The organism is Methanoculleus sp. UBA291 (assembly GCF_002499755.1).
Taxonomy (GTDB): Archaea; Halobacteriota; Methanomicrobia; order Methanomicrobiales; family Methanoculleaceae; genus Methanoculleus; species Methanoculleus palmolei.
Map to the genome: position 1 here is coordinate 1 of NZ_DANC01000043.1, position 101,615 is coordinate 101,615.

The window sequence follows — 101,615 nt, forward strand, 5'->3', positions numbered from 1 at the left end:
AGTGGCGCGCCCGCTACTTCGAGAGCCTCGGTGAGGGGAAGGAGCGCCTCCAGAAGATCATGGAGGACTCGTCCCGGTGCACCAAGTGCTACGCCTGCATCGAGAGCTGCCCGATCTGCTACTGCGTCGAGTGCAGCACGAAGAAACCCTATCTGGTGGCGCCGGGCGTGCTCCCCGTGCCGTTCATGTTCCACCTGATCCGCTACGCCCACGTGGCGGACTCCTGCGTAAACTGCGGCCAGTGCGAAGAGAATTGCCCGATGGAGATCGCGAACTCGCTCTACATGCACGCCCTGCAGACGGACATGGAGAAGATGTTCGGCCACACCCCCGGTGTGAACATGGAGCTCCCGGTCCTCGCGCTCGTCGAGGAACAGGCGGAACGCCAGCGCCTCTCCGCGACCGGCAGCGACCAGATCTTCGACATCTTCAAGTAGCCGGAAGTCCGGGACGTGTAACGACCACTGAATAGACACTTGAGTTCCATAATAAACCCACGTTTGCGCCCGTGCCGGGGCGCAAACGAATCTGGCACCGCCCGGCGATGCGGAAGAGAACGCCCAAAGTTCTCTTTCGCGCCCGGACGGCCGGGAAATGCCCCCGCTCTTATTCAACGCTTCCGGCCCGGGCTTCGGCCGCACGACGGAAAGGCTGAACTACCGCAACTTCCTACGAGACTATCATGAACAGCCGGTGGTCCGGAGAGTTGCGGAGCGCCTGTTCACTCTCCGAGACGCTGACTGACTGCCGGGTATGGAGTAGAGTACGATGAAGTTTGTATGTCCGCTTATTGTTGTTCGTGACATAGCGGTTTCCAGGACTTTCTATGAAGAGGTTCTGGACCAGAAGGTCGGCTACGATTTCGACGAGAACGTATCGTTTGAGGGCGGTTTTGCGATACATTCTCGGTCGCACTTTTCGGACCTCATTGGTGTCGAGGAAGGCTCTATCGTCGAGGGGTCCCATAACGCCGAACTCTATTTCGAGGAGGACGATCTGGATGCTTTTCTTGAAAGGCTCAAAGGGATGGGCTCCGTGAGGTATGTGCACGAACTCATAGAGCAACCCTGGGGGCAGGGGGCTCTCGGTCGAAGAGACTGCACGGCGCACATCAATGCCTGAAGAGTTTGTCCGGCAGTGCGCCTGAGAAGGCCAGACATACCTGTGGTGCTTGAACGCCGGCAGAGTATAGTCTTCTTCCGTGCATGTTCTTGAGAAGATCGATCCCGTTCCCGGAATGATCCGGGTAGATGGAATGATACAAAAAGTGAAGACCATGTTTGAGAAAGTTTCCTGTATCTCTATCGGCGGCGGGCGGATCACCCTGGATGTCGCCGAAGAGGCGCCGGTGGCGGTCTTCGTCAACGGCCGACACCTGACGACCGTGATCCTGAGCCCGGTCGATCTTGAAGATTTCATCACCGGCTACCTCTACACCGAAGAGATCATCAGGAGCACCGATGAGATCGAGTCGGTCAGGATCGAGGAGAACCGGATAAGTGTCCTCACGAAGAACCCCTTCCGGAGGGGTACCGTGAAGAAGACCATCCTCTCCGGGTGCGGGGGGGCCGTCTCTTACATCGACACCCGGAAACTGCCCGCGATCAAGTCCGATCTTGCGGTCACCGTCCCGGAGATCGAGGCCGCCGTCGCCGCTCTTCCTGTGCCCGGGACGCTCGACGCGGTGGCGCTCGCGGACGGCGGCCGCATCTTCGCCTGTTCAAGAGACCTCGACCGGCACAACGCCCTCGACCGGGTGATCGGCCGGGGACTTTGTAGCGGTCTGGACTTCTCCCGGACGATTGCCGTCGGCACCGGCCCGGTCACCTCCGAGATGGTCCGGAAATGTCTGGTCGCCGACATCCCGGTGCTGGCCTCCACCGGGTTTCCGACCGCGCTTGCCGTGAAGATCGCTGGAGAGACCGGCCTCTGCATCGTCGGGTCCGCCGGAACCCCGGAGATGGCGGTCTACACGCACGCAGAGAGGCTTACGGGGATCGATGCGTAGAGCCGGGGACGTTCCCCCGGAGGACGAAAAAGGTCCGTAAAGGGTTGACTCCGCTGTGTCCCCCTGTTGTTGAGGGAACGCCCCGGCATGTCCAGTCCTGATGGTCTTCTACCACTGAGAATCCGAAGTTTGAGGAGGGTGAAGGCCGGGGCGAAGTGGGATTGAAGGGATGACTCTACCGACCCCACGACCGGAACCCTTTCATCGACCCCGGCTGATCTCGTCGACGGCCGCAACGAGGAGGTCGATCTCCTGCTCCGTCGTAAAGGCCGCGACACTCGCCCGCACCGTCCCTTCCGGGAGATGGAGGAACTCCATGAGCGGCTGGCAGCAATGATGCCCCGACCGCACCAGGATATCCGCCTCCTCGTCGAGCGTCTGTGCGGCTTCCTGCGGATCGACGCCGTCGATGGTGAACGAGACGACCCCGATACGGGCTCCGGGCTTCTTTGCGGCGTAGACCGTGACCCCGTCGATCCGGGAGAGGCCGTCGATCAACCGGGCGGTCAGGCGCTCCTCGTGCCGCCGGACCCGCTCCATCCCGATCGCCGAGAGGTAATCTATCGCGACGCCGAGTGCGATCCCCCCGCCGACGTTCGGCGTCCCGGCCTCGTAGCGCTGGTAGCCCTCCGCCGGCACATACCCGTCCGCCGTGACGTTCGCGACCATGCCCCCGCCGAGGACCGGCGGCTCGATGAGCAGATCCCGCATCCAGAGGACGCCGGTCCCCGTCGGCCCGAAGAGTTTGTGCCCCGAGAAACAGAGGAAGTCGCAGCCGAGACGGGAGACGTCCACCGGCATGTGCGGCAGGGACTGTGCTCCGTCCACGAGGAGGAGCGCACCGTAGTTCCGGCAGATCCGGGCGACCTCGGGAACGGGTGTCGTTACGCCGAGGACATTTGAAGCATGGGTGACGGCAACGAGCCGGACGCCGCCCCGGGCGAGGGTCTCTTCGAGCGCGGCGAGGTCGAGCGCGTAGTCGGCGTCGATGCCGATCACATCGAGCGCGACGCCCTGCGTTGCAAGCGCTCTCCAGGGAAGGAGGTTCGAGTGGTGCTCGAGGATGGTGGTCACCACGCGGTCGCCCGACTTCCAGGAGAGGCCACGCGCAACCATGTTGATCGCGTCCGTGGCGTTCTTCGTAAAGACCGTGACCCCGACCTCTCCGCCGATGAACCGGGCCACCTTCTCGTGGGCATGCCAGTAGCGTTGCGTCGCGATCCGGGTCAGGCGGTGGACGCCCCGTCCGACGTTGGCCCGGTAGCGGTGCTCGAACTCGACGAGCGCCTGCACCACCGGTTCCGGCGAAAAACTCGTCGCTGCGTTGTCCAGATAGACGATGTCGCCGAGGATCGGGAAATCCTTCCGGATATCCTCCGGGGCGAATTCTTTTTCTGCCGGCAGTGCCGGACCCTGGGTTTCGATTGTCTTCATACATGCCGCCTGGGCCGCTTCCTTTGTGACCGGAGCCTCACAGAGGGTGAAGTCCTCGTTCACGCCGATGCCCCGCTCCCTGCAGATCTCGCGCATCTTCGGGGGCAGCGCCCGCCACCGCCAGAGCCCCCAACGGTAGTAGGCGTCCGGCAGGCCGTTCTTCTCCGCCCAGGATATAAGGAATTCGTCCCAGCGCCCCGTCAGTTCCGGGTGCATCTTCCGGAGACCCTCATACTCGCTCTCAAGCGCCGACGGGCAGAGGTAACAGCCGATCCGTTCGAGGCCCTTCTCATAGAGAGGGTTTATGGGGGCCTCGCGCCACCAGAGGTAGAGGAAGACCTCGAGCGCCCGCCAGTTCCTGATCGGCGAGACGTTCAACTGCAGGGGGTTTGCGGGGTTCTGGCTCGTCTCGTCGAGGTCGGCCCGGTTCCAGGACTCGTACCAGCGGTTCCCCTGGATGGTGACGCAGGGGCCGGTCCCGGCAAGGTAGATCTTCAGGGGGTGGAGTTTCAGGAGTTTGCAGCACCAGCGGCGGTCCTTCCCCGGCGGCCCCGCCTTCTCGACCGCCTGGAAGAAGTCGCCGCCCTTCCGGACGATCTCGACGCCCTGCGACGCCACGAACGCCACGGTCTCGGGGAGTTCCAGCCCGGTATCGATGAAGAACGCCTTCTCCACCCCGGCCTTTCGTGCAAGGTAGAGGGCGGCGGTGCTGTCTTTGCCGCCGGAAAACGAGACGTTCACGCACGGCCGGTCGTTCATGTGCTTCTTGATGGTACGAACCGCGTTTCGCTCAAGGTTCTTTAAGTGGTAGCGGTTCTTCTCGATCACAGCGTTCCAGTCCGGGTCGGGACGGTCGCGGGGGACGATGGAGACGAGTTCTTTCACCTTGATCTGCCCGTCCTTGACGATGCCGGTGCCGAACCGGTTTTTGTAGGAGACGATGACCGTCCCGTCGGGCAGGGGATTTTTCAAGGGGAACCGCTTTCCGCCGATGCGTCCCTTATGGGCGCTCACGGCGGGTTCGGCCTCAAGGTCGACGATGCCCCTTGTTGCATACGGCAGGACCTGCGGGAGCGCTTCGGGGGCGATGTCGAGGGCGAACTTCCGGGCGACCGGGTCGAACGAGAGCCAGCCGAACCGGTCGCCGTGCACGATCACGAGGTCGGCCCGGTCGGCGCCGCCGGTCTTGTTCAGGAGCACGACGTGCGGCAGGGGAATATCGCCGAACTTTTCGGCGAGGAGGCTCCGGATGAGGGCCATGTCCGCCGCGAGAGCGGGACGGACGTCGTACGGCTGCAGGAGCGCTATCTCCCGGACGCGCGCTCCGCAGGAGCAGGTGCGCCCGATAAGGGGTACGTTACACTGGTCGCACCAGTAGAGGACTTTTTTTACGGCCGGTTCGCGGATCACGTGAAGAATAATTGGTTGCTGCAGACATTAAGGAAACCGATGATCGGAGGGCGGCCGGGGTGCTGCCGATACCAGGGCCCGGGAACGACCGGGAGGACCGGACGTCAGCACAAAGTATATTCGTTCGAATGCGAACATTAAATGGAATGGCATCGCGCTGCGTAAATAACCTCGGTGGACAGGTGCTCCTTATGGATGTAACGCCTGATCAGGTGAACGACTATGTGCGAAAGCACTGCAAAGAGTATTACGAGATGACCCCGGGCTTTATCTTCAAGGACATCCGGGTGCTCTTAAAAAAACCCATGCTCGTCGGCATCCAGAACAAGAAGAAAAGGGTTCTGCTGCCATTTACGAAGCCCTGCCCCGGATACGGAACGATGTTGTACGAGATCGCGGCAAAGGATGCCGACCTCGAGGTCATCCGCAACAACCTCGTAAAGGTCTCGGAATAAGGACGGGAACTTGACCCGGGGCATTCATTGAGCCCCGGATTACCCTGATTTCATCTTATCTCGCCGCTCCTCCAGGATGACGAACCGATCGCTATATACCCCGCCGGAAGAAACGTATAGCGATCAATTGTGGGCATCAAGGAGTGGGTAGTCCCTCAGGATAAGGTCTTTTTCGATCTCTTCGACAGAATGGCCCGGACGGTCGTCATTGCAGCCGATCATCTCGTGGAGTTCGTCGAGAACTATGAAGACGTGAAAGAGCAGTGTTCCCGCATGAAGCAGCTCGAGCACGAGGGAGACGACATCTCGCACGAGATCTTCGAGCAGTTGAACGTGACGTTCATCACACCGCTCGAACCGGAAGAGATCTCCCGTCTCGCGGCGGCACTGGACGACATCCTCGACTATATCGACGGCACCGTACAGCAGATGCACAACTACGGCATCACCGAGACCGACGACTCTATGGTCCAGCTTGCAAAGTTGATCCGGTTGAGCGTCATCGAGATCGAGAAGGCCGTCAACGGCATCAGGTCGATCAAGGACCCGGGCCTGATCGAAGATCGGTGCATCGAGGTGAACCGCCTGGAGAACGTTGCGGACGGCGTCCTCGCCCATGCCATCATGGACCTCTTCAAGACGAACGATGCGGTCACCATCATCAAACTCAAGGACATCTACGAGAACCTCGAGATAGCGACCGATAAGTGTGAAGACGTCGCAAACGTCCTCTCCGATATTGCCATCCGGCACGCCTGAGGGCCCTTCCGGTTACGCCCGCCGGCCGTACCCTTCTTTAGGTACCGGACCGAATGGTATCTGGAACTAATGGCAACACTACAGGGAATGAGCGGGGTCGATCTCCGGGCGCTGGTGGCGGAGGCGACCGAACGTCTTCCGCTCTGGGTCGGCAAGATCTACCAGTTCGACGCGAAGACCCTCGGAATCAGGCTGAACGGGGAAGACCGGGCGAAGTACCAGTTGCTCGCGGAGACGGGGCGGCGCACCCACTTCACCGCGGAGTTTCCCCCGCCCCCGAAGAACCCGCCGAGTTTTGCAATGCTGCTCCGAAAGCACCTCGAAGGCGGGAAGGTGCTCGGCATCCGCCAGCTCGGGCTCGAACGCACGATCAGCATCGATGTCGGAAAGCGGGACACGACCTACCACCTCATCTTCGAACTCTTCGATGAGGGGAACGCGGTCCTCTGCGACGAGGGGTATACAATCATCAAGCCCCTCTGGCACCACCGGTTTAAAAACCGGGAGGTGGTCCCGGGGGCCGTCTACGCCTTCGAGGGGTCCGACTGTTCGGCGCTCCCGCCCGAAGAATTCCAGAAGATGCTTGCCGGGTCCGACCGCGACATCGTCCGGACGCTTGCCGTCGGGTGCATGCTCGGCGGCGCGTATGCCGAAGAGGTCTGCCGGACGGCGGGCGTCGATAAGAGCGCTCACGCTACGGAGGTGGATGCAGAAACGGTTCGGGCGGCTCTCGACCGCCTGATGGCCGACGTCGAGAGGCGCCGGGAACCGGTGATCACGGCGTCCGGGTGCTGGCCGGTAGTGCTTGCCGGTGAGGAGGTCCGCGAGCGGTTTGCGACCTTCAGCGAGGCCCTGGATGCGTTCTACCCGAAGACGGCGGTCGAGAGAGAAGAAGTTGCGGCCGAGAAACCCCGCCTCTCCCAGGAGGAGGTGATCCGCCGGCGCCAGGCGGAGGCGATCAAGGGGTTCGAGAAGAAGATCGAGCGCTACGAACGGGTCGTGGCGGCGCTCTACGAGAACTATATGCCCGTTACCGAGATCATAACGACGCTCGATACCGTAAGCAAAAACCGCTCGTGGCAGGAGATCGAGCAGGTCCTCAAATCCCACCGTGAGAGCCCGGCGGCAAAGACGGTTCGTGCTGTCCACCCCGCCGAGGCGGCGGTGGAACTCGATCTATCGGGAGAGCGGGTGAAGGTTTATGTTCACGAGACGATCGAGCAGAACATCGGCCGTTATTACGACCAGATAAAGAAGTTCAAGAAGAAGAAGACGGGTGCGCTCGCGGCCATGGAACGAACGGTCCCCGAAAAACCCGGGCGGAAGCAGAACCTTGCCCTCCAGAAGAAGCGGTGGTACCACCGGTTCCGCTGGTTCGCCACCACCGACGGCGTCCTTGTCCTCGGCGGCCGGGACGCCTCTCAGAACGAGGAACTCGTCAAGAAATACATGGAGGGCGGGGACCTCTTCGTCCATGCCGATGTCCACGGCGGAAGCGTCGTCATCGTGAAAGGCCGGACCGAAAACCTGGACGAGGCCGCTCAGTTCGCCGCATCCTATTCCAACGCCTGGAAGGCCGGGCATTTCACGGCGGACGTCTACGCCGCCCGCCCCGATCAGGTGAGCAAGACCGCCGAGTCCGGAGAGTATGTGGCGAGAGGCGCCTTCATTGTCCGGGGAGAGCGGCAGTACTTCCGGAACGTCCCCCTCGGGGTGGCGATCGGACTCCAGACGGCGCCTGCGGTCGCGGTCATCGGCGGTCCGCCGGGGGCCGTCAGGGGACGGGCGAAGGTGTGGGTGGAACTCCGTCCCGGGCAGTTCGAGCCGAACGACACCGCAAAGAAGGTTGTCCGGACGCTCAGGGAGAGACTCCCGGAAGACGAGTGGAAAGGATTCAAGACCGCCCTGAATACCGAAGCGGTGGCCGCATTCGTTCCGCCGGGGGGCTCCGATATCGTTGAATCATGAAGGCTGAAGTTCGCGAGATACATAAGTCGTTCGGTGAGATACGCCTCTTTGCAGAGACGCTCGACGACCTCTGGCACCTCTCTCACCTGGTCGGTCCGGGGGACCTCGTCTTTGCGACGACCTTCCGGAGCGTGGAGGCGGCAACCGATAAACTCCGCCCGGAGAAGGCGGAGAAGCGGCCGGTCCGGCTCGGAATCCGGGTCGAGAAGGTGGAATTTCACCAGCACACGAACCGCCTCCGCATCGGCGGCGTCATCGAGAGCGGGGTGGACGTCTCCTCGCACCACACCCTCAACGTTGAGGCGGGGTCCGAGATCTCGGTCGTCAAATACTGGCGACCCGTCGACTGCGAGCGGATACGGCGGGCCGTCAGGGCCTCAGCGTACGACGTGGTCCACGTCGTGAGTGTCGAGGAGGGGGAGGCACAGGTCTACCGCCTGCGCCAGTTCGGCCCGGAGTGGGTGACCACCGTCGCGGCCGGGAGCAGCAAGGGCGCGGACACCGGCACCCGTCAGGCGCTCTTCGAGAAGACGCTCGACGTGCTCGCCGCGGTGACCGGGCCCCTGGTCGTCGCGGGCCCGGGGTTCGTGAAGGACGAGTTTGCGGAGTACGTGAGGGCCAGTGCGCCCGGTCTTGCGGAACGGATGCTCGTCATCGAGACACGGCGCATCGGGCGGGGCGCCGTGCAGGAAATCATCGGGCAGGGGGTCCTTGACCGGCTGATCGGCGACCTCCACCTTGCACGGGAGGTCAGGCTGATGGACGAGGTCCTGCTCCGGATCGCCACAACCGGCGCCGTCGCCTACGGCATCGACGAGGTCCGCAAGGCGGCCGCCTACGGTGCGGCAGAGACGGTGCTGGTCTCCGACACCCTGCTCCGCGACAGAGAGGCTACGGACGTCATCAGGGAGGCCGAGCGCGTCAACGCAACGGTCGTGGTGATGAGCACCGAATTCGAGCCGGGAGAGCGGCTCGCGGCCCTCGGTGGCGCTGCGGCGCTCCTGCGGTACAAGATCGCGTGATAACGGGTGTGGCCGGGTACGCGGCCCCCCTGTACGCCCCGGGGAATCCGGTGCATGAAGAACAATCACGAAATAACCCCGATCCGCCGGACCGGCGGTTTCGCAGGTTCCGGAGGTACTTACCTTTATAACCGGAGAACACCCTATAATGTTAGGAATTTCGCCAGTCCGGGGAGTGACCGGAGGCCTGCTCTTCGCCGGGCTGCCGTCCTGTGGCGACCCCCTTTCGGGAATGGCGCAACACTGGTGTCACGATGAGCGAGAATGCAGTAGCAGCAGAGGGTGAAAAAGCGCGGCCGCGGACACGTGCCGAGAAACAGGTCGAGCACAGAAGTCGGATAAAGCGGACGCTGGTAGCCTGTTTCATGGGTATCCTGACCGGAGGCCTCTCGTTCTACCTCTCTGGCACCCCCGACCCGGTGACCGGGCTCCAGCCACATGCCGTCATCGGCCTGCTGTTCCTCGCGGCGGGCGTCGTCTTCCAGAAGCACGTCTTCATGCTCATCCGGGTCGACTACATGGAACTGACCGGCAAGGACTGGTTCTACCAGAGTTTCATGACGTTTGCCCTCTGGTTCATGACCTGGACGCTCCTCTTAACCACCACTGTCCTGTGATTTCTCATGCGCATTGCTGTAGTACACCGTGATCGGTGTCACCCCGTTAAGTGCGGCACCGAGTGCATCATCTACTGTCCGCGTGTCCGGACCGGCGACGAGACCGTCGTCATCGGCGAGGACCAGAAAGCCGTCATATCCGAGGAACTCTGTGTCGGGTGCGGCATCTGCGTAAAGAAGTGCCCGTTCGAGGCCCTTGCTATTGTCAACCTCCCCGAACAACTCGACCAGCCGATCCACCGCTACGGTCAGAACGGCTTTGTCCTTTACGGTCTTCCGATCCCCGTCGAAGGGAAGGTCACCGGTATCCTCGGGCCGAACGGTATCGGCAAGAGCACGTCGGTGAAGATCCTCTCGGGCACGCTCGTCCCGAACCTCGGACGGACCGATGCGCCGGTCTCCTGGAAGGATGTCCTCGACCTCTACCAGGGGACCGAACTCTTCGACTACCTCCAGCTTCTCTCGCAGAAGGACGTGAAGGTCGCCGTAAAACCGCAGTACATCGACCAGATCCCGAAGGTCTTCTCCGGGTCGGTGCGTGACCTCCTCGCGACGACCGACGAGCGCGGGAAACTCGACTATTACATCGACCGGCTCTCGCTCAGGGCGGTCCTCGACCGACCGATCACGACCCTCTCCGGCGGCGAACTGCAACGGGTGGCGATCGTCGCCTGCCTTGCGCGCGACGCCGATTTCTACTTCCTCGATGAGATCACGCCATATCTCGACGTTTACCAGCGGATGGCTGCAGCAACTCTGATCCGCGAACTCGCCCAGGACCGGCCGGTCGTGATCGTGGAGCACGACCTCGCCATCCTCGACATGCTCGCCGATACCGTGCATATCGCCTACGGAGAGCCGGCAGTCTTCGGTGTCATCACCCATCCGAAAGGCGTCCGGGTGGGGATCAACCAGTACCTGGAAGGGTTCCTTCCGGAAGAGAACGTCCGGTTCAGGGCCTATCCAGTGACGTTCGATACCCGGGCCCACGCCACGGAGACGAACCGGGAAGTGCTGCTCACATTCCCGAAGATGACGAAGCGTTTTACAGAGTTCTCGCTCACCGTCGACGGCGGGGAGATCCGGAGCGGCGAAGTCCTCGGGGTCCTCGGAGCGAACGGTATCGGGAAGAGCACGTTCGCCCAGCTCCTCGCCGGGGTGCTCGAGCCCGACACCGGGTCGATGGACACCCGGGTGCGAATCTCCTATAAGCCGCAGTACCTCAAAGGCGACACGGAGGCGACCGTCGAGGAACTCCTCCGGCAGACGACGACCCGGTTCGACACCTCATACTACCAGCACGAGATCCTGGAGCCGCTCTCCCTTGCGCAGTTCCTGCAGGCGCCGGTGAACACGCTCTCCGGCGGTGAACTCCAGCGCGTTGCAATCGCGATCTGCCTCTCGCGCGACGCCGACCTCTACATCCTGGACGAGCCGAGCGCTCACCTCGACGTGGAGCAGCGGGTGAAGATCTCCCGGATGATCCGCAAGCACGCCGAAGGGCGGGACGCGAGCACGCTCGTGATCGACCACGACATCTACGTGATCGACATGATCAGCGACCGGATCCTGGTCTTCGAGGGAGAGCCGGGTCTGCACGGCAAGGCCGTCGGACCGTTCGATATGGCGCCGGGCATGAACCGGTTCTTGAAAGCGCTCGGGATCACCTTCCGGCGGGACAAGAGCGGGAGACCGCGGATCAACAAACCGGGATCGTTCCTGGACCGGGAACAGGTCGCGGCCGGGGATTACTACTACGCGGAGATCTCAAAGTCGTGAGGGCGGCACCGGGAGATCTTCTCTTTTTCCGGTGAGGCAGACGGCGCCAGAGGGAGTTTGGGAGCAACAGACTGCGGGCAGGTCTGGATGGACGGACCGTTGGAGAGCAGTTTCGCCCGTCCTCTTCCGACGTAATCGGTAAAGGAGGAAAGAGCCCCATACCGTGGTATATTCACTGGGATAGCCGGACCCCAATCCCGTGCCTTCAATCTCCGCTCGCCACCCGGGACCCTGCCGCCCCGAGCCATTCCATAAGAGACGCCCACGCCCCCTCAAGCATCCCGGCAGGCTCTCCTGAGGGCGGCGGGGCCCCAGTGGAGGTCTCGACCGTGCCCTCATGGGCCTCCGGCGTCTGCGTCGGAACGGCGGAGAGAGCGAGCACGTCGGCCTCCGTCATCGGCGGGACGTAACCCACATTTCCGGAAACGACAAACCAGCACCGTCCGTCGGCGTCGATAAAGAGTTTTTTGACGAAGTTCGAGCGGAGGCCGTCCCCCGACGTGATATGCATGGCAACGCCCGATGAGTTCCACCCGTAGATCCCCTTATCCGACGCTATGAGCAGCAGCCCCCCGGGCGTTGCCGCGAGGTCGTGGATACTGACCGGGAACGCGCTCAGGTCCTCGACGTCGAGGACCGGGGTAACCTCTCCGGCGGGGGTGTAGTGAAAGACCGTCGTGCGGTTGAAGAGGTATACGCCCCCGAACGGGTCGGTCCGGACCCCGGAGATCCCCCGCATCCGCTCGCCCTCATGGACGACCTGCTCGAACCGGGCATCGCCGGTCCCTTTCCTGACCACCTGGATGCCGTCGCGTTCGGACCCGATGACGAGCACGTCGCTTGCGGCGTCGACCACCATGCTCGTGACCGTATAGCACGCGAGACCCTCGGCTCCAAGTGGCTGGTACCATGTCCAGACACCGTCGTGGTAACGGTGGAGGCCCGCCTGCCCGGTGGCAACCCACATCTCGTCCCCCCACCGCGCCATACAATTGATGTTGCGGTTCTTGAGGAACTGCTGGTCATCAATGGTCCGATACTCCTCCCCGTCTCCGATCTGAAGCCCGTTCGGATACCCTATCCAGAGATGGCCCTCGTGGTCGAGAGCGACCGCGGTCACCATCGTGCCGAGGGGCGCCAGCATGCCGTAGGGCGTCTCTCCCGGGTGCCGCGCATTGACCGAATACCAGGTTCCGTTTGCCGTATACACGGAGATGCCGGCATCCGTCGCAAAGATAACGTCTCCATACCTGCCGTTGGTCGCATCCGTCACCCCGGCGGACGCGATGCCCGAGTCGTAGTCGGGGGCCTCGATGTAAAGAGCCGAGGAAACGGCGACGGGGAGAGAAGCAAGGACAATAAAGAGTATCACAATTCGACGCATGTCCCATCCGCCCTCTTGATGATGAGGCGCCCCTTCCCCTCCGGCCAGAAGTACACGGATCGCCCGACCTTCCCGCCGGTCTCCTCATGTCCTATCCTGATGCCCTGTTCACGGAGCAGGTCCTTCACTGCAGCGGCGTTCCGCTCGCCGATATTCAGAGAATTCGCCGAATACTCAAACATGCTTGCACCACCGACGACGATTGCGGTAACTGAAAACTTCGTGCTCCCGAGCCTCTCCATCTCCTCAAGTACGGCAGAGACGGCGGTATCCGCGAACTTGCCGGGACGGTCGGTGCTTCCGTGGCTTTCAGGAAGCATGATGTGGGCAAGCCCCCCGAGGGACCGTCGCGGGTCGTGCAGGATGAGCGCGATGCAGGAACCAAGCCCGATTGTCCCCATCGGGCATGTCCCGACCCGGAATTCACCCAGACCCAGGATTACGGCCTTCGCTTCGCCGAAAAAATTGTTCTCCATGGTATCCCGGAGCGGATTACGGGATAGGTTTCATCAGGCGTTCCAGCATGAGAGACACCTGCTGCATGAGTTCGGTGTTCGGGAGCAGGTAGATGCACCCGTAGACGGGCGGCGCCTCGCTCACCAGTTCGGTATTAAAGATCAGGACGTCGTTCACGTCGCCCGCCATCTGCGCGACGATGGACTCAAAGGCCGCATGCGCCATATCGATGGCCAGCGCCGGGGGCGACGGCAGCATGACGATGCCCAGAAGTTCCGCGGTCGCATCGAGAAACGCCGAGATCATGATATTCCCGATCTCGATTGCGGCGCTCTGGTCCATCTCATTGATCTCGCGCCCGGTATCGTTGGTGCCGAGCATCTGGTTCGTCAACTGGATGACCGTCTCCCGGGGCATGCTGACGACGATATACCCGCCGTCCGCAACCTCCCCCTGGATCTGGAAGACGACCATCGCCGATATCTCGTTGCCGATGATGCTGTGCATCCGGGCGATGTCGACGACCTGTACTTCCGGCACCTTCATCTCAATCGGGCTCATCAGCATCTGGGATAAGGATGTCGCGGCGTGCGCTGCACCGATGTTTCCAAACTCCGAGAGCGCGTCTAACTGAATCGAATTCAACTCCATAATAGGCGTCTCCTAAATCATTGTGTTTACGTCGAGGACCGGCACGACATCACCGTCTCCGGGAATGGTGATCCCGCTGATGCCGCGGCAGGTGCCCGCAATACTGGAGAGCGGTTTAACCACCACCTCCTGCTGACCGTCAACGGTATCAACGGCAATACAGCACTTCCTGCCGTTATTTTGCAATACAACCAGGGTATCGCTCTTCTGTGCCTGACCAAACATATCCTCCAGGCGGTACATGGGGAGGGTCTGGTCCCGGAGCAGGACCGCCTCGCTGTTCCCGATCCGGTGGACCGCCTCCGGCCGCGCCTGCGCCACCTCGACGACGTTGCTGATCGGGATGGCACACCGCATGCCGTTGATGTGCACCATCATGACGTCGATGATCGCCATCGTCGGAGGCAGCACCAGCTCGAACCTCGTTCCCCGTCCAATCTGGGATTCAACCTTGATCGTCCCTTTGAGCGATTCAATCGTCTTCTTAACCACGTCCAGCCCGACACCCCGGCCGCTGATGTCGGTGATCGTCTCGGCCGTGCTGAACCCGGGTTCGAAGAGCAGATTGACGAGTTCGTCTTTCGTTGCCGCCGTCGCCGCCTCGGGCGTCACTATGCCTTTTTCAACAGCCTTCTTTCGGATCTTCTCAGGATCGATGCCGGCGCCGTCGTCCTCGATGTCGATGATGACGTTGTCCTTATCCCTCCGCGCCGCCAGACGAAGCAGTCCTTTTCGCGGTTTCCCGGAGGCTTCACGGACATCCGGGGTCTCGATGCCGTGGTTCACGCCGTTCCGGATAAGGTGCAGGAGCGGGTCGGAGAGACCGTCCATCATGCTCCGGTCCAGTTCGGTCTCGCCGCCCTCGATGAGGAACTCGACCTCCTTTCCGTCGTAGTTTGCGACGTCCCGGACGACACGGGGGAGGCGGCTGAAGATGCGCTCGAGCGGCATCATCCGGATCCCCATCATGAGGTTCTGGAGATCGGAGACCGAACGGCCGACCATGCTCAGGGCTTCATCGAACTCCTTGATGCCGTGCTTCTTCGCGATCAACTCCAGCCGTCCGCGGTTGATCACCAGGTCCTCAACCAGGTTCATCATCCGGTCGAGCCGGTGGATGTCGACACGGATGTTCTTGATCTCCCGGCTCTTCTCGCTCTTCGCCGCCCGCTGCACCTGCGGTTCCACATGTGGTTTCGCATCCGGCCCGGGCGCTCCGGCGGTCTCCCCGGTTTTCGCCGGAGGAACGGATGCCACCGCCGGCGGCGATGAGCGGGAAAGGGAGAGGAGAGAGATCTCGGGGCCGGAGGCGACGGTTCTGAGCGCATCCTCTCCCGCCTCGCTCTCGATGAGAACCTCGAACGATCCGTCGAACTTCCCGTCCTCGATGAGGTCACGCGAGGGCGTCGTCGAGAGGATCGTCCCGACATCCTCCAGGTTTTGCAGGAGCAGCATGGCCCGGACGTCCTTCATGCTGCTCCCCGGGTCGATAGTCACCGCCAGCGTGTAGGCCGGACGGTTGTCGGCCGCTCCTGCCGGCCCGGTAGAGACCGGCTCCTGCAGGGGTTCCTGTCCATCCCTGGACACTTCTTCGGTAAATGCCCGGAGTTCCTGCACCAGGCTTTGCGATTGTTCGTCCGACGGGATACCCCCCGCTTCGACGGTATCCAGCATTCCCTCAATGGCGTCGGTGCAGGTGAGCAGCAGGTCGGTGAGATTTGAGGTCACTTCCTGCTGGCCGCTCCTGATGAGCGAGAAGACGTCTTCCATCGAGTGGCAGAGGTGCTCCATTGCATCAAAGCCCATCGATGCAGACATCCCCTTGAGGGTATGTGCAGACCGGAAAATCTCGTCGATCGCAGTCTGCTGGTCTTCCCCGCTCTCCAGGGCAAGGAGATTGTTCACGATGTTTTCGTGGTTCTCCCGTGACTCTTCAACAAACAGTTTCCGGTATCCTTCTTCATCAAACATGATCGACCTCGAGCCGACTGACGGTTCTCGTTATTTCGCGCGCAAGGTTCCCAAGCGGGACCACCCGGTCGACACACTCCCGGGAAAGGGCGGACCGCGCCATCCCGTATACGAGACAGTCCTCTTCGGCGCAGACCATCGTGGTGCCGCCGGCGTTCTTCACGGCAAGGGTCCCCTCGCCGCCGTCGCTTCCCATCCCCGAAAGGATCACGGATATGGTGCGCGGACCAAACACGTGCGACGCAGTGGTGAAGGTCACATCGACGGCCGGCCGGACTGCATGGAGCGGTGGGGCGGTCGAGTGGACGACCCGTCCGTGGTTTCTCCCAGAGCCCGAAATGACCTTCGAGACTACGGTGTGGTAACCTGCCTTTGAGATCAGGATTACTCCCGTCCGCAGGGTGTCCCCGTTCCCGGTCTCTTTCACCGGCAGGGACGAGATCCGGTTCAGGCGCTCGGCGAGCGATGCGGTGAACCCTTCGGGCATATGCTGGGTGACGACGACCGCTGCAGGCAGGTCCGGCGGGAGGGCGGCGAGGAGGACGTCGAGCATCGGGGGGCCTCCCGCCGAGGAGCCGACCAGCACCACCGTATCAGCCTCTTTCTTCTCTGCTGAGACGGGTTTTACGACCGTGGGGAGCAAAACAAGGTTCCGGATCTTCTGGACAAGTTCTCTCTCGATGCCCCGGACGTTTGCGATATCCCGCGGTTTGAGCATGAAATCGTCCGCACCAAGCCGGAGCGCCCGATAGGTCATGTCGGCCTGCCGGGACGTCAGCGTACTTAAGACGATCACCTTCGGCTTCGGGTTCGTCCCCCGAAGCGCCTCGAGCGTCTCAAGGCCGTTCATCCGGGGCATCTCAATGTCGAGGGTGATGACGTCGGGCTGCAGTTTCGCTACCTTGTCGAGGGCGTCGATGCCGTTGACCGCCGTCCCGACGATCTCGATATCCGGGCTGCCTTTGAGCAGATCACGGAGAATTGTCCGAATAAAGAGCGAGTCGTCGACGATCAGAACCCGTATCATGGTTACGCACTGAGAACGTTCTGGACCTCTTCGAGGACTTTTGGAGCCTGAAACGGCTTGACGATGTAGCCTCTCGCCCCGCTCTTAACGGCGAGTTTGACCATCTGCTCCTGTCCGACTGCCGTGCACATAATGACCCTGGCTGCGGGGTCGGCGGCCTTGATGGCCTTGAGCGCCTCGATCCCGTTAACCTTCGGCATGACAACGTCCATCGTGACGAGGTCGGGTTTCAATTCCTGGTATTTAGCAAGGGCCTCTGCCCCATCCGCCGCCTCACCGACGATGTCGTGACCGCCTGAGAAGAGGATGTTCTTCAGCAGCGTTCTCATAAACATTGTATCATCGACGATCAGGATTTTCCCCATCGAACATCACTCACTGTTTATTTGGAAAATGCATTATATATGTTTTCTTATTTTGAAAAAATAAGGTTATTTATTCATTGGGGATTTAACAGTATCTGAAATGAATCTGACGCCTTTGGCAGTCAACTGTATCTCCTTTCGGATGTAGAGTACTTCGGCAAGCCCTATGCTGAGGAGGTGTTCATAGATGGCGTCCAGGTCTTTGTGCGAGAGTTTGAGCATGTTCTCGATGGCGCTCGAATCCATCCCGCTGTAGACCAGCATGGCCACCTGCCCGGTCAGGGGGTCGAGCTCCTCGTTGACCTCGGAGTCACGCGTTGCCTCTTTAAGGAAGTTGTAGAGGACCTGGAGCGTCGTCATCGGGCAGAGGACGAAACTCGTCACGACCTCGTTCTCGATGAGGTGATCGATCTTGACGACGTTGAGGTCCTTCTCCTGGATCTCCCGGGACGTGAGTTCAATGCCGGTCACCTCGTCGAGGGGGATGCAGACCTGGGTCTCCTGGCTGACAAACCAGATGCCGGTCTTCATGACGGCGATTGCTCCTTTCTCCCACCGGGCGTCCTGGATGAGCACTCCCCCGCGAATTGCCGGCGACATGAAGAACGCATTCAGCCGGTAAGCGCTCGCCTGCGTGATGACGAACTTCTTTAAGACGGAGAGGACCTTCTCCACCGACGCGATACGGTAGACCGACGCGCCGTCCACACCGGCAGTGACCATCACCTGGTTCTTCTTCTCTTCGAGATCGACCACGGACTTATAGAGGACCTCAACGTTCAGAGGGGCATCGATGCGAAAACGGTCCTCTCCGATGCCCATCATCGTCGGGACCCACTTCCCTTCCTGCTCGATTTTTACCGGAACAGACTTCATCATTGTCAACACACCTTCTCTCCTCGTCGGGGGATCATCGTGCCTTCATCGCCACGAGGACATCCTCAAGCTCCGCGGCAAGGTCTTCCGCGTGGTATTTCTCCCCTTTCAGTTCGCGGACCAGACTGATATCCTCAACAAACTTCTTTTTCTTGACGTCGGACTTCAGCGCAGCGATCAGGTCGTCGTCGACCATACCGCCCGACGCAAAGGAGACCATATCGAAATCTTCCTTCGGCTCCTCTTCCTCCGGAACGACCTCCTCTACCGGGACGGGCTCTGCTGCTTCAGGTTCTTCCTCCTCATCCCCGGTCTCGATCTCACCCGGGTCGAGGTCGTCGAGCGTGGAGAGTTCCTCGCTCAATGCGCCGAGGTCCGGCATGCCGTCGTCCCCGGGCAGTTCCGGACCGCCGGCGGTTATGGACGGAAGGGCCATAGCAGGGTCGGCGGGGAGTTCGATCCCGGACGTAAGGTCAAGGTCGTCAAGGTCGCTCTCGTGCGTCTTGAGGATCGCCGCCACCGCGTCTGCATCTTCCCCGGAGAGGAGAGAGATCTGGTCGGACTCATACGCCGTCCCGGGGCCGGACGCCTCGCCGTCAAGGTCAAGGTCCTCCAGGGAATCGAGGTCCAGGGCCGCGAGCGAGGCAAGAGGATCGACCCCGTCCTTGCCGCCGGCCTTCGGCGGGACCGGGGCTATGGACAGATCGGGGACCGCACCGTCAACGGTCTGATCGAGCACGGCATCGATCTTCTCAAGATGTTTCTTCTTTGCAGCCTCGGGAGTACGGGCGTGTGCGATCGTCTCCCGGATTGCGGCTGCGAGGGTCCCGAACATGCCGGGCAGGTTGATCTCGGCGGATGCGAGACTCCGAATTCGGGACGGCTTCTCTGCCGTCGAAGCCGGTTTTTGTGTATCCGTTGCTTTTGGGCTGTTCCTTTGTCTCCCCTCGCTCCCGGAACGCAGTCTTGAGGGTTTTAAGTCTTCAAGGTCAAGCGCCCCGGTAACGAGGAGGGCCAGAAATCCTGCAACCACGGTGCCCGCAATGATGACCTCAACCGGGGCATCGGCAATGATGATCAGAGAACCTGTACCGACGGTTATCAGGAAGAGCAGTGGACGACGTATGTTCTCTCTCAACGCTTATACCTCCGTAAATGTCGGAATGGTAAAGAATATGGCAACAACGATCGGTGCGACGATGTAAATGATCCCGGTGACCACACAGAGCAGGCTTGCGAAGAAGTAGTAGAGGTAGCGGTCGCCGCCCATGACAATCCTTCCTGCAAACATGTTTGCAACGGTCAGCATTAAGAGGATCGTCACCACATAGGTCCGCATCGTGTCTTCGGGGAAATTTACGAAGATGTTTAGGGAAGTCATCGCAGAACCGCCGAGCGAGGAACTTCCCGTAAGTGCGGCGGAGGTCTCGGAGAATTGTTCCATCACACCGGTTACCGCGCGGGACATGGTGAGGAGGATTTCGAAGAGGAAAACAAAGATCCCGATCATCGCCCCGTGCATCGGGATGAGCAGGACGACGAACCCTTTCACCATCATGTCGCGCTTGCTCCGGAGCAGCACCTGCTCAAGCATCGACGACCCGACGATCTTTCCGATCTTGTCGGGAGACCCCCCGAGGGCCACCGCGTCGCGGAAGATGTTCATGTACTTGTAGATCAGGTAACTGCCGGTCTCACCGATGAACTTCTTCCAGCTCTTGGCTTCATCGAGCCCGAGGTTCAACTTCGACGAGACCGAGTTGATGAACGGTTCCAGGTGGGGAAGCGATTTTCTATCCACCTCCTGGAGCGCATCGCCGGTGGTGATGCCTTTGCCACCCATCACCGACCCGAGGCCCCGGATGAACGTGGCGAAGTCGGTGTCGCGGTTGACGACATTGGCGTCGTCGATGTAGCCGATGATCCCGAGCGGCATCAGGAGCAGGCCGGCAAGCAGGAAGATGATACCGGCGTTGGTGCCGAGAAGGACGAGCGCGAGCACAATTGCCACGACAATCGGGACGATCAGACGTTCCAGCCTCCGAATGATGCCCTGCTCCTTCGAGCAGATCTCCATAAGCCCGTGCGTCCGGGGGTCGTCGGGGACGGCCCGGTACATGATCCCGATGCCGAAGACCGAGATCGCGAGGGTGATCAGGTAGGAGACATTCAGCGTCGGCTCGATCCCGTCGGGCGCGTAGATGGCCACCGATATCATGAGGATGATGGCGATGATCGAGGCGGAGAGGAGCATCGCGATGTAGGCGTCGCTCCACTTCCTCAGGAGTTCGATCCCCTGCTCGAATGTGTTCCGGTAGATGCTCCGGATACTCGAGAGTTCCGTCCCGATGAAATCGTCGTCGGGGACGCCCGAGTCGATGGAGTTTGCATAGCGGTTGAGCATGCTCTGAAGGGTCTTGTTCCTGCACCGCTCGGCAACCGCACGGAGCCCCTCGGCATAACTGTAGCCCCACCCGCCGACCAGGCGCTGCACCTTTGCTATGTAGCGCGACGGGACGTACTCGAACCTTTTCGCGGTATGCTGGAAGATCTCGGGCCGGGTCACGGCGGACGTAGTGATCGCGGCCATGTAGGTGTACATGAGGAGCAGGTCCTGCCCCATCTTCTTGTTCTCAAGGATATAGGACCGGAGGCCGGAGAAAAACTCCGCCTGCTCCTCAAACGGCATCTTGCCCTGATTTGCGTCCCGGATCCGGTCGGTCACACCCTCAAACAACGCTTTTACACCTCGATATCGAGCAGGCCCTGCTTCTTGATCTTCGTGGTCATGTGGAAGAGGTCCCAGAACTGGGTATACCCGGCTTTATGAAGCCGTTCAAGGATATTCGCCCGCTTTTCGACTTCATTGTAGATATCAGCCCGCCGGTTCTCCGGAATGCCGAGCATCGTTGCAATCTTGTTCTCAAGGAGGTAACTGCTCCCTTTCCCACTGAAGGTGAAGGTGTCGGTCGCCGGGTCCCAGACAAACGCCGCCATGAAGGAGAAGCCCTCGGTCTCGGGGTCGTAGCCCACGAGTTCGTTGATGCTGAGCATCCGCCGGACGGTCCCGCCATGAGGGAGTTTCACGGCGCTCTGGATGATGACCAGGTTCAGGTTGTCGACGTAGGTCTTCGGGATGTTGATCGGGTCACCGCAGAGACGCTGGATCAGTTTCTCAACGGAGGCAGCGTGGAAGGTGCTCATCACGGGGTGGCCGGTCTGCATTGCGGAGAACGCGACGGACCCTTCTACACCACGGATCTCACCGACCAGGATCTGGTTCGGACGCTGGCGAAGGGCGGATTTAAGAAGATCGAACATCGTGACCTCGGCTCCTTCACCCTCCCCCTTCCCTTTGGCCTTCGCGACTTCACGGGTCCAGTTCCTGTGGGGGACCGTCAACTCCGGGGTATCCTCGATGGTGACGATCTTGTTCTCCGGCGGAAGGAACGTCGTGAGGGCGTTTAAGGTCGTCGTCTTGCCGCTCGCGGTCTCGCCGGAGACGAACATCGACATGCCGTACTCGAGGCAGATCCAGAGGTAGCCGGCCATCATGTAGTTGCATGCTCCGCTCTCGATGACCTGCAGGATGCTCAGGGGGACCTCGTTCACCTTACGGATGGTGAAGTTGCTCCCGTGCTTGCTGATCTCGGTCCCGTAGACGATGTTGATACGTGAGCCGTCGGGGAGGGTTGCATCTACGATCGGGCTCCGGTAGGTCAGCGGCCGCTTGATCCGTTCGGCGAGTTTGACGACGAAGGCATCGAGTTCCTTTGAGTCCCGGAACCCGACGACCGATTTTAAACCCTTGAAGATCTTGTGTTCGATAAAGATCGGCCCGACGCCGTCGCAGGTGATATCCTCGATGTATGAATCGGAGAGAAACGGTTTGAGGGTCCCCATCTCGATCTTATCGCGGATCAGCAAATACTCAAGCGCCTTGTATTCCTGCTGCGAGAGGACGATACGCCCGTCGGCGAGTACGGGGCGGCAGGGTGTCTGCGGCGACTTTGGTACCGCACCGATATCGGAGGTGAGGAAGAGTTTGACCCGGCTTGTGATGTCTTTCGGTGTCGCACCGGCGAGCAGGGACGGATCGATCACCTCGCCGGGGCTCTGGACGTAGACGATCTGCCGGATGAAGTTTTTAAGCACCTCGATACGTGCCTTCTCGGTCACCGGCTCCTCGTCGAGGGCGTCGATCATGTCGATCAACCGGTCCTCGATCAGCGGGAGAACCTCTTTTACGGAGTGGAGGAACGAGGGCTCGATAGGGATGTACCAGTTCCGGACATCGTCCGGGTCCGGGAAGATATGGACGAACGTCGTCTCGTTCACCGGGTAGATGATGTTCGGGTTCTCCATCGATTTTAAGTCCCGCTTCAGCTCCGAGAGGAAGAGCGGAATCCCGACGGTGTTGACCGGCAGGATGTGGAGGTACTCGAGGAGGTGGGGGCTCGCTTTGACGTAGTCCCGGGCGTTTGCCGGGAGCATCCGGTAGAGGGCGCAGGACTCCACGTTGTTGTAGCAGTCGTTCCCTTCGTCGATGAACTCGGGTTCGAAGGGGAGGGTCACTGTTGCTTCCAGCGCCGAACTCATCCTTCACACCTTCGCGACCGTGACCGGGATGACCTTGATGCCGTACCCGGGGTGAACTTCGAAACTGATAATGTTCCCCGTGGTCTTTCGTGCGCCGCGGACCTTGACGACCTCGAGCATCATCACGTACTTGCCACCGACGAGCGCCTTCTTCATGAAGAGGTGGGCATCGCAGATCGAACGGATGCGGACAAGAGAGTCCTCGACGAAGGCGTAGGTGTGCAGGGTGATCAGGATGGTCTTGCCGTGGTCGACGAGGTTCTTGCAGTTCGTGAAGAACGTGAGGACCGTGTCCTGCTTTGCGTACTCGGTGAAGAGCGTGAGCGAGTCGATGACGATCACCTGCGCTTTGCTCTGCTCCATGTAGTGGATCATCCGCTCGAGCGTTCCCTGCATCTTCTCTTTCGTCCACTCGAACCCGACGACGTGCATGGGAAAGACCCGGAGGTAGCCCCAGGCGAAGTAATCGGAGATGTCGAGGCTCATCGACTCCATCTGGGAGAGGAAACTTTTGCTCGTGTTCTCGGTCGAAAAGAGGTCGACGTTGAACCCCTGCTTTAAAGCCCCCCAGATGATCTGCTGGGTGAGTACGCTCTTTCCGGTGTCGTTCTCTCCTTCGATGAGCGTGAGCGATGTAAGCGGGAGGCCGTCGGCGATCTTCTTGTCGAGTTCGGAATTTCCGGTCGAGAGGATCGTTTTGTCGGGCATCTCGAGGATGCTGCTGTTTGCGTCATCACTTATGGCCATATTTCATGCTCCCGGGGTTATGTATGCTGAACTGGAGACGCCGTTCGGGGTGACGACCTGAACCCATGTAGGGTTGGCGTCCTCCGTGTATGCGATGGAGAGGTTGAGGGTCTCGCCGGGATCGAACGTTCCGGGGTGGACAGCGTCCGGGACGATCTCCACCGTGTTCCTGTTGCCGTAGGGGACGTAGACCGGGACTCCCTCGCTCATGAGGTAGACGTCGACGGAGGAGAGGTCGATGATCGGTTCGCTACCCGTGTTCTTCACCTCAACGTAGAGGGTTTTGTCTGCGGGCGTCGTGTTCAGGATCGTCGTGTTCAGGATCGTGATCGCCGTCCGCATCCGGGCCTCCTGGTGGGTGGCGAGGTTGCTCTGGGCCTCGACGACCACCTCCGTGGTGGCGAGGGTGCCGCCGACCAGGACGTAAGCCGTGACGATCAGGAGGAGGATGCCGATCCCGGATGCGATGAGAGGTCCCGCACTCATGGCTAGTCACTCGCGGTGAAGGTGGTTGACCGTGAGAGTCCTGTGGGGAGGACGAACTGGAAGTAGACAACCCCCTCTTTATCGGGGATCTTCTCAGTCTTTGCACTTATGTGGAGGGTCTCGCCGGGGTCCCAGTGGTTGTTCGGGGTCACCTCCAGGATCGCGTAGGTCCACTCATTCCAATCCGGCTCGCTCGACGTCGTTGGAGTAAGCCTGACAAAGTCCCCCCGACCGCCAAGGAAGACGTCGACCAGTTGAATTTCACTACTGACGATCCGGTTGGTGCCGACATTCTTTATCCAGATCTCGGCAGTCTCATTCTTGGCGCTGGCATACGTCGTGACGATCCGCACATCCGTGCTCAACCGCTCGTCCACGGTGTGAGATGACGACGCGATCGTGCCCGAGATCGTATAGACTACGGGGATAATTGCATTGATGAGGACGCCGGCCGATATGACGGCCGCGATGAGAAACATCGCTGTGCCAATTGCTTCACTCGACATCCATCATATCCTATCCAGGAGCTCGATCCAGGTGTCGCTCGTATCCCGTTCTCGCGAGGATGTCCCGGCGTCCTGCTCTCCCGGGCGGCCGTGAGTGAGCATCAGCACCTCAATCATATCCCGGTCGAGTGTCGAGTCGTTGGGATCGAGGATCCGGTTTAAGACGTAAAGTTCCGAGACAAACTCGTTCGGGCCGATCTCCGAGACGTCTCTCCTGGTATCGGGAGCCATCCGCATGATCTCCCGGATCTGATCGGCGACTTCATCGGTGATGTAGCCCATCGACCGGTAAGCGTCGATCATGATCGTCATGTGTTCACGCCCGTACTTGCAGCATCCCTGGTGCACCCACGCAAAAAGCCGGTGAACTTTCTGGAGTTTGAGTTTCCCTGCGGGCTTTTCCCCGAGAAGAGGGGCCGGGCCGCCTGGGGAAAGAGGAGCCGCGCCGGGGTCGGCCGGGAGGGAAATCCCCTTCAGACTGTCGGCGAGCAGACTGAGGCTCTCCGGTCCTGCATCCTCATCGAGCCCGGCCGGAACTTCGTCGGGCACCTCATCGGCGTCTGCATCACCGGCGTCCGGGGCGGCGTCCGGCGGCTCAAATCGGTTTCCTGCGTAAGACGCGGCGGCAGTGGTGAACGGGTTGTCCAGTTCATTCATCCGTTCGCGAAGGTCGATGAGCAGCCGCTTGATTGAGGTCTTGACAAAATCCAGCTCCTTCTCAAGGGTGTCGAGACGGGCCTCCGGGTCATCGGATGATGCGCCGGCGAGTATTTTATCGATCTGAGCCTGGTCTACCCCCACCATAGTAATAGATTATATCAGTGTAATCACTAATAAATGTTGCTCATAGTGGTGCTGATTCTCCAGCCTCCTTATCGTCTTCTGAACGTTTTAATAAGTCCTTTTGGGGATAAAACCAACCATATTGCAGATATTTAACGGATGATGCGGTACCCGGAGTGGCGAGGGGTTATGCACGCCCGGACGGCTGCATTCCTGCGGTACGCATAACGCTCAACCTTACGGACCGGTGCCGGCACAAACGGCTCCTCTTCTCTTCTCCCCGGCCCGGCCCGGCCCTTCGCCGAGGACTCGACGATGCACAGGTCCTCTGCCGTTCACCCGGGTGACTCCGATTTTTGCGGGATTTGAGGTACGGGGATAGGAGAGGCGAGTATCCGGCCAGCGATGGATGCCGGCTGCGCGAATTACGGCGGGCTTCAGGGACGGCAAGTGTTTAAAGAATGATAACGGTATCTCCCACAGATCGAGCGATTCCACATAGTCTCACTCGTCGGGAGGATAGGCCGTGCAGGGAGAGAATGGGACCAATCAACGTCGTGCCGCCCAGCTCCCCCGCAACCTCGCTGCAAACATCGCCTACTTCCTGGCGAACGTCGCCATCGGTATCCTCCTGGTGCCGTACTTCGTCTCCACGCTCGGAGTCGCGGCTTACGGGCTCATCCCGCTCGCAACGTCGGTCACGGGCTACGTGGCGATCGTCGTCCAATCCCTGAACACCACCGTCTCCCGGTTCCTCACCGTCGACCTTCAGCGGGAGGACTATGCGACTGCGAATAAGACGTTTAACACTGCTCTCTTCGGGCTCACCGTGATCATCCTCCTGGTGATCCCGGTCGTCCTTGTGGTTGCCTGGTTTGCCCCGTCGATCTTCCATGTCCCGGCCGGAGAGGAGACCGGCGTGTTTCTCCTCTTCCTCGGAGTCTCTGCCGCCTTTCTGGTCCGGGCCTGGAGCGGAAACTTCACGGTCCAGCTCTTTGCCTATAACCGCCTCGACCTCCAGAACCTGGTCAGCCTCACGAACCTTCTCGTCCAGACCGGGCTGATCGTTCTCCTTTTCACCTTCTTTGGCCCGGGTCTCCCCCTCGTCGGCGGGGCGTATCTCGTCGGGGCGGTCGCGGCATCGGGGGTCTCGATCGTCCTCGCCCGCCGGGTCTGCCCGTACCTCCGGGTGTCGGTCTGCTCCTTCGACCGCATGCGGGTGAAAGACCTCTGCGGGATGGGAGGATGGGTGATCGTCAACGATCTCGGCTCTCTCCTCTTTCTCCAGATCGATCTCATCATCGTGAACCTGCTCTTCGGGGCGGCATTAGCCGGGGAGTACGCGATCGCTCTCCAGTGGGTCATCCTTCTGCGGGCGGTCGCCGTGGTGCTCTCCGGCGTCCTGACCCCGACAATCCTCTCCTGTTATGCCCGGGAGCAGACCGGGACCCTGATCCGGATCGCGAAGAGCGCCGTCAAACTGATGGGGCTTGCCCTGGCCCTCCCGATCGGTCTCATCTGCGGGTTTGCACCGGACCTCCTTGCCGCCTGGGTCGGCGGCGAGTACGTGTTCCTCGCCCCGCTGATGGTCCTCCTGATGGTGCACCTCGCGGTCAACCTCGCGGTGCTGCCTCTTTTCTCGATCAGCGTCGCCTACAACCGGGTCCGGGTCCCGGGACTGGTGACGTTCCTTATGGGCATCGGGAACTTCGGCCTCGCGGTCGCTCTCCCGCTCCTGACGGGCCTCGGCTACTACGGAGTTGCGGCCGCTGGGGCGATCGTCCTCACCCTGAAGAACGCCGTCTTCACCCCCTGGTACGCGGCGAGGGTGCTCGGCATCGGCGCCCGCACCTTCACCCGGTCGATGCTCCCGGGGATCATTGCGACCGCTCTCGTCGGGTTTTCAGCGGCAGCCCTGGGTGCCGCCCTCCCGCTTCCGGCCCTGGCCACGCTTGCCGTCGCCGGCGGGGCAATTACCCTGGTCTACCCGGCGACGGTCTGGACGTTCGGTCTCGATGGGTTTGAACGCGGGCTCTTCGAGTCCTACCTGCCGCCGGCACTCAGGAAGATCTTCGGAAACCATCCGTCATGACAACCACCGTCGGGGCGGCGCCATGCACCACGGAAGACCGTACTTCCACCCCGGGGATCTGTCCTTTTTCGGCTCGAAGGAGTTTGGGCACGAAGTCATCATAAAAAGGGTCTGTGAACCCGGGTGAGGAGCAGCCGGGACACTTATGCATCATATTTCGACTCGTAAATGAGGACAGAATACAGGAACGGCTTTTACCCTGAGAAACAACCTTGCAGTGTTCGGGAAGAGACCTGAAGAGTGTTTCAGCAGAACCGGATTTTAAATATTTGTACCTCATCTACCCGGGCTTACGGATTGCCGTGAGGGGGAAGAGGTGCTATGTCCGAAAAATTTGATCCGGAAAAATTTTACGAGTCCTATCCGTTAAAAGTGATAGCAAGGCCGGGCTATACGACAAGAGCCCAGTATAAAAGTACACTTCTGTGGGATAGATATGGAGACATTGTCCTCAAAATTTTGGGCAGATGCCGAAATTATGCAGATATAGGAGGTTGTTTTGGCTTCGGGGCAAATGCGATGCGTTATCAGATATTTTGTACACAGGGGTCTTACCCTGCAACAAAAGTTTTTGAGATATCTCCGGAATTTATTTCTATCGGAAAGCACTTATTTCCCTATATTGAGTTCATAAAAACGGATTTCCGGTTGTACAACGGGGCGCCCGACGTGTTTGACCTGATAACTCTTTTTGATATTATTGAACACGTCCAAAACCCGGAAGAATTTCTTATATCGGTCGCGAAACGAACCAAACTTGCACTGATCAAGACGCCGATGGAAACGGGAGGAGATTGGTTTGGCGCAAAACCTCCGTTAAATCAGGGGGAGTCTCACGGAGACGGACATATTAATTTCTACTCTCCAAAGGAATATCTTGCATTGCTGGACCGGAGCGGTCTGGAATTACTGGCGGGGAAGTTCGTAAAATCTATTGTACCGTCCGGGACGGGAAGGAGAATTCTGATCCCCGAGTGCAGTCTGTCAAAGAAAAGCCTTTTAACGGCCGGGTTATCCGACATTTACCAGATGACACCTTATTTTATTACTCGCAGGCTGGTTGGACGGGGAGATCACATCGGCCTGGTAGGGTCGCGCCGAAATCTGTGATAGGGTATATTTGTAAGGACCGACCTACCCGGGGACGTTCACATGAAACCATCCGTCATGGCGGCCGTCGTCGAACCCGGCCTCTGCATCGGCTGCGGCCTCTGCGCCGCCCTCTGCCCGGAGGGCGTCCTTGCGATGGGGTGGAACCGCTACGGGGAGTACAACCCGGCAGAGGTCTCGCCCTGCACCACGGGGTGTGGCCTCTGCGCAAAAGTCTGTCCGTTCTCTGATACCGGGGAGGACGAGGACACGATCGGGGAGCGGCTCTACGGGGCGGTCCCGGGGGTCCGGCACCGTCCCGAGACCGGCTACTACCTTGCCTCCTATGTCGGCTACTCGGAGAAGCACCGGCTGGCCGGTGCCTCGGGCGGGATGGCGACCTGGCTCCTCGAAGCGCTGCTTGCCGAAGACGTCGTCGACCATGTCATCTGCGTCGCCCCCGCCGGCAATCCCGACAAACTTTTCGCCTTCCGGGTCTTTTCTACCCCGGAGGACGTACGCACCGGCGCCGGCTCGGCCTACTACCCGGTGGAGATGTCGGGGGTCGTCCGGCAGATCCTCGAAACACCGGGGCGCTACGCCGTCACCGGGCTGCCCTGTTTCATCAAGGCACTCCGGCTTGCCCAGTTGAGGAACAGAAAACTCCGGGAGCGGGTTGTCGTCACCGTCGGCCTCGTCTGCGGGCAGCTGAAGAGCTGGTACTTCACCGACTACATCGCCGCCCTTGCCGGGGTGAGGGGGGAGGTGACGGGGGTGCGCTACCGGGGAAAGAGCCCGGACCGCCCGGCGACGGACTATCACTATGCGTTCACGACGAAAGAGAGCGGGGAACGGAGGATCTCCTGGAGCGAGGGGATCGCCGAGGCCTGGACAAACCGGTGGTTCACGCCGAAGGCCTGCAGTTACTGCGACGATATCTTTGCTGAGTGTGTGGACGTGACGTTTATGGACGCCTGGCTGCCTGAGTACTCGGTGGACGGCCGGGGGACAAGCCTCCTCCTGGTGCGGTCGCCGGCGGTCCGGGAGATGATTGAGCGGGGGCGGGGGGTCTGTCTCGATCCCATCGCTATCGAGCAGGTGGCGGAGAGCCAGGCCGGGGTCGCGGCGGTCAAGCGGCAGCACCTGGCGTACCGGCTGTATCTCGACGGAGAGGGGGCGCCGGAGAAGCGGGTGGCGCCGGAGAGGCCTAAGAGCCCCCTCGTGCGCCGGGAGGTTGTCTTAAAGGAGCGGATGCGGGCCGCAAGCCGCGAGCTCTGGAGTGCCGGCGTGCGGGACCCAGAACGTCTCCGGAGGGCGATGCGGCCGGATCTCCGGCGGCTGGAGGTCTGGAGGCGGGTGTCCGGGAGCGTTGGAATCCCGCTCAGGGCTCTTCTCCTTGTGCGGAGGAAGATAGAGGGCGGTCGCGATGGATGACGGCGGACCGCTGTTCATCCTGGCGGGGAACGGGCCCTACGCGAACCGGGGATGCGAGGCGATTGTCCGGGGGACGGCAACGATCCTTCGGAAGTTCTTCAGGGACCCGAGATTTGTCTGCCTCAGCCATTTCCCGGATGCGCAGCACTATCGGCGGCAGTGCCGGGAGGAGACGGACGGGGCGATCACGCATCTGCATTCGTACCGGCTGAAATACCGGGAGGTCCTCCGGAACTTCACAAAGCCGTTCTACCTCGGCTATGCCTTCGACCGCCTCCTCCGCCCCCGGGTGCTGAAGTACCGGGTCTACGCCCAGATGCTTCCCTATCTCGACACTGCGGCCGCAGTCCTCTCCGTCGGCGGGGACAACTACTCCCTCGACTACGGTGTCCCCACGCTCTTCACCGACCTGGACGAAGTCGTCATGCGGAAGGAAAAGCCCCTCTTCCTCTGGGGCGCTTCGGTCGGCCCGTTCAGCGCAATACCCGATTACGAGCGGTATATGAGCGATCATCTCCGGAGGGTCACCGGGATCTTCGCCCGGGAATCGGTCACGGCCGGGTACCTAGCGAGCATCGGCGTTGCCGGGAACGTCCACCCCGTCGCGGACCCGGCCTTTCTCATGGCCCCGATACGGCCGAAGGGGGTCGAGGATGATCTTTCCATCGACGGGGAGGCAATCGGCCTCAACCTGAGCCCCCTGATGGCGAAGTACGTCACCGGCGGCGACCTTGAGGCATGGACCGGTTTGGCGGCTTCGATCCTCGGGACCACAGCGAGGACGACCGGGATGCCGGTCTACCTCATCCCGCACGCGACGGTCCCGGCCGCGGACGATCACGCGTTCATGCGGCGGGCGCTCTCTCTCGTCCGGTACGGCGATATAACCCTGGTTCCGCCGGTGTACAACGCCGCGGAGACGAAATGGATCATCAGCAGGATGACCGTTTTTGCCGGGGCGCGGACGCACGCGACGATTGCTGCCCTCTCCTCGGGTGTCCCGACGCTGAGTTTTGCCTACAGTATCAAGGCACAGGGGATCAACCGGGACATCTTCGGTCATACTGAGTATTGTATGGAGCCCGGGGATCTGGGGGCGGGGGCGGTCTCCGGCAGGATTGTCCCGATGCTCGATGAAGCCGCCGCGATCCGGCGGGACCTGGCGGAGCGTATCCTGCCGGTCCAGGAGGCGGCGCAGAGCGCCGGGAAGAGGCTTTGGGAGGTCGTCGGGTGAGGCGCCCGGACCGACGATTCTTGAGGTCTGATCACGCCTGCCGAACCGAAGGCCCCGGTCATGCGAGCAGAATGCACCGCGGGTGTGGGCTCCAGGGTCCCGAGCGGGAGAGGCCGATGCATCATGGGTTTGTCCCAGAACATTTTTGCCGGGGACCCCATCCGAAGACCTCCGGTCTTCTCAAACTCCTGCCCTCTCGGCTGTCGTTCCCGTGTGACGATAGGCGACCGGCCGGAGGGCAGAGGCAGGAGCGTCGCAGGATACGACCCGGGTAAGAGCCGTTTCCCCATTCGGATTATGTTATGGCTCAGGTGGCAAAACCTTGTATATCTGCGATCCGATCATGAACGCACCAAGGATTTACAGATTCTTTTGAGACGATTCCCATATCGTCCGCAAGAAAAAACCCGACATCGCCTGCATCACTGCATGCCGCTGTGTGAAACGACCCAGGGCCTTCGGCTCGGCGACCGGTTCGATCTTTCGACGAGCGGTATCAATTTCGTTGTCGAGTTCGAACCGATGACCCCGGTGGCGCGTGCAGGAGCTTACTTTGATCTCGCCGAGAATCTTACCGAACTCTTCGACCACGAGATCGATCTCGTTGAATTCCCCGCGATCAGAAAACCCGATCTTTCGCGAGTCCGTAGAAGAGAGCCGGGGTGCATGGCTGCCCTCCTATCCTGTCCGAAGAAAACGCAGATATGCGGTGAGGAACTCCTCAATGTCTTCAGTGCCCGGGCTCCTGCTTATGGCGATGTCACGATCCGCGACGCAAACATCAGTCGAGCCTATTATTGCCTCATGTGAAACTGCGGTACCTGTCCATGAGGTCGTCCCAACACACCTCAGCCGGGAGGGGGAAACCCACCCGCACCTCCGGTGCTCAAGCACCGGCCCTTCGGCCCGGAGCTCCTTCGAAACTCGAAGAGTTTCTCACGCTCCTGCTCTACGACCAGTCGCTCACTCGAAGATCTTCGGTCTTCTCATGCACCCGCCGTTCCGCCGGGTACACCTCCCCAACCCCTCACTCGAAACTCTTCGAGTTTCTCAAACTCCCGCCGTACCGGCATTCGTTCCCCGCGTGGCGATATGCTGTCTTCCGCAGGAAGATAGCAGGAGCACCGTAAGGTGAGACTCCCGGAAGGAAGCCGTGTCAGCAATTTGACACCAAAAATTGCTCAATTCCTCGCGAAGATGTGTCAAAATACTCTGAACGATATGAATCTTCAGCGCTAGACACTTTTGGGATGACTTCCATGAGAACCGCTCTCCCTCTGCGTGAGTCGGTAGAAGCGATCAGGATGCACTCTCTTAGCATGAACAATCGGAGATGCCGCGGATTACCAGCGGAAAGAGGCCCTGTTATAGGCCGGTAATCCTAAAAAAAAGGAAGAGTGTTTGATTCCTCACGTTAGAGGACGTTCATCTCGTAAAGGTTTGCCGGTACGGTCTTCTTGATCGGGAAGGCTGCTCCGACTGCCGGCTGAAGGTTCACGGAGAACCGAGTGTTGGGTTTCAACACATCCTCATTGAAGGTAACCCTCAAAACAAACTGCTCACCGGGTTCGAGGAGTTTGTTTCTGCCAGCGCCGACATCGTTGTACGTCATGTTGACACCCCAGCACCCAGAAGCAATATCTCCAGTTCCATTAACATCAGTGGCGGTAATCATGGAATTAGTCTCGTCAAATTGTATGACGCCCGACTCCGTGCCGCAGACATAGGTCACCAGCGTCTGGGTGATATCGATCGGTGTACCGCCTGCGGTATTCCCGACCGTGAACTCAATGTAATCCAGGTTTCCGTCTACGGTTGAGTTCGTTGTGTTGGTAGCGTGACCATAGATATTGCCGATGATCTCCAGGCTGGAACTGGCTTGACTGGACCCGGTGTGCACGGTCCTCTGCGCTTCCTGGCTCGCGAAGAACCCGGCGCCGAGCATCACGTACGAGAACACCGCGGCCACGACGACGAATGCGATCAGGACGATCGCCGCCTCAAGGCCCGTGAATGCATCTTCGTTTTTAAACAGTTTCATCATGTTCACTCACCTCAGTAGACCTCGTATTTATGGTCCTCTTCCAGGTCCGGCGGCGCTATACGGTTGATCGGGAGCGCTGCACCGATGTCGGGCTTGACCTCAACGGTGAACCGGTCGTTCGTGTTGATGTTGGGGAGAGTCGCGGCATCTTTGCCGGGGATTGTGATCTTCACGAGCTCGAACCTCTCGAGCATGTCGTTACGATCTGCTTGGGTAACTCCTCCCGCATACCATTCGGAGGTTACATTACTATACATGTAGGTCTCCATGCTACCGGTCGTCGACACGGTGAAGGTCACCTTCTGCATATCCACTGCTGCTCCCCCGGCAGCAAGCTGCAGGAAGAAGCTGATCGATTCCACCTCGTCGGCCGTGGTGTTTGAAACCGCTACGACTACCGGTCCCGACAGTTCGAGGTTTGAGCTCGCCTGGGCCACACCTGTCTGTACGCTCCTCTGCGCCTCCTGGGTCGCGAAGAACCCGGCGCCGAGCATCACGTACGAGAAGACCGCGGCCACGACGATGAACGCGATCAACACAATCGCCGCCTCAAGCCCGGTGAATGCATTATCATTTCTCATCAATTTGCTCATGAAACGTTTCCTCCATTACCGAAGTTCGAATGAGTGTCTCATCCGGACTTTTACGGTTCTTGGGAGTATATGCACAAACCAGTATAAAAATATATTCAAATGAATAGAGATTTGACGATTGCCTATTTGGATAATAGATGCCTGTAATTCACTTTTTAGCGGTCGCAAACCGGATTAGGCAAGTATTTCTAACCGGAGGTGCAAACATAGTGAAAGCGAAAAATACGTGCGGATAGCCACCCATTTGAGGAAAGATTATTTCCCGCGGAAGTTTTTCCGGAATTTCCCGGAAAACCAGAGCGACCGGCCGGGCAGGGCCGCACGAGCGGATCTCAATCGATCAAAAAGAGGGAACAGATATATGGCGGAGAAACAGGATTTCATCTACGTTGTTCTGGCCATCGGGATAGTCCTCCTGATAGCCCTTGTCATCAAACCGGCAGCGACCGGCGAACTCTCGGGCCTCCGGTGGTCCGGGGAGCCGGAGCCGACGGTCATCCCGGCATGGACGCCCACGCCGCCCCCCGTGACCGCGGCGCCGACACCCACCCCGGTCCCCACCTGGGACGGAAAGCCGCAGGAGATCGGGTTCGTCGACCCGCGGACCTATCAGATCCCGACCGAAGAGCCCACCCTGAACATGACCACAACCCCGCCGGCGAACCGAACTGCACCCGGCGTCACCCGGTGGGTGACCTACGCGACGATAGACGGCCAGTGGTCGGGGACCACCGGGATCGTCCGGATTCCATTCCCCATGTGGCGGCTCGACTACTCGGATATCACGACCTCGAACGATGAGATCCCGCTTTTCAACTGTCAGGTCATGGACGCCGAGGACCCGAACAGGTTCGTCCGGATCTTCACCCTCAACCTCCCCGATTTCCTCGCGATGAAGGACAAACCCGACCTCCGGAAGGAGCAGTGGGTGCACACCTTCTACGAGGGCAACCACGACTACTACTTCGTCATCAACGCCCGGTGCCTCGATGCCTACCACGTAAAGGTCCAGGTGCCGGAGACGTATGTAGGGACATAAATGCAAAGAAGAACGAAGGTCTTCGAAGAGTGCCCGGCCACAGGGCGGGCACTTGAAAAACTCGAAGAGTTTCGAAGGGTGTCCCACTCCGGCAGAGGCATTTGGGGATGGCCTTCGATAGATGGGCGCAAAGTTACTTCATTCCACGGCTTCGCGTGAGCTGCCGGTAAAAAAAACGGAGCGCCGGAAAAAAAGAGCCGGGATATTCACCGTCCGGCAATCCAATGCCTTGCGATGAACTCCCGCACCGCCTGCGCCGCCACCGCCGCCGTCTGCCCGGCGTCGAACGGGGCGACCTCCATGTAATCGAACGCCGCCGCGTGCGGCGCGAGGGTCCGCACGACCTCCCGGATATCGAGCGGCGTCATCCCGAACGGCTCGGGTGTCCCGAGGCCGGGCGTGAGGCAGCAGTCGATTGCATCGGCGTCGATTGAGAGGTACATCCTCCTCTCCCCTACGTGCTCCCGGACTTCCCGGAGGACGGCGCCGATCCCCAGATCGCGCACCGTGTCGGCGGAATAAAGCCGCGTTTTCTCCTCCGCAACCGCAAACTGCTCACGGTCGCCGCTCCGGCCGCCGATGATGACGACATCTTCGACCGCATCAAGGACGCGTCGAGTGACGCACCCGTGACTGTAGGGCGTCCCGTCAAGCTCGTCCCGCAGGTCCAGGTGCGCGTCGCAGACGACGTAGACCTCCGGACGGACGGCCCTGACCGCCCCGACTGTGGCGGTGTGCTCGCCGCCGAGCATCACCGGCACCTTCCCGTCGCGGACGATATCCCCGGCAACATCGGCTGCCTGCCCGACGACCTCCTCCGGCATCCGGGAAACCTCAAGGTCGCCGAGGTCCGCAACCGGCACCTCGCAAAAGTCTATCCCCGTCGAAGGTTCGTAGGACTCAAAGTTGAACGACAACTCCCGTATCGCCCGGGGGCCGAACCGGGTCCCCGGCTTAAACGACGTCGTGCCGTCGTAGGGCACGCCAAAAATGACATAACGGGCGTCCTCATACGACGCATCCGCATCCGCAAAGTGGAGATGGGCAAGTTCATGCATGCCCGTCTTAGAGAGCCAGAACACGTCACTCAAGTTTCTTCTTGCCCAGGGACGATATATAGGCTATCTCCTGGCCGGGTTCGAGACTGCCGGCCTGCTCTTCGGGAACGGTCAACTCGAACATCTCAAAGTCCTTGACATCCATGAGCTGGAGGGTGGTGCCGGCGATCGATATGACCTGTGCCACCTTCCGCTCAACGACCGGAACGTAGGTCTTTGCCGAGACCGGCTGGACAATCGAGCGCTTGACGCCGTCGAAAATGCCGATACAGTCTATCCGGGACTTCGCCGCCCCGTGCTTCCCGGGCTTCGAGATAGCGATGGAGACAATCCTGCAAGGCTCATCCTCGACGACGACGTAGCGTCCCTCTTTCAGCTTTCCAACTTCTGTCTGTTCCTTCATATTGTCTCACTCGATAAACGCGTGGATTAATGTATCTGAATTACAGTACATAAATACACCGTAGAACGAGGGGAGAAACGAGGGATAGTCAATGGAATTCATTCAGGCGTGCAATGACGTAGCGGGGGCTGTTTCCGATGCAGTAGCCGACATGGTCGGCACGCCGGAAGCAGGGGAGTACGTGAAGATGGGCGCGGACGGCACGCCCACCAAAAAGATCGACCAGGTCGCCGAAGATATCGTCGTGGACTACTTCACGCACCACCCGTTCGGTCGGCGCTTGATCAGCGAGGAACTCGGGTGCGCCGGGATGTGCGGCGAGAAAGGCACCATCTATCTCGACCCTGTCGACGGCACCCACAACGCCGTGGTCGGGATCCCGTTTTACGCCCTCTCCATCGCATACGCAGAGGACGGGATCATCCGACAGGGATACGTCAGAAACCTCGCCACCGGCGAGACGTTCCACGCCGTCCGGGGCCGGGGCGCCTGCCTCGACGGGCACCCCATCCATGTCTCGGAGACATCGCTCCTTGAAGAGAGCGCCATGAGCGTATACGGCCGAAAGTTCGACCCGACCCGCATGTTCGGGATTGTCCGACAGATCCGGCGGTTGCGCCTCCTCGGTGCATCGGCGCTTGAACTCTGTTACGTCGGGTGCGGCCGCCTCGACGGGTTCGTCGACGTGCGGGGAACGCTCCGTGTCACGGACGCGGCGGCGGGGATGCTGGTCTGCGAGGAGGCCGGCGGGGCGGTCTCCGACCCCGAAGGAAACACGATCGCCTTCCCGGACGAGGTCTCCGCCGGACGGAGCCTCGTCGCCACGAACAGCGTCCTGAAGAACAAGATCATCGAGTACCTGAGGTAAAAACGCATATGAAGATCGTGCTGGTATCGCGTATCGACGACGCGACTGCACTCCAATACACTGCGGACCTTGCCCGGGACCTTGCGGAACAGGGCTATGACATCGCCCTCGAAGAAGGGACCGCGATGCATCTCGGTCGGGAGGGCATCCCGTTCGAGGAGATCGCCGGCGACCTGGTCGTCGTCGTCGGCGGCGACGGATCGGTTCTTCTCACCGTCCACCAGATGAAGGAACAGGTCCCGGTCCTCGGGATCAACCGGGGCGAGGTAGGGTTCCTCGCGGACCTGGAGCCCGACGAAGCACGCGCCTTCTTCGCCGCCCATCCGGACGGGTTCCGGGTCGAACCCCGGATGCGGGTCAGCCTCTCCGTCAACGGAAAACCGTTCGGGGACGCCCTCAACGAGGCGGTCATCGTCACCGACCGGCCGGCAAAGATGCTCCGGTTCGCCGTCTACGTCGACGGGACGCCCGCGGAGCGGGTCAGGGCCGACGGTCTGATCGTCTCGACCCCGACCGGGTCGACCGCCTACGCAATGAGTGCCGGCGGCCCGATCATCGACCCCCAGATCGAGGCGTTCCTCCTCATCCCCCTCGCGCCCTACATGCTCTCGTCCCGTCCCCATGTCATCAGCACCGGGAGAAAACTCGAGGTGACCCTCGAGACAGAAAAACCGGCGCACCTCGTCATCGACGGGCAGAGCACGTTCGAACTCGAGCGTGAGGTCACGATCACGGTCAAAAAGTCCGATCGGCCCGCTCTCTTTGTCGATACGGGCAAACCCTTCCTTGAAAAGGTGAACAACAAGCTGCGCAACCTCTGATCCCAATGATACCCGAAACAATAGTTTATGAGTGACCGCGGGGATGATCTCCATAGAGGAGTGAGCACGACTATGGAAGACCAGATGCGCACGAAAATCTCCTATGCAGAGATTGCAGAGACGCTGAAGAAAACCCTCGACCTCCGGGGGTCCCCGGTCGCGGTGAAACTCGCAAAGAGCCCGGAAGGCATCCCCGAAGGGGTTAAGCCAATCGAAGAGACGGTTCGCCACTGCCAGATGATCAGCCGGGCCCGGCTGAACGGCGAGATCTTCTACGCGACCGCCGACCGGCACGTCTGCATGGGGGGCGGCTGGTCCCTCGGGCTGAAGGAACTGACGCAAAGCCTTCGGACCGGGGAATTTTACTACAAACTCGGCAAATTCGAGAGCTGGGCCGCCTGCATGCGGACCATCCGGCAGGTGCCGCACGTCCCGACGCTCGAGACCTACGCGACGGTCTATGCGCCGCTTGAGAAGACGCCGTTCGACCCGCACGTCGTCGTCATCGTCGCCAAACCCCGGGATATGCTGAAACTCGCGCAGGCCACGCTTTATCAACTCGGCGGACGGATAGAGTCCACGATGTCGGGGATCCAGTCGGTCTGTGCGGACGCGACCGCGCAGCCCTACCTCACCGGGAGGATCAACTACTCCCTCGGGTGCGACGGGTCCCGCCGGTTCTCCGGTATTGAGGACGACGAACTCGTCATGGGCATCCCCGCCGAGATCCTCCCGGAGTTTGCCCGGGCCCTCACGACCGTCGCCGGGGCGCCCGGGTCGGTGCGGTAACGGCACCGCTCCCATCTTTTCAGGACCTTCTCCATCGGAGCGTCCGTTTGAGGTAAAAGGCTTATCTCTCCGGCAGGTCAATTCTTCAGCAGGTGGTTTTTTTGCAGGTATCCATGAAGCTCGAGATGAAAGACCGGCCCGGACAGCTGGTCGCGGCCCTCAAACCGATCTCGACCGTCGGCGGGAACATCATCGCGGTTATCCACCAGAGGGAGACTTCGGCGGCGGCTACGGAAGTGCTGGACGTCCAGATCGTACTGGAACTCCCCGAAGGGCGTCTTGATGCCCTTCTTGAACAGTTCCGCGAGCAGGGCGTCAGCGTCGTGCGTATCGGCGAGGAGCGGCTCCTCTACGAATGCACCCTGATCATGATCGGACACCTGATGCACACGGACCTCTCCGATACGGTCGACCGGATCGACCGGACCGGTTCTGCCGAGGTGACGGAACTCTCCCTCGTCATGCCGGCGATCAGTTCCCCCTCATCGGCCCGCATCACCATCCGTTCGACCACCCGGGCGGAGATGAAAAGAGCACTCAGGATCTTGCGCGGCGTCGCGGAACAGAAGAAACTCCTCATCATCGAGCCTCTGGAGGGCGTATGATGCGGATTGCCCTGCTCGGGTTCGGCTCCGTCGGCCGGGGGATCGCCCGGGCGCTCCTCGCAAAAGACCTCGACATCGCCGTCACCGGCCTTGCGGACTCGAGAAGCGGCATCATCGATGCCGCCGGCATCGACCTTGCCGCGGTGCTCGCCCAAAAGGAGAGCGGCGGCCCCTGCGGCAACCCCGGCGTCAGCCCCACGGACGTAGTGACGAAGGCGGACTACGATATCCTCGTCGAGGTGACCCCGACGAACGTGGAGACCGCCGAACCGGCGCTGAGCCATATCCGTGCGGCCCTCCGGCGGCATAAACACGTCGTCACCTCGAACAAAGGCCCTATAGCCCTCGCCTACCCCGAACTCCGGGCGCTTGCGAACGAAAACGGTGTCTTCCTGAAGTACGAAGCGACGGTCTGCGGGGCGATCCCGCTCATCCACGCGATAAAGGAAGGGCTTGCCGGTAACACCATCGCCCGGCTCTACGGCGTCTTCAACGGCACCTGCAACTATATCCTCACCAGAATGGCCGCAGAAGGCCTCACCTACGAGCAAGCCCTTGCCGAGGCCCGGGAACTCGGGTACGCCGAGGCGGACCCAACTTACGACGTCGAAGGGATCGATGCAGCGATCAAACTCGTCATCCTCGCAAACACCATCCTCGACATGCACACCACGCTCGACGACGTGGAGAGGACGGGGATCACCCTCCTCACGCCTGAGGCCCTGCACCTTGCGGAGGACCAGGACTGCACCATCCGGCTGATCGGCGAGATCGTCCCGGGTGCCGGGGTGCTTCGCGTCTCACCGAGGATCATCGCAAAAACGCACCCGCTCGTTGTCGAAGGAACACTCAACGCCGTCACCGTGGAAGCGGACCTCGCCGGGGAACTCACGTTTATCGGGAAGGGCGCGGGTTCCACGGAGACCGCCAGTGCCGTGATCGGCGACCTCCTCTACATCCGGGAGCGGCATGTCCAGGGTTCTTGAACGGAGAAAACAGTATCTGAGGCTGATGCGTCAGGCGACGCTTGAACGAGGCTCCTTTACGGTGGCCGAGATTGCAAAAGCCACCGCCACCCCCCGGAGCACCGTCCAGGACTGGGTGAACCGCCTCATCGAGGAGGGGTGCGTCCTCCTCACGGAGGAGCAGCGGGGACGGCATGCGGCCCGCTACGCGGCGAGCAGCGTGATGCCGGAGAGCGCCTGCCGGCGGATCTTCACCACCGTCGACGGCGCCGAGGTCGAGATCTATCACGAGTGTATGAGCGGGGGGTGCGCCGCCTTCTGTGAGTTCCACCACACCCGCGCCGGCGGCGCCCTGCAATCGGTCCGCCGGGACGGGACCCTGCTCCGGGAGCGGGCGTTCCTCGGGCGGCGGGACGTCGCCGTCGGGCTCGACCCCGCGCCTGCAGTCGGGATCGTCGGCGTCTTTCACGCCGACGGCTGCATCCGCCAGGAGATCAGGTGCATCGGCGGCCCGGCCTACTCGCTCACCGATATGATGTCCCTTGCCGAGGGCGTCTGCGGCGTCACCGTCCACCGAGAGGGGCCGGTGGTCGAAGGCGAGGTGGTCACCCGGGCGCTCGCCTACGTCGCCGTCGGGATTGACGACACCGATACTGCAAGCGAGGGAGCGACGTTCGCCCTCGCCCTTGCCCTCCTCCAGCACCTTGCAAAACTGGACGGCGTCATGCCGATAGGCCACCACGTGGCGATGCTCAATCCCCGGCTCGAAGGCTCGACCGCCGGGAACTCCTGCAGCTGCATAGAACTCGCGGTGGAGCCCGACCAGGTGCCGCGGATCGAGGATGCGGCCGTGCGATTCGTCGCCGATGAAGCGGCGTCCCCGGAATGGGGCATCGCTCTCCGGCAGGGGTTTCGGACGCCCGGGAGTCTCCTGGCCTACGGGCGGAGCGCGAGGGAGGAGGTCCTCACCCGGGAAGAAGCGGAGACGACCGCCCGGCAGTTCAATATCCACCTCCACGGTGGCCGGGGCGTCATCGGGGCGCTCGCGGCGGTCGCGCTCGTCGGGCTCCCGCACGAAGTCCTCCTCGACCCCCGGCGGGATGTCTCTGCAGGCTCTCCGGACGTTTAGCGGGAGTCACGACGGGTACGCACGAGGTTACCGTTGTGATTCAGGAGAGCCGAAGAAGGAAGGTTCCGGGCCAGGAGTCCCGGCTATTCCAGGGGGAGACGGTCGAGGGGCGCGTGGAGGCGTTGTGCCGGGAGGGGCAGAGCGGCCATCCGGAGAAGGGTTTGATCGTCGTCCGAGTCCGGGTTGCGGCGTGAGCGTGGTGTAACGGGACGTATGCACTCTCAGAGCAACGCTTGCGTCCGGCGAACCCCCCGCCCGTCCGGGAGTGCTGCGGTGTAGCCTGTATCGGCATTTTCGGATACTCTGCAAGGAATCCCCGTCCGAGAGAGCAGGGCAGTTGACTGAGAAGAAAAAAAGCCCCGGAGGGGCAGCAAATGTGCAGCTCGAGTTTAGTCGTACTCGCGCCAGGTCTTCCCGCAGGCAGTGCAGCGGAAGAACCTGACTTCGCTCTCATCTGCCGCCCGCAGCTGGCGCAGCCACCAGTATGCCGTCATGCAGCCGCACTCAGGGCACTTGACGGTCGCAGTCGGAAGGGTCGCGACATCGTCCTCTGCATCGACGATGGTGATCTCCTTTTCAACGCGTTTATCGGTCTTTTTCAAATTATCGAGATCGTCGATCTCTCTGATATAGCCGCACTTTTTGCATTTCAACTGACCACCGGACGATATCATCAGGCCTTTGCACCGAGGACAAAACATCATTATAATAAATTGGGTGCCGATCAAAATTAACCCTTGGTCGGCCGGGACTGCACGACTGGAGAGGCCCGGCCGGATCTGGCGCACGAATGATTTAATGTCGGGTACGCCGAAGGATAGATGAATGAAGGATTACCTGGTGCTGATCTCCTGCATCTGCTTTCTCATTTTCCTTATCCCCGGCCGGTTCAGGAAGTACTTTGCCATCGGCGGATGGGCAAGCATCGTCGGATACCTCTTCCTCGAACTCCCCTACTACTTCTCCATCAATAACTTCATGTATCCGACGATAGCCGTCCTCGCCGTACCTTTCCTCTATATCACCGCAAAATACCTGCTCCGTGCAGACCCCCGGGTAATGCAACTATCGACCATAGCCGCCGTAGCGTTCCTGATCTACGCCCCTTTCGGCTACATCCCGGCACTCGGGGACTGGCTGATCGCGGCAGTCACCGAACAGACATCCATGATACTCGCGGCATTCGGGCATCCCGTGACTTTTGAGGCCTGGAACATGATGGAGCGCAACGGGTTCCGGACCGAGATCATTCTCGCCTGCACCGGAATCCAGAGCATCGCCATCATGCTCGGGGTTGCCTGGGGCGTGCGGTCGACACTGAAGCAGAAGATCGCCGGGTTTCTCCTGGTCTTTCCGACGATCTATCTCTTAAATATCGCACGAAACGTCTTCGTGATCACGGCTTACTCCGAGCAATGGTTCCCATACCTCCCCATGGTTGCAGGTAACGGTGAGTTCGGATACGAGAGTTTTTTCTGGGCGCATAATGTCATGGCCGAACTGGGAGCACTCATATTCCTTGTGGTCCTCGCCTATGCCCTCTTCAGGCTCCTCCCCGAACTCGGCAGCCTCGCCGACAGCCTCTACCGGCTCTACAGGGGTGAGGTCGAGAAGATCATCCGGCCAAAGCCGAAGAGATCCTGACCGGGTTTATCTCCCGGGATCGTCCTTTCTGATACAGGGCTGTCCCGGATGAATATCTCTCGGGGCGTGTTGCCGGGAGGTTGTCCCCAAAAGATCCCCGGACCCCTGGTACACCCTGGTCGGAGCACTGCTCCAACATTTCTACCATCTGGAACCAGATCCCGGAAAAGGATAGTGAAAAGGCTTTCCATTGGTGTCGTACCTTCGATGCTCCTGCCCTTCGGCCAATCGCATATCGCCACACACTGCCCCTGCCCCCCGTGTGTGGGGTGAGACGTTCCGGTCCGAGCAAACCGTCGCGTCCTTCGGACAGTCGTTCCCCCAATGGGGAGGCGATGCCCTTATGAGACATCGCTGGAGAAGACCGGAGGTCTTAGACTGGCGACGTTCCGATAGGAAGGTGTTTGAGCACCGGAAGGGGGGAGGAACGGAACTCGAGCACCTTTAGGTCTGCTGGCCATTGCGGCCCGTTGCAGGGAGGCATGCCGGGGAAAGGAGCCGATCACGGGGACAGGCCGGGTCCGGCCCCGGGGGGAGGGAATGACCTGTATAGAGCTTCAACAAAGCCTAAATTGAGAGCGAGGTCGTCCCAAAAGGGTCTGCAAACCTCTGTTGCACCTCACCTGGAACATCTCTGTACAAGGTTTCTGCCACTTAGGCCGTAACAGAGGTTAGAATGGGGAACCGACTTTTACCCGGGTATCGTCACGCGAGTGAGGGACCGGGAGGTGCACCCGGCGGATAGTGCGATGGGCCGGAGCTTGAGAAGAATGAAGTTCTTCGAGGGGGCCCCCTCCCGGCAAAAGGGTTTTTGGACAACCTCAGCAAAAGGACCGGCACCCCTTCAGGAGTAGCGCCGGTAGAGGTAGAAGATCCGCTGAACCGCAGAGAGGTTCGTACAGACCGCAATGAGGATCACCGCAACCCAGATGAACCCGGTCACGCCGCCAAGCCCCAGCACGAGGATCGTCTCGGGTCTTCCGAAGAAACCGACCCCCTCGAGCGGGTCCTCGATCTTCCCGGCGATCCTCTCGCTGTAGCCGATCTCCGCATACGTGACCGGTTTGATGAAGGTATTGATCAGGGACCCGGCGAGCGCCAGCCCCACGACACCGAAATCGGCGACCGGCGGGACGTTTATGAGGTGGCTGACGATGGGGATGCCGGAAAACCCGACGCCGAGGATGATCGCCGCATCGACGTATTTGTCGGCGACCCAGTCGAAGACGGCCCCGAACTTACTCTCCGTATGGTTCTTCCTGGCGACGTTCCCGTCAACCAGGTCGAGGATTGCCGAGACGACCAGCAGCAGGCTGCCCGCAAAAAAGTACCGCTGGGTAAATGCGAGCGCGCACGAAAAACCGAAGAGGACGGAGAGCACCGATACCTGATTCGGCGTCACGCCCAGGTGGATAAAAAACGACGCTATTGGCTCCGTGTATTTGATGAATTTCGGCCGTAGAGAGGTTATATTCATCGCATAACTTATCAGCCCGTAAGGGGTTTAACCTTTGCTCTGCCGGCCATGCGATCGGGTCCGGGTCCCTTGCCGGGACCGGGCCGTTTTTACCGGTCGGGGCAAATCCGCCCACCCGATGCCGCAGAGCCGACAAAACGGCGCAACCGTATACGTTCGAGAATCACCAGATTCATAAACGCTCCCGCCAGATAGATCACAAGGAAGTCCAATGGTAGATCACGACAGGCCGCACGTCCTCATGATGTCCGAGATCACCGTCGACGGGAAACTTACCCTGAAGCGCGGGGCTTCAAGCAAGATCCTCATGAAGTACATGGCCCCCGAGACCGAGATTCTCCTTCACCGGACCCGGGCGGAATGCGATGCCATCATGGTCGGGGCAAACACGATCCGGATCGACAACTCCTTCCTGACGGTCCGGCTGGTCGAGGGGAAAAGCCCGCTCCGGGTCATCCCGAGCAGCCGGGCGGATATCCCGCCGGATGCAAACGTGCTCGGGCCGGACGCCCGGACGGTCATCGCCGTCGCCGCGACCGCACCGCCGGAGAGGGTCGCCCGGCTCCGGGCAAGCGGCGTCGATGTTGTCGTGGCGGGAGTGGAAAAGGTCGACCTTCCGGAACTGCTGCAGGTCCTCAAACGCGACTACGGCGTCCGCCGGATGATGATCGAGGGCGGGCCGACGCTGAACTGGTCCATGTTGAACCACCACCTCGTCGACGAGATCCGCCTGATCCACCTGCCGTTCATTGTCGGCGGTGCCGATACCCCGTCGCTCGTCGGCGGCATGCATATCGAGACCGAAGAAGAGATGTTCCGGCTCTCCCTGAAACGTCACTTCATGTGCGGGAGCAACCTGGTCACCGAGTGGGACGTGCTCTACAGGGCCTGAACGGCCCCCGAATTTTAGACCATCACGTACGGGTCCGCTTTCATGTACTCCCGACAGACCGTCGTCGCGTAGTGACCGGGAGGGAGCGTAAACCGGAGCCGGACGTCCGTCCCGGATACGTCCGCCTGCACGTCGGCAAAGAGCGCTATCGGCCGGAGGACACCGGAGAACGCGGCCCCGACAAATCGGGAGGCGCGCGCAAAGTCCCCGGCGTCGATGCCGTGCTTCCGCATCAACTCCTGCAGGATCTCATCCATCGGCCCACGCGGCGCCACCGGTTCCGAGCCCGGGATGAAGAGAGCGATCCGGCACCGGCCGCGGCGGATCTGCAGAAGGGCCGCCTGCCGGTTCCGCGCGGAAACGATGTCCTCGCGGCCGTTCGAAAAGAGCAGGCGGTCGCCGACCTCTGGTTCGGAGAGGGGGAGGCCGGCTTCGAGGCGGGATGAGAGCGCGCAGTTGAAGAGGTAGGACTGAAACGCACTTACGAGGAGCGAGAGGAGCTTCGGGGGGAGCGCCCGGAGCGCACCGGCATAGTCACCGGGGTTCGCGACGAGGTGATTTGCCATCGCCCGCTCGTAGGTCATCCAGACAGGAAGTTCTGCAAGCGCCGACCGCGCATTCCGCGTCCCGGCAAAATGCGTCCGGGCCAGTTGCGCCTCTTCCGATTCCCGGGGGTATGCCCGGCCGACGTATGCGACCACGGCATCCTCATAATCTCCTTTGAGGATGCTCTCGCCGACGATATGGGTGACCGGCCGGGTGACGCCGAACCGCTGCAGCCCGTAGTAATTCGGTATCCCGGCGGATACGGCCGCCGTCGCAGCTTCCACCCGCACCGACAGGTCATCCGGTATACAGTCCCGGATGATTATATCGAACCGGTTCCCCGCGAGGCCTCCGAGAGTGAGGGAGTGCTGCGACCGCCCGACGACCTCAAGCGTGAGGTCCGCGAGATGCACTCGTTCGACGTCTTCGGGTGCGACATTGTAGATCGAGAGAAACTGGGTTGTCACCGCGTTCTTATCCTTTGTTCCCGCCCAGGCGATCCGCCGGTGGCTGATGCCAAGCCGCTTTGCAATCTCCTTAACCGCGTGCTGGAGTTCCCAGTTCGTCTTGGTGAGCCGGCAGATGAGGTACGGCCCGTCGGGGTCGCTGATCGGGAGCGGCAGTTCCTCGACGGCGAAGTCTTCCGGGCGTGAACGGAGCCGGCCGCCGATGCCGGGGGTGGCGGACGCGTAGTAGCGCATCCCGAGTTCCTCTTCGAGGGGATAGGGCGAGGGCATCATAGCAGGGAGAGATCGCCGGTGATCCGGTCGAGGTCTTCGGAACGGGCGGGCCCGAGACCGAGCGCCGTCACGGTCCCCGGCGGGATCTCGGTCAACCCGGCGTCCTGGATGATCGACGCGGGAATTCCCGCGCGCTCTGCAATCGTCTTGAGTTCAAAGAGTTGCCTCTCAGCCGGCACCTTCAGCACCACCTTCTTCTGTCCTTCGTCAAGCCAGGCTTTTCTCGCGATCTTATCGGCCTTCTCGTAGGCCCCGACGGCGGCGTGGGCGATCTGTGCGCACTTCTTGCCGCAGCTCATCTTGATGTCGGCGCGCACGATAAGGCACTGTTTCCACTTAAACTCCCGGATATCAGGCATTTCGTATTAGTTAGGGTGCGATCCGTCAAATACGCATCTATGGGTCGGCGCGACGCGTCATTTATGCCGCCCTGGCGCCACTATACTCTGTAAAGGGTTGCCTGCCGCCCCCTCGAATCGGCGGCAGGCTTCGAAACTCACGTCTGCGAGGCATGGTAGTCTGATCTGGGATGTTGTTGTTGTGGGCGCAGGCCCCGCCGGGAGTGCCGCGGCGCAGGCTTGCGCAGAGGAGGGGCTTACGACGCTCTGCATCGAGGAGCACGGGACGATCGGCTACCCGGTGCAGTGCGCGGGACTGCTCTCCGCGTCCGCGTTTGCCGGATGCGGCGTCTCGAAGCAGTCGGTCTTAAACGAGGTGAGCGGCGCCCGGATGATATCCGGCCTCGGGGGGGAACTCCTCTTCGACGCCCGGGCAACAAAGGCCTACGTCGTGGACCGGTGCCTCCTCGACCGGGAGATGGCCGGGAGAGCGGCAAATGCCGGAGCGGAGTTCCGCCTCAAGACCAGCGTATCGGACGTCAGAGGCACATCGCTCCAGGTTCGCGGAGTCCGCGGGCATGAGGAGGTAGCGTTCCGTCTCCTGATCGCCGCCGACGGGCCGCGGAGTTCCGTCGCCCGGATGCTCGGGCTCCGGCGAGCGGGGGTCTACCTCGCCGGAGTGCAGGCGGAGGTGCCCCATACGATGGACCCGCGCTACGTCGAAGTGCACCCCAACGCCTCGCCGGATTTCTTCGGGTGGGTGATCCCGGTCTCGGGGACCCGGGCCCGGGTCGGGCTCTGCGCACGGGAGCACGCAAAGGACCATTTCGACCGGTTCATCGCCCGCTACGGGGGAAACTCGCTTCACCAGGTCAGCGGGGTCATCCCGCTCGGGGTTATGCCGCAGACCTACGGCCACCGGACGCTCGTTGTCGGCGATGCGGCAGGGTTTGCCAAACCCACGTCGGGGGGCGGGGTCTACACCGGCGTCCGGTCGGCAAGACACGCCGCCGCGGTCGCAGCGGCGTGCATCGCGCGCGGGACGTTCGACGACGGAAGCCTTCGGGACTACGAGCGGCGCTGGAAGGACGATTTCGGGAAAGAACTCGATATCGGTATGAAAGCGCTTCATATGCGGCAGAGACTGACGCCCGAAGAGATCGACCGGCTTCTCCTGGCCTTTAACGACCCGGACATAATCGAGACGATCATCGAGCACGGCGACATGGACCGGCCGGGCACCCTGATCCGGAGGCTCGCCCTGAAACCCGCGCTGGTCAGGGCAATGGGCATACTTTTCGCATCGGGAATGCGTCAAATTCTTACAGGCTGATATCCCCGTCACGCTTAGTAATACCTTTATACCTAAATGTAATACATAGGTTTGGTGTGCTGATGCATATACCTGATGCGTTTATACCGATGGGACAGGCCCTGGTCTACTGGGTCATTGCCCTTATCTTCATCGCCCTCGCCCTCCGATGGGCACGGCGTTCGATGGGAGAGGAGAAGATACCGCTGGTCGCCGTTCTCGCTGCCGGTATCTTCGCCATTCAGGCGTTGAATATCCCCATTCCCTGGGGAACGAGCGGCCACATGGTCGGTGCGGCTCTCGCGGCAATCGTCCTCGGGTCGCCGTATGCCGGAGTCTTCGTCCTGACGCTGGTCCTCCTTGTGCAGGGTATCATCTTCGGCGACGGCGGCATCACCGTCATGGGCGCCAACATCATCAACATGGGTGTCGTCGGCGGATTCGTCGGTTACTACGGCTACAACGGCATCGTGAAGGTGATAAACAACCCGTATGCCGCTGCATTCATTGCCGGCTGGGCATCGCTTTTCATCTCCGCGATCCTCTGTGCGGTTGAACTCGCAGTCGCCGGTACGTTCCCGCTTGCCCTCGGCCTCACCTTCATGGGAGGATACCATGCGGTCATCGGTCTCATCGAGGGAGGTATCACCGCGGTCGCCCTCTACCTGATAGCCTCGGCACGGCCGGATATCCTCGAGCACCCCACGGTGGTGAGCGCGTAATGGAGACGAAGCAGTTCTTCATCATCGGTGTGGCAATTGCCCTCGTGATCGCCGTTGCCGCGCCGTTCCTTGCGTCCGGAAGCCCCGACGGGCTTGAAAGCGCATTCTTCAGCATCTACGAAGCAAAGCCCTTCCTGGGGAGCGAACTCGACGAAGAGGCCGCCGGTGCCGCAGAGGAGCAGGCAATCTCCCTGACCGGAAACGACTTCTCATACGAGGCGCTCATGCCCGATTACAGCATCCCTGGCTTCGATAAAGCCGGGGAAGTGCTTGCGGTTGTGATCGGCACGCTCCTTATTCTCGTCCTGGGACTCGCCGCTGCGAAGATCTCTGCACGGCCCGATAACTAAATACCTGAAAAAACCCCACTTTTTGCTATCATGCACCTGCTCGAGACCCGTGATCTCACCCACATCTATCGCGGCAACGTCCATGCGCTCGAGGGCGTGAACTTCACTGCAGCGCGAAAATCACGCATCGCCGTTATCGGGCCGAACGGAGCAGGAAAAAGCACCCTGTTCAAGCACTTCAACGGCATTCTCAAACCCACGTCCGGCGAGGTGCTGGTCAGGGGCGAACCTATCACGAAGGAGAACCTCCGCGAGGTGCGTAAGTTCGTCGGGATCGTCTTCCAGAACCCCGACGACCAGATATTCTCCCCCACCGTGGAGCAGGACGTCGCATTCGGCCCGACGAACCTCGGCCTCGACGAGGAGACGGTCGCCCACCGTGTTGAGGAGGGGCTCCGCCTCCTCGGGATCGAAGACCTGCGCGAACGCGTGCCGCACCACCTCTCGGGCGGCGAAAAGAAACGGGTCGCCATCGCAGGCATCCTCGCGATGGAGCCGCAGGTGCTGGTCCTCGACGAGCCGACCGCGGGACTCGACCCCCGGGGTGTCGCCGACCTCGTGGCGTTCGTCAACCGGCTGCCCGAGGAGTACGGCATGACGGTGATCTTCTCGACCCACCACCTCGACCTCGTGGCGGAGATGGCGGACTATATCTACGTGATGGACCAGGGGAGAATCGTGGCCTCTGGGACGGTCGAGGAGGTCTTCGCCCGGCCTGAGTTGCTTGCCCGGACCCGGCTCGACGTGCCGCCCATACCGAAACTGATCCGGTCGCTTCAGGAGAGCGGCGTCGCCATCGATACGGCCTACACCTATGAGGATGCGAAGAAATCGTTTCTTGACGCCTACGCGAGACGAGAATGATTGACGACCTTTACTCCATCGAGAAATCCGCTTACGGAAAGAGCGTCGTCCACCGGCTGGACGCAAGGATAAAACTCCTCATCGCCCTCGCCGCCATCGTGGCTGTCGTCGCCCTGCCGTACTCGACGAAGGTCTACAAACTTGGTGCCGTCCTCTTTGCACTCTTCATCGTCCTCTGGGCCGCCTCCCGCCTTCCGCCGACGGTCTATCTCCGGCGGCTTCTGTTCATCCTGCCGTTCGGGATCTTCCTGATCATGTTTCAGGTATTCGTTAAAAACCCCTATTACGATGTCTATCACACGATCGCGACCCTGCCGTTCGGGATTGAGGTCTACGCAGAATCGGTGCAGTTTGCGTCGATCCTCCTTGTGAAGTTCCTCGTCAGCATATCGTTCATCATCCTGCTCTCATCGACGACGAGGATGCAGGACATGATTGAGGCGGCGGGGAGGCTCGGCCTTCCCAGAGAATTTACCCTCACGCTCGGGATGATGGTCCGCTATATCTTCGTCTTCGCCGATATCTTCGGCAAGATACGAACCGCGATGGAGACCCGGTGTTTCGATCCCTTCGATCACAACCTCTCCTACCGTTACAGGCTCCGCCAGCTCGGGTATACGGTCGGGACGATCTTCATCAGGTCCTACGAACAGGGAGAACGCACCTACACGAGCATGCTCTGTCGGGGGTACGGGGCGGACGCCGGCCTCTACATCCGGAAAAAATCCCTCCGTCCCGGAGAACTCGTCTTCTTTGTCGCGACGCTTGCTTTCATCGTGCTCTCGACGATCTTTGTCTACCTCCAGCCGTGAGACTCCGGTGTACAAAAAAAAATCGGATCGTTCATATTACCCGGCGGTGCATATAGGGTATGTATGCCCGCAAAGAGCGAATTCGGCAGAGGATTTATCGTCAACCTGATGCTGCTTTCACGGCATTTCGGTCTGCCCCCCGAGCGAGCCTTCTTCGGCGCCGCCGACCACCTCAGCGACCTTACGGTGCCGGAACAGTTCCGGGGAACCGAGATCGAGGAACTCGTCGAACGCCTCAAAAAGGCGGTGATCTGGCATCAGCCGGGAACCCTGGATAAGGAAGATACAGCGGACGTACGGCGGCTCCTCAACAGGATAGCGGTCGCGGTCGATAGAGAACTCGGTATCAAGGACCCCGACACCGGGAAGTACGACTGATGGAGGGCCGGTCTTCCCCGTCCTCTCTAGGCCGTATCCGGGGATGAATCAGGAGGGACCGGCCGTGATATTCGGCCCCTCCCGGAGCGCACGTACAGAGGTCGTACTTAGCCGGAGAACAGCAGGGCGGGCTTAAAAGAAGAAATTTTCCAGACCCACACAGTATAAGTGGTTATAAAACCAATATATACTGTGAGTTTTGCTGTGATTCTGGACGCCGCCTGTTTTGCGGAGGTCATAGATGACTGATACCTACGATGCTTCTCATATCAAGGTACTGGAAGGTCTGAAGCCGGTGCGGGAACGTCCTGCCATGTACATCGGCAGCACGGATACCCGGGGGCTGCACCACCTGGTCTACGAAGTTGTGGACAACGCCGTAGACGAGGCTCTCGCCGGGTTCTGTGACCTGATACTGGTTATCATTAACCGGGACGGCTCGATAACGATCGACGACAACGGGCGAGGTATCCCGGTTGACATCATGCCCCATTACGGCAAGAGCGCTCTTGAGATCGTCCTCACCGTGCTCCATGCCGGCGGAAAATTCGACAAGAATACCTACCAGGTATCCGGCGGTCTGCACGGCGTCGGTGTCTCGGTCGTCAATGCTCTTTCAACCTGGCTCGATGCGACAGTCTTCCGGGACAGCAGCGTCTATACGATGCAGTTCCGGCAAGGCCTGGTCGCGAAGCCGCTCGTGAGCCGCCCGGAGACCGAGCGCGAGATGGAGATACGGTATGAGGAGCGGTACGGCACCCAACCCGGGCAGCGGCTCGACTACGAGCGTCTCCAGGGGACCCGGATCACGTTCCTGCCCGACCGGTCGATATTCGAGACCGTCGAGTTCGATTACGACGTGCTGGACCACCGGCTCCGTGAACTTGCCTACTTAAACAGCGGCCTTACGATCGTCCTCCGGGACGAGCGCACCGGCGATTCGGCCGCCTACTGTTTCGAGGACGGCATCCGGCAGTTCGTCGCCCACATCGGTGAGGGAAAAGAGCGCCTCCACGACGATATCATCTACTTCCAGAAGAGCGACACCGAGAACATGGTCGAGGTTGAGGTGGCCCTGCAGTACAATAACTCCTACACGGAGACGATCTACACCTACGTCAACAGCGTGAATACCCGGGAAGGGGGCACCCACCTCGAGGGCTTCCGGAGCGCTCTCACCCGTGCGATCAACAACGCCGCGCACCGTAACAACCTCCTCAAGAACAACGATGCCCAGGTCAAGGGTGAAGATGTCCGGGAAGGGCTCGCCTGCGTCATCAGCACCCGGGTGGCGAACCCGCAATTCGAGGGGCAGACCAAGATGCGCCTCGGGAACAGCAACGTCCGGGGCATTGTCGACTCGCTTGTCTACTCCTCGCTCACCGAGTACTTCGAGGAGCACCCGGGAACTCTCAAGGTGGTCGTGGATAAGGCAATGACGGCTGCCCGGGCCCGGGAGGCCGCCCGGACCGCACGTGAGCTCGCACGGCGGAAGAGTACGCTCGAGTCGGCCGGCCTTCCCGGAAAACTCGCCGACTGCCAGGAGCGGGACCCGGCGAAGAGCGAACTCTACATCGTGGAAGGAGATTCTGCAGGCGGTTCCGCAAAGCAGGGCCGGGACCGGAAGTTCCAGGCGATCCTCCCCCTGCGAGGAAAGATCCTGAACGTCGAGAAGGCGTCGGAGCACAAGATCCTGAAAAACGCCGAGATCCAGGCGCTGATATCGGCTATCGGTACCGGAGTAGGGGACAATTTCGACGTGGAGCGGGCCCGCTATCACCATGTCATCCTGATGACCGATGCGGATGTCGACGGTGCACACATCCGGACGCTCCTCCTCACGTTCTTCTACCGCTATATGATGGAGATCATCAAGAACGGATACGTCTACATTGCCCAGCCGCCGCTCTACCGGATCGCCAGAGGCAAACAGGCGCAGTACGCCTATCGCGAGGAGGAACTGCGGGAGATCGTATCCGCGCTGGGCGAGAAGAGCATCACCATCCAGCGCTACAAGGGTCTTGGTGAGATGAACGCGGAGCAGCTCTGGAGCACCACGATGGACCCGGAAAATCGGATCCTCAAACAGGTGAAGATCGAGGATGCCGCCTACGCGAACGAGATATTTGAGAAACTGATGGGAGAGAACGTTGATGCCCGGAAGGACTTCATCCGCCGGCATGCAAAGGAGGTGAACAACCTTGACATCTAAGCGGGTCGTTCCGGTTAATATCGAGAACGAGATGAAATCATGCTACATCGACTACGCGATGAGCGTGATCATCGGCCGCGCCATCCCCGATGCGAGAGACGGTTTGAAACCGGTTCACCGCCGCACCCTCTACGCCATGTGGGAGATGGGCAACACGAGCGACAAGCCCTACAAGAAGAGCGCCCGTGTTGTCGGAGACGTGATGGGTAAGTACCATCCCCACGGCGATGCGGCCATCTACGATACGCTCGTGAAGATGGCTCAGCCGTTCTCCTACCGCTATACGCTGGTCGACGGTCAGGGGAACTTCGGCTCAATCGACGGGGACTCCGCTGCCGCCATGCGGTACACGGAGGCGCGGCTCACAAAGGTCTCGGAGGAACTCCTCGCCGATATCGACAAAAAAACCGTCGATTTCGTTCCGAACTTCGACGAGTCGCTCCAGGAGCCCAATGTCCTCCCGGCACGGGTTCCGAACCTCCTCGTCAACGGTTCAAGCGGGATTGCGGTCGGCATGGCGACGAACATGCCGCCCCACAACCTCCGGGAGGTCTGTGAGGCAACCTGCCGCGTCATCGATGAACCCGGCGTATCCACGGAGGAACTGATGCAGATCATGCCCGGTCCGGATTTCCCGACCGGCGGGGTGATCATGGGCACCGAAGGAGTCCGTGACGCCTACCTTACCGGGCGCGGGAAGTGTGTGGTCCGGGGCGTTGCGGAGATCGTGGAAGAGGGCCGGACCCAGCAGATCATCATCACCGAGATCCCCTTCCAGGTGAACAAGGCGCGACTGATCGAGAATATCGCCGGCCACGTCCGCGAGAAGAGGGTCGAGGGGATCGCCGACATCCGCGATGAGTCGGACCGCGACGGCATGCGGGTCGTGATCGACCTCAAACGGGGTGCCGCACCCCAGGTGGTGCTGAACTTCCTCTACAAGCACACGGCCCTTGAGTCCGTCTTCGGGATCATCAACCTCGCGATCGTCGACCGTCAGCCCCGCGTCCTGAACCTCAAGGAACTCGTCCACGAGTTCCTCAAGCACCGGGTGAACGTGGTCAGGCGCCGGAGCGAGTTCGATCTCGCGAAGGCGGAGGAACGGCGGCATGTCCTCAACGGCCTCCTTGTTGCGCTCGACAACATCGACGCCGTCATCGCAACCATCCGGGCTTCCGCGACGACCGAGGAGGCTCAGACGGCGCTGATAACGAAGTTTGCCCTGGACGAGGTGCAGGCGGACGCCATCTTAAAGATGCAACTCCGGCGGCTTGCGGCACTCGAACACCAGAAGATCCTGGACGAGCGCGACGCCCTCGGGAAAGAAGTGGAGCGGCTGAGCGATCTTCTCGGAAGTGAGGCGAATATCCTCGCCGAGATCAGAAAGGAACTCGTTGATATCAGCGCCCGTTACGGCGATCCCCGGAGGACCGAGATCGGGCACGCGACCGAGACGATCGAGAAGGACGACCTCATCGAGGATAAACCGGTGCTGGTCTCGCTCACCTCTTCGAACTATATCAAGCGGATCGACCTCGACACCTACCGGAACCAGCGGCGCGGGGGTCGCGGCATCATCGGCATGGCCACCAAGGACGATGACGGCGTCGAGAACGTCTTCGTTGCGAGCATGCTTGAGACGCTCCTCTGCTTCACCGACAGGGGAAGGGTCTACTGGCTGAAGGTCTACGACCTCCCGGAGGGGCAGCGGACGGGCAAGGGCAAGGCCCTCGTCAATCTCCTCTCCCTTGACGGGGAGGAGCGGGTGACCGCGGTGATCCCGGTCAGGGAGTTCCGTCCTGACCGCTACCTCTTCTTTGCGACGAGAAGGGGAACGGTTGCGAAGATGGCGCTCGACGAGTTCTCGCGGCCGCGGCAGACCGGGATCAACGCCATCAACCTCCGCGACGGCGATGCCCTGGTCGACGTGAAGGCGACCGACGGGGGCCAGGAACTGCTCCTGACGACGAAGTTCGGGCAGAGCCTCCGGTTCCACGAGGAGACCGTCCGCCCGGTCCGCCGGAACGCGATGGGGGTGCGGGGGATCAACCTCCGCAACGGCGATGCCCTGCAGGCGATCTCCGTCGTCGAGGGGGACCACCTCCTCACCATCACGGAGCAGGGCTTCGGGAAGCGGACGGATTTCGATGAGTTCCGCGGGCACGGCAGGGGCACGATGGGCGTGCGGAACATCGTCGTCGATGCCCGGGGCGGCGGTGTCGTCGGGTCGATGGCGGTCTCCGACGACGACGAGATCATCGTGATGAGCGCGTCCGGCATCGTGATCCGGACGAAGGTCTCGGAGATCTCGGTCCAGAAACGGGGCACCCGCGGTGTCCGGATCATGAAACTTGACGACGGCGACCGCGTCATCGGGTTTGCGATCCTCAACGCCGAAGACCGGGAAGCGGCGTAGCCGGCTTCTCCCCTCTTTTTTCACGTTCGCCCTGTTTGCACCTCCCGCATCGAATTCTGTCTTTTGCGATCACTCCGGAAGCGCAGGGACCGGACGATGATCCTCTGCGACCGCCTGACCAGGGTCTACCCTTGAGGTGTCCACGCGGGCGAGGTCTTCGGGCCCCTCAGCCCGAACGGCGTCGGCAAAACACCACCATCCTGATGCTCGTCGGGCTCATCCAGCCGACCTCGAGCGCGTGCTCCATCGACGGGACCGAGGTCGCCGCCCACCCGATCGAGGTGAAGAAGATCGGCTACATGCCCGAAGACGTCGGGTTCTACGCCGACCGCACCGCCGAAGAGAACCTCGACTATGCAGCGAGGTTTTACGGGTTAAAGGAGAGAGAACGACGAACGCGGGTCGACGAACTCCTCGCCCTCGTCGGGCTGGACGGTGTCGGGACAAAGGTCGGTGGCTACTCGAAAGGGATGAAGCAGCGCCTCGGCATCGCCCGGGCGCTCATCAACGATCCCGCCGTCGTCATCCTCGACGAACCCACGGCAAACCTCGACCCCGGGGGAGTGCTCGATTACCACAGGATAGTTAAGGGTCTTGCCGACCGGGGAACGACCGTGCTCGTCTCCTCTCATATCCTCTCGGAGGTCGGCATCCTTGCACGCGGAAGACTCATCGCGTCCGGCGACCGGGAGATGCTGTCGCGCGCCGCAACGCAGGACCGGGTGGTGATCGACGTCGAGACCCTGACCCCGATGCCCCGGCTCACGAACCCGGAGGTCCTCTCCGCAGAGTATTCGCAGGACTCCTGCTCCGCCCGTATCGTCGCGAGAAAGGATATCAGCAGTCTCGTCGCAGAGACCCTGTATGCCGAAGGCGTCCTTCCCCGGCGGCTCGCGATCGAGAAGCCCGACATGGAGGAGATCCTGCTCTCGTATTACACGGAGGAGACCGCATGACGCGGGCGGCTTTGCACATCATCGGGGGCAAGGAGTTCTCCGACCATCTCCGGAGCAGGCGGTTCCACCTGCTCTTCGCGATCCTGGTCGTCATCGCCGCCGTCGGCATGATCACCGGGGCGACCCAGTACTCCAGAGACCTCTCCGATTACAACGCGGTCCAGGTGCTTGCCCAGAACGAAGACGACCCGACGCTCGCCGGCAACCTTGACGGTTGAAACCCTCCATCCTCTCGGCGTACTCCCAGATGGGGGTGCTGATGGCCGGTATCGGGGTGGTGCTCGGGATCGCGATGGGGGTCGATCTGGTGACCCGGGAGAAAGAGAGCAAGTCTTTGAAAAGCCTGCTCGCCTATCCAGTATTCCGGGACGAGATGATCAACGGAAAAGCCCCGGGGGCGTCGGCGCACTCGCGATGGGGGCCGTTCTGGTCGTCTCCCTTGCGATCATGACCCTGTTCGGTATCATCCCGAATTTTGACGAGTTCATCCGCATCCTGATCTTCGGGGTGATTTCGTTCCTCCTCGTCTTCACGTTCTTTTCCCTCGCTCTCCTGATGTCGACGGTCACGAAGGACAGCGGAAGCGCTCTCCTGTACTCCCTGATCGTGATGATCGTCCTCTCTTCGTTCATCCCGATCTTTGCTTACGGCCCGGCCTACTCGGCTGTCTTCGGCGACCCCCCGACCCCGCCGGGCATGTCCACCTACTCCTACCAGCAGAGTTCTTCGGCCTACTCGGTGACATCGGTCGCGGTTGCATACAGGTCCGACGATCCCGTAGACCCGGAAGAACTCGCGGAGTACGAGCGGGCGTCGAGAGCGTATACGGAGCAGAAACGGATGATCACCGATCTCGTCACGCTCGTCTCTCCGACCGGCAACTACCAGACGGTTCTCGGCGCCGCATCACAGCCTGCAGGGGATAATGCACCGGGCCTTTCGAGCCTCCTCGGCGCCCTCACCTGCAACATCATCGCCCTGCTTGCGATGCTGCTAGCCTTTTTCGGTCTGGCATGGGCCCGGTTCATGCGAGAAGATATCCGGTGACGGGGTCCGCTGCCTGATCCTATTTATCCTTCCGCGGGTTTTATCCGGATAGGGGACAACAGGACATTTCGACGAGGTATCCGTAATGTTTTTTCATACGACGATTCAGGTAGATACGCACGGTGAGGGAGATGTCGTCAACCTCACACCCCATATCGAGCAGGCGGTCGCCGGGAGCGGCGTGCGGGAGGGGCTGGTGAACATCTTTGCCACCGGCTCGACCGCCGCCGTCACCACCATCGAGTATGAGCCCGGCGTGCTCGCCGATCTTTCCCGGGCGCTCTCGGTCCTCGCCCCAGCCGATATCGCCTACGCGCACGATGCGGCATGGGGCGACGGCAACGGGCGGTCCCATGTCCGGGCGGCGATTGTCGGACCGTCGCTCTCCGTTCCGGTTATCGATGGCAGGCTCGCGTGCGGCACCTGGCAGCAGCTCGTTCTCTTAGAACTCGATGTGCGGGAAAACCGTCGGAGAACGGTCCACGTCACCGTCCTCGGCTGAACATGGGAAATAAGGAGGACTCAGGGCGCCGTGCAACGAGCAAGAGGTGATACGGTGCAGATAGGCGCCGTAAAATATCACTCTGCTCGGATGTTGCCGGAATCGTTCAAGAATAAGCGGCTCAGTCGAGAGGTACCGTTTCCAGCTGCGATACCAGTTCCCAGATGCGGGTCCGTGCGTGGACCGGCATGTTCGGGTCGTTGCTGATCTCATCGATCATAGAGATTGCGGTTGCGGCGCGCAGACCAATCGTCCGGGATTCGTCCTGGAGAACCGCCTTCGTCTCATCTGCGACGCGCCGGATATTGCGTGGGATGGTGGAATCCTCGCTGATATTCTGCAGCATCTGGATACAGAGCCGTATTGTTTCGTCTGGACTTGCCATTGCATTTACCCCTCTATTATTAATGGCATCCAGACATATATAAGTTCATTAAGGGTGTTCGACGAAATGGCGGCTGATAAGGCTGACGAAGTCATGGCTGAGTATCTCCTGAAGGGCGGAAAGATGCTCGCGAAATCCTGTAAAGTCTGCGGGTATCCCCTGTTCGAGTACAAGGGAAAGACACAGTGCGTCATCTGCCCGCTCACGACATCCGAAACCTCTCTTTCTGCACCGGCCTCCCCCGAGCCGACGCAATCACCGTCGCCTGCACCGGCTGTCCCGACACCTCAAAATCAGGTTGCCGCGGAGATCGAGCAGACGATCATCCGCCTCTGTGAGCGCATCCAAAACGAGCAGAGAGCCGATGAGTGCCTGGCCCTGATGACAGCGGTCGAGAAGGGCGCAAAGGCGCTCAAGAGACTGGGTCAGCGATAAGGCCTGCGGGCAAGGTCCCATATGCCGTGTGCGGTCTTTTCCCCGATCCCGTGCACGGATGCCAGTTCTTCCGGCTCGGCATCGATGATTGCCTTGAGCGACCCGAAGTGTTCGAGCAGGAACCGCGCACTCTTAAGACCGATGTTCGGGAACGCAGCAAGTGCGTACTCCTGCTCTTCGCGGACCGACCGGTAGGACTTCTTCGGATGCACTTTGTGTTCTCCCCGCTCGCTCCTCTCCCGCTGTGCGAGGACGTAGAGCACCTCGGCGGTGTCGTCGGCATCCTTCGTGCGCAGCAGCGCGACCCCCATATCGACCGTGATGGCGGCAAGCGTGCCGCGGACGGCGTTCGGGTGGATGTTCCGCACCGCATACAGGTCGTCTTCCCCCTCGATGATCAGGACGGGACGCGGCACCGCCTCGGCCATGGCCCGGATCTGCCCGAAGAGATCCCGTTCGACAAGGGTGTTCATGAAGTCCTGCACGGTCTTGCGCTCGACGAGGATACGGTCGCCGATGGCGTAGTCGCCGGATTCGAGACGCTCGATCGTTATCGACGCCCCGAGTTCGTGCAGGCGGCTGGCGACCCTCGATGCCGTCTCCCGGTCGTCGACGGTGATCGCCGGCCCTGCGGGAGCAAACTCCAGGATATTCACCTGTCTGGTAGCAGCCGGGACGGCCGGTGCGGGTGCGGGCGCCGTGCTCATGCTCCGGATCCCCGTCACCATGGCCCGCTCCCGGGTCTGGCTCACGTACCGAAACGCCTCGTCCGACGTGCCTTTCGTCACCAGAACGACGATTGTCCCGCTGCCGCTTCGTCCGGTCCGCCCCTTCCGCTGAATGCTCCGGATCTCCGAAGGGACGGCTTCGTAAAAGATCACCATGTCCGTCGAGGGGACGTCGAGCCCCTCCTCGCCCACCGAAGTCGCGATCAGGCACTTGAACGCACCCTCCCTGAACCGGGCGAGACTCGCGATCTGCTCCTTCTGTGAGAGGCCCCGTTCCGCATCCCGGGAGGCCTGGCCGACGAACCGTTCGCAGGCAATCCCGTCCGCGGAGAGGGCGTCGACAAGCGTCTGGACCGTGTCGCGGTAGGTGGCAAAGACGATGATCCGGCTGTCCGGGTGCGCCGCAAGTTGCGCCCGCACCAGCTCGCGGACGATGCCGACCTTGGGATGGAGTTCCTCCTTCCAGCCGCCGGCGACCTCGACGAGGTGCCGGTAAGCGGGGTCGCCGACGAGCCGCCTGCTCGCCTTGCTCCCGGAACTCGAAGCCCCTTCCGAACCGAGCCGGGCGAGGTAGAGTTTGAGCGCCTCGCTCCCTTGAGTTTCAGTAAGCGATATGGCGTGGCGGAGTTTCATGCACTCGGCGTGCAGGGACGCTGCGATGAACGCCGAAGGGTCGCGTGCCCGAATACGCTGCTGGATCTGGGCATTGAGGGCGTTGAGCGCCTTTATCGAGAGGTGGTCCGGTTTCGGGACCCGGAAGTGAAGGTTCTCGAGCCGGGTAAGGCGCGACTCCACGAGCCCCCGGAGGACGACCAGCGCCGCCTGCAGTTCTTCGGGCAGGTAGACGTCGACGTAGTGGATATCGCGCTCGTGGATGTAGGGACGGACGTCCTCGTCGGTCTCGACCCGTGTCTCGACCGCCCCGATATGGAGGTTGCTGCAGACCTCCTGCACCTTCGCCGGGTCGCCGCCGGGAGAGGCGGTCATCGCGAGCAACAGGGGATCCCTCGCCGTGGTGCAGTAATGGTCGGCGAGGAAGACGTAGGCGTAGTTCCCCACCGCCCGGTGGCACTCGTCCACGACCAGCAGGACGACGTCGGCGAGGCTGTACCGCCCTGCCAGGCAGTCGTTCTTGATCACCTGCGGGGTGGCGAAACAGACCCGGCACGCTTCCCAGGCCCGGGTCCGCTCCTCCGGGGAAGTGTCCCCGGTGAACATGGCAAAATAGGTCTCTTCCGGCTCGGAGCCGTCGGGAGAGAGCAAGAACTGCTTGAAAAAACGGAGGTGTTGCTCGACCAGGGGCTTTGTGGGCGCAAGCATGAGCACTCTCCCCGGATGAGAATGAAGGCGGGAGGCAGCGACGATGAGCGCGACGGCGGTCTTCCCGAGACCGGTCGGGAGGACGACCATCGTGTTCGCGTCAAGCGCCCGGAGCGCAATGGAGAGTTGGTATCGCCGTTCCTCAATGCTTTCCGACCGGATCAGCGGGTGAGAGAGATAGGTCATGCCTTGAGTTCATGGAACGTGGCGGCGCCGGAGATAAGTGCGGAGAGGATCGCGGGCAGGCGTTCGATAGGCACCCGGACCTGCTCCATGCTGTCGCGGTCCCTGACGGTGGCGGTGTTGTCCTCGAGCGTATCGTAGTCGACGGTGACGGCAAAAGGCGTCCCGACCTCGTCCTGTCTCCGGTAACGCCTGCCGATGGCACCGGAATCGTCATACTGCGCGAGGACGCGGCACCGGGCGAGCCTTTCCGTGATCGTCTGTGCGATCGTATCGAGACCGTCCCGGTTCATCAGCGGGAAGACGGCGACCTGGACGGGCGCCACCGCCGGCGGGAGCCGGAGCACCTTCCGGGTCTCGCCTTCGACCTCCTCCTCGGCGTAACTGTGCTCCAGCGCAACGTAGATCATCCGGTCGATCCCGTATGACGGCTCGATGACGTGGGGCATCACCTCTTCGCCGCGGACCTCCACCTCCTCCTCCCGGACCTGGTAGAGGTCGGCGGGGATGAAGATCTCTTCGCCGTCGACGGTGACCCGCGCGCCGTCCTCCCCGGGGTCCGAAGCGGCCAGGGCATCCGCAATCGCCTTCGCTTTGCCGCGGTACCGGGGGCCGAGGACACCCATATCGGCTACGATCCGCCGTTTCGTGACCCGTTTCGGCTCGTCGTAGGGGATGAAGACCGTCATCGAGGTGCCGGAGTGCTCCGCGTGCGAGCGCAGGTCGTAGTTGGTGCGGTCGGCGATGCCGACGACCTCCACCCACCCGAACCGCCCGGAGTAGACCTCGGCGTCCCAGCAGTCGGCCGCATAGTGCGCCCGTTCGTCGGGAAGGTGCTGGCGGAACCGGAGTTTTGCCGGGTTCACGCCGATGGCGGTCAGGAGCTGGTGCGTGAGCGCGACGTAGTAGGCGACGTACTCGTTTGCGATCAGCCTTTCGGCCACGGCGGCGCGCATCGTGGTGGCGGCCGGCTCCTGGCCGGCAAATTGCCGCGCGATGGTGAGGAGGGGCACTTCATAATCCGCGTAGCGGTGGAAGGCGGGGTGGTTCTTCTCGTCGGGGTGGACGAAGATCTCGGCCTCGGCCTGGGAGAACTCCCTGAGCCGGATCATACCCTGACGCGGAGAGATCTCGTTCCGATAGGACTTCCCGATCTGGACGGCGCCGAAGGGGAGTTTGTCCCGGTAGAAACGCAAAAGCCGGGGGAAGTCGGTGAAGATGCCCTGGGCGGTCTCGGGGCGCAGGTAACCCTTTCGTTGCGACCCCGGACCGACGGTGGTCTGAAACATCAGGTTGAACGCAAAGACGCCCGCATCTCCCAGCCGCTCCTTGCATGAGGGGCAGGGCAGTTCATAGAGTACCGCCTGAAGCGCCTCCGCCGGGAGCGTGCCGGCATTCTCGATGCCGTTCTCTGCCGCGACGTGATCAGCGCGGAGGTACTCGCCGCAGTGGGGGCACTGCACCATCTTATCGGCAAATTCTTTAACATGACCGGATGCGACGAAGGTTGCTTCACTCCCAACGGTGGGGCATTCGATCTCGTAGTAGCCTTCCTGAAAGACGTAGAACGACCGCCAGAGGTTCTCGATGTTCCTCTTCATCATCGCGCCGAGAGGGCCGTAATCGATGAACCCGGCAACTGACCCGTATATTTCGGATGACGGCCAGACAAAACCGCGTCTTCTGGCTACTTCCATGACTTTCTCGTAGATATCGCTCATCTCGGCCATAGTTCTGCAGTACACTTGAGCGCCGGTGCTAATAAAGAATGGTTCTCCTCCGCGCGAGATCACAATCATCCCGGAAACGGGGTGAATATGGAGTTTCTTTTTCACGGTCGGCAATATCCCGGAAGAAATAATTACATCGACCGAAATGATCTTTCTCTTTCAACGGATTAGATAGCAAGTTTTAAATGTTAGCGATTGTAATGTAGGGAACGTTACGCCCCCGGGTGGGGAGAAACTATATATACTTGAGATGGTCCATGACTGGACCCTCAGGACCAGACGGTGGAATACAGGACGAGAGAGACACGGACATGGCAGAAGACACCCGCAAGCAGCAGCTCCTTGAGCTGTTCACGACCATCACGAACAAGAAGAAAATCGTTGAACCGATGAGGAAGGTTCACGGTACTCTCCGGGATCGCGACGCAGTTGAGCGTGAAATTGCCCTGATCATGCGGGAGATTCTCGATCAGGGGTATTTCAAGACCAAACTGACCCCCCGACAGCTCGCAAAACTCGTGGTTGCGTATTATGACGGCAAGAACGATACCGAGATTGCACGGGCGCTCGGCGATGAGAAACTAAGCAAGACCGTGGCACGCGCCCGGGTCCGCCTCAAACTCTTCAGGGAGCTCGATTTCAAGATGCCGTTCGATCAGCGGGCGGTGTCGGACCTTCTTGATTCGGGGAAGACAATGAAGGAGATCAGCGAGGAACTTGACGTGAGTCCCTCCACACTTCGTGAGTATCGTCATGTGATCGAGCAGCAGAAGGACACCACACTCGACCCGTATCTGGAGCGGATCCGGGACGTGATGGAAGACCGTGATCTTTCCGAAATGATGACGCGCGGTGTCGCCAACGATGGCCTTTCCGAGGCGATAGACATCACCGAGGCGATCGATCTAGGGGAGTTTTAACCTCCCCGGTCCACCCTCCTGCTTATTCTCCTGAACATTTTTTAACGGACAAGGTCGATCTTTTCTCCATGATGTTGACCTGGCTTGGCCACGCATGCTTCTCGCTCGCCGGATCGCGGACGGTCCTCATCGACCCCTTCATCCCGGGAGGCTCGCTCCCCGTGGAGCCCGATATCGTTGCTGTGACGCACGCCCATGCCGATCATCTGGGCATTGCGGCACAGTTGAGAAAGAAGACGGTCGCCATCAACGAGGTGGCGAAGTACCTGGCAGCGAAGGGCGTTCCTGCCGAACCCATGAACATCGGCGGCAGCATCTCCGTCGACGGCGTCCGGTTCACGATGACCCCCGCGCTTCACTCCTCATGGCTGGAAGACGAGGGGATGGGCTTTTACGGCGGTGCCGCCGCGGGGTTCGTCATCACGATGGACGGCACCAGCGTCTATCACGCCGGTGATACAGCGCTCTTCTCGGATATGCAACTCATCCGGGACCTCTACCGACCAGATGTGGCGCTCCTTCCCGTCGGGGGGCGCTTTACGATGGGCCCCGAGGAGGCGATGGTCGCGGCCCGGTACACCGGGGCGCGGCTGGTGATCCCGATGCACTACGATACCTCCCCCGCCATCCGGCAGGACCTGGAGAACTTCAAACGGACCATCGAGCGGACGACGGCGATCCGGGTCAGGATTCTCTCGCCCGGGGAGAGCATCGAGATCAGCCCGGAGACCTCCGGGGCGTGAGGGAGGGTTTCAGTTTTCAGGTTTGTTGAAACCGCCTGCCTGCTCCGGATGGTCGCAGTCTGAAGGCATTACGAGGCTTGCGTACCTCCGGCGCCCCTGCTCTGACCCTGCGGCCAGCCGCAGTTCGAAAACGCTTTGCGTTTTCTCAAGCTCCTGCCCTGCGGCCAGTCGCATATCGCCCCGACTGCCGGGCGCGTAGCGAACGCCGGATGTACCTTCCCGGTTCCCCGACTGCTGTGGTTGATACCCCCGCGCTTGAGACCTCCCTTTCAGGAGCGCCAGGAGTTGCCATACCACATCCTGCACAAGGTATATGTGATCTCAAAGCCGGAAAGAGACCGGACTCACTGGCCTCCAGTGGGAATACCAGCGAATCAGGTGATGGAAATGGAAGAGAAGATGTTTACCCCCGGCGGCATAGAACGTCTCCAGGCCTCAAGCGACCGGCAGAACGTTCCTTATCCCCGCGGCGAGGGGAAGGTCAAACTGGTGAACACGGACTGGCTGGCCGACCACCTGTACGACAGCAACCTGACAATCGTCGACGTTCAGCCGGACGTGCACGACTACATCAAGGAGCATATCCCCGGTGCCGTCTACCTGACCGAGGGGTTCCTGCGGGTATCCAACCATGGCTTCCCGACGACATACAGCCCGAACGCCTGCATACAGGAGGCGTTCCGGCGAGCGGGGCTGTCGACCGACTCACCGGTCGTCGTCTATACCGGGAAAGGCGTGTTCTCCGGCAGGGGCGAGGGGCTTGCGCAGACGATGATGGCCTATTCCCTGGCAAAGTACGGGCACAACATGGTTTATATTCTTGACGGCGGGATCGATACGTGGAAGAGTGAAAATCGGGAACTCTCGCAGGAGTATCCCTCCGTCGAACCGTCCGATTTCATCGTCGAGCCTCGCGACGACTACGCCATCGGATACGAGGAGTTCCTGCAGGTCAAGGACGATGACGACGTGATCGTGCTCGATGCACGGCCGACAAAGTTCTATGAAGGGCAGGGACCCTGGCGAAAGGCAGGCCATATCCCCGGCGCGCTCAGCCTGCCCTGGAGAGGCCTGATGGACGACACAAACCCGACACTGCTCAAATCCAACGACGAACTCGATATAATCCTGGAGGAACACGGCATCGACCGGAGCAGAAACATCATCTGCTCATGCGGGACCGGTCGGGAGGCCACGAACGAGTTCGTCCTCTTGAAGTGGTTTTACCTCTACCCAAGCGTCCGGCTTTACGAGGGATCGTTCACCGAATGGACTGCACATCCGGAAAACCCGGTTGTAGAGGGGCCGGAACCACGAGCAGCGAGAACCAGGGCGGCTCCTGCACGTTGATTCGTTAACGCCGGGCAACCGGGCAAAACCGTCCTCTTTTTAATCCCTTCTATTGAGAAATATTTAAATAATAAACCGGGCCAAGTAACCATAGAGAGATCTGGATCCGCACAAGACACTTCCCCCCTTGACGTCGTCTTTTCGCGTGTCCTCTTCTCTCTAACCGCATTATTTCCGCTGTTCTCAGGAGAGCCCCTTACCTTCGACGCCCCACTCACTCCTGCGCGCCCGATATGCTTCACTTCACCGGCCGAGACCGTAAGACGGCGCTGTCACCGGGCGGGACGCGGGTTTTGGGACACACAAGCACTCACGAAAAAGAAGACGGCGGAGCCGTCGCATCACTTCACTTCCACCCGCTCGCCCGTGACCATATAACAGACCTGTTCGGCGATATCACAGGCGTGATCGGCACAACGCTCCAGGTAACGTGCGATCATCACGTAGTCGATACACCGGGTGATCGTCTGCGGGTCCTCCATCATATGCGTGAGGCCCTCCCGGAAGATGGTGTACCGAAGTTTGTCCACGACATCGTCCCGGCGCGACATGTCAACGACGGGCCCGACAGTCTCGGTCCGGTAGGCATCGAGGGCATCGGCGATCATGGCAGAGACCAGGTCGCCCATGTGCGGCAGGCTCATCAGGTCCCCCACATGGGGGCTTGTCGAGAGCCCGTCCACGAGTTGTGCGATATCCTTCCCGTACCGGCCGATCCGATAGAGCGCGTAGTTCATCCGGAGCGCGCAGACGATAGAACGGAGATCGCGTGCCACGGGCTGGTAGAGCGCGATGAGGCGGAGCGCCGTCTCTTCGATGGCCTGACTCCGGTCGGCGAGTTCCCTCCTCTGTTCGTATACGCGCGCGGCAAGCCCGGGGTTCTGGTTCTGCAGGGCGATCATCGAGTCCGAGAGCATGCCGTGGGCAAACGCCCCCTGTTCAAGGACAAAGTCCTTTAAGCCGTTGAGTTCTTCGTGAAATTTTTCTCCCATGAGATCTACCCGAAACGTCCCGTTACGTAGTTGTTGGTCAACTCTTCCTGCGGGTTCTCAAAGATCCGGGTGGTCGGCCCGAACTCCACCAGCCGCCCAAGGTACATGAACCCCACAAAGTCGCTGACCCGGGCCGCCTGCTGCATGTTGTGGGTCACGATGACGACCGTGTAGTGTTCCTTGAGGGTATTGATGAGGCTCTCAATTTTTGAGGTGGCGATAGGATCGAGCGAGGAGCAGGGCTCGTCCATGAGGATGATCTCGGGCTCGACCGCAAGCGTTCTTGCGATGCAGAGCCGTTGCTGCTGTCCGCCCGAGAGCCCCATCGCGGAGTTGTTGAGCCGGTCGGCCACCTCATCCCAGAGAGCAGCCTTCTTCAGGCTCTCCTGCACGATACCATCCAGGGTATCCCTGTTGCGGACCCCATGGACACGGGGCCCGTATGCGATGTTGTCGTAGATGGACGAGGGGAAAGGGTTCGGCTTCTGGAAAACCATCCCGATCCGTTTCCGGAGGTCCACGACATCGCAATCGGGGTCGCGGATATTCCTGGTCCCAAAGAGGATCCGGCCCTCGATCCTGACGTTCTCGACAAGGTCGCTTAACCGGTCGAAACAGCGCAGGAGGGTCGATTTCCCGCATCCGGACGGCCCGATCAGCGCGGTGACCCGGTTTTTCGGGATCGAGATCGATATGTCGTAAAGGGCCTGGTTGTCGCCGTAATAGAAATTCAGGTGTTCCGTTGTAAGGATACTGTCGTCTCTCTGCATCGAAGATCACCAGCGAACTGATTTCTGGTAGTGGTTTCGGATGACGATTGCAATAAGGTAAATGGCCACCACCAGTACGAGGAGCACCAGCGCCGTCCCGTACTGGTTATCCCGTGCCCCGGGGACGCTGGTTGCCAGGATGAAGAGGTGATAGGGGAGCGCCATTACCGGTTCCAGCACCGACGTGGGGAGGAGCCGCCGGGAGAACACGACCGCGGTGAAGAGGATCGGTGCGGTCTCTCCGGCGGCCCGCCCTATGCTGAGGATCGTGCCGGTCAGGATTCCCGGCACCGCCGGGGGGAGCACGACCCGCCGGATGGTCTGCCAGGGCGTCGCCCCGAGGGCGAGGCTCCCCTCCCTGACACCGCCGGGGATACTCTTTAACGCTTCTTCGGTCGTCCGGATGATGGTGGGGAGGATCATCAGCGCCAGCGTGATCTGGCCGGCGAGCAGCGATACCCCGAGGTCCAGGTAGAGCACCAGGAACGCGAACCCGAAGAGGCCGAAGACGATGGACGGTGTGCCGTTCAGAAGGTCGACGCCCGTTCTGATGATCTCGCTGATCCGCCCTTTCCGGGTGTACTCGTTCAGGTAGACGGCGGCACCGATGCCGAGAGGGAGGGCAAAGAGGATGGCGCCCCCGACCAGGTAGAGGGTCCCAAGGATTGCCGGGCCGACACCGCCCGCCCGACCGAGGTTGCTCGGCGGGGCGGTCAGGAACTCCCAGGAGAGCGCCGGCATGCCGTTGTAGACGACGTCGAAGAGAATGACGCCGAGGATGAAGAGCACGACGCCGGCGGCAGCATACAGGAACCCGAACGCGATCTTTTCGCTGATTTTCGGGGATATCCGGTTCCGGGCGTACATCGCCCCGAGCAGAGCGACCGCGACGACGGCGGCAACCAGGATATCGGTGGCTGCCGTAAGGACCCCGAATGCGCCGATGCCAAGACCCACGTAAGCATAGGACGTTGTCGTACCGTTCCCCCTCCACCGGACCCCGCGCGATGCAGTCGCGGTGTGCCGCTCGCTCATCCGCGCAAGGATGCCCCGCGCGAGGAGATTAACCAGGAGAGTGATCGCGAGAAGGACGACCGCGACCCCGAAGAGCGCGTGGTAATGGGCGCTGCCGACGGCAACCTCCCCCATCTCGATGCCCAGCGTCCCGGTGAGCGTCCGAACCGGAGAGAGGACGTTCCAGAGCGGTTCGGGAACGATGCCTGCGTTGCCGGCGACCATGATCACCGCCATCGTCTCACCGATGGCCCGTCCCATCCCGAGGATGATTGCAGCGGTGATGCCGGAGAGCGCCCCGGGGATAACGACCCCGGTGATCGTCTGCCAGCGCGTTGCCCCGAGTGCAAGGGACCCCTCCCGGTATGACCGGGGCACGGCGCTGATTGCATCCTCCGAGACGCTGACAATCGTCGGAAGAGCCATGATGCCGAGCAGGACGGAGGCGGCAAACCAGGACTCGCCGGATGGGACATCGAAGGTAATGCGAATCCAGTTGGTCAGGACGATGAGACCGAAGAACCCGTAGACCACTGAAGGTATCCCCGCCAGGAGTTCAATGGCGGGCTTCATGACAGCACGAACCCGGGGCGGCGCAAGTTCGGCGAGGACGACGGCAACCGCAATTCCGAGCGGGATGGCAAGCGCCATCGCACCAAGCGTAACAAGGAGCGTGCCGGCGATCAGCGGAAAAATACCATACTGCGGAGGCGCTCCCGTCGGGTTCCAGACCCCGCCGGTCAGAAAGTTCCAGACTCCGGCCTGCTCAAAGATCGGATAGCCGTTCCGGGCCAGGAAGAAGATGATGAAGAAGACGGCAACGACGGCGAAAACTGCAGAACAGAACAGGAGTACCCGCGCGGTCCCCTCGCGGAGCTGCCGCCGGAAACGGTTACGAGCAGTGCCGGACCCGGCGGACCCGAGATTTCCGTCGGGCGGCATGGTGTCCGAAGGGATCGTGTGGGTGTCTTTCCCATCCGCAATACCGGACCCGGTCCCCTCTTCTCCGGTGTGACAGTTCTCTGAGTGCGACACCGTCGGCCGCCCCTCCATCACCCGGACCATGCTCATTACGTCCGTATGCCGGATGGATAGGCGTTCCCGAAGGAGACCATGGAGGTATATATACCTCAAATAAAAAAGGGCGACGTATATAAAAAACAGAATACATATATCATCGTGGCGCCAACGCTTATCAATTCATGGAGATCAGAAAGGTTCAGATCACCGGGGGTTCGTCGTACATCGTATCCCTGCCGAAACAGTGGATCAAGGCTGCGAACATCCAGAAGAACGATCCTGTGGGGCTGGTTGCGCAGCCCGACGGGTCGCTCCTGGTCATCCCGAAGATCAACGGGGAGCCGACCTACCGGACCCGGGTCTTTGAGGTCGGCCCCACCACAGATCGCATCTACCTGCTTCGCCTTCTTGTAGGGGCATACGTCGCCGGGTTCACGGCCATCCGCCTCGAGTCGAAAGGAAGGCTGCCCCCGTTTGTCCTGCAGTTGGTCCGGGAGTTCACGCAGATGGCGATCGGGCAGGAAGTGGTCAGCGAGACGGACTCCTCGATAACGATCAAGGATCTCCTCAACCCCGCAGAGATGCCGTTCGAAAATACTATAAAACGGATGCATCTGCTGGCACGGGGCATGCAGCAGGACGCCATGACCGCCATACGGGGACAGGACGCGGCGCTTGCCCGGAGCGTCATCGAGCGGGATACGGAGGTGGACCGACTGCACTGGCTTATTACGCGGCAGGACAACCTCATCGTGATCGATGCTGCACTCTCCCGCCGGATGGGCATCCCGATAAACCAGGCGGCGTATTACTATCAGGTCAGCAGGATCATTGAGCGGATAGCCGACCACGCGACCCGGGTGGCGTATAACGCTCTCAACCTGATCGACCGCGATGTCGAGGCGGCGACGCTCGACCTCATAGAAAAGGCGAGCTCGCTTGCCCTGGACATCTTCTCCTGGAGTATGGAGGCGTTTCATACGGGAGACACCAGGAAGGCAAACGCAACCCTTCAGAGGGTGCACGACCTCGAGAAGCTGACCCGCGAGATCAATACCCGGGTGCTCCTGCTCGATGCGGTGACGGCGATCCCCATGGGGCAGATTACAGACAGTATCCGGAGGATCGGGGAATATTCGGGCGATATCTCTGAGAGCGTCATCAACTATACCGTGGGAGAGGAGGCCTGAGAGGCCGAATGTCCCCGGGCATCTTTTTTGGTAGCGTGTGAACTCTCGATAACCGCACCCCTCCCGCCGGCGATACCATGGGCTCCCTCATTCCGCTCGTCGTTCTCATCATTGTCTTTCTCCTGATCGCGGTCCGCAGGATCGGGAACGTCAACTTCCGCATCTGGCAGGTGATGCTTCTGGGTGCCGCCGCCGTTCTGGTGACGGGAGCGATCACCCCGGAGGATGCGCTCGCGTCCATCAACCTCGACGTGATGCTCTTCCTCTTCTTTATGTTCGTTATCGGGGAGGCGCTCACGGAGAGCGGTTACCTCTACCACCTCTCCTTTCACCTCGTCTCCCGGGCGGCATCGGTCCGGCGCCTGATCTTTTTCATCCTCATCGGCGGCGGCACGCTCTCGGCGCTCTTGATGAACGATACGCTCGCGGTCGTCGGCACCCCGCTGATGCTCTATCTCGCCCGGCGGCACGGCATCTCTCCAAAACCCCTGCTGCTCGCACTTGCATTCGCCGTCACGACAGGAAGTGTCGCAAGCCCCATCGGGAACCCGCAGAACCTGCTCATCGCACTCTCGGGCAGTGTTCCGGACCCGTTCATCACGTTCCCGCTCTACCTGGGCGTTCCGACGGCGATCTCGCTCCTGCTCGCCTACGTCTTCCTTGCCAGAGCGTTTCCGGAGGAGTTCAACGCTACCGCCCCGCTGGTCCACCGCAAAGAGGAGATCCGCGACCCGACCCTCGCGGCCCTCTCCCGCCTCTCGCTCATCCTGCTCGTTCTCCTGATCGGGGTCATGATCGCCGCGGCCCTCCTCGTCCCGGGGTTCGAGATCCGGCCGACCTGGATCGCGGTCGTTGCGGCCATACCCGTCCTCGTCGGGAGCCGGCGACGGCTCGGGATCGTCCGCAGGATCGACTGGCCGACACTGGCTTTTTTCGCCGGTCTCTTTGTCCTTATGGCGAGCGTTTGGCAGTCCGGGTTCTTCCAGCCGCTCATTGAGGAGAGTTCGCTCGATCTCACTGCCGTCCCGGTCATCGCCGCAACAAGCGTTATCGTCTCCCAGTTCGTCTCGAACGTCCCTTTCGTCGCCCTTTCTCTCCCCGTTCTCGCGCACCTCGGGACCTCCACGGTGGGCATGATGGCGCTTGCGGCCGGCAGCACCATCGCCGGGAACATGCTGGTCCTCGGGGCTGCAAGCAACGTCATCGTCATCCAGGGTGCGGAGAGGGACGGCGAAACGCTGACGTTTGGAGAATTTGCCCGGATCGGCATCCCGCTCACCATCGCCCAGACAGCGGTGTACGTACTCTTCCTCTCGTTCTTCCCGGCATGAGGAGGCTTCAGCGCCAAGAGGACGCCATCGAACCGGGATTCGCATCAAGGTTCAGGAAGATTGATCCGAACCGGACCGATGCGACGGCGGCCGGGTCGAAAGGTGGAGCAAAGACCTCAAATCGGTCTCCTCCGGGGGAGAGGTCTTCGACGATGCCGAGGGCAATAACGAAGTTGTCGGGGTCGTTGAAGGAGACCAGCCGTCCTTCGACAGTGCGGGGGTTCCTCACATCGGGCACCCGGCCCTGGAGCCCGAGCCCCCGGAGCAGGACGTCCTGAGACCGGGCATCGGCAAAATAGGCTCTGAAACGCTCCTCACGGTAACGACGCCGCCCGGCGGCCGTCCGGGCCACAGCCGCAGGGGAGACGGGGAACCGGTGGACCGTCATTGCACCGTTCCGGGCGAAGTTCGCAAGCAATCGTTCCAGTTCCCGCCCGTGCTGGAGAGCGACAATCCGGGTGGGCCGGAGCAGGTCAACCATCTGGAACTGAAATTCGGCGCCTACCCCGCCGGAGATGAGCCCGGGCGAGTCGATGACGGTGACGCCGGCCGAGAGTTCGGCGGCCTTCTCGACAAGGCGCTTTGCTCCCGTCAGCGTCTGGATGAAGTGGCCTCCCGGAGACGTTGAACCGACGAATCGGAGGTAGGGCCGGTCGGGCGGCGCCGGCGTGCCGGAGTGGAGGATCATTCCCTCGGTCGTCGGCGGGCCGATCCGGGACTGCCCCATATCGCAGTCGACGTATGCCGTCCTCATGTGCGCTGCGGTCTCGTCGACGAGGTAACGGCAGAGCGTCGTCTTTCCGCTGTCCGTCGCCCCGACGACGTATACCCGCTCCGGTGAGTCCGCCCGCGCAAGCGCCGCGACGAGATCGATCCACTCTTCTTCGATACGGATCATGACCCGGATACGCCTCTTTGCGAAAAACCGTTGGGACTCATGGCTATAGAGCCCGGCGGAACGTTCCCGGCCTCATCCCGGAGGCGTTGCCGGGGGGGCACGGGGAGGTTCTTACGGCGCGGCATCATCCGCCGGGTGGAGAAGGGAACCGCCCCACCGGGGGGGCTTCGTCTATTCCCGGTACTGTCCGGAAGGAATCGGATCAGAGGTTTTTTAAGGCGACGATATCGGTTACGCCGGTGAGTTTCCAGATATTCGAGCGTTCTTCGGAGGCAATCACCTCAATCGGCTCTTCGGGCTTGTGGCCGAGCGCGGCAAGGATGTTCGGGGAGAGGTTGTGCGCCTTGATCATGTTCACAAACTTTTCCCTGATGATCTTCTTCTCAATCGCGTCCTCAAGTTGCACGAGATACCCCTGCATGGTCACGAAGGTGTAGCAGGAGAGGTCGCTTGAATACTTTTCAATCTCGACGGAGACGTAGGGGTGCTGCCGGAAGAGGTCGTTCTTCCTGCCGTATCGGGTCGCCAGAAAGTAGAGAAATTTTCCGTCAAAGACGTACATGAACGGGGCGATGTACGGATATTTGCTCCCCTGAAATGCGATACGACTGATGTATCCCTCTTCGATGAGCTCGTCGTACTCCGCTTTATTCATATTTGGAATCTTCACGATCTCCATAGGTCGTCCTCTTATTCCCGGTGACCCGTAAGAGTACATATAGGTTTCCCCGGGCTGGCGTACCTTCCCCCCGGAAAACGGAAGAAGTCAGGAATTAAGATTTTATCGAAAGACCGTGAGTTTATCGCTCGGACCGGGAGCAGCACCTCTCTCGGAAAGAGTTTTTCCTCCTCTTCGCCCGAAACCTGGCCCAACGGGATGATTCGGGCAGAAGTGCGGCCGGTTGTTCCTGGTGCGAGCCTCCGGAAGCGGAGTTCCGTCTCTTTCGGAAACGGTTGTGCCGGAGAGCCTTTTTTTGCAATATTAAATATAATAATATTTATATTAAATGAGTTAAAGAAAAATCTCCATGAGCAAGCACCCTGCGAACGTTCTGGTTTTCTTTGGGATTGCCGTCTGTGCGGCTTTCCTCATCGCCGTACCAGCCGGTGCCGACTCAGGCCAGGGGTTCACGGCGCTGGAGTCGGGGGAATTCTTATCGTTCTCACCTGCCAGCCTTCCGGCGGCGGAGAACGCAACGGAACCCTCCGGAGTTTCACCACCCCAAAACGGGGAAAACGCCTCAGATGAAGAGGAACTCTCTGATGCCGCCTCAACCGGAATCGAGGTTTCCGGAACCGAAACAGAGTCCCTGACGTCTGCCGGGTCGGAGAACGACAGCCCGGCTGTTGCACACCCCGGGGGAACCGGCAGTCCCGGCGACGAGCGGTTAATCAAATTGATCAACGCGAACAGCATCCGCCTGATGAGGCTCTCGATGGAGCATGCCCACGCTCTCTACCGAGGGGACACAGACGCTGCCTCCAGCGCGGCGGACGACCTGCATGCGCTCTCCACCAGGCTGCTCGGCGAGGTGCAGCCGCTCCAGGTACCTCTGGAGCAGCAGCCCATCAAGGACGAGTTCGTCAGGTCGCTTTCGGCATACTCCACGGCAAGCGAGAGCCTTCTTGACCCCATGGATGCCGACGAGGACCCGGTTCCGACGGCGCTCAACGACCTTGACACGGCATCAAAAGGCCTTGAAACAGTCAGCCAGCAGGCTGTCGAGATGCAGCCTGCGAGCACCGGCGCCGGCGTCCTGACCCGGGAGGCGCCTGCCGTTCCGGACAAAACCGACCCGGTCGTTGTCGCACCGACTCCGGTAAGACTGCCTCTCATGGAACGGTTCACCTACGACGACCCATCCGGGGAGAACATGGTCTCGCTGCTCGTTGAGTCGACCCGGACCGCAACGGCATACGAGGAGGTCCCGAACAATGAATCAACGGCGGAAGTTGAGGCGGGAGACGGACGTAAGTTCCTCCTTGTCGTCGTCAAGTCGACAAATCTCGGGCACAGGGGTGACTCCGACCTCTATGCCATCGAGACGCCCGGACGAGAGGCGTTCGTCCTTGAGTGCCAGGGGACCGCGTACGAGCCCCTGGAGGTCCCGTCGTTCACTTCGCTTGGCGAGTCTTTTGACAGAAAGACGCTGGAGCGATATGAGTCGCTGAAAGGCTATCTCTACTTTGATGTGCCCGCCGCTCTCGACACTTCAGAGGCGATCCTCAGAGTGGATCTCGGGTATGCCGGCACTCCGGCCTGGGATATCGGGAGAGAACTCGGCAAAGAGCCCGACGGACCGGCTGCGCCATAACCCGCACCACACTTTTTCATCTTTCCCCTCAGAGGGAGAGCAGTTCCACGTCCCGGGTCACCGTATCCAGCACGGCGACGGTCGGTCGGCCGGTCAGGTAACCGCAGGCCTCCCCGGGATTCACGACCACGGTCCCGCCAGGCGTCCGGACTTCCGCCTGGTGGGTATGGCCATGGACAATGACGTCGAAGGCTTTTCGCCCGATGAGCGCCTGCAGAAGTTCCCGGTCATCACCGTGGAGCAGCCCGATCGTCATGCCGCCCGCGGTGACGGCAGCAAAGGCCCCCCGCAGGCTGAGGTGTTCATGCTCTGCGAACCGTGCCGAAAGAAGGTGATGATCGCCGTCGTTGTTCCCGAGAACTCCGATCATGGGCGATCTCAGCCTCGCCAGCCGCGGGACGACAAACGGCGACACATAGTCCCCGGCATGGAGCGCCAGGTCTATCCGCTCCTGGTTCAGGTGCTCGACGGCCGCATCCACCATCTGGAGATTGTCGTGTGTGTCGGAGAGGAGCCCGATGCGCATGTATGCACTTCCTCGCCGCTGTCATGATATAGATGACGGTGCAGTCAACCCGGCGGCGGTTGGGGGGCCGCGACAAACACAGGATCCGACTGCTCTCCTGGAGATTCGGGAGAGGTGCCGTTCTCCGCCGACCGTCTGTCCTGCGCTTTTGCGCACGACAGTCCTGAAATCTGGAATATGCAGTGATTTTATGGTATTTGATACAGGAAACTCTTTATTTGACTATTATCTGATACTGGAGTAGGAGTATGCTCTCGCAAGTGCACCGGGTTTGAGGTTCCTGTCCGGGTCCGGTGCTACCCGGGAGCCCTGAAGAAATGGACTCATGGAGATACAGTATGTGGGCGTATGTCAAGCGTTCCGATGGCAGAACAGAAGAGCGAGAGTTTCCTGCAGGGATATACCTCGAGATAGGCGATATCCTTGAGGACGGTGCAGTCGTCGTCGATCTCCCGTACGCAGGCGATATCGACGACGACGCAGAAGTCCGTGTTCTTTACGACGATTGAGCCGGACAGGGTAGCGTATATTGACTGGATGTTCGCCCCTTTCATCTCACCCGGGGCGAACCGTGACCGGACGGTCGGTCGTCCTCCGGACATACCTTCGCCCCCGGAACCGGACCGGGGTCCCGGGAGAACGACGGTATGCAAAAGCATATCCCGTCATTTTCAGTATTATTAATCAGGACGAACCGGGAGAAACCATGAAGATCGCACTCCTCCAGGTGGATACAGTCGTCGGCGACCTTTCCGGAAACGCCGACCGGATGGCGACAGGGGTTGCGGAGATATCCCGCTTGCGGCCGGACCTGATCGTGACTCCGGAACTATCCCTGCCCGGATGCCCGTGCCGCGACCTGCTCCTCGATCGGGGATTCATCAAGCGAGGCCGCACCGTCCTCGAAGACCTGGCCGTCGATCTTGCCGGCTCACCGCCGGTGCTCGTTGGTTTTGCCGAGCCGAATACCTCCGGCAGAGGCAGGCCGCTCTTCAATGCCGCCGCCCTCATCCGGGACGGGGCGGTAGAGGAGCCGTTCCGAAAATCCTGTCTCTCCCCGGGCCTCTTCGACGAAGACCGTTATTTTGAGCCGGCACCCGGGTCTCCCGGGGTCTTTTGCCTCGGCGGGAGGAAGGTCGGAGTCGCTATCGGCGAGGAGTTCGGGTGCGGCCGGTCCTGCTCCACGGCGGGGGAACTGGTCCGCGCCGGCGCGGAGGTGATCGTAAACCTCGCCGCATCGCCGTTTACCGCGGGCATGCAGGGCCGGCGCGAAGAGGCGCTCTCCCGCAGCGCAAAGGACCACCGGGTTGCAATCGCCAGAGCGAACCTCGTCGGCGGGAACGACGACCTGATCTTTGACGGCAGGAGTTCCGTCTTCAGTGCCGACGGGACTCTCATCGCCCGCGGCGCAGCGTTTGCCGAGGATACCGTGACTGTCGATCTCGCCCGCCCCGTCCCGCAGACGGTCACCCCCGAAGACCCGGCACCCGAGTCCGAGATCTGGCGGGCGCTGGTGCTCGGCACCCGCGACTATGTTCATAAGTGCGGCTTTACATCGGCTTTCCTCGGCCTCTCCGGAGGGATCGACTCATCGCTCGTGGCAGCAATCGCTGCCCGGGCGCTCGGGCCGGAAAACGTCGTCGGGGTGCTCCTTCCCTCTCCCTACACCTCCTCCGAAAGCATCGAAGATGCGCGGGAGGTTGCGGAGAACCTTGGTATCCGGGTGGAGTGCATCCCGATCGCGCCGATGATGGAGGCGTTCGACGGGGCCCTCGCGGGGGTCTTCGCCGGCAGGCCCCGGGACATCACCGAAGAGAACCTGCAGGCCAGGATCCGGGCGACGGTCCTGATGGCCCTCGCAAACAAATTTTGCTCCATGCTGCTTTCGACCGGAAACAAGTCGGAGGCGGCGGTCGGCTACGCCACCCTCTACGGGGATATGGCGGGAGGACTCTCTGTAATCGCCGACGTACCTAAGGGGGCGGTCTACCGGATAGCCCGATGGCTGAACGCGAAGCGCCCCGTCATCCCCGTGCGGGTGCTTGAAAAGCCTCCCTCCGCGGAGCTCCGGCCAGGCCAGATCGACCAGGAGGTCCTCCCCCCCTACGACATCCTCGACGCTATCCTGCACCGCCACGTTGACTGCTTTGAGTCTCTAGACGAGATCGTCGCCGCCGGGTTCCCCGCGGAGAGCGTCCGCGAGGTCTTCCGGATGATCGGGCAGGCTGAGTTCAAGCGCCGGCAGGCTGCCCCCGGGCTCAGGGTGACCCCACGGGCCTTCAGCACCGACTGGCGGATGCCGATCGCCGCAAAACCCTGGTGGCAGGAGGATGCCCGTCGATGACGGCATCCCTTGCCGAAGACCTGCTCGATACCTACGGCGCCCTCCTCGCGGCGTTCGGTCACCAGCACTGGTGGCCTGCAGAGACGCCCTTTGAGACGATGATCGGGGCGATCCTCACCCAGAACGTCTCCTGGACGAACGCGGCGCAGGCCGTCCGCGGCCTCGCGGGGGCCGGGTTGCTCGACCCACACCGTCTCGCCGCGGCCGACACCGAAGATATCGCCCGCCTGATCGTCCCATCACGGTATTATAACCAGAAGGCGGAGCGGGTCCGGGAGTTTGCCAGGGTCTACGTTGCGGAGTTCCGGGCCGATCCGGCGGTGATGGCGGCCGTGGAGACCGGTGCCCTGCGCGAGCGTCTGCTCGCGATCCGGGGTCTCGGGAAGGAGACGGTGGATACCATCCTGCTGTATGCCTGCAAAAAACCGGTCTTTGTCGTCGACGCCTACACCCGGAAAATATTCTCACGCTACGGCCTCCTCCCCGAAGGGGCGTCGTACGACCGGATGCAACGCCTCTTCTCGGAGAACCTCGAAGCGGACGCAGACCTCTTCAACGACTACCATGCCCAGATCGTGCACCTCGGTAAGACCATCTGCAAAAAATCGCCCCTCTGCGACCGCTGTCCCATCCGGGCGGTTCACGGATCGCTCCGGTGCGCCGGCGCCCGGACGTGAGGGCATCGATCACTTTTTTCGGTAGATGTTTAAGCCGATCTTGATATCCTCGTGCCCCGGCACCGCAACGTTGCCCTCGGTGGAGGCGATCGTGATCGACTTCCCGCTCTTCGATTCGCCGAACTCTTTCCCGAGATCCACGCGTATGGTGAGGACGTTTCCCTCAATCGCCATATCGACGTTCTTCATACCCATCCGTCGTATGTCCGGACAAATATGTTCTTTGGTCCGGCAGGTAGAAACCCGCGCGGGTAACGGCGATGCCCGGTTGAAAATAACTCTTTTCGACCGGAGGTAACAAACACTATCCCGGCAAACCATATTGTAAAATCGGACCCCGTGACGCAATGGACACCAAATACAGCGTTCTTGAGAGATATTTCGGCTACACGTCGTTTCTCCCCCATCAGGAAGCGATTATCGATGCCGTGCTTGCCGGGCGCGACGTCCTCGCCGTCATGGCGACCGGGGGCGGCAAATCCCTCTGCTATCAGCTCCCGGCCCTCATCTTCGGCGGGCTTACGGTCGTCGTCTCGCCGCTCATCGCCCTGATGAAGGACCAGGTCGACGGTCTCCGGGCAAACGGCATCCCGGCAGCGACGATCAACAGTTCGCTCGGCTACGGGGAACAGCGGATCATCGAGCGGGTGATTCTCGAAGGCCGCATCCGGGTCCTCTACGTCTCTCCCGAGCGGGCAGTGCAACCGTTCTTCCTCTCGCTCCTTGCAAAAGCGGACGTCCGGCTCATCGCCATCGATGAGGCGCACTGCATATCGATGTGGGGGCATAACTTCCGGCCGGAGTACCGCCGGCTCCGGGTGCTCAAAGAACGGTTTCCTGCAGTCCCCATCGTCGCCCTGACCGCGACCGCCATCCCCGCCGTCCAGGACGACATTGCGGTGCAGCTTGCCCTGAAGGACCCGGCACGGTTCGTCGGGAGTTTCAATCGGAAGAACCTCACCTACCGGGTGGTGCCCAAAGCCCGCTACTTCCAAAGGCTTGCCGCGTATCTCAACGAACACCGGGGCGACGCCGGCATCATCTACTGCTTCTCCCAGAAGGCGACGGTAGACCTCGCCGGAAAACTCCAGAACATGGGTTTTTCGGCGCTTCCCTACCATGCCGGCCTTCCCGACGCCGTCCGCGCCGGGAACCAGGAGGCCTTCTCCCACGGTGACGCCAGCATCATCTGCGCCACCGTCGCCTTCGGCATGGGCATCGACAAACCCGACGTGCGGTTTGTCATCCACACCGACCTCCCGAAGGATATCGAGTCCTACTACCAGGAGACCGGTAGAGCGGGCAGGGACGGAGAGGCAAGCGACTGCATCCTCTTCTACAGCCGGGGCGACTACGGCACGATTCGCTACCTCATCGAGAAGGAGTGCACCGACCCGATGCAGAAAGACGTCGCCTACCGGAAAGCGGGGGCGATGCTCGACTACTGCGCGACCACCGGGTGCCGGAGGAAGTTTCTGCTCGCCTATTTCGGCGAAGTTTATCCGGAGGAGCGGTGCGGCGGGTGCGACCGGTGCGAGACGCCGGTGAAAGTCTTCGACGGGACAGAGGCTGCATCGACGGTCATCACCTGCATCGGCGAGGTCGGGGAGCGGTTCGGGGCATCCTACATCGGCGATGTGCTGACCGGGTCGAAGAGCGCGAGGATCCGCGAGAACGGGCACGACGCCCTCTCTGCCTACGGCTCCGGAAAGGGGTACACCCGCGACCAGTGGCTGCTCTTTATCCAGGAGATGGTCCGAAACGGGTTCGTCACGTCGACCGGCGGCCGGTATCCGGTCCTCATGCTGAACGACCGGAGCCGGGCGGTGCTCGCAGGCAACCTTCCGGTGCCGCTTACAGAACCGCGTCCGGAAGGCATCGCCGCGCCGGAAGTCGAAAACGACTACGACGAAGCCCTCTACCTCCGTCTCCGGAACCTCCGGAAAGCCCTTGCCGACCTCGAACACGTGCCGCCGTTCGTCGTCTTCCACGACCGGAGCCTCAAAGAGATGGCGAAGAACCGCCCGCGCACCGGTGTAGAACTCCTCCGGATCTACGGTGTCAGCGAAGGAAAACTGAAACGTTACGGCAGGCGGTTCCTTGACGCTATCGACCGGTACTGTGCCGCACAGGGGCCCGGACCTGAGCGCGGCGGCAGGTGATCCCGAACTGGGATGGACCTCGACTCGATGCGTTAATGAGCATGAAACGCCAATGCGCAATCAGGCACTATGCGGCTCATCTCATGGAACGTGGACCTCTTCCGCTCCGGCACAAGAGGCGTGGAGAAGAAGGTCGAAGCAGTCTGCCAGTACTCTCCGGATATCGTCGCCTTCCAGGAAGTGACGGACCGGGCCCTGCCGCTCTTCCGGGAAGAGCTGGAGAATTACGGGTTGTTCTACTCCGTCGACAGCCTGGCTCTGGTTGAGATCGCACGGGTGGCCTATATGGCCGAGCGGTTGAACGAGCTTCGCGCACGAGGCGCGAACGATCCTTTCCAGTTTGCATACGGCGTCTCGCGGCTCTCGGACCGGTATTCGCCGGCCGGCGAGGCAAAAGATTTCGGGTGCCTGATAGCGAGTCGATACCCTCTCACGCCGCAAAATCCGCTCGACTTCGATATCCCGTGGAAGCAGCGGGTGGTCTCCGCCGTCGTCAGCGCGCCCACGGGCGAGTTCGAGGTCCACAACGCCCATGTGCCCACGGCGATAGGCGGTCGGAGGAATGAGATCGTCAAGGCGGAGACGCTGGTCGGGATCTACCGGCGCCTTGCTGCAAGGTCGATGAAACCCCGGGTTTTTTGCGGCGATCTCCACATCCCGGAAGCGGAACTCCCCGACGGGACGATTGTTCCCTTTTACAAAGATATCGTTCCGAACGAGAACAACGACACTGGGATCTCCGAGAACGACGAGTACCTCGGGCGGCCGAGAAAGTGGTGGTATAACGCCGAGATGAACATCCTTTCCGGTCTTGCAGAGTACGACCTTCCTGATGTCTTCCGGAAACTGCACGGCTACCGGGCGAGGGAGTACAGCTGGTGCCCCGACCGCGGGCCGGAGGACGTCCCGAAGTGCAAGCGCTACGACCACGTCTTCGCGTCCGGGCGCCTCAATCCGACGGCGTGCTGGTACCTGCACAGCCTGCGGGGGCAGGGGCTGAGTGATCACTCCGCCGTGGTGGTGGACTTTGAGCCGTGAGATTCAGGAACTCCTGCCGGGGTTTTTGGGCCGATAGCCCGGTGCGTGCTCCGGGTCACGGATCTGTAGCAGCGCCGCTGAAACTACAGTTTTCTAACAAATTGCTATATAAATGTGTAGTTCAGAGAGTATAGTGGTGAAAACTGATGGTTGCACTCACTGAAGAGATGAAGACGGCATTCCGGACAATGAAGATCTTTCCGGTCGCCACAGCCTCGAAGGACGGGTGGCCGAACGTGGTGCCGATCGGGTTTGTCGAGCTCGTCGACGACGAGACGATCTGGATTGCGGACAACTTCATGAAGAAGACGCTCGCGAATGTCCGGGAGAACCCGAAGGTCTCCATCTACGTCTGGGGGGCCGAGACGAAGGGCTGCTTCCAGATCAAGGGCGACGTCGAGGTCAAGACGAGCGGCCCGGAATTTGAGAAGATGCAGTTTACCGTCCGGTCGAAGATGGCGCAGGCCCCGGCAAAAGGCCTTCTCGTCGTGAAGATCCGCGAGGTCTACGAGTGTTCTCCCGGCCCGAAGGCGGGCGAGAAGATCGCTTAACTCTACTGTTTTTTTCGGGTTCGCTCCAGATCATCCGCCGCCTCCAAGAACAGTCAAAACTCTGTTTCAGGGGGTGCGGCGATAGAGAACCCGATCTCCTTGGAGAGGAACGGGAACCATAGGTCCCTTAAATTTGAAAAACCTGCACAAAATCGAGAGCGCCGGGAGGGAGATTTGAACTCCCGAGGTGCCGAGCACCAGAGGCTTTCAAGGCCACCGCCTTCCCGGACTAGACTATCCCGGCCCGCCTTAACCTATTGGTCGCCGGTTACAAAAAGGTTGTTCATCCCCGGCGCGCGAGGACGACGACAAGGAGCGCGAGAAGTGCCAGGGCTACCGGGAGCGGCGCAGCCTGTGCAGGGGTGGGGGTCGCGTCCCCGAAGAGATCGGGCGCGGTCTGGCTCACCCTGACAGAGTCGGCATTCGCGACCGAGACCTGCACCGTTCCGCTGTCGTTGTAACTCATGGGGTAGACCTTGACATAGACGAGGCCGCCCTCTGCAACAAATTCTGCGGTCTCGGGCTCGAGCATGCCCTTATCGTTCACTTCATGGCGACCTCCCTCCTCATCGATGTACTCGACCACCCAGTCGATCCCCGCCGACGTTGTGATCTTCACGGCGCCGCTCCGGGTATCGACCTCGAAGTATGCCGGAGCGGACCGCGTAGCGGGGGTGCTCGCCGAGATCATCGCCTGCGTCGGCGTGGGGGCCGGGGTGCCCATCACCATGAACTCCCTGGTGTCGATGTAGCCTTTCGCGTCGGAGAAGGTGACCTCGTACGAACCCGCAGCGGAGACGGGCACCTCCACAGAGAATGCTCCGTTTGCGTCGGTACTGATGAATTCAGGGCCGTAAACAGCAGCTCCGTCATGCGTAACCTCGATTCGCACGCCCGCATCTCCGAGATCGCCAATCATGCCGCGGACGTCGAGGCTACCGTCGAAGTTCTGGTTGGGCGGAGAGGTGATCGTGACGCTCCCGGTACGGTCGACCAGGGTGACCATCCGTTGCGTTTTCGAACTACCCCCGAAGGTGGACTTCGTGGGATCGACGATCTCAATGGAGTATGTCCCGGGCCGAAGACCGCTGGTATCGAATGTTGCAGAGAAGGTGCCGTCCTCCTGAACGACAATTGTCTTTCGGGCCACCTCGCTCTTTGCGTACTGGGCGTAGTACAGGATAACTTCCGTGCTGAACCCCGGGTTGAGCGACGGTTTGGCGAGTCCCTCCACCAGCGTGGTGCCGGTGACATCGAATGAGTCGCCGATGTACACCGTCTGTGGAGCACTGATTGCGACGTACGCGGCCGATGCCGTACCGACGAGCAGCATCGCAACGATGAGTGTCAGCCATGCGATCCTTTTCATACCAGTACATCAACGAATATGAGGTATAATGCTATCCAAATTGACCGAGAAGCCGCTGGCGTCCTGGCGGGGGAAAGACCTCCATGAGGGGCGGATCCTCGATACGCTGACGGTAATCTTTCGGAGCGGCGGGTGTTCCTGGAACCGATGCCGCATGTGCGGCTACCGGCACGAGCGCTATCCGGACCTTGCCCGGGACGAACTGGCCGAACGGCTGATCCGCCAGGTCCGCTGGGTGAAAGAGAACTTCCGGGACGAAGACTACCAGGTACTGAAGGTCTTTACATCGGGAAGTTTCTTCGATCCCGACGAGGTCCCCCCCGCCGCCCGGCGCACTGTTGCGGAGGCGTTCCGGGGCAAGGTCGTGATCGCCGAGACAAGGCCCGAGTATGTCGACGCAGAGGTGCTCCGGGAGTTCCGGGAGGGCATCGATACCGGCGCCTGGGCAAGACCGCTCTCCGTCGCCGTGGGCCTTGAGACCACAAACGACTTCATCAGGGAGAGGAGCATCGACAAGGGGTTCACGTACGCCGATTTCCTCCGCGCCGCAGCGGCCGCCCGCACCGCCGGCGTAGGCACAAAGGCTTACCTGCTGATGAAACCGCCGTTCCTGACCGAACGCGAGGCGCGCGACGACATGGTGCGCTCCATCAGGGACGTCTCCTCCGTTGCGGACAGCATCTCCATGAACCTCTGCACCGTCCAGGGCAGGACCGAGGTCGAACGCCTCTGGAAACAGCACGCATACCGGCCGCCGTATCTCTGGAGTGTCCTTGACGTGCTGATCGGATCGCCGGTGCATATCCTCTGCGACCCTGTCGGCGGGGGACAGATCCGGGGGCCGCACAACTGCGGCGCCTGTGACGGCCAGATCGTGAAAGGGATCGGCGACTACTCGCTCTCCGGCGATGTCGGGCTCCTGCGCGCCCTTGCGGAGACGGAGTGCAAGTGCAAAGAAGAGTGGGAGTTCGTGCTGGACCAGGAAGAGCCGTTCTGTATGCCGCTCACCCGTTAACACTCTTTTTTCTGTTCCACGAGCTGTTTTGCGAGCAGCGGGAGGAACGTCCCTGCATCGCTCACGACGCCGATCGCCTGCGTCGTGCCCCGGTCCATAAGTTTTGTCACCGATGCGGGGTTGATATCGACGCAGACGGTCTTGACGTATGACGGGAGGCAGTTCCCGACGGCGATCGAGTGGAGGAGCGTCGCGACCATCAGCACCATCCCGACGCCCTGGAGATTGCGGCGCATGGCGTCCTGTGCCTCCACGACGTTCGGGATCACGTCGGGGAGCGGTCCGTCGTCACGGATGGACCCGGCAAGCACAAACGGAATGCCCTTCTTCACACACTCATACATAATCCCCCCGGTGACGACCCCCTGATCGACCGCATTCTTGATGGACCCGGCACGCATGATCTCGCTGATGGCGTAAATATGGTGCTTATGCCCGCCGGTGATGAGCTTACCCGTCTTGATGTCCATTCCGAGCGATGTCCCGAAGAGGTTCGACTCGATATCGTGGGTGGCGAGCGCATTCCCCGCAAAGAGAACGTCGATGTAACCCTCGCGAATCATCCTCGCAAGGGCCCCTGCCGCTCCCGTGTGGACAATGGCCGGGCCGCCGACGAGCGCGATCTTCTCTCCTTTTTTCTTCATCTCGAGGATTTCGTGGGCGATCCTTGCGATGAGCGCCTCGCTCGGCCGCTCCGACGAGACGGTCCCGTGCATGAACTCAAACGCGCTGGCTTTCCTCGGCCGCTCCGGAAAGATCACCCTGACCCCGTTCTCGCTGACAACAACGGCATCGCCGGCCTTGATCTTTGAGATCGGGATGCAGTACGCTCGTTTTTCTTTCTCGTCGACGACAATATGGCAATCCATCTCGATATGCTCGACGGGCAGCCACTCATTTCGGTATTTGACGAAAGTAGGGTGGTTGGTGGTTGAGTAGAACCCTTTCGGAAGGATCCGGTCGCCCTCTGCCGGTATGAGGGTGACGTCGCTGATCTCGGGGGTGCGCGCGCCGAGCCGATGCAGCTCGGAGAGGATGGCGTCGAGTTGCTGGTCGGTGGGTGCGGCCACGCGCAGCCGCGCGTAACTGGTGTCCGTCTTCAGCTTCCCGACATTAAATGTGAGGATCTCAAATTCCCCACCCATATCCATGATCTTATCGAACACCAGGGTCATAATGCCTGAATCGATAATATGACCTTCAAGTTCGATTTCCCGGCAGAATTCCATATATAGAGATCGGCGATAGTCCGATAATACAGTTTCTCCCGAGAATTGACGGTGAAGGTGGGTGGCCTCATGGAGGCCAGGGCAGCCGCTTCCGACAGAGGTAATCCTGTACCAGTGCCAGTTCTTCGCGCGTGTTGATGTTGAAGACGAGCCGTCGATCCGAGAGGAGGAGGCGCAGTTCCTCCTCCGGGGCGTCGAGACCGCCTGCCGTCAGGATGTTGATCCCGGCAGGACAGGCCGCTATGCCGTCGATTGTCTCCGTGTATTGTGTGCGGCAACCGTGCTCTTCGCAGAGGGCGCGGGGCACCCATGTGGAGCAGGCCGGGGTTCCCGCCCGGCGCCAGGCGTCCTCGACGCCTGCAATGATCTCTGGCGCAAGGCAGGGGAGGTCGGATACGCAGGTGAAGACAGGTGTTCCTTCTTCCCCGAGGTCCTCCACCGCCGCACGGATATCCTCAACGTAGCCGACCCCTTCGGCTTCGTAGAGCGTGACCCCCTGTGCCCGGCACCAGTTTTTGGTAAAGGGTGTTTTGTGTGAGGCGATCACGACCACCTCGTGCCCGGCGGACGAAAAGGCGTCGATGACGTAGGCGAGCATCGGTCTTTCACAGACGGTGACGAGCGGTTTCTCGCCCATCTGGAGCCGGGAGCCCTCTCCCCCCGCCATGATCAGGGCAAGCATGCTTCGAGCGCCTCGACAAGTTGCATGTTCTCCTCCCGGGTCCGTACGGCCACGCGGATGTGACGGGGAAGCCCGAACGAACGACAGTCTCTGACCAGGATGCCGCGGGAGAGGAGCCGCCCGGTCAGCACCGACACCTCCATCGGGGCTTCTATGAGGATGTAGTTCGCAGACGGGGGCTCATACGTAAGGCCGAGGCTGTCCAGACGGTCGGAGAGCCATCCCCGTTCCCGGGCGACCCGCGCCCGCGACTCATCAAGCCTGTCATAGTGCCGGAAGGCCTCGATCGCAAAGGATTCGGCGAACGCGTTCACCGTCCAGGGGAGGCGCGCCGTCTCCACCCTCTCAATGAGTTCAGGCGTGCCGAACCCGTACCCGAACCTGATGCCCGGCACGGCGAAGCTCTTCGTCAGGGAGCGCAGGACAAAGAGGTTCTCGTGAGAGACGCCGACAAAACTCTGGCGGGGGTCGGCAAGTTCGATGAACGCTTCGTCGAGGAAGAGGCGCGCTCCCTGCCCGGCGGTCTCGTCAAGCAGCTGCAGGACCTCCGGGCGGGAGTAAAGCGTGCCTGTCGGGTTGTTCGGATTGCAGAGGAACCAAACAGCAGCCGCGCCGTCATCGACGGTGCATCGGGCGCCGGCAAGCCTTACCGCCATCTCATACTCGGCAAACGTCGGGGGCCTGATACAGGCAGCATCCCCTGCCCCGAGCACGGCAGAACAGAACGCGCGGATCAACTCGACGGACCCGTTGCCAACAGCAACCTCCGCCGCATCGCGCCCGAATGTCCGCCCTATCACCTCTTTAAGTGTCTCATATCGGTCGTCCGGGTAATCTTTCAACGCCGAAGGGTCCGGCGTCCAGGGAATTTCCGGTGGGTAGGGGTTTATGTTAGCGCTGAAATCAAGCAGCTCGCCCTGCTCCCGGGTGCGATACCACCGCACCCGTCCGCCGTGTTCCACCCTTTCGGGAAGGTTCTCTCTCATATTTCTGGCAATCCTGTGAAGGTACGTTGTCGGTCGCTATTCATAAAACCGTTATGTCGGACTCAGATTCATTTCATAAGTTTTTTATACTATCCGGTGATTATTATGGCTTATCTGATGAAGTCAGACGAGGAGATTACGATTGTCTGACAAATGGCAGACCCTTGGCTGCTAAATGTCAGATATAAGTGATTGAGATGATGGATCGGATAACAATCAGATTGCCCCGGCAGCAGGTTGAGATGCTCGAGAAGTTGGTGGAGGCTGGCGAATTCCCCACGGTATCGGAGGCCGTGCGCTATTCCGTCAGAGCACTTCTAGAAAGGCATGGAAACCGTGTTCTACACGAGGCCGACCAGATTTCATTCCAAGTTTAGGAGGTATATGATGCAGACGATCATCAACGAGGCATTGAAACATGCAGAACGCGATAGGTATCAGAAGGCAGACGCGATCGAGGATGAAGACGACATCCTCGGTCAGCCGCGTATCGTCATCGTAGGATGCGGCGGTGCAGGCAACAACACGATTAACCGCCTGTACCACATGCAGGTCAATGGTGCAGAGACGATCGCGATCAACACGGACAAGCAGCACCTGGACATGATCCAGGCTGATAAGAGGGTGCTTGTCGGCAAATCGCTCACCAAAGGCCTTGGAGCCGGCGGTTTCCCGGATGTCGGCAAACGCGCAGCCGAGATGGCCCGACCGACGCTCGAGGGCCTGCTCAGCGACGCGGACCTGGTTTTCATCACTGCCGGCATGGGTGGAGGCACCGGTACGGGAACAGCCCCGGTTGTCGCACAGATTGCAAAAGATCAGGGAGCAATCGTCGTCGGCATGGTCAGTTACCCCTTCCAGGTCGAGAAAGCCCGTCTTCTCCGTGCGGAAGAGGGACTGGAAGCTCTCTCGGCTTCCGCCGACTCGGTGATTGTGCTCGACAACAACCGCCTCATCAAATACGTGCCGAACCTGCCGCTCGGTCAGGCGTTCTCGGTCATGGACCAGCTCATTGCGGAGACGGTCAAGGGCATCAGCGAGACAATCACCGAACCATCGCTCATTAACATCGACTACGCGGACGTGCGTGCTATCATGAGCAAGGGTGGCGTCGCCGTGATGCTCGTCGGAGAGAGCAAGCAGCAGAACAAGGCCGAAAGCGTCGTCCATGAGTGCCTGAACCACCCCCTGCTGGATATCGACTACCGGGGAGCAACCGGGAGCCTCATCCACATCACGGGCGGCAACGACCTGACCCTCCAGGACGCCGAGGAGATCGCAAGTTCCCTGACCTATGAACTCGATCCCCACGCGGACGTCATCTGGGGAGCGCGGGTGAACAGCGATTATGAGGGGAAAGTTCGCGTCATGGCGGTCATGACCGGCGTTAAGAGTGCACAGATCCTCGGGAGCCAGCGCGTCTACGAACCGACAGCGCAGCGGTCCAGCGCACCCATCGGCAAGCGCGTGGCGGGGGACGCGCAGAGTGGGCATCTCATTGACTTCCTCTAATCCCATCCTCTCTTCTCATATCTTTCTGGCTGGAACCGGTCGGCGGTATGCCCTCCGGTCCATCTACGAAATACTTAATAGTAGAGATGACGTTTGAATTATAGACGTTCTTGTATAATCCCTCCAGCACGGGTGTATTGTGCAGAGCGCAGAACCTGTGGGTCTCTGCGATTGCCAGGTATCGGGGTTGAACACATGAGCAGACAGATGAACGACGGTCTCGATTACGAGCCGGGAAACGTCTTTTCTTGTGGTGTAGCCGCTTACATGAGCCTCCGGTATACCTGCAGCGCACGGGAGCGGTCCCGCTGGCGGGAATATAGGATTGGTACCGAATGTCGAGGATTGGTTGAGAATGCTGAACGATCTGATTGAGAAGAGAAAAAAAGTCCTTGCGGAGTCTGAACAGCACAAAGATCGGCGTAATGAGTTGAATGCCCTTGCCAGCAAAAACGCCCGTGAGCGCAACGCGTTAAACACGCAGACCCGCGAATTCGTTGAGGAGGCGCAGCAGCACAAGGAGCAGCGGGACAAAATCAACGAGGAAGTTCAGGCGCTGAAGGACCAGAGGAACGAGTACAACGACAAGGCCAACGCGCTTTTCGAGGAGATCGAGTCCTTTAAGAAAGAACACGGCAATCTCCGGAACCGGGGCATCAGGGAACTGCAGAAGCAGATCGAACTCCTGGAATTCAAGCAGCAGACCGAGGTCTACAGCACCGATAAAGAGCGTGAACTGATCGAGAAGATCAAGCAGCTGAAGACGGCGGCGAAGGACCAGGAAGCTGAATTTGAGCAGAACAAGGAGATGCGGACGAAACTCACCGATGCCCGGGAGTTTCGCAGATTGGCCTCGGAGATCCACAAAGAGGTCACGGAGAAGGCCGAGGCCGCACAGCAGCATCATGACCTGATGGTGGAGTCCTACCGGAAAGCCGACAAGTCCCGAGAAGAAGCGGATGCGGCCCATCAGAAGTTCGTTGAAGCCCAGGAGGCAGCGGACGAGGAGCACAGGCAGTTCATTGCCTGCCAGAAAGAACTTCGGGACTACGACAAGGTGATCTCGGGCCTGCGGAAGAAGACCAAGAAGACCAAAGTCACCAAGGAACAGAAGGCCGTCCGGAAAGAGGCGGAGCGTGTCTTCCAGCAGTTCCGTGATGGTGAAAAGATCACGACCGACGACCTGCTCCTGCTGCAGCGTGCAAAACTTATTTAATACTTTTTTACTCCCCGCTGCAAATTATTTAATAGGAGCGGGGGAGATATTCTAGTGGATGGCAAAAGAGCGGACGCTCGTCCTCTGTGTTGATCGTGACGACGATCTCGGGTTCAAGGCCCAGGTAGACGGTCCCATCGTAGGCAGAGAAGCATGCCTCCATGCAGCGACCGCTCTTGCCCTTGCCGACCCTGAGGACTCAGACAGCAACGCGATATTCGAGACAATCAAAATTTATGACCATCTCACCGAGAAAGGAGAAGAGGTTGCCGTCGCCGTCATCTGCGGCAATCATATGAATATGCTTGAGGGAGACCGGCGGGTAGCGTCCAGTCTCGATGCGATCCTGCAGGCGACGAACACGACGAACTGCATCCTGGTGACGGACGGCGCGGAAGATGAGTATGTCCTGCCGATCATCCAGTCCCGGGTGCCGGTCAGCAGTGTGCGGAAAGTTGTGGTCAACCAGATGCCGGACCTCGAGGGGACCTACTATATCCTTAAGCGCCTCCTTGACGACCCGAAAGTCTCGAAGATCGTGCTCGTGCCGCTCGGCCTCGTCATGCTCTTCTATGCCGTGGGATACCTGCTTGGATACCCCGAGGGCGCAACCATCGTTGTTGTCGGCGTCATCGGCACGTATCTGCTCTTTAAGGGTTTCGGGATCGACGAGGTCTTCGGGTATTTGATCAACTCGTTACAGGCGTCGCTGCACGGCGGGAGGTTCACCTTTGTCGCCTACATCGCCGCAATACTGCTCGGTATCGTCGGGGTCATTCTCGGGCTCGTCAGCCTCCTCAGTTATTATACCGCCTCCGGCATCTTCTTCCAGGTGCTCGCGTTCATCTACGGTTCCATCGCCTGGTTTACAGCCGCCGGCCTTGTTGCAGCGGGGGGAAAGATCATCGACGTCTTCTTGAACGAGCGGGAGGCGCTCCGGAGGGTGATCGCCCTGCCGTTCTTCGTGCTCGCCATAGGGGCCATCGCCTACGGGGCAAGCATCTATATCCTCTCGATCAGCAGCGAGATCTCCGGGTTCCCCGTAACGAACCCGGATGGCGTAAAGTACATCATCTTCGCCACAATCGGGGGCCTCTTCTGTGCCTTCCTCGGCGTCTATCTCCAGTCGCTCCTTGGCCGGTGGGTGGACGAGCGTGGACTGGTCACGCTGAAGAGAGAAGCATGAACCACTCCGCCCGGCATTGATGGGCCGGTATAGTGCCAGCACTGCGGTGGGAGCCGCGAGATGCCACCCAGGAAGGGCCCGCGAACCTCTGCCATATCCGGAGCACTTGTGTACGATACTTCGACCGGTTAGACACATGAGGTCAGAATCCGGAACCGACTTTTCCCGAGGTTGCCCCAAAACGCCTTGCCGGGGGGACGCCCTCTCCCTATCCCTTCCCGAGTGGTGATATATTGTCTTCCTGCGGAAGATAGCAGGAGGCACCGTGAAAGTGTGACTCCCAATGGAAAGTTGTTTCACCGTCCTTGCCTGAATATGGTTCAGATGGTAAAAACTTTAGATATAAGTGTTCCGATCGGGGTGTACCGAAGGTTCAGAGATCTTTTTAGGACGACCTCATGGAAAATTGTATGGGGAATTTCGATCGAGGTGGATCAGCGGTTCGCAAACGGTGAAGTCGGCCGCACTCATCAGGGTTAATCGGGCAACAATCCTATCGTCAAGGGCGGGGCACGAACGGGGCCTTATCCGGCCCCGTTCATAGCCTCATGCAAAATAGCCGAACCCGTCGGAGATCTCGCTGACCTGCTCATAGTGCCGGACATCCTGCGGCGCTTTGATGGTGAGCGAAGGCACAACCACCCCGAACCGGTGCCCCGGGAACCAGTATGACCCATCTCCGTAGTCTTCTGACACATTGGCCACGCGCACCACAGCGTGATCAAGATCGAGCTGCTGAACCTCAGTGTCGTTGAAGTTGAGCACATCGAGCGCTTTCTGTTTCAGATCGCCCTTTCCGAGGAGGAGGACAAGGATACCGACGCCGTCGTCTATCGTATAGTTCATGGTGACGACGGCATCCTCTTTCTCCAGTTGAACGGTGATATTCTGCACCGTAATGTAACTGTATCGCTCATCGTCCCCGGCCACAGCAGGAGCGACGAGAGCGGACATCAGCGTCAGCACCAATCCGATCGTCACCCACTTCATAGTGTATACAATGTAGGGGTATGAGTCATAAAACCTTTATGGTTGGTTGGGGGCAAGGAGTGACCGGATATTACACTATCCGCTGAATCGCTCCTCTAAAACCGGGTTTTGAGGAGTTCCGGCACTTCCCAGCGCAACCGCAAGGAACGCCGAAGCGACGGAAAAAACCACCCCGGAGGGCGGTTTCACCACGCTTTTATCCGTCGCGCCCCCGGCCGGACTGCCCAAAAAGAGTGAACCCGGGGTGTCTCACTTTGCATGAGTGAGGACAATCTCGATACTCGATACGTTCGTCTTACCGGTATCGGTATCGATCATCTCGGTCGAGGTAAAGATCTCTTTCTTGTTCACGTTCTCCAGGAACCGGTTGAGCGCGATCTCCGCCGTATCAACTGCACGGGAGATAGCCTTTCCCCGGGCCTTGATTGCAACTTCCTCCGCTCCGTTGTTGAACTGGGTGACTACCGCAAGCACATAGTTCATGACTGGTTTGTTTCCCACGAATACTGTGTTATCCTTTATCATTAGCCCACCTCGTCTAAAGATACTTCTTCGAGTGTATCAGCTCGGCGTTGAGGACGGATGCGCCTGCAGCTCCGCGGATGGTGTTGTGCCCGAGTGCAACGAACCGTAATCCTTCCCGGATTCTCCCAACAGACACTGTCATGCCCCGCCCCCGGTTACGGTCAAGCCGTGGCTGCGGACGGTCGGACTGGTCGAGGAGCTCAACTGCCTTTGCCGGCTGTAAGGGTAGATTGCTGAAAGGCGACTTAAAGGTTGCGTAAACTTTTTTCACTTCCGCCACCGGCTCCTTCACGTCGACCCAGACCGCAATGGTATGCCCGTCGATGACAGGGACCCGATGACAACTTGCACTCACCCTGAACGGGGCCGGGGTCACCTCGGAACCGTCGAACGTTCCCATGATCTTCAGAGTCTCGGTCTCCAACTTCTCTTCTTCAGAGCCGATGTAGGGGATGACGTTGTCGTAGATGTCCATCGCGGAGACACCGGAAAAGCCGGCTCCCGAGATCGCCTGCATGGTCGCCGCACGCACGTCGTGGAACTCGAACGATCTGAGGGGTGCAAGGGCCAGTGTAAGGACGATTGTCGAGCAGTTCGGATTGGTCACGATAAACCCGTCACGTCCCCGGTCCCGCTGGACGTCGATCAGGCCCAGGTGGTCCGGGTTGACCTCCGGGATCACCAGCGGGACATCGGGGTCCATACGGTGCGACCGGGCGTTGCTGCAGACGGCAATGCCCGCATCGGCAATCTCGGTCTCAAGGGGTGTCGCTACCTCCGCAGGCAGCGCCGAAAAGACAAGGTCGCAGTCCTTCAGGCTCTCGACGGTCGTGGGGGTGACAACAACATCGCCGACGTTGTCCGGGTACGGCGCATCGAGGCGCCAGTTGACCACCTTGCCATACGGTTTTCCTGCACTCCGTTCAGAGGCGGTAAGCGTCTGGAGATGGAACCAGGGATGATCCGCTAACAGTTGAACGAAGCGCTGTCCCACAGCTCCTGTGGCACCAAGCACTCCTACATTAATCATAGACAAAAATATCTGTAGTGTTGGTGGTATTAAAGAGTATGTTTCTTTATTCCATTGAGATTGCCTCAGACGGACACTCGTCGACGCAGGTCTCGCACTCGACACAGAGATCGATATCCACTTTTGCTTTGCCGTCTACCATGCTGATGGCGGAAGCCGGACAGACATCTACGCAGGTTTCACAGGCGGTACACTTCTCAATATCAACAACTGCTGGCAACTTCGTTCCTCCGAATACCCATACTTTATGTGCGTGTCAAAAAATAAATTTTGCTTCCCCTTTCACAGTCCGAGGACTTCCTGCATGGTGTAGATGCGCGGTTCTCTGCCGACAACCCACCGGGCGGCCCGGACCGCACCCTGGGCGAAGACCGCCCGGTCGTAAGCCCGGTGGGAGATCTCGATGCACTCATAATTCCCTGCAAAGAGGACGGAGTGATCGCCGACGATATCGCCGCCGCGGACGACGTGCACTCCGATCTCATCTTTTCGTTCGGTCTCGCCGACACGGCCGTAGACCTTCTCGCGGGTCCCGAGTTCCTGGTCCAGGATCTCAAGAATGGTCTTTGCCGTGCCGCTCGGGGCGTCCTTCTTGTAGCGGTGGTGGGCTTCCGTGACCTCGATATCGTAGTCGCCGAGTTGTCTGGCCGCCTCCCGCACGAGTTTCCAGAAGATATTGACGCCTACTGAGAAGTTGCTCGATATCACCGCAGGGACGTTCCCCTCAACGGCATCTCGGATAACTTCTCTCTGTTCGGGGGAGAATCCAGTCGTCCCGACGATGAGCGCCACATGATTTCGGGCTGCCGCCCTGACGTTCTCGACCGCGGCAGCCGCAACGGTGAAGTCGATGAGGACATCCGGCTTTTTTTCGTTGAGGAGCGCGTCAATCCGATCGGCCGGAACCACTTCTCTCCCAAAAAGCGTCCCTGCCCGCACGTCGCTCCCGCCGACGAGTTCCATGTCGGGGGCTTCGTTCACGATCCGACCGATGGTGGTGCCCATTCTCCCCAGGGCTCCGGATACGGCAACCTTAATCATAGTTCACCAGCACTTTTCTCAGTTGTTCCGTCTTCGCTTCGTCGAGTTCGTCGAGCGGCAGCCGGACCGAACCCGCGGCCATCCCGAGGAGTCCCACCGCCTTTTTCACGGGTATGGGATTTGTGTCGATGAACATCGCCCGTATGAGCGCGGCAAGTTCGTAGTGCAGGTCCTGTGCGCGGGCAAGATCGCCTGCACGGAAGGCGTCGTACATCTGCACCATCCGACCGGGGTCAATGTTTGCTGCAACCGAGATCACGCCCGCGCCCCCCAGCGCGAGGACCGGGAGGGTCATCGCATCGTCCCCGGAGAGCACGATGAAGTCTTCGTCCCGCGTCCCTTCGATGATACGGGAGATCTGGGTGATATCCCCGCTTGCCTCCTTGATCCCGACGATGTTCGGGTGCCGGGCCAGTTCAATCACGAGATCGGGCTGGAGGTTCTGTCCCGTCCGGCCGGGGACGTTGTAGAGGATGACCGGCAGGTCGAGGTCGGCCAGCTTCGTGAAGTGCTTGATGAGCCCGGAGCGGTTCGGCTTGTTGTAGTACGGGCTGATGACGAGCGCACCGTCCGCGCCCGCGTCCTTCGCCGACCGGGTCAGGTGAACCGCCTCTGCCGTGTTGTTCGATCCGGTCCCTGCAAGCACCGGCACCCGCCCGTCGACAACCTCGACGGTCTCACCGATCACCCGCTCGTGCTCCTCAAACGTGAGCGTCGCCGACTCCCCGGTCGACCCGCAGGGGACGATACCGTGGACGCCATGCTGCAACAGCGACTCTATGTTGGACCGTAATCCTTCAATATCGAGACTCGCCCCGGAGTCCCGGTGAAAAGGGGTAATGATTGCCGGAAGGATTCCCTCAAACATATAGTGAGGTTTACCGCTTCTTTGTATTTATCTTTCGTGAGATGTACCCGGCAACCCTGTTCCGGACATCCTTGCTGTCGATCACGGCAACTTCGGCGACGGCATGCTTATTTTCTTCAAAATCTCCGCTGAACCTGTCGCGATGCTTGACAATGAGCTCCTCACCGAGGTTCTTGATATACGATGGTTTTATTCCCATGTGGACCTTCCCTTATAATTGTGCATAGGTAATGCGATTTGACAGTTTAAGAATATTTTGTGCGACCTGGGCCGGGTCCTCCGCGAGGACCCTGATCATCGGCTCTTTCCCTACGGCTCCCCGGTCGTAGATGATATCGGGAACGCCTTCCTTGCAGCAGGACGCGACGCCCCAATCCATCGTCTGAACCCCCGGCGGCTCTCTTGCCCGGTCAAAGGAGCAGACCTCGAAGAAGAGGTTCTCCAGTTCCTGAAGGACCGCTGCGGAGAAGCGGATGTTTGCCGCGCTCCGGATCCGGGGGTCAAAGTGCATTGTCGTAAGGACGACCCGGGCCACGTGGTCGCTTGCTCCGAACGCGATCTCCCCGACGGGGTGGACCCGGTCGCCGAGCCTGACGATCCGGCCGAGGACCCCGGCGACATCGTCCCTGCCATGCGCGTCGGGCAGAGCGTAGACGATGTTCATTCCGACCTCCGGGATGAGCCGGATGTCCATCCGCTCGGTAAGAAGCACTACGGCCTGTTCCAGCCGGTCGATCACCCTTTCGCGGTCTTCCTGTGTCATGCTCCCGATCTTCGTTCCGGGTGCCATATATGGGTTGCGCTCGGGGCAGTCATGCATGTCGCCCCCCCGCTCGCCCCGGGGATAGAGATATACCTGCACGTATCCAACCTCTCTGCATGGATTTACGGATTCTTGAGGTTCTGGCTGCAATCGGGTCCCTCGCACTCTTCATCGTGGTGCTGGTGATGCTGCCCGCACAGATGGAGGGGATGACGGGACTCTCATACATCGTTGCGCTGGTCATCTTTATCGCCGCGCTCAGCGTCGCGGGTTATGCGATCGATAACATGGCCGCCTGATCTCTGCCCGGAAAAAACCCCTCGCTTACACAATACCGTTTTTCCCGGTCCCCTTGTCCGACAGGGGCGGAAAAGAGGTCAACTTCGTTTTTTCCGGATGTTCTTCTTGAACCGGTAGTAACTTAAGGGGTGATTGACCCGCTCGCAGTCCTTATTCCGGTTGGCGCAGAGTCCGAAGGTACGCATGGTGGCGCAGGAGGGCGGGGTATACTCGGTGCCGCCCCGGCCGGAGATGTGCTCCACCTGGTACATCGTCATATCCAGGTCGAAATCGGGAGCCTGCGCGAAGACCTCCGCAATCCGGGTGGTGTCCATCCCGATGGTATGGAGGAACGACGTGATGGCGAACCGGCCCATATGCGTCAGGTTCGCCCCGGTAGTGATTGCCTGGATGAGCGCGTTGATGCAGGGCGGAAACGCCTCCTCCTTGATCTCGCCGAACTCTTCGAGGACCTGCTGCTGGCGCAACGCGGCGATCTCTTTTGTAACCGCTGCGAGACGTTCACAGATCGCGGGAGGGACGCGGAGCGGCAGTTGATCGACGAGGATGACCCGGATCCGCTCCCGGATAAGTTCGTCGATCTCGCCCGGCTCAAGCGTCACATTTCCCTGCTGCACGTCCCTGTTGACGAGCCGCCAGCGCTGGTCGCGCAAGTGGGGCACCAACTCCACGTACGCGGTGACCGGCAGGGTCGAAGTCCCGGCATCGATGCCGATGCTCCAGGCGACGAACCGCCGTATCTCCGGGTCCTCGGTCGCAAGGAAGAAGGATGCGCGTTCCGCTTCGTAGCGCGCAAGGCGGTCGATGAGGGACCGGTCGCCCAGGCAGGAGACCAGCATCCGGGCAAGCGCGTAACTTGCAATCTCAATTTCGGGTTTGAGGTTCGGCGTCTTCTCGTCCTGGAACTCCTTCTTCGCCATGAGCGCAGCGCTGACGCGCTCCTTTGCCCGTTCGAGCGCCACACCTCCCTGGCTGCTTGAAAGGAACTCTTCGAGCGACTCAACGTGTCGGCGTGCCAGCTTCTGCGACTCTTTCAAAAATGGGTATTTCGTGAGTTCTTTCTGATCAAGGACAACATCCATTAATCGGCCTCAATCCGAGGGGCAAGGAGGTACTCAACGCGGCCGTTGCCGTCCGCAATAGTAAAGGCAAACCGGACCGGGTGATCGATGCCGAGGTAGACCTCCACCTCATCCGCGCGTGCCATGACCCGGCCCATGTCTTTGAGGTAATCGATCGAAAAGAGCGAACGGGCCCGCACCGGGTTGAGTGCGACGAGTTCGTCTTCGCCGAGCGCGAGTTTGATGTGGTCGGTGTCGCCCTCCGCCTCCATGTAGAAGGTCATGGTATCGGGGTCGATCCCGAGAGCAATCTTGTCGGAGATGACGGCAGCCGCTTTGATGGCGTTGTTCAGCGCGTCGCCCGAGAGGACTGCTTTTCCGGGGAGGTCGATCCCCGGCGGGTTCGGGTCCTTCCGGATGGTGTTGACGTCGAGGAGTGTGATCGAGTAGCGGTAGCCGCCAAAACTCAACTCCAGTTTTCGCTCTTCATCAAGCAGGCTCAAGGTCAGCGCATCGCCTTTTCCCATCATCCCGAGGATGTTCTTCATCTTTGCGATGTCCAGACCCAGTTCTCCGGCGGTTGCCGAAAAAGTGTTGAACGCCGTACTCTGGAGTTCCAGGGAGACCATGGCCACATTGGCAGTATCAACTGCTCGCGTCCGGATCTGATCCTCGGCTGTGTGCAGACGGCACTCCGTCACCAGTGCGGCGATCGCGTCAATGGATTCCCGAAAAATTTCTGCATCAATCGTTGCCTTTAACATTGTGACCCCTTATCAAACTCTCGTTTACGTATATAATCGCGTTTTACATTATAGTGTTTTACGTTTATCCTCCAGCCGGAGTGAGGCGGCTGGAGTTACATACATTCATAGTTTACTGCATCGAACACATACATATATTACTCCTGATCATGCTGATAGTATATAAGGTGCCGTCTATCATCTTCAAACGGAGGGTTATCTCGCAATGGGTTCTCAATGGACAAAAGACAGCGTCTATAGAAAGGCGATGAAAGCAGGGTATCGGGCGCGGGCGGCCTACAAACTGCTGGAGATCCAGCAGAAGAACGGGATCATCAGGCCGAGCGACAACGTCGTCGACCTCGGGGCGGCGCCGGGGAGCTGGCTGCAGGTGCTCCGCGACCTGACCGGGGGAAACGTCGTCGGTGTGGACCTCAATCCGATTGCGCCGATGGAGGGCGTCACCACCATTGTCGGGGATTTTACCGACCCTGCCGTTCAGGAACGCATCCGCGAGGAAGCCGGGGGAATCGTCAATGTCATCGTCTGTGACGCCTCTCCGAAACTCTCCGGCCAGAAGAGTTACGACCAGGCCCGGGCGATCGGGCTTGGCGAGGAAGCCCTGGCGTTTGCGTGTACGATCTTAAAGCCCGGCGGCAACATGGTGGTAAAATCGTTCCAGGGGGAACTCTTCGGGGAACTGCTCGCCGAAGTAAAGAAACGCTTCTATTCCGTCCGGGGATATCGGACGAAGGCGTCGCGGAGAGGGAGCGCCGAGACCTATATTATTGCAAAGAATTTCAAGGGAACCTGCGATGGTGCTGAAGGACCCGTATAACAGGACCGTGACCAACCTCCGGATCAGTCTGACCTCCCGGTGCAACCTGCGGTGCATCTACTGTCACGCGGAAGGTGAGGTGAACCCGGAGGAGCAGATGAGCGCCGAGGATATCGCCGAGCTGATGCGGGTGGGCGTGCGGTTCGGTATCAGGAGCATCAAGTTCACCGGCGGAGAACCCCTGCTCCGCCGTGACCTCACGGAGATCATCCGCTCGGTGCCGCCGGGCGTCGAGTCATCCCTGACGACGAACGGGACGCTCCTCGCCGCAAAAGCTGCGGAACTCAAAGAGGCCGGGCTTGCCCGGGTGAACGTCAGCCTCGATACGCTCCGCCCCGAACGCTACCGGGCCATCACGGGGAAGGACTGTCTCGCGGACGTTCTCGCCGGGATCGATGCGGCGATCAAGGTCGGCCTGACGCCGGTCAAACTCAATATGGTCCTTCTCGAGGGCATCAACGAGGATGAGGTCGACGATTTCATGGCGTTTGTCCGGGGCAAGCGCGACCTCATCCTGCAGGTCATCGAACTCATGGAGTTCAACGAGTGCAAGTTTCACGGGGACGTGGACAGCGTCGAGCAGGAATTGAACGAGCGGGCAACCCAGGTCATCACCCGCAGGATGCACCACCGGAAGAAGTACTGCCTCGACGGCGCCGAGGTCGAGGTGGTCCGCCCCCTCCACAACACGGAGTTCTGCGGGTTCTGCAACCGCCTGCGCGTGACCTCGGACGGGAAACTCAAGCCCTGCCTCCTCCGGAGCGACAACCTTGTCGACACCCGGGGAAAACACGGCAAGGAACTGGAAGACGCGTTCCGGGAAGCCGTAAGCAGGCGTAAGCCGTTCTTCACGTGACGACCCGTCAGGCGCGAATTCAAGCCCCGGACCTATTGGTCCGTCGGCACGCGAAAACGCTCCGCGGTTTCTCAAGCTCCGGACCCATCGGTCCGCCGGCACTCGCAAA

The 101,615-nt window shown here is 60.6% G+C and carries 102 protein-coding genes, 1 tRNA gene and 2 pseudogenes; 56 read left to right on the plus strand and 49 right to left on the minus strand.

Features of this window, described 5'->3' with window-relative positions:
- The 3 genes and pseudogenes from BP737_RS10430 to BP737_RS10440 all read left to right on the plus strand — a co-directional run.
- Positions 1-437 (plus strand): annotated as a pseudogene (locus BP737_RS10430) (4Fe-4S dicluster domain-containing protein); the annotation flags it as partial.
- A gap of 331 nt (positions 438-768) precedes the next feature.
- Complete coding sequence (locus tag BP737_RS10435) at positions 769-1,122, plus strand: VOC family protein (protein ID WP_292410374.1); 354 nt, start codon at positions 769-771, stop codon at positions 1,120-1,122.
- A gap of 154 nt (positions 1,123-1,276) precedes the next feature.
- Positions 1,277-2,008: a formate dehydrogenase accessory sulfurtransferase FdhD gene (locus tag BP737_RS10440; protein WP_292410376.1), complete on the plus strand. Its 732-nt coding sequence runs from the start codon at positions 1,277-1,279 to the stop codon at positions 2,006-2,008.
- Positions 2,009-2,209: 201 nt separating this feature from the next.
- Here BP737_RS10440 and BP737_RS10445 read toward each other — a convergent pair whose 3' ends face one another.
- Positions 2,210-4,852, minus strand: a complete 2,643-nt coding sequence (locus BP737_RS10445; RefSeq protein WP_292410378.1) for an aminotransferase class V-fold PLP-dependent enzyme — start codon at positions 4,850-4,852, stop codon at positions 2,210-2,212.
- Positions 4,853-4,998: 146 nt separating this feature from the next.
- Between BP737_RS10445 and BP737_RS10450 the strand changes: the two genes are divergently transcribed.
- From BP737_RS10450 to BP737_RS10475, 6 genes are all read left to right on the plus strand, one after another.
- Positions 4,999-5,307, plus strand: a complete 309-nt coding sequence (locus tag BP737_RS10450; RefSeq protein ID WP_292410380.1) for a DUF1894 domain-containing protein — start codon at positions 4,999-5,001, stop codon at positions 5,305-5,307.
- A gap of 129 nt (positions 5,308-5,436) precedes the next feature.
- Positions 5,437-6,066 (plus strand): DUF47 domain-containing protein, encoded by a 630-nt coding sequence (locus BP737_RS10455; RefSeq protein ID WP_292410382.1) that lies wholly within the window; start codon positions 5,437-5,439, stop codon positions 6,064-6,066.
- Between the two features lie 87 nt (positions 6,067-6,153).
- Positions 6,154-8,034 carry a ribosome rescue protein RqcH gene (rqcH, locus tag BP737_RS10460; protein ID WP_394339363.1) on the plus strand — a complete coding sequence of 627 codons (1,881 nt, stop codon included), beginning with the start codon at positions 6,154-6,156 and terminating at the stop codon, positions 8,032-8,034.
- A complete protein-coding gene (locus BP737_RS10465) occupies positions 8,031-9,056 on the plus strand; it encodes an mRNA surveillance protein pelota (protein WP_292410387.1) in 1,026 nt (341 codons plus the stop codon). Before rqcH ends, BP737_RS10465 begins: the two co-directional genes overlap by 4 nt.
- A gap of 254 nt (positions 9,057-9,310) precedes the next feature.
- Entirely contained in the window at positions 9,311-9,673 is a 363-nt protein-coding gene (locus BP737_RS10470; RefSeq protein WP_292410389.1) for a hypothetical protein, read from the plus strand.
- A 6-nt stretch (positions 9,674-9,679) separates the two neighbouring features.
- Positions 9,680-11,452: a ribosome biogenesis/translation initiation ATPase RLI gene (locus BP737_RS10475; RefSeq protein WP_342686174.1), complete on the plus strand. Its 1,773-nt coding sequence runs from the start codon at positions 9,680-9,682 to the stop codon at positions 11,450-11,452.
- A 205-nt stretch (positions 11,453-11,657) separates the two neighbouring features.
- Here the strand turns inward: BP737_RS10475 and BP737_RS10480 are convergent, their stop codons facing one another.
- The 14 genes from BP737_RS10480 to BP737_RS10545 all read right to left on the minus strand — a co-directional run bounded on the left by BP737_RS10480 (position 11,658) and on the right by BP737_RS10545 (position 25,324).
- Positions 11,658-12,836: a hypothetical protein gene (locus BP737_RS10480; RefSeq protein WP_342686175.1), complete on the minus strand. Its 1,179-nt coding sequence runs from the start codon at positions 12,834-12,836 to the stop codon at positions 11,658-11,660.
- Positions 12,821-13,312 carry a chemotaxis protein CheD gene (locus BP737_RS10485; RefSeq protein WP_292408016.1) on the minus strand — a complete coding sequence of 164 codons (492 nt, stop codon included), beginning with the start codon at positions 13,310-13,312 and terminating at the stop codon, positions 12,821-12,823. The genes BP737_RS10480 and BP737_RS10485 overlap by 16 nt, the downstream gene beginning before the upstream one ends.
- Positions 13,313-13,328: 16 nt before the next feature.
- Entirely contained in the window at positions 13,329-13,943 is a 615-nt protein-coding gene (locus BP737_RS10490; protein WP_292408013.1) for a chemotaxis protein CheC, read from the minus strand.
- A gap of 12 nt (positions 13,944-13,955) precedes the next feature.
- Positions 13,956-15,914 (minus strand): chemotaxis protein CheA, encoded by a 1,959-nt coding sequence (locus BP737_RS10495; RefSeq protein WP_292408010.1) that lies wholly within the window; start codon positions 15,912-15,914, stop codon positions 13,956-13,958.
- Positions 15,907-16,941, minus strand: coding sequence for a chemotaxis-specific protein-glutamate methyltransferase CheB (gene cheB, locus BP737_RS10500; RefSeq protein WP_292408007.1), 1,035 nt, complete (start codon positions 16,939-16,941; stop codon positions 15,907-15,909). The genes BP737_RS10495 and cheB overlap by 8 nt, the downstream gene beginning before the upstream one ends.
- A 2-nt stretch (positions 16,942-16,943) precedes the next feature.
- Positions 16,944-17,306, minus strand: coding sequence for a response regulator (locus BP737_RS10505; protein WP_292408004.1), 363 nt, complete (start codon positions 17,304-17,306; stop codon positions 16,944-16,946).
- A 66-nt stretch (positions 17,307-17,372) separates the two neighbouring features.
- Entirely contained in the window at positions 17,373-18,182 is an 810-nt protein-coding gene (locus tag BP737_RS10510) for a CheF family chemotaxis protein (protein ID WP_292408044.1), read from the minus strand.
- 34 nt (positions 18,183-18,216) lie between these two features.
- Entirely contained in the window at positions 18,217-19,320 is a 1,104-nt protein-coding gene (locus BP737_RS10515; RefSeq protein ID WP_292408000.1) for a hypothetical protein, read from the minus strand.
- A 3-nt stretch (positions 19,321-19,323) separates the two neighbouring features.
- The gene (flaJ, locus tag BP737_RS10520; RefSeq protein ID WP_292407997.1) at positions 19,324-20,919 is read right to left on the minus strand and encodes an archaellar assembly protein FlaJ; all 1,596 of its coding nucleotides are present in this window, start codon (positions 20,917-20,919) and stop codon (positions 19,324-19,326) included.
- A 5-nt stretch (positions 20,920-20,924) separates the two neighbouring features.
- Complete coding sequence (locus BP737_RS10525) at positions 20,925-22,781, minus strand: type II/IV secretion system ATPase subunit (protein ID WP_292407995.1); 1,857 nt, start codon at positions 22,779-22,781, stop codon at positions 20,925-20,927.
- Positions 22,782-22,784: 3 nt separating this feature from the next.
- Positions 22,785-23,528 (minus strand): ATPase domain-containing protein, encoded by a 744-nt coding sequence (locus BP737_RS10530; RefSeq protein WP_292407992.1) that lies wholly within the window; start codon positions 23,526-23,528, stop codon positions 22,785-22,787.
- 3 nt (positions 23,529-23,531) lie between these two features.
- On the minus strand, positions 23,532-24,014 hold the full coding sequence (locus BP737_RS10535; protein WP_292407989.1) for a flagellar protein FlaF: 483 nt from the start codon (positions 24,012-24,014) through the stop codon (positions 23,532-23,534).
- A 2-nt stretch (positions 24,015-24,016) separates the two neighbouring features.
- Positions 24,017-24,520 (minus strand): flagellin, encoded by a 504-nt coding sequence (locus tag BP737_RS10540; protein WP_292407986.1) that lies wholly within the window; start codon positions 24,518-24,520, stop codon positions 24,017-24,019.
- 3 nt (positions 24,521-24,523) lie between these two features.
- Positions 24,524-25,324 carry a hypothetical protein gene (locus BP737_RS10545; protein WP_292407983.1) on the minus strand — a complete coding sequence of 267 codons (801 nt, stop codon included), beginning with the start codon at positions 25,322-25,324 and terminating at the stop codon, positions 24,524-24,526.
- Positions 25,325-25,829: 505 nt separating this feature from the next.
- On the opposite strand from BP737_RS10545, the gene BP737_RS10550 reads away from it, so the two are divergent.
- From BP737_RS10550 to BP737_RS10570, 5 genes are all read left to right on the plus strand, one after another.
- Positions 25,830-27,395, plus strand: a complete 1,566-nt coding sequence (locus BP737_RS10550; RefSeq protein ID WP_292407980.1) for an oligosaccharide flippase family protein — start codon at positions 25,830-25,832, stop codon at positions 27,393-27,395.
- 321 nt (positions 27,396-27,716) lie between these two features.
- Complete coding sequence (locus BP737_RS10555) at positions 27,717-28,505, plus strand: methyltransferase domain-containing protein (protein ID WP_292407977.1); 789 nt, start codon at positions 27,717-27,719, stop codon at positions 28,503-28,505.
- Positions 28,506-28,547: 42 nt separating this feature from the next.
- Positions 28,548-29,918, plus strand: a complete 1,371-nt coding sequence (locus tag BP737_RS10560; protein WP_292407974.1) for a Coenzyme F420 hydrogenase/dehydrogenase, beta subunit C-terminal domain — start codon at positions 28,548-28,550, stop codon at positions 29,916-29,918.
- Positions 29,911-31,152, plus strand: a complete 1,242-nt coding sequence (locus tag BP737_RS10565) for a polysaccharide pyruvyl transferase family protein (RefSeq protein WP_292407971.1) — start codon at positions 29,911-29,913, stop codon at positions 31,150-31,152. Before BP737_RS10560 ends, BP737_RS10565 begins: the two co-directional genes overlap by 8 nt.
- A gap of 429 nt (positions 31,153-31,581) precedes the next feature.
- On the plus strand, positions 31,582-31,962 hold the full coding sequence (locus tag BP737_RS10570) for a hypothetical protein (RefSeq protein WP_292407969.1): 381 nt from the start codon (positions 31,582-31,584) through the stop codon (positions 31,960-31,962).
- A gap of 604 nt (positions 31,963-32,566) precedes the next feature.
- On the opposite strand, the gene BP737_RS10575 is transcribed toward BP737_RS10570, so the two are convergent.
- Both BP737_RS10575 and BP737_RS10580 read right to left on the minus strand, forming a co-directional pair.
- Positions 32,567-33,196, minus strand: a complete 630-nt coding sequence (locus BP737_RS10575) for an archaellin/type IV pilin N-terminal domain-containing protein (RefSeq protein ID WP_292407967.1) — start codon at positions 33,194-33,196, stop codon at positions 32,567-32,569.
- A gap of 11 nt (positions 33,197-33,207) precedes the next feature.
- Entirely contained in the window at positions 33,208-33,789 is a 582-nt protein-coding gene (locus BP737_RS10580) for an archaellin/type IV pilin N-terminal domain-containing protein (RefSeq protein ID WP_342686176.1), read from the minus strand.
- A 361-nt stretch (positions 33,790-34,150) separates the two neighbouring features.
- Here BP737_RS10580 and BP737_RS10585 point away from each other — a divergent pair, with 361 nt between their 5' ends.
- The gene (locus BP737_RS10585; protein ID WP_292407961.1) at positions 34,151-34,828 is read left to right on the plus strand and encodes a hypothetical protein; all 678 of its coding nucleotides are present in this window, start codon (positions 34,151-34,153) and stop codon (positions 34,826-34,828) included.
- Between the two features lie 206 nt (positions 34,829-35,034).
- Here the strand turns inward: BP737_RS10585 and speB are convergent, their stop codons facing one another.
- Both speB and BP737_RS10595 read right to left on the minus strand, forming a co-directional pair.
- Complete coding sequence (gene speB / locus BP737_RS10590; RefSeq protein ID WP_342686180.1) at positions 35,035-35,910, minus strand: agmatinase; 876 nt, start codon at positions 35,908-35,910, stop codon at positions 35,035-35,037.
- 1 nt (position 35,911) lies between these two features.
- Positions 35,912-36,289, minus strand: coding sequence for a translation initiation factor IF-5A (locus BP737_RS10595; protein ID WP_292407956.1), 378 nt, complete (start codon positions 36,287-36,289; stop codon positions 35,912-35,914).
- 91 nt (positions 36,290-36,380) lie between these two features.
- Between BP737_RS10595 and BP737_RS10600 the strand changes: the two genes are divergently transcribed.
- The 7 genes from BP737_RS10600 to BP737_RS10630 all read left to right on the plus strand — a co-directional run bounded on the left by BP737_RS10600 (position 36,381) and on the right by BP737_RS10630 (position 41,660).
- Positions 36,381-37,157, plus strand: coding sequence for a bifunctional fructose-bisphosphatase/inositol-phosphate phosphatase (locus tag BP737_RS10600; protein ID WP_292407953.1), 777 nt, complete (start codon positions 36,381-36,383; stop codon positions 37,155-37,157).
- 8 nt (positions 37,158-37,165) lie between these two features.
- The gene (locus BP737_RS10605; protein ID WP_292407951.1) at positions 37,166-37,978 is read left to right on the plus strand and encodes an NAD(+)/NADH kinase; all 813 of its coding nucleotides are present in this window, start codon (positions 37,166-37,168) and stop codon (positions 37,976-37,978) included.
- Positions 37,979-38,050: 72 nt separating this feature from the next.
- Positions 38,051-38,767, plus strand: coding sequence for a DUF169 domain-containing protein (locus BP737_RS10610; RefSeq protein WP_292407949.1), 717 nt, complete (start codon positions 38,051-38,053; stop codon positions 38,765-38,767).
- Between the two features lie 113 nt (positions 38,768-38,880).
- Positions 38,881-39,372, plus strand: a complete 492-nt coding sequence (locus BP737_RS10615; RefSeq protein WP_292407947.1) for an amino acid-binding protein — start codon at positions 38,881-38,883, stop codon at positions 39,370-39,372.
- On the plus strand, positions 39,372-40,358 hold the full coding sequence (locus BP737_RS10620; RefSeq protein ID WP_292408042.1) for a homoserine dehydrogenase: 987 nt from the start codon (positions 39,372-39,374) through the stop codon (positions 40,356-40,358). Before BP737_RS10615 ends, BP737_RS10620 begins: the two co-directional genes overlap by 1 nt.
- A gap of 25 nt (positions 40,359-40,383) precedes the next feature.
- On the plus strand, positions 40,384-41,466 hold the full coding sequence (locus tag BP737_RS10625) for a sugar-specific transcriptional regulator TrmB (RefSeq protein ID WP_292407944.1): 1,083 nt from the start codon (positions 40,384-40,386) through the stop codon (positions 41,464-41,466).
- Positions 41,467-41,501: 35 nt separating this feature from the next.
- Complete coding sequence (locus BP737_RS10630; RefSeq protein ID WP_342686177.1) at positions 41,502-41,660, plus strand: hypothetical protein; 159 nt, start codon at positions 41,502-41,504, stop codon at positions 41,658-41,660.
- Positions 41,661-41,855: 195 nt separating this feature from the next.
- Here BP737_RS10630 and BP737_RS10635 read toward each other — a convergent pair whose 3' ends face one another.
- Complete coding sequence (locus tag BP737_RS10635; RefSeq protein WP_292407942.1) at positions 41,856-42,170, minus strand: transcription factor S; 315 nt, start codon at positions 42,168-42,170, stop codon at positions 41,856-41,858.
- Between the two features lie 121 nt (positions 42,171-42,291).
- Here BP737_RS10635 and artA point away from each other — a divergent pair, with 121 nt between their 5' ends.
- The gene (gene artA, locus BP737_RS10640; protein ID WP_292407940.1) at positions 42,292-43,110 is read left to right on the plus strand and encodes an archaeosortase A; all 819 of its coding nucleotides are present in this window, start codon (positions 42,292-42,294) and stop codon (positions 43,108-43,110) included.
- An 844-nt stretch (positions 43,111-43,954) separates the two neighbouring features.
- Here artA and BP737_RS10645 read toward each other — a convergent pair.
- Positions 43,955-44,587, minus strand: a complete 633-nt coding sequence (locus BP737_RS10645; RefSeq protein WP_292407938.1) for a CDP-alcohol phosphatidyltransferase family protein — start codon at positions 44,585-44,587, stop codon at positions 43,955-43,957.
- Between the two features lie 211 nt (positions 44,588-44,798).
- On the opposite strand from BP737_RS10645, the gene BP737_RS10650 reads away from it, so the two are divergent.
- The gene (locus tag BP737_RS10650; protein WP_292407935.1) at positions 44,799-45,479 is read left to right on the plus strand and encodes a dihydrofolate reductase family protein; all 681 of its coding nucleotides are present in this window, start codon (positions 44,799-44,801) and stop codon (positions 45,477-45,479) included.
- Between the two features lie 14 nt (positions 45,480-45,493).
- Here BP737_RS10650 and truD read toward each other — a convergent pair whose 3' ends face one another.
- Both truD and pth2 read right to left on the minus strand, forming a co-directional pair.
- A complete protein-coding gene (gene truD, locus BP737_RS10655; RefSeq protein ID WP_292407932.1) occupies positions 45,494-46,765 on the minus strand; it encodes a tRNA pseudouridine(13) synthase TruD in 1,272 nt (423 codons plus the stop codon).
- Positions 46,762-47,124: a peptidyl-tRNA hydrolase Pth2 gene (pth2, locus tag BP737_RS10660; protein WP_292407929.1), complete on the minus strand. Its 363-nt coding sequence runs from the start codon at positions 47,122-47,124 to the stop codon at positions 46,762-46,764. Before pth2 ends, truD begins: the two co-directional genes overlap by 4 nt.
- Positions 47,125-47,287: 163 nt before the next feature.
- Here pth2 and BP737_RS10665 point away from each other — a divergent pair, with 163 nt between their 5' ends.
- From BP737_RS10665 to BP737_RS10720, 12 genes and pseudogenes are all read left to right on the plus strand, one after another.
- Positions 47,288-48,436: a geranylgeranyl reductase family protein gene (locus BP737_RS10665; RefSeq protein ID WP_292408041.1), complete on the plus strand. Its 1,149-nt coding sequence runs from the start codon at positions 47,288-47,290 to the stop codon at positions 48,434-48,436.
- 62 nt (positions 48,437-48,498) lie between these two features.
- Positions 48,499-49,137, plus strand: coding sequence for a cobalt transporter CbiM (gene cbiM / locus BP737_RS10670; RefSeq protein ID WP_292408038.1), 639 nt, complete (start codon positions 48,499-48,501; stop codon positions 49,135-49,137).
- The gene (locus BP737_RS10675) at positions 49,137-49,487 is read left to right on the plus strand and encodes a PDGLE domain-containing protein (protein ID WP_292407926.1); all 351 of its coding nucleotides are present in this window, start codon (positions 49,137-49,139) and stop codon (positions 49,485-49,487) included. Before cbiM ends, BP737_RS10675 begins: the two co-directional genes overlap by 1 nt.
- A 30-nt stretch (positions 49,488-49,517) precedes the next feature.
- Positions 49,518-50,351, plus strand: a complete 834-nt coding sequence (locus BP737_RS10680) for an ATP-binding cassette domain-containing protein (RefSeq protein WP_292407923.1) — start codon at positions 49,518-49,520, stop codon at positions 50,349-50,351.
- Entirely contained in the window at positions 50,348-51,163 is an 816-nt protein-coding gene (gene cbiQ / locus BP737_RS10685) for a cobalt ECF transporter T component CbiQ (protein WP_292407920.1), read from the plus strand. Before BP737_RS10680 ends, cbiQ begins: the two co-directional genes overlap by 4 nt.
- A gap of 63 nt (positions 51,164-51,226) precedes the next feature.
- Positions 51,227-51,541 carry a hypothetical protein gene (locus BP737_RS10690; RefSeq protein ID WP_342686178.1) on the plus strand — a complete coding sequence of 105 codons (315 nt, stop codon included), beginning with the start codon at positions 51,227-51,229 and terminating at the stop codon, positions 51,539-51,541.
- Positions 51,542-51,782: 241 nt separating this feature from the next.
- Entirely contained in the window at positions 51,783-53,753 is a 1,971-nt protein-coding gene (gene gyrB, locus BP737_RS10695) for a DNA topoisomerase (ATP-hydrolyzing) subunit B (RefSeq protein WP_292407913.1), read from the plus strand.
- On the plus strand, positions 53,743-56,169 hold the full coding sequence (gene gyrA, locus BP737_RS10700; protein ID WP_394339225.1) for a DNA gyrase subunit A: 2,427 nt from the start codon (positions 53,743-53,745) through the stop codon (positions 56,167-56,169). Before gyrB ends, gyrA begins: the two co-directional genes overlap by 11 nt.
- Positions 56,170-56,372: 203 nt before the next feature.
- Positions 56,373-57,125 carry an ABC transporter ATP-binding protein gene (locus BP737_RS10705; RefSeq protein ID WP_292407910.1) on the plus strand — a complete coding sequence of 251 codons (753 nt, stop codon included), beginning with the start codon at positions 56,373-56,375 and terminating at the stop codon, positions 57,123-57,125.
- Positions 57,122-57,343 (plus strand): hypothetical protein, encoded by a 222-nt coding sequence (locus tag BP737_RS10710; RefSeq protein WP_292407907.1) that lies wholly within the window; start codon positions 57,122-57,124, stop codon positions 57,341-57,343. Before BP737_RS10705 ends, BP737_RS10710 begins: the two co-directional genes overlap by 4 nt.
- Positions 57,344-57,417: 74 nt before the next feature.
- A pseudogene (locus tag BP737_RS10715) lies at positions 57,418-58,172 on the plus strand (ABC transporter permease).
- 85 nt (positions 58,173-58,257) lie between these two features.
- On the plus strand, positions 58,258-58,674 hold the full coding sequence (locus BP737_RS10720) for a secondary thiamine-phosphate synthase enzyme YjbQ (protein WP_292407904.1): 417 nt from the start codon (positions 58,258-58,260) through the stop codon (positions 58,672-58,674).
- 121 nt (positions 58,675-58,795) lie between these two features.
- Here BP737_RS10720 and BP737_RS10725 read toward each other — a convergent pair whose 3' ends face one another.
- Positions 58,796-59,059: a UPF0147 family protein gene (locus tag BP737_RS10725; protein WP_292407902.1), complete on the minus strand. Its 264-nt coding sequence runs from the start codon at positions 59,057-59,059 to the stop codon at positions 58,796-58,798.
- A 66-nt stretch (positions 59,060-59,125) separates the two neighbouring features.
- On the opposite strand from BP737_RS10725, the gene BP737_RS10730 reads away from it, so the two are divergent.
- Positions 59,126-59,494 (plus strand): Sjogren's syndrome/scleroderma autoantigen 1 family protein, encoded by a 369-nt coding sequence (locus BP737_RS10730; protein WP_292407899.1) that lies wholly within the window; start codon positions 59,126-59,128, stop codon positions 59,492-59,494.
- On the opposite strand, the gene BP737_RS10735 is transcribed toward BP737_RS10730, so the two are convergent.
- Both BP737_RS10735 and glyS read right to left on the minus strand, forming a co-directional pair.
- Positions 59,485-61,728 carry a DEAD/DEAH box helicase gene (locus tag BP737_RS10735; protein ID WP_292407896.1) on the minus strand — a complete coding sequence of 748 codons (2,244 nt, stop codon included), beginning with the start codon at positions 61,726-61,728 and terminating at the stop codon, positions 59,485-59,487. The genes BP737_RS10730 and BP737_RS10735 overlap by 10 nt on opposite strands.
- Positions 61,725-63,446, minus strand: a complete 1,722-nt coding sequence (glyS, locus tag BP737_RS10740; RefSeq protein WP_292408032.1) for a glycine--tRNA ligase — start codon at positions 63,444-63,446, stop codon at positions 61,725-61,727. Before glyS ends, BP737_RS10735 begins: the two co-directional genes overlap by 4 nt.
- Before the next feature lie 320 nt (positions 63,447-63,766).
- On the opposite strand from glyS, the gene BP737_RS10745 reads away from it, so the two are divergent.
- The 3 genes from BP737_RS10745 (at position 63,767) to BP737_RS10755 (ending at position 66,468) form a co-directional block, all read left to right on the plus strand.
- The gene (locus tag BP737_RS10745) at positions 63,767-64,375 is read left to right on the plus strand and encodes a response regulator receiver protein (RefSeq protein ID WP_292407893.1); all 609 of its coding nucleotides are present in this window, start codon (positions 63,767-63,769) and stop codon (positions 64,373-64,375) included.
- 68 nt (positions 64,376-64,443) lie between these two features.
- A complete protein-coding gene (locus tag BP737_RS10750; protein WP_292407891.1) occupies positions 64,444-65,118 on the plus strand; it encodes a metal-dependent hydrolase in 675 nt (224 codons plus the stop codon).
- A 387-nt stretch (positions 65,119-65,505) separates the two neighbouring features.
- Positions 65,506-66,468 (plus strand): sulfurtransferase, encoded by a 963-nt coding sequence (locus tag BP737_RS10755; RefSeq protein WP_292407889.1) that lies wholly within the window; start codon positions 65,506-65,508, stop codon positions 66,466-66,468.
- A gap of 341 nt (positions 66,469-66,809) precedes the next feature.
- On the opposite strand, the gene phoU is transcribed toward BP737_RS10755, so the two are convergent.
- From phoU to pstA, 3 genes are read right to left on the minus strand one after another with little or no spacing between them, the layout of a single operon-like run.
- Positions 66,810-67,460 carry a phosphate signaling complex protein PhoU gene (gene phoU, locus BP737_RS10760; RefSeq protein ID WP_292407887.1) on the minus strand — a complete coding sequence of 217 codons (651 nt, stop codon included), beginning with the start codon at positions 67,458-67,460 and terminating at the stop codon, positions 66,810-66,812.
- A 5-nt stretch (positions 67,461-67,465) separates the two neighbouring features.
- Positions 67,466-68,230 carry a phosphate ABC transporter ATP-binding protein PstB gene (gene pstB, locus BP737_RS10765; protein WP_292407884.1) on the minus strand — a complete coding sequence of 255 codons (765 nt, stop codon included), beginning with the start codon at positions 68,228-68,230 and terminating at the stop codon, positions 67,466-67,468.
- 6 nt (positions 68,231-68,236) lie between these two features.
- The gene (gene pstA / locus BP737_RS10770; protein ID WP_394339227.1) at positions 68,237-70,186 is read right to left on the minus strand and encodes a phosphate ABC transporter permease PstA; all 1,950 of its coding nucleotides are present in this window, start codon (positions 70,184-70,186) and stop codon (positions 68,237-68,239) included.
- 260 nt (positions 70,187-70,446) lie between these two features.
- Here pstA and BP737_RS10775 point away from each other — a divergent pair, with 260 nt between their 5' ends.
- Together BP737_RS10775 and BP737_RS10780 are read left to right on the plus strand one after the other, a co-directional pair.
- Positions 70,447-71,454: a phosphate uptake regulator PhoU gene (locus BP737_RS10775; RefSeq protein WP_292407879.1), complete on the plus strand. Its 1,008-nt coding sequence runs from the start codon at positions 70,447-70,449 to the stop codon at positions 71,452-71,454.
- Between the two features lie 77 nt (positions 71,455-71,531).
- Entirely contained in the window at positions 71,532-72,785 is a 1,254-nt protein-coding gene (locus BP737_RS10780; protein WP_292407874.1) for an SLC13 family permease, read from the plus strand.
- Between the two features lie 7 nt (positions 72,786-72,792).
- Here the strand turns inward: BP737_RS10780 and BP737_RS10785 are convergent, their stop codons facing one another.
- On the minus strand, positions 72,793-73,683 hold the full coding sequence (locus tag BP737_RS10785) for a polynucleotide 5'-hydroxyl-kinase (protein ID WP_292407871.1): 891 nt from the start codon (positions 73,681-73,683) through the stop codon (positions 72,793-72,795).
- Positions 73,684-73,885: 202 nt separating this feature from the next.
- Positions 73,886-74,362, minus strand: a complete 477-nt coding sequence (locus BP737_RS10790; protein WP_292407868.1) for a pyridoxamine 5'-phosphate oxidase family protein — start codon at positions 74,360-74,362, stop codon at positions 73,886-73,888.
- Positions 74,363-74,711: 349 nt separating this feature from the next.
- On the opposite strand from BP737_RS10790, the gene BP737_RS10795 reads away from it, so the two are divergent.
- Positions 74,712-75,998 (plus strand): hypothetical protein, encoded by a 1,287-nt coding sequence (locus BP737_RS10795; protein ID WP_292407865.1) that lies wholly within the window; start codon positions 74,712-74,714, stop codon positions 75,996-75,998.
- A 28-nt stretch (positions 75,999-76,026) separates the two neighbouring features.
- On the opposite strand, the gene BP737_RS10800 is transcribed toward BP737_RS10795, so the two are convergent.
- Together BP737_RS10800 and BP737_RS10805 are read right to left on the minus strand one after the other, a co-directional pair.
- A complete protein-coding gene (locus BP737_RS10800) occupies positions 76,027-76,524 on the minus strand; it encodes a metallophosphoesterase (protein WP_292407862.1) in 498 nt (165 codons plus the stop codon).
- 323 nt (positions 76,525-76,847) lie between these two features.
- A complete protein-coding gene (locus BP737_RS10805) occupies positions 76,848-77,126 on the minus strand; it encodes a hypothetical protein (protein ID WP_292407860.1) in 279 nt (92 codons plus the stop codon).
- Positions 77,127-77,230: 104 nt separating this feature from the next.
- Here BP737_RS10805 and BP737_RS10810 point away from each other — a divergent pair, with 104 nt between their 5' ends.
- A complete protein-coding gene (locus BP737_RS10810) occupies positions 77,231-78,868 on the plus strand; it encodes an NAD+ synthase (protein ID WP_292407857.1) in 1,638 nt (545 codons plus the stop codon).
- Positions 78,865-79,545 carry an endonuclease III domain-containing protein gene (locus tag BP737_RS10815; RefSeq protein ID WP_292407853.1) on the plus strand — a complete coding sequence of 227 codons (681 nt, stop codon included), beginning with the start codon at positions 78,865-78,867 and terminating at the stop codon, positions 79,543-79,545. Before BP737_RS10810 ends, BP737_RS10815 begins: the two co-directional genes overlap by 4 nt.
- A gap of 9 nt (positions 79,546-79,554) precedes the next feature.
- Here BP737_RS10815 and BP737_RS10820 read toward each other — a convergent pair whose 3' ends face one another.
- Complete coding sequence (locus BP737_RS10820) at positions 79,555-79,734, minus strand: hypothetical protein (RefSeq protein WP_292407850.1); 180 nt, start codon at positions 79,732-79,734, stop codon at positions 79,555-79,557.
- A 158-nt stretch (positions 79,735-79,892) separates the two neighbouring features.
- Here BP737_RS10820 and recQ point away from each other — a divergent pair, with 158 nt between their 5' ends.
- The 3 genes from recQ to BP737_RS10835 all read left to right on the plus strand — a co-directional run bounded on the left by recQ (position 79,893) and on the right by BP737_RS10835 (position 83,296).
- Complete coding sequence (recQ, locus tag BP737_RS10825; RefSeq protein ID WP_292407848.1) at positions 79,893-81,707, plus strand: DNA helicase RecQ; 1,815 nt, start codon at positions 79,893-79,895, stop codon at positions 81,705-81,707.
- Between the two features lie 69 nt (positions 81,708-81,776).
- Positions 81,777-82,745, plus strand: a complete 969-nt coding sequence (locus BP737_RS10830; protein WP_292407846.1) for an endonuclease/exonuclease/phosphatase family protein — start codon at positions 81,777-81,779, stop codon at positions 82,743-82,745.
- Between the two features lie 146 nt (positions 82,746-82,891).
- Positions 82,892-83,296, plus strand: a complete 405-nt coding sequence (locus tag BP737_RS10835; RefSeq protein ID WP_292407843.1) for a pyridoxamine 5'-phosphate oxidase family protein — start codon at positions 82,892-82,894, stop codon at positions 83,294-83,296.
- A 159-nt stretch (positions 83,297-83,455) separates the two neighbouring features.
- Here BP737_RS10835 and BP737_RS10840 read toward each other — a convergent pair.
- A tRNA-Ser gene (locus BP737_RS10840) sits at positions 83,456-83,540 on the minus strand.
- Between the two features lie 39 nt (positions 83,541-83,579).
- Positions 83,580-84,665: a hypothetical protein gene (locus tag BP737_RS10845; RefSeq protein ID WP_292407841.1), complete on the minus strand. Its 1,086-nt coding sequence runs from the start codon at positions 84,663-84,665 to the stop codon at positions 83,580-83,582.
- Between the two features lie 28 nt (positions 84,666-84,693).
- On the opposite strand from BP737_RS10845, the gene BP737_RS10850 reads away from it, so the two are divergent.
- Positions 84,694-85,680, plus strand: coding sequence for an archaeosine biosynthesis radical SAM protein RaSEA (locus BP737_RS10850; protein ID WP_292407838.1), 987 nt, complete (start codon positions 84,694-84,696; stop codon positions 85,678-85,680).
- On the opposite strand, the gene BP737_RS10855 is transcribed toward BP737_RS10850, so the two are convergent.
- The 3 genes from BP737_RS10855 to BP737_RS10865 form a co-directional block, all read right to left on the minus strand.
- On the minus strand, positions 85,677-86,909 hold the full coding sequence (locus BP737_RS10855; protein WP_292407835.1) for a TIGR00300 family protein: 1,233 nt from the start codon (positions 86,907-86,909) through the stop codon (positions 85,677-85,679). The genes BP737_RS10850 and BP737_RS10855 overlap by 4 nt on opposite strands.
- A 67-nt stretch (positions 86,910-86,976) precedes the next feature.
- Positions 86,977-87,591, minus strand: coding sequence for an NTP transferase domain-containing protein (locus BP737_RS10860; protein ID WP_292407832.1), 615 nt, complete (start codon positions 87,589-87,591; stop codon positions 86,977-86,979).
- Positions 87,579-88,577, minus strand: coding sequence for a pyridoxal phosphate-dependent aminotransferase (locus BP737_RS10865; RefSeq protein WP_292407829.1), 999 nt, complete (start codon positions 88,575-88,577; stop codon positions 87,579-87,581). Before BP737_RS10865 ends, BP737_RS10860 begins: the two co-directional genes overlap by 13 nt.
- Positions 88,578-88,774: 197 nt before the next feature.
- Here BP737_RS10865 and BP737_RS10870 point away from each other — a divergent pair, with 197 nt between their 5' ends.
- The 4 genes from BP737_RS10870 (at position 88,775) to BP737_RS10885 (ending at position 92,491) form a co-directional block, all read left to right on the plus strand.
- The gene (locus tag BP737_RS10870; protein ID WP_292408028.1) at positions 88,775-88,954 is read left to right on the plus strand and encodes a ribbon-helix-helix domain-containing protein; all 180 of its coding nucleotides are present in this window, start codon (positions 88,775-88,777) and stop codon (positions 88,952-88,954) included.
- A gap of 10 nt (positions 88,955-88,964) precedes the next feature.
- Positions 88,965-90,089, plus strand: a complete 1,125-nt coding sequence (gene ftsZ, locus BP737_RS10875) for a cell division protein FtsZ (protein ID WP_292408025.1) — start codon at positions 88,965-88,967, stop codon at positions 90,087-90,089.
- A 355-nt stretch (positions 90,090-90,444) separates the two neighbouring features.
- Positions 90,445-91,305 carry a coiled-coil protein gene (locus BP737_RS10880; protein WP_292407827.1) on the plus strand — a complete coding sequence of 287 codons (861 nt, stop codon included), beginning with the start codon at positions 90,445-90,447 and terminating at the stop codon, positions 91,303-91,305.
- 58 nt (positions 91,306-91,363) lie between these two features.
- Positions 91,364-92,491, plus strand: a complete 1,128-nt coding sequence (locus tag BP737_RS10885; protein WP_292407825.1) for a DUF373 family protein — start codon at positions 91,364-91,366, stop codon at positions 92,489-92,491.
- Positions 92,492-93,037: 546 nt separating this feature from the next.
- Here the strand turns inward: BP737_RS10885 and BP737_RS10890 are convergent.
- The 8 genes from BP737_RS10890 to BP737_RS10925 form a co-directional block, all read right to left on the minus strand.
- Positions 93,038-93,481 carry a hypothetical protein gene (locus BP737_RS10890; RefSeq protein ID WP_292407823.1) on the minus strand — a complete coding sequence of 148 codons (444 nt, stop codon included), beginning with the start codon at positions 93,479-93,481 and terminating at the stop codon, positions 93,038-93,040.
- Between the two features lie 249 nt (positions 93,482-93,730).
- On the minus strand, positions 93,731-94,006 hold the full coding sequence (gene albA / locus BP737_RS10895; protein WP_292386048.1) for a DNA-binding protein Alba: 276 nt from the start codon (positions 94,004-94,006) through the stop codon (positions 93,731-93,733).
- A 13-nt stretch (positions 94,007-94,019) separates the two neighbouring features.
- On the minus strand, positions 94,020-95,036 hold the full coding sequence (gene asd / locus BP737_RS10900) for an aspartate-semialdehyde dehydrogenase (RefSeq protein WP_292407821.1): 1,017 nt from the start codon (positions 95,034-95,036) through the stop codon (positions 94,020-94,022).
- 46 nt (positions 95,037-95,082) lie between these two features.
- Positions 95,083-95,256: a 4Fe-4S binding protein gene (locus tag BP737_RS10905; RefSeq protein ID WP_292407819.1), complete on the minus strand. Its 174-nt coding sequence runs from the start codon at positions 95,254-95,256 to the stop codon at positions 95,083-95,085.
- 62 nt (positions 95,257-95,318) lie between these two features.
- The gene (gene dapB, locus BP737_RS10910) at positions 95,319-96,077 is read right to left on the minus strand and encodes a 4-hydroxy-tetrahydrodipicolinate reductase (RefSeq protein ID WP_292407817.1); all 759 of its coding nucleotides are present in this window, start codon (positions 96,075-96,077) and stop codon (positions 95,319-95,321) included.
- Positions 96,070-96,945 (minus strand): 4-hydroxy-tetrahydrodipicolinate synthase, encoded by an 876-nt coding sequence (dapA, locus tag BP737_RS10915; RefSeq protein ID WP_292407815.1) that lies wholly within the window; start codon positions 96,943-96,945, stop codon positions 96,070-96,072. The genes dapB and dapA overlap by 8 nt, the downstream gene beginning before the upstream one ends.
- Positions 96,946-96,955: 10 nt before the next feature.
- Entirely contained in the window at positions 96,956-97,144 is a 189-nt protein-coding gene (locus BP737_RS10920) for a 30S ribosomal protein S17e (protein ID WP_292407812.1), read from the minus strand.
- A gap of 12 nt (positions 97,145-97,156) precedes the next feature.
- Positions 97,157-97,708: a thiamine-phosphate synthase family protein gene (locus tag BP737_RS10925; RefSeq protein WP_292407810.1), complete on the minus strand. Its 552-nt coding sequence runs from the start codon at positions 97,706-97,708 to the stop codon at positions 97,157-97,159.
- A gap of 116 nt (positions 97,709-97,824) precedes the next feature.
- Between BP737_RS10925 and BP737_RS10930 the strand changes: the two genes are divergently transcribed.
- On the plus strand, positions 97,825-98,007 hold the full coding sequence (locus tag BP737_RS10930) for a hypothetical protein (protein WP_292407808.1): 183 nt from the start codon (positions 97,825-97,827) through the stop codon (positions 98,005-98,007).
- 78 nt (positions 98,008-98,085) lie between these two features.
- On the opposite strand, the gene priL is transcribed toward BP737_RS10930, so the two are convergent.
- The gene (gene priL / locus BP737_RS10935; RefSeq protein WP_342686179.1) at positions 98,086-99,090 is read right to left on the minus strand and encodes a DNA primase regulatory subunit PriL; all 1,005 of its coding nucleotides are present in this window, start codon (positions 99,088-99,090) and stop codon (positions 98,086-98,088) included.
- Positions 99,090-99,833 (minus strand): DNA polymerase sliding clamp, encoded by a 744-nt coding sequence (locus BP737_RS10940; protein WP_292407797.1) that lies wholly within the window; start codon positions 99,831-99,833, stop codon positions 99,090-99,092. The genes priL and BP737_RS10940 overlap by 1 nt, the downstream gene beginning before the upstream one ends.
- A gap of 205 nt (positions 99,834-100,038) precedes the next feature.
- Between BP737_RS10940 and BP737_RS10945 the strand changes: the two genes are divergently transcribed.
- Together BP737_RS10945 and moaA are read left to right on the plus strand one after the other, a co-directional pair.
- Entirely contained in the window at positions 100,039-100,650 is a 612-nt protein-coding gene (locus BP737_RS10945) for an RlmE family RNA methyltransferase (protein ID WP_292407794.1), read from the plus strand.
- Positions 100,628-101,506: a GTP 3',8-cyclase MoaA gene (gene moaA / locus BP737_RS10950; protein WP_292407791.1), complete on the plus strand. Its 879-nt coding sequence runs from the start codon at positions 100,628-100,630 to the stop codon at positions 101,504-101,506. Before BP737_RS10945 ends, moaA begins: the two co-directional genes overlap by 23 nt.
- Positions 101,507-101,615: the final 109 nt, after the last annotated feature.

Excerpts from the sequence above, each read along its gene's own strand:
- asd (WP_292407821.1), bottom strand. The coding sequence starts at position 95,036 with ATGATTAATGTAGGAGTGCTTGGTGCCACAGGAGCTGTGGGACAGCGC.
- rqcH (WP_394339363.1), top strand. The coding sequence starts at position 6,154 with ATGAGCGGGGTCGATCTCCGGGCGCTGGTGGCGGAGGCGACCGAACGT.
- BP737_RS10470 (WP_292410389.1), top strand. The coding sequence starts at position 9,311 with ATGAGCGAGAATGCAGTAGCAGCAGAGGGTGAAAAAGCGCGGCCGCGG.
- BP737_RS10535 (WP_292407989.1), bottom strand. The coding sequence starts at position 24,014 with ATGAGTGCGGGACCTCTCATCGCATCCGGGATCGGCATCCTCCTCCTG.
- BP737_RS10545 (WP_292407983.1), bottom strand. The coding sequence starts at position 25,324 with ATGGTGGGGGTAGACCAGGCTCAGATCGATAAAATACTCGCCGGCGCA.
- BP737_RS10510 (WP_292408044.1), bottom strand. The coding sequence starts at position 18,182 with ATGAAGTCTGTTCCGGTAAAAATCGAGCAGGAAGGGAAGTGGGTCCCG.
- BP737_RS10780 (WP_292407874.1), top strand. The coding sequence starts at position 71,532 with ATGGGCTCCCTCATTCCGCTCGTCGTTCTCATCATTGTCTTTCTCCTG.
- BP737_RS10845 (WP_292407841.1), bottom strand. The coding sequence starts at position 84,665 with ATGAAAAGGATCGCATGGCTGACACTCATCGTTGCGATGCTGCTCGTC.
- BP737_RS10480 (WP_342686175.1), bottom strand. The coding sequence starts at position 12,836 with ATGCGTCGAATTGTGATACTCTTTATTGTCCTTGCTTCTCTCCCCGTC.
- albA (WP_292386048.1), bottom strand. The coding sequence starts at position 94,006 with ATGATAAAGGATAACACAGTATTCGTGGGAAACAAACCAGTCATGAAC.
- BP737_RS10940 (WP_292407797.1), bottom strand. The coding sequence starts at position 99,833 with ATGTTAAAGGCAACGATTGATGCAGAAATTTTTCGGGAATCCATTGAC.
- BP737_RS10775 (WP_292407879.1), top strand. The coding sequence starts at position 70,447 with ATGGAGATCAGAAAGGTTCAGATCACCGGGGGTTCGTCGTACATCGTA.
- BP737_RS10620 (WP_292408042.1), top strand. The coding sequence starts at position 39,372 with ATGCGGATTGCCCTGCTCGGGTTCGGCTCCGTCGGCCGGGGGATCGCC.
- BP737_RS10930 (WP_292407808.1), top strand. The coding sequence starts at position 97,825 with ATGGATTTACGGATTCTTGAGGTTCTGGCTGCAATCGGGTCCCTCGCA.
- BP737_RS10680 (WP_292407923.1), top strand. The coding sequence starts at position 49,518 with ATGCACCTGCTCGAGACCCGTGATCTCACCCACATCTATCGCGGCAAC.
- BP737_RS10615 (WP_292407947.1), top strand. The coding sequence starts at position 38,881 with ATGAAGCTCGAGATGAAAGACCGGCCCGGACAGCTGGTCGCGGCCCTC.
- moaA (WP_292407791.1), top strand. The coding sequence starts at position 100,628 with ATGGTGCTGAAGGACCCGTATAACAGGACCGTGACCAACCTCCGGATC.
- truD (WP_292407932.1), bottom strand. The coding sequence starts at position 46,765 with ATGATGCCCTCGCCCTATCCCCTCGAAGAGGAACTCGGGATGCGCTAC.
- BP737_RS10475 (WP_342686174.1), top strand. The coding sequence starts at position 9,680 with ATGCGCATTGCTGTAGTACACCGTGATCGGTGTCACCCCGTTAAGTGC.
- BP737_RS10920 (WP_292407812.1), bottom strand. The coding sequence starts at position 97,144 with ATGGGAATAAAACCATCGTATATCAAGAACCTCGGTGAGGAGCTCATT.
- BP737_RS10600 (WP_292407953.1), top strand. The coding sequence starts at position 36,381 with ATGGAATTCATTCAGGCGTGCAATGACGTAGCGGGGGCTGTTTCCGAT.
- BP737_RS10750 (WP_292407891.1), top strand. The coding sequence starts at position 64,444 with ATGATGTTGACCTGGCTTGGCCACGCATGCTTCTCGCTCGCCGGATCG.
- ftsZ (WP_292408025.1), top strand. The coding sequence starts at position 88,965 with ATGCAGACGATCATCAACGAGGCATTGAAACATGCAGAACGCGATAGG.
- BP737_RS10585 (WP_292407961.1), top strand. The coding sequence starts at position 34,151 with ATGGCGGAGAAACAGGATTTCATCTACGTTGTTCTGGCCATCGGGATA.
- BP737_RS10795 (WP_292407865.1), top strand. The coding sequence starts at position 74,712 with ATGAGCAAGCACCCTGCGAACGTTCTGGTTTTCTTTGGGATTGCCGTC.
- BP737_RS10435 (WP_292410374.1), top strand. The coding sequence starts at position 769 with ATGAAGTTTGTATGTCCGCTTATTGTTGTTCGTGACATAGCGGTTTCC.
- BP737_RS10725 (WP_292407902.1), bottom strand. The coding sequence starts at position 59,059 with ATGGCAAGTCCAGACGAAACAATACGGCTCTGTATCCAGATGCTGCAG.
- BP737_RS10720 (WP_292407904.1), top strand. The coding sequence starts at position 58,258 with ATGTTTTTTCATACGACGATTCAGGTAGATACGCACGGTGAGGGAGAT.
- BP737_RS10820 (WP_292407850.1), bottom strand. The coding sequence starts at position 79,734 with ATGAAGAACGTCGATATGGCGATTGAGGGAAACGTCCTCACCATACGC.
- BP737_RS10870 (WP_292408028.1), top strand. The coding sequence starts at position 88,775 with ATGATGGATCGGATAACAATCAGATTGCCCCGGCAGCAGGTTGAGATG.
- BP737_RS10440 (WP_292410376.1), top strand. The coding sequence starts at position 1,277 with ATGTTTGAGAAAGTTTCCTGTATCTCTATCGGCGGCGGGCGGATCACC.
- BP737_RS10800 (WP_292407862.1), bottom strand. The coding sequence starts at position 76,524 with ATGCGCATCGGGCTCCTCTCCGACACACACGACAATCTCCAGATGGTG.
- BP737_RS10610 (WP_292407949.1), top strand. The coding sequence starts at position 38,051 with ATGGAAGACCAGATGCGCACGAAAATCTCCTATGCAGAGATTGCAGAG.
- BP737_RS10710 (WP_292407907.1), top strand. The coding sequence starts at position 57,122 with ATGACGCGGGCGGCTTTGCACATCATCGGGGGCAAGGAGTTCTCCGAC.
- recQ (WP_292407848.1), top strand. The coding sequence starts at position 79,893 with ATGGACACCAAATACAGCGTTCTTGAGAGATATTTCGGCTACACGTCG.
- BP737_RS10450 (WP_292410380.1), top strand. The coding sequence starts at position 4,999 with ATGGCATCGCGCTGCGTAAATAACCTCGGTGGACAGGTGCTCCTTATG.
- pstA (WP_394339227.1), bottom strand. The coding sequence starts at position 70,186 with ATGCCGCCCGACGGAAATCTCGGGTCCGCCGGGTCCGGCACTGCTCGT.
- cbiQ (WP_292407920.1), top strand. The coding sequence starts at position 50,348 with ATGATTGACGACCTTTACTCCATCGAGAAATCCGCTTACGGAAAGAGC.
- cbiM (WP_292408038.1), top strand. The coding sequence starts at position 48,499 with ATGCATATACCTGATGCGTTTATACCGATGGGACAGGCCCTGGTCTAC.
- BP737_RS10560 (WP_292407974.1), top strand. The coding sequence starts at position 28,548 with ATGAAACCATCCGTCATGGCGGCCGTCGTCGAACCCGGCCTCTGCATC.
- BP737_RS10805 (WP_292407860.1), bottom strand. The coding sequence starts at position 77,126 with ATGTCCGGAGGACGACCGACCGTCCGGTCACGGTTCGCCCCGGGTGAG.
- BP737_RS10815 (WP_292407853.1), top strand. The coding sequence starts at position 78,865 with ATGACGGCATCCCTTGCCGAAGACCTGCTCGATACCTACGGCGCCCTC.
- BP737_RS10635 (WP_292407942.1), bottom strand. The coding sequence starts at position 42,170 with ATGATGTTTTGTCCTCGGTGCAAAGGCCTGATGATATCGTCCGGTGGT.
- dapB (WP_292407817.1), bottom strand. The coding sequence starts at position 96,077 with ATGATTAAGGTTGCCGTATCCGGAGCCCTGGGGAGAATGGGCACCACC.
- BP737_RS10540 (WP_292407986.1), bottom strand. The coding sequence starts at position 24,520 with ATGTCGAGTGAAGCAATTGGCACAGCGATGTTTCTCATCGCGGCCGTC.
- BP737_RS10565 (WP_292407971.1), top strand. The coding sequence starts at position 29,911 with ATGGATGACGGCGGACCGCTGTTCATCCTGGCGGGGAACGGGCCCTAC.
- dapA (WP_292407815.1), bottom strand. The coding sequence starts at position 96,945 with ATGTTTGAGGGAATCCTTCCGGCAATCATTACCCCTTTTCACCGGGAC.
- priL (WP_342686179.1), bottom strand. The coding sequence starts at position 99,090 with ATGGATGTTGTCCTTGATCAGAAAGAACTCACGAAATACCCATTTTTG.
- BP737_RS10505 (WP_292408004.1), bottom strand. The coding sequence starts at position 17,306 with ATGGGGAAAATCCTGATCGTCGATGATACAATGTTTATGAGAACGCTG.
- BP737_RS10810 (WP_292407857.1), top strand. The coding sequence starts at position 77,231 with ATGAAGATCGCACTCCTCCAGGTGGATACAGTCGTCGGCGACCTTTCC.
- BP737_RS10945 (WP_292407794.1), top strand. The coding sequence starts at position 100,039 with ATGGGTTCTCAATGGACAAAAGACAGCGTCTATAGAAAGGCGATGAAA.
- BP737_RS10865 (WP_292407829.1), bottom strand. The coding sequence starts at position 88,577 with ATGAGAGAGAACCTTCCCGAAAGGGTGGAACACGGCGGACGGGTGCGG.
- glyS (WP_292408032.1), bottom strand. The coding sequence starts at position 63,446 with ATGAGCGATATCTACGAGAAAGTCATGGAAGTAGCCAGAAGACGCGGT.
- BP737_RS10650 (WP_292407935.1), top strand. The coding sequence starts at position 44,799 with ATGGTAGATCACGACAGGCCGCACGTCCTCATGATGTCCGAGATCACC.
- BP737_RS10890 (WP_292407823.1), bottom strand. The coding sequence starts at position 93,481 with ATGAAGTGGGTGACGATCGGATTGGTGCTGACGCTGATGTCCGCTCTC.
- BP737_RS10790 (WP_292407868.1), bottom strand. The coding sequence starts at position 74,362 with ATGGAGATCGTGAAGATTCCAAATATGAATAAAGCGGAGTACGACGAG.
- BP737_RS10570 (WP_292407969.1), top strand. The coding sequence starts at position 31,582 with ATGCCGCTGTGTGAAACGACCCAGGGCCTTCGGCTCGGCGACCGGTTC.
- BP737_RS10555 (WP_292407977.1), top strand. The coding sequence starts at position 27,717 with ATGTCCGAAAAATTTGATCCGGAAAAATTTTACGAGTCCTATCCGTTA.
- artA (WP_292407940.1), top strand. The coding sequence starts at position 42,292 with ATGAAGGATTACCTGGTGCTGATCTCCTGCATCTGCTTTCTCATTTTC.
- BP737_RS10530 (WP_292407992.1), bottom strand. The coding sequence starts at position 23,528 with ATGGCCATAAGTGATGACGCAAACAGCAGCATCCTCGAGATGCCCGAC.
- BP737_RS10835 (WP_292407843.1), top strand. The coding sequence starts at position 82,892 with ATGGTTGCACTCACTGAAGAGATGAAGACGGCATTCCGGACAATGAAG.
- BP737_RS10580 (WP_342686176.1), bottom strand. The coding sequence starts at position 33,789 with ATGAGCAAATTGATGAGAAATGATAATGCATTCACCGGGCTTGAGGCG.
- BP737_RS10785 (WP_292407871.1), bottom strand. The coding sequence starts at position 73,683 with ATGATCCGTATCGAAGAAGAGTGGATCGATCTCGTCGCGGCGCTTGCG.
- gyrB (WP_292407913.1), top strand. The coding sequence starts at position 51,783 with ATGACTGATACCTACGATGCTTCTCATATCAAGGTACTGGAAGGTCTG.
- BP737_RS10495 (WP_292408010.1), bottom strand. The coding sequence starts at position 15,914 with ATGTTTGATGAAGAAGGATACCGGAAACTGTTTGTTGAAGAGTCACGG.
- BP737_RS10465 (WP_292410387.1), top strand. The coding sequence starts at position 8,031 with ATGAAGGCTGAAGTTCGCGAGATACATAAGTCGTTCGGTGAGATACGC.
- BP737_RS10575 (WP_292407967.1), bottom strand. The coding sequence starts at position 33,196 with ATGATGAAACTGTTTAAAAACGAAGATGCATTCACGGGCCTTGAGGCG.
- BP737_RS10880 (WP_292407827.1), top strand. The coding sequence starts at position 90,445 with ATGCTGAACGATCTGATTGAGAAGAGAAAAAAAGTCCTTGCGGAGTCT.
- BP737_RS10735 (WP_292407896.1), bottom strand. The coding sequence starts at position 61,728 with ATGACCTATCTCTCTCACCCGCTGATCCGGTCGGAAAGCATTGAGGAA.
- BP737_RS10490 (WP_292408013.1), bottom strand. The coding sequence starts at position 13,943 with ATGGAGTTGAATTCGATTCAGTTAGACGCGCTCTCGGAGTTTGGAAAC.
- BP737_RS10595 (WP_292407956.1), bottom strand. The coding sequence starts at position 36,289 with ATGAAGGAACAGACAGAAGTTGGAAAGCTGAAAGAGGGACGCTACGTC.
- BP737_RS10605 (WP_292407951.1), top strand. The coding sequence starts at position 37,166 with ATGAAGATCGTGCTGGTATCGCGTATCGACGACGCGACTGCACTCCAA.
- BP737_RS10625 (WP_292407944.1), top strand. The coding sequence starts at position 40,384 with ATGCGTCAGGCGACGCTTGAACGAGGCTCCTTTACGGTGGCCGAGATT.
- BP737_RS10675 (WP_292407926.1), top strand. The coding sequence starts at position 49,137 with ATGGAGACGAAGCAGTTCTTCATCATCGGTGTGGCAATTGCCCTCGTG.
- pstB (WP_292407884.1), bottom strand. The coding sequence starts at position 68,230 with ATGCAGAGAGACGACAGTATCCTTACAACGGAACACCTGAATTTCTAT.
- pth2 (WP_292407929.1), bottom strand. The coding sequence starts at position 47,124 with ATGCCTGATATCCGGGAGTTTAAGTGGAAACAGTGCCTTATCGTGCGC.
- BP737_RS10525 (WP_292407995.1), bottom strand. The coding sequence starts at position 22,781 with ATGAGTTCGGCGCTGGAAGCAACAGTGACCCTCCCCTTCGAACCCGAG.
- BP737_RS10730 (WP_292407899.1), top strand. The coding sequence starts at position 59,126 with ATGGCGGCTGATAAGGCTGACGAAGTCATGGCTGAGTATCTCCTGAAG.
- BP737_RS10830 (WP_292407846.1), top strand. The coding sequence starts at position 81,777 with ATGCGGCTCATCTCATGGAACGTGGACCTCTTCCGCTCCGGCACAAGA.
- BP737_RS10885 (WP_292407825.1), top strand. The coding sequence starts at position 91,364 with ATGGCAAAAGAGCGGACGCTCGTCCTCTGTGTTGATCGTGACGACGAT.
- BP737_RS10925 (WP_292407810.1), bottom strand. The coding sequence starts at position 97,708 with ATGACACAGGAAGACCGCGAAAGGGTGATCGACCGGCTGGAACAGGCC.
- BP737_RS10645 (WP_292407938.1), bottom strand. The coding sequence starts at position 44,587 with ATGAATATAACCTCTCTACGGCCGAAATTCATCAAATACACGGAGCCA.
- cheB (WP_292408007.1), bottom strand. The coding sequence starts at position 16,941 with ATGATACGGGTTCTGATCGTCGACGACTCGCTCTTTATTCGGACAATT.
- BP737_RS10850 (WP_292407838.1), top strand. The coding sequence starts at position 84,694 with ATGCTATCCAAATTGACCGAGAAGCCGCTGGCGTCCTGGCGGGGGAAA.
- BP737_RS10755 (WP_292407889.1), top strand. The coding sequence starts at position 65,506 with ATGGAAGAGAAGATGTTTACCCCCGGCGGCATAGAACGTCTCCAGGCC.
- BP737_RS10705 (WP_292407910.1), top strand. The coding sequence starts at position 56,373 with ATGCTCGTCGGGCTCATCCAGCCGACCTCGAGCGCGTGCTCCATCGAC.
- phoU (WP_292407887.1), bottom strand. The coding sequence starts at position 67,460 with ATGGGAGAAAAATTTCACGAAGAACTCAACGGCTTAAAGGACTTTGTC.
- BP737_RS10690 (WP_342686178.1), top strand. The coding sequence starts at position 51,227 with ATGCCCGCAAAGAGCGAATTCGGCAGAGGATTTATCGTCAACCTGATG.
- BP737_RS10745 (WP_292407893.1), top strand. The coding sequence starts at position 63,767 with ATGGCAGAAGACACCCGCAAGCAGCAGCTCCTTGAGCTGTTCACGACC.
- BP737_RS10855 (WP_292407835.1), bottom strand. The coding sequence starts at position 86,909 with ATGGAATTCTGCCGGGAAATCGAACTTGAAGGTCATATTATCGATTCA.
- BP737_RS10485 (WP_292408016.1), bottom strand. The coding sequence starts at position 13,312 with ATGGAGAACAATTTTTTCGGCGAAGCGAAGGCCGTAATCCTGGGTCTG.
- BP737_RS10860 (WP_292407832.1), bottom strand. The coding sequence starts at position 87,591 with ATGCTTGCCCTGATCATGGCGGGGGGAGAGGGCTCCCGGCTCCAGATG.